The 88,809-nt window shown below is 66.1% G+C and carries 70 protein-coding genes, 3 tRNA genes and 2 rRNA genes; 29 read left to right on the top strand and 46 right to left on the bottom strand.

Annotation, left to right across the window (positions count from 1 at the left end):
* Nucleotides 1–320: 320 nt before the first annotated feature.
* From VAE54_RS10200 to VAE54_RS10185, 4 genes are all read right to left on the bottom strand, one after another.
* A complete protein-coding gene (locus tag VAE54_RS10200; protein WP_322801856.1) occupies nt 321–1,196 on the bottom strand; it encodes a M28 family peptidase in 876 nt (291 codons plus the stop codon).
* Between the two features lie 47 nt (nt 1,197–1,243).
* On the bottom strand, nt 1,244–2,455 hold the full coding sequence (locus tag VAE54_RS10195; protein WP_322801855.1) for a 2,3-bisphosphoglycerate-independent phosphoglycerate mutase: 1,212 nt from the start codon (nt 2,453–2,455) through the stop codon (nt 1,244–1,246).
* A gap of 87 nt (nt 2,456–2,542) precedes the next feature.
* Nucleotides 2,543–2,941, bottom strand: coding sequence for a hypothetical protein (locus tag VAE54_RS10190; RefSeq protein WP_322801854.1), 399 nt, complete (start codon nt 2,939–2,941; stop codon nt 2,543–2,545).
* Between the two features lie 274 nt (nt 2,942–3,215).
* On the bottom strand, nt 3,216–3,407 hold the full coding sequence (locus tag VAE54_RS10185; protein WP_322801853.1) for a hypothetical protein: 192 nt from the start codon (nt 3,405–3,407) through the stop codon (nt 3,216–3,218).
* Nucleotides 3,408–3,672: 265 nt separating this feature from the next.
* Between VAE54_RS10185 and VAE54_RS10180 the strand changes: the two genes are divergently transcribed.
* The 7 genes from VAE54_RS10180 (at nt 3,673) to VAE54_RS10150 (ending at nt 11,971) form a co-directional block, all read left to right on the top strand.
* The gene (locus VAE54_RS10180) at nt 3,673–5,877 is read left to right on the top strand and encodes a hypothetical protein (protein ID WP_322801852.1); all 2,205 of its coding nucleotides are present in this window, start codon (nt 3,673–3,675) and stop codon (nt 5,875–5,877) included.
* An 86-nt stretch (nt 5,878–5,963) separates the two neighbouring features.
* A complete protein-coding gene (locus VAE54_RS10175; protein WP_322801851.1) occupies nt 5,964–6,434 on the top strand; it encodes a zinc ribbon domain-containing protein in 471 nt (156 codons plus the stop codon).
* Between the two features lie 143 nt (nt 6,435–6,577).
* Nucleotides 6,578–7,567: an agmatinase gene (gene speB, locus VAE54_RS10170; protein ID WP_322801850.1), complete on the top strand. Its 990-nt coding sequence runs from the start codon at nt 6,578–6,580 to the stop codon at nt 7,565–7,567.
* Nucleotides 7,568–7,615: 48 nt separating this feature from the next.
* Nucleotides 7,616–8,701, top strand: coding sequence for an ABC transporter ATP-binding protein (locus VAE54_RS10165; RefSeq protein ID WP_322801849.1), 1,086 nt, complete (start codon nt 7,616–7,618; stop codon nt 8,699–8,701).
* A 27-nt stretch (nt 8,702–8,728) separates the two neighbouring features.
* Nucleotides 8,729–9,868 (top strand): ABC transporter permease, encoded by a 1,140-nt coding sequence (locus VAE54_RS10160; protein WP_322801848.1) that lies wholly within the window; start codon nt 8,729–8,731, stop codon nt 9,866–9,868.
* Nucleotides 9,865–11,073: an ABC transporter permease gene (locus VAE54_RS10155; RefSeq protein ID WP_322801847.1), complete on the top strand. Its 1,209-nt coding sequence runs from the start codon at nt 9,865–9,867 to the stop codon at nt 11,071–11,073. The genes VAE54_RS10160 and VAE54_RS10155 overlap by 4 nt, the downstream gene beginning before the upstream one ends.
* Before the next feature lie 220 nt (nt 11,074–11,293).
* Nucleotides 11,294–11,971, top strand: a complete 678-nt coding sequence (locus tag VAE54_RS10150) for an N-acetylmuramoyl-L-alanine amidase (protein ID WP_322801846.1) — start codon at nt 11,294–11,296, stop codon at nt 11,969–11,971.
* 87 nt (nt 11,972–12,058) lie between these two features.
* On the opposite strand, the gene secF is transcribed toward VAE54_RS10150, so the two are convergent.
* Nucleotides 12,059–12,988, bottom strand: a complete 930-nt coding sequence (secF, locus tag VAE54_RS10145) for a protein translocase subunit SecF (RefSeq protein WP_322801845.1) — start codon at nt 12,986–12,988, stop codon at nt 12,059–12,061.
* Nucleotides 12,989–13,045: 57 nt separating this feature from the next.
* A complete protein-coding gene (secD, locus tag VAE54_RS10140) occupies nt 13,046–14,464 on the bottom strand; it encodes a protein translocase subunit SecD (RefSeq protein ID WP_322801844.1) in 1,419 nt (472 codons plus the stop codon).
* 366 nt (nt 14,465–14,830) lie between these two features.
* Here secD and VAE54_RS10135 point away from each other — a divergent pair, with 366 nt between their 5' ends.
* The 4 genes from VAE54_RS10135 (at nt 14,831) to VAE54_RS10120 (ending at nt 19,553) form a co-directional block, all read left to right on the top strand.
* Nucleotides 14,831–16,549 carry an ABC transporter permease gene (locus VAE54_RS10135; RefSeq protein ID WP_322801843.1) on the top strand — a complete coding sequence of 573 codons (1,719 nt, stop codon included), beginning with the start codon at nt 14,831–14,833 and terminating at the stop codon, nt 16,547–16,549.
* 114 nt (nt 16,550–16,663) lie between these two features.
* Nucleotides 16,664–17,332, top strand: coding sequence for a response regulator transcription factor (locus tag VAE54_RS10130; protein WP_322801842.1), 669 nt, complete (start codon nt 16,664–16,666; stop codon nt 17,330–17,332).
* 73 nt (nt 17,333–17,405) lie between these two features.
* Entirely contained in the window at nt 17,406–18,515 is a 1,110-nt protein-coding gene (locus tag VAE54_RS10125; RefSeq protein ID WP_322801841.1) for a HAMP domain-containing sensor histidine kinase, read from the top strand.
* Between the two features lie 105 nt (nt 18,516–18,620).
* A complete protein-coding gene (locus VAE54_RS10120; RefSeq protein WP_322801840.1) occupies nt 18,621–19,553 on the top strand; it encodes a DMT family transporter in 933 nt (310 codons plus the stop codon).
* Between the two features lie 69 nt (nt 19,554–19,622).
* Here VAE54_RS10120 and VAE54_RS10115 read toward each other — a convergent pair whose 3' ends face one another.
* Nucleotides 19,623–21,035, bottom strand: a complete 1,413-nt coding sequence (locus VAE54_RS10115) for a class II fructose-bisphosphate aldolase (RefSeq protein WP_322801839.1) — start codon at nt 21,033–21,035, stop codon at nt 19,623–19,625.
* A gap of 826 nt (nt 21,036–21,861) precedes the next feature.
* Between VAE54_RS10115 and lgt the strand changes: the two genes are divergently transcribed.
* From lgt to VAE54_RS10095, 4 genes are all read left to right on the top strand, one after another.
* Nucleotides 21,862–22,746 (top strand): prolipoprotein diacylglyceryl transferase, encoded by an 885-nt coding sequence (lgt, locus tag VAE54_RS10110; RefSeq protein ID WP_322801838.1) that lies wholly within the window; start codon nt 21,862–21,864, stop codon nt 22,744–22,746.
* 63 nt (nt 22,747–22,809) lie between these two features.
* Nucleotides 22,810–24,750: a chloride channel protein gene (locus tag VAE54_RS10105; protein ID WP_322801837.1), complete on the top strand. Its 1,941-nt coding sequence runs from the start codon at nt 22,810–22,812 to the stop codon at nt 24,748–24,750.
* A gap of 54 nt (nt 24,751–24,804) precedes the next feature.
* Nucleotides 24,805–25,428, top strand: a complete 624-nt coding sequence (locus VAE54_RS10100; protein WP_322801836.1) for a hypothetical protein — start codon at nt 24,805–24,807, stop codon at nt 25,426–25,428.
* Nucleotides 25,425–26,636, top strand: a complete 1,212-nt coding sequence (locus tag VAE54_RS10095; RefSeq protein ID WP_322801835.1) for a glycosyltransferase — start codon at nt 25,425–25,427, stop codon at nt 26,634–26,636. Before VAE54_RS10100 ends, VAE54_RS10095 begins: the two co-directional genes overlap by 4 nt.
* Before the next feature lie 133 nt (nt 26,637–26,769).
* Here VAE54_RS10095 and VAE54_RS10090 read toward each other — a convergent pair whose 3' ends face one another.
* The 19 genes from VAE54_RS10090 to VAE54_RS10000 all read right to left on the bottom strand — a co-directional run bounded on the left by VAE54_RS10090 (nt 26,770) and on the right by VAE54_RS10000 (nt 50,712).
* Nucleotides 26,770–27,627, bottom strand: coding sequence for a DMT family transporter (locus VAE54_RS10090; protein WP_322801834.1), 858 nt, complete (start codon nt 27,625–27,627; stop codon nt 26,770–26,772).
* Nucleotides 27,628–27,904: 277 nt separating this feature from the next.
* Nucleotides 27,905–28,960 (bottom strand): aspartate-semialdehyde dehydrogenase, encoded by a 1,056-nt coding sequence (asd, locus tag VAE54_RS10085; protein WP_322801833.1) that lies wholly within the window; start codon nt 28,958–28,960, stop codon nt 27,905–27,907.
* A gap of 66 nt (nt 28,961–29,026) precedes the next feature.
* Complete coding sequence (gene ilvD, locus VAE54_RS10080; protein ID WP_322801832.1) at nt 29,027–30,712, bottom strand: dihydroxy-acid dehydratase; 1,686 nt, start codon at nt 30,710–30,712, stop codon at nt 29,027–29,029.
* A gap of 141 nt (nt 30,713–30,853) precedes the next feature.
* Nucleotides 30,854–31,936 (bottom strand): 3-isopropylmalate dehydrogenase, encoded by a 1,083-nt coding sequence (gene leuB, locus VAE54_RS10075; RefSeq protein WP_322801831.1) that lies wholly within the window; start codon nt 31,934–31,936, stop codon nt 30,854–30,856.
* A gap of 110 nt (nt 31,937–32,046) precedes the next feature.
* Entirely contained in the window at nt 32,047–33,600 is a 1,554-nt protein-coding gene (cimA, locus tag VAE54_RS10070; protein ID WP_322801830.1) for a citramalate synthase, read from the bottom strand.
* A 236-nt stretch (nt 33,601–33,836) separates the two neighbouring features.
* A complete protein-coding gene (leuD, locus tag VAE54_RS10065) occupies nt 33,837–34,340 on the bottom strand; it encodes a 3-isopropylmalate dehydratase small subunit (RefSeq protein ID WP_322801829.1) in 504 nt (167 codons plus the stop codon).
* A gap of 11 nt (nt 34,341–34,351) precedes the next feature.
* On the bottom strand, nt 34,352–34,513 hold the full coding sequence (locus tag VAE54_RS10060; RefSeq protein ID WP_322801828.1) for a hypothetical protein: 162 nt from the start codon (nt 34,511–34,513) through the stop codon (nt 34,352–34,354).
* Nucleotides 34,514–34,630: 117 nt separating this feature from the next.
* Nucleotides 34,631–35,911 (bottom strand): 3-isopropylmalate dehydratase large subunit, encoded by a 1,281-nt coding sequence (gene leuC / locus VAE54_RS10055; protein WP_322801827.1) that lies wholly within the window; start codon nt 35,909–35,911, stop codon nt 34,631–34,633.
* Between the two features lie 136 nt (nt 35,912–36,047).
* Nucleotides 36,048–37,634 carry a 2-isopropylmalate synthase gene (locus VAE54_RS10050; RefSeq protein ID WP_322801826.1) on the bottom strand — a complete coding sequence of 529 codons (1,587 nt, stop codon included), beginning with the start codon at nt 37,632–37,634 and terminating at the stop codon, nt 36,048–36,050.
* Between the two features lie 56 nt (nt 37,635–37,690).
* Entirely contained in the window at nt 37,691–38,692 is a 1,002-nt protein-coding gene (ilvC, locus tag VAE54_RS10045) for a ketol-acid reductoisomerase (protein ID WP_322801825.1), read from the bottom strand.
* Nucleotides 38,693–38,777: 85 nt separating this feature from the next.
* On the bottom strand, nt 38,778–39,296 hold the full coding sequence (gene ilvN / locus VAE54_RS10040; RefSeq protein WP_322801824.1) for an acetolactate synthase small subunit: 519 nt from the start codon (nt 39,294–39,296) through the stop codon (nt 38,778–38,780).
* 29 nt (nt 39,297–39,325) lie between these two features.
* A complete protein-coding gene (gene ilvB, locus VAE54_RS10035; RefSeq protein WP_322801823.1) occupies nt 39,326–41,083 on the bottom strand; it encodes a biosynthetic-type acetolactate synthase large subunit in 1,758 nt (585 codons plus the stop codon).
* Between the two features lie 104 nt (nt 41,084–41,187).
* The gene (locus VAE54_RS10030) at nt 41,188–41,385 is read right to left on the bottom strand and encodes a hypothetical protein (protein WP_322801822.1); all 198 of its coding nucleotides are present in this window, start codon (nt 41,383–41,385) and stop codon (nt 41,188–41,190) included.
* A 48-nt stretch (nt 41,386–41,433) separates the two neighbouring features.
* Nucleotides 41,434–42,138 carry a sortase gene (locus VAE54_RS10025; RefSeq protein WP_322801821.1) on the bottom strand — a complete coding sequence of 235 codons (705 nt, stop codon included), beginning with the start codon at nt 42,136–42,138 and terminating at the stop codon, nt 41,434–41,436.
* A 32-nt stretch (nt 42,139–42,170) separates the two neighbouring features.
* Complete coding sequence (locus VAE54_RS10020; protein ID WP_322801820.1) at nt 42,171–42,995, bottom strand: hypothetical protein; 825 nt, start codon at nt 42,993–42,995, stop codon at nt 42,171–42,173.
* Nucleotides 42,996–43,370: 375 nt separating this feature from the next.
* On the bottom strand, nt 43,371–44,084 hold the full coding sequence (locus VAE54_RS10015) for an NAD-dependent deacylase (protein ID WP_322801819.1): 714 nt from the start codon (nt 44,082–44,084) through the stop codon (nt 43,371–43,373).
* A gap of 53 nt (nt 44,085–44,137) precedes the next feature.
* On the bottom strand, nt 44,138–44,725 hold the full coding sequence (locus tag VAE54_RS10010; protein WP_322801818.1) for a glycerol-3-phosphate acyltransferase: 588 nt from the start codon (nt 44,723–44,725) through the stop codon (nt 44,138–44,140).
* 203 nt (nt 44,726–44,928) lie between these two features.
* Entirely contained in the window at nt 44,929–48,849 is a 3,921-nt protein-coding gene (locus VAE54_RS10005) for a DNA polymerase III subunit alpha (RefSeq protein ID WP_322801817.1), read from the bottom strand.
* A gap of 279 nt (nt 48,850–49,128) precedes the next feature.
* The gene (locus tag VAE54_RS10000; RefSeq protein ID WP_322801816.1) at nt 49,129–50,712 is read right to left on the bottom strand and encodes an ATP-binding protein; all 1,584 of its coding nucleotides are present in this window, start codon (nt 50,710–50,712) and stop codon (nt 49,129–49,131) included.
* A 255-nt stretch (nt 50,713–50,967) separates the two neighbouring features.
* Here VAE54_RS10000 and rpsT point away from each other — a divergent pair, with 255 nt between their 5' ends.
* Entirely contained in the window at nt 50,968–51,258 is a 291-nt protein-coding gene (gene rpsT, locus VAE54_RS09995) for a 30S ribosomal protein S20 (protein ID WP_322801815.1), read from the top strand.
* Between the two features lie 155 nt (nt 51,259–51,413).
* Here the strand turns inward: rpsT and VAE54_RS09990 are convergent, their stop codons facing one another.
* From VAE54_RS09990 to VAE54_RS09965, 6 genes are all read right to left on the bottom strand, one after another.
* Nucleotides 51,414–51,641, bottom strand: a complete 228-nt coding sequence (locus VAE54_RS09990) for a hypothetical protein (protein ID WP_322801814.1) — start codon at nt 51,639–51,641, stop codon at nt 51,414–51,416.
* 249 nt (nt 51,642–51,890) lie between these two features.
* Nucleotides 51,891–54,044 carry an arginine--tRNA ligase gene (gene argS / locus VAE54_RS09985; RefSeq protein WP_322801813.1) on the bottom strand — a complete coding sequence of 718 codons (2,154 nt, stop codon included), beginning with the start codon at nt 54,042–54,044 and terminating at the stop codon, nt 51,891–51,893.
* 76 nt (nt 54,045–54,120) lie between these two features.
* Nucleotides 54,121–54,198, bottom strand: a tRNA-Arg gene (locus VAE54_RS09980).
* A 104-nt stretch (nt 54,199–54,302) separates the two neighbouring features.
* Nucleotides 54,303–54,965 carry a cytochrome c gene (locus tag VAE54_RS09975; protein ID WP_322801812.1) on the bottom strand — a complete coding sequence of 221 codons (663 nt, stop codon included), beginning with the start codon at nt 54,963–54,965 and terminating at the stop codon, nt 54,303–54,305.
* 238 nt (nt 54,966–55,203) lie between these two features.
* The gene (locus tag VAE54_RS09970) at nt 55,204–57,504 is read right to left on the bottom strand and encodes a glycosyltransferase family 4 protein (protein WP_322801811.1); all 2,301 of its coding nucleotides are present in this window, start codon (nt 57,502–57,504) and stop codon (nt 55,204–55,206) included.
* 229 nt (nt 57,505–57,733) lie between these two features.
* A complete protein-coding gene (locus VAE54_RS09965; RefSeq protein WP_322801810.1) occupies nt 57,734–58,672 on the bottom strand; it encodes a hypothetical protein in 939 nt (312 codons plus the stop codon).
* Between the two features lie 340 nt (nt 58,673–59,012).
* Here VAE54_RS09965 and VAE54_RS09960 point away from each other — a divergent pair, with 340 nt between their 5' ends.
* The 7 genes from VAE54_RS09960 (at nt 59,013) to VAE54_RS09930 (ending at nt 66,447) form a co-directional block, all read left to right on the top strand.
* The gene (locus VAE54_RS09960; protein WP_322801809.1) at nt 59,013–60,047 is read left to right on the top strand and encodes a GDP-mannose 4,6-dehydratase; all 1,035 of its coding nucleotides are present in this window, start codon (nt 59,013–59,015) and stop codon (nt 60,045–60,047) included.
* 40 nt (nt 60,048–60,087) lie between these two features.
* On the top strand, nt 60,088–61,080 hold the full coding sequence (gene gmd / locus VAE54_RS09955; protein WP_322801808.1) for a GDP-mannose 4,6-dehydratase: 993 nt from the start codon (nt 60,088–60,090) through the stop codon (nt 61,078–61,080).
* A 1-nt stretch (nt 61,081) separates the two neighbouring features.
* Nucleotides 61,082–62,506, top strand: a complete 1,425-nt coding sequence (locus tag VAE54_RS09950) for a phosphoglucomutase/phosphomannomutase family protein (RefSeq protein ID WP_322801807.1) — start codon at nt 61,082–61,084, stop codon at nt 62,504–62,506.
* 48 nt (nt 62,507–62,554) lie between these two features.
* A complete protein-coding gene (locus tag VAE54_RS09945) occupies nt 62,555–63,343 on the top strand; it encodes a TatD family hydrolase (protein ID WP_322801806.1) in 789 nt (262 codons plus the stop codon).
* Between the two features lie 180 nt (nt 63,344–63,523).
* The gene (locus VAE54_RS09940) at nt 63,524–64,513 is read left to right on the top strand and encodes a polyprenyl synthetase family protein (protein WP_322801805.1); all 990 of its coding nucleotides are present in this window, start codon (nt 63,524–63,526) and stop codon (nt 64,511–64,513) included.
* A gap of 82 nt (nt 64,514–64,595) precedes the next feature.
* A complete protein-coding gene (locus VAE54_RS09935; protein ID WP_416223795.1) occupies nt 64,596–65,507 on the top strand; it encodes a glycosyltransferase family 2 protein in 912 nt (303 codons plus the stop codon).
* A 154-nt stretch (nt 65,508–65,661) separates the two neighbouring features.
* A complete protein-coding gene (locus tag VAE54_RS09930; RefSeq protein ID WP_322801804.1) occupies nt 65,662–66,447 on the top strand; it encodes a TIGR01458 family HAD-type hydrolase in 786 nt (261 codons plus the stop codon).
* A gap of 45 nt (nt 66,448–66,492) precedes the next feature.
* On the opposite strand, the gene VAE54_RS09925 is transcribed toward VAE54_RS09930, so the two are convergent.
* The 6 genes from VAE54_RS09925 to VAE54_RS09900 form a co-directional block, all read right to left on the bottom strand.
* A complete protein-coding gene (locus VAE54_RS09925) occupies nt 66,493–68,013 on the bottom strand; it encodes a hypothetical protein (RefSeq protein WP_322801803.1) in 1,521 nt (506 codons plus the stop codon).
* 477 nt (nt 68,014–68,490) lie between these two features.
* Entirely contained in the window at nt 68,491–70,281 is a 1,791-nt protein-coding gene (locus VAE54_RS09920; RefSeq protein WP_322801802.1) for an amylo-alpha-1,6-glucosidase, read from the bottom strand.
* 128 nt (nt 70,282–70,409) lie between these two features.
* The gene (locus tag VAE54_RS09915) at nt 70,410–71,468 is read right to left on the bottom strand and encodes a type II secretion system F family protein (protein ID WP_322801801.1); all 1,059 of its coding nucleotides are present in this window, start codon (nt 71,466–71,468) and stop codon (nt 70,410–70,412) included.
* Nucleotides 71,465–72,703 (bottom strand): pilus assembly protein TadG-related protein, encoded by a 1,239-nt coding sequence (locus VAE54_RS09910; protein WP_322801800.1) that lies wholly within the window; start codon nt 72,701–72,703, stop codon nt 71,465–71,467. The genes VAE54_RS09915 and VAE54_RS09910 overlap by 4 nt, the downstream gene beginning before the upstream one ends.
* A gap of 97 nt (nt 72,704–72,800) precedes the next feature.
* The gene (locus VAE54_RS09905; protein WP_322801799.1) at nt 72,801–73,544 is read right to left on the bottom strand and encodes a nicotinate-nicotinamide nucleotide adenylyltransferase; all 744 of its coding nucleotides are present in this window, start codon (nt 73,542–73,544) and stop codon (nt 72,801–72,803) included.
* A gap of 73 nt (nt 73,545–73,617) precedes the next feature.
* Nucleotides 73,618–75,324, bottom strand: a complete 1,707-nt coding sequence (locus VAE54_RS09900; RefSeq protein WP_322801798.1) for an NAD(P)H-hydrate dehydratase — start codon at nt 75,322–75,324, stop codon at nt 73,618–73,620.
* 236 nt (nt 75,325–75,560) lie between these two features.
* Here VAE54_RS09900 and VAE54_RS09895 point away from each other — a divergent pair, with 236 nt between their 5' ends.
* Nucleotides 75,561–75,941 carry an ASCH domain-containing protein gene (locus tag VAE54_RS09895; protein ID WP_322801797.1) on the top strand — a complete coding sequence of 127 codons (381 nt, stop codon included), beginning with the start codon at nt 75,561–75,563 and terminating at the stop codon, nt 75,939–75,941.
* A gap of 45 nt (nt 75,942–75,986) precedes the next feature.
* On the opposite strand, the gene VAE54_RS09890 is transcribed toward VAE54_RS09895, so the two are convergent.
* From VAE54_RS09890 to rsmA, 7 genes are all read right to left on the bottom strand, one after another.
* Nucleotides 75,987–77,906, bottom strand: a complete 1,920-nt coding sequence (locus VAE54_RS09890; RefSeq protein ID WP_322801796.1) for a GNAT family N-acetyltransferase — start codon at nt 77,904–77,906, stop codon at nt 75,987–75,989.
* Nucleotides 77,907–77,998: 92 nt separating this feature from the next.
* Nucleotides 77,999–78,685: a DNA/RNA nuclease SfsA gene (gene sfsA, locus VAE54_RS09885; protein ID WP_322801795.1), complete on the bottom strand. Its 687-nt coding sequence runs from the start codon at nt 78,683–78,685 to the stop codon at nt 77,999–78,001.
* A 25-nt stretch (nt 78,686–78,710) separates the two neighbouring features.
* Complete coding sequence (queA, locus tag VAE54_RS09880; RefSeq protein ID WP_322801794.1) at nt 78,711–79,787, bottom strand: tRNA preQ1(34) S-adenosylmethionine ribosyltransferase-isomerase QueA; 1,077 nt, start codon at nt 79,785–79,787, stop codon at nt 78,711–78,713.
* Nucleotides 79,759–80,370 (bottom strand): DUF3109 family protein, encoded by a 612-nt coding sequence (locus VAE54_RS09875; RefSeq protein ID WP_322801793.1) that lies wholly within the window; start codon nt 80,368–80,370, stop codon nt 79,759–79,761. Before VAE54_RS09875 ends, queA begins: the two co-directional genes overlap by 29 nt.
* A 163-nt stretch (nt 80,371–80,533) precedes the next feature.
* Complete coding sequence (locus tag VAE54_RS09870; protein ID WP_322801792.1) at nt 80,534–81,637, bottom strand: aminopeptidase; 1,104 nt, start codon at nt 81,635–81,637, stop codon at nt 80,534–80,536.
* A gap of 264 nt (nt 81,638–81,901) precedes the next feature.
* Nucleotides 81,902–82,660 carry a class I SAM-dependent methyltransferase gene (locus tag VAE54_RS09865; protein ID WP_322801791.1) on the bottom strand — a complete coding sequence of 253 codons (759 nt, stop codon included), beginning with the start codon at nt 82,658–82,660 and terminating at the stop codon, nt 81,902–81,904.
* A gap of 126 nt (nt 82,661–82,786) precedes the next feature.
* Nucleotides 82,787–83,692, bottom strand: a complete 906-nt coding sequence (gene rsmA, locus VAE54_RS09860; protein WP_322801790.1) for a 16S rRNA (adenine(1518)-N(6)/adenine(1519)-N(6))-dimethyltransferase RsmA — start codon at nt 83,690–83,692, stop codon at nt 82,787–82,789.
* A gap of 349 nt (nt 83,693–84,041) precedes the next feature.
* Here rsmA and VAE54_RS09855 point away from each other — a divergent pair, with 349 nt between their 5' ends.
* The 5 genes from VAE54_RS09855 to rrf all read left to right on the top strand — a co-directional run bounded on the left by VAE54_RS09855 (nt 84,042) and on the right by rrf (nt 88,438).
* Nucleotides 84,042–84,533 (top strand): hypothetical protein, encoded by a 492-nt coding sequence (locus tag VAE54_RS09855; RefSeq protein ID WP_322801789.1) that lies wholly within the window; start codon nt 84,042–84,044, stop codon nt 84,531–84,533.
* 290 nt (nt 84,534–84,823) lie between these two features.
* Nucleotides 84,824–84,897 (top strand) — tRNA-Ile (locus VAE54_RS09850).
* Nucleotides 84,898–84,905: 8 nt separating this feature from the next.
* Nucleotides 84,906–84,981 (top strand) — tRNA-Ala (locus VAE54_RS09845).
* Between the two features lie 243 nt (nt 84,982–85,224).
* Nucleotides 85,225–88,243: ribosomal RNA gene (locus VAE54_RS09840) — 23S ribosomal RNA — on the top strand.
* 78 nt (nt 88,244–88,321) lie between these two features.
* Nucleotides 88,322–88,438 (top strand): 5S ribosomal RNA (gene rrf, locus VAE54_RS09835).
* Between the two features lie 117 nt (nt 88,439–88,555).
* Here rrf and VAE54_RS09830 read toward each other — a convergent pair.
* On the bottom strand, nt 88,556–88,809 hold a 254-nt coding region (locus tag VAE54_RS09830; RefSeq protein ID WP_322801788.1), incomplete at its 5' end, for a hypothetical protein.

Genomic DNA, 88,809 nt, shown 5'->3' with positions numbered 1-88,809 from the left:
CAGCTCCTGAAGGGTGGGGAGCGGATGCAGCTCAGGGAATCGGGTCGACAGCGCCGCCCGGAGGACCGGCGGCGCCCACAGTCCGATCGCCCTCATCCGTTGGTCCTTTCTGATTTGCTGATAGCTCCCATTTTGGGCTTTCAGGTGCCTGCGGTCAAGGGGGATGGGCACAGGAGGGGAGAGATGAGCGGGGGAACGATGCCTGCCGGAGGTCGAGCGCATCGGAATGCTGGCATGATCGAGGGCCGCTGGCCTCCATCCAGGTGGGCGTTCCGATCTTCGGAGGGCCGGCCGCCCGGGGTCTGGCGCCGGTTCCCCGCTCAGGGCTCGATGAAGCGCTCGATCACCCGGCCGACCGCCTCCAGAGTGGCCGGGGAGATGCGGTCCAGGGTGTCGGCGGTGGTGTGCCACGCCGGGTAATCGAAATCGACAATGTCGACGGCGGGGATGCCCCGCTGGAGGAAGGGAAGATGGTCGTCGATCAGCGCCCAGCGGGGCTCGGGGATGAACCATGCCCCGTATCCGAGCTCCGCCGCGATCCGCCAGAGCTGCTCCCGCAGCGCGGGATCCGAGTTCCGCTCGTAATAGAACTGGGGATCGGCGTCCCCCACCATATCCACCAGGATCATCGCCGTGGGCGTTACCGCCATGGTGGCGGCGAAGTGGGTGGAGCCGAGGATCCACGGCGTTCCATCCAGCTCTCCCTGATCCTCTGCGTCGAAGAAGACCAGCCAGACCTCGTGGCGCAGGCGCGGGCGATCCAGGACGCGGGCCAGCTCCAGGAGCACGGCGACACCGCTGGCCCCATCGTTGGCCCCAGGGACCGGATCCTGAGGCCGCTCGGGATCCCGATCCGCCCGGCGCCGGGTGTCGTAATGCGCTCCCACCAGGATCACCGGCCCTCGCCCGGCCCGGGCGATCAGGTTGCGGCCGGAGATCCCGGAGGCGGTGAAGGGCTGGACCTCAAAGGTCCATCCCGCCCGGGTCACGTGGTCCCGGATGTAGCGCTGGACGGCCTCCCATCCCGGGCTGCCGGGGTAGCGCGGGCCCATGGCCAGCTGGGCCTGCACATGGCGGAAGGCTTCCCGGCCATCGAAGCGTCGCTCCGCCATGGGCGGGAGCGACCGGCAGGCGACAAGCAGGATCGGGAGGAGCAGGCGGATCGGACGGGAGGAGAGCGGGGCACCGGTGCGCATTGGGGATCCTCCCCCACGGGTTGGGAACTGCTCGATCCAGGGGAGCTTTACGCGCCCAGGCGGCTCAGGCGCCCCGCGTGGGCCAGGATCAACGGCATCAGATCCGTGGCCATGAAGATCCCCAGCCCGCCGGTCCGGCATGCCCGCTCCCCGAAGCCCGGAGCCCCGTCGGGCCGGGCGGTTCGCGGTGCCCACAGGAGCACCGGCACCGGGTGCCAGGTATGGGTGCGCAGGGCGGCGGGCGTGGAATGATCCCCCGTGATCACCAGGACGTCCGGCGCGCGCTCCAGCAGGATCGGGAGCGCGGCGTCCACGGCCTCGATGACCCGGACCTTGGCGGCGAAGTCGCCGTCTTCCCCCCGGCTGTCGGTGGGCTTGATGTGGATGAAGAAGAAGTCGAAGCGGTCCCAGTGGGCGACGGCCTCCTGGAAGAGGGCCTCCGGGCTGTCCCCGTGGGCCTCCAGGACGTCCATCCCCACGAGACGGGCGACCCCTCGATACATCGGATAGGCGGCGATGGCGGCGGCCCGGAGCTTATATACCTCGGGGAACGCGGGAAGGCGCGGCGGACGGTCGAATCCGCGCAGGGTGACCATATTGGCGGGGTGAGCGTCGGCAAGCAGGGCCTGCGCCTGGGCGATCCACTGGTTGATCAGGGTCGCGGTGCGCTCCGCCTCGGGCTGGAGGGGGCGAACCGGGAGGGGCGGCACGCCGGTTTTCCCCGGATCGGTCTCGGTGAGCGCCGGGGAAAGCCCCTCGCCCCGCAGGACCAGGACGAAGCGATGCTCCTTGACGGGCTCGACGAAGACGTCCACGCCTTCGAGGCGGATGGACCGCAGGCGCTCCACCAGGCGGGCGTTGACCTCCGTGGAGATGCGTCCGGCCCGCCGGTCGACGATCCGGCCCTCGGCGTCGACGGTGACGAAGTTGCCCCGGGCGGCGACGTCGTGGGGCTCCAGGGGGAAGCCGATCCCGAGGGCCTCCAGCACGCCCCGGCCCACGGGGTAGATCAGCGGATCATAGCCGAAGAGGGCGAGGTGGGCGTAGCCGCTGCCGGGGGCCAGCCCGGGTCGCACCGGGATATGCAATCCCAGCGTGCCTTCCGCCGCCAGGCGGTCCATGTTCGGCGTGCGGGCGGCCTCCAGCTCCGTGGGCCCGCCCCGCTCGATGGGCATCCCGCCCAGGCCATCCATCACCAGCAGCACGATCTTCGTCGTGCCTTCCGTGGCGAGCTCCGCGATCAGAGAGAGGTCGGCCATCGAAATCCCTCCATCGTGATGAGTGATGATAAGAATTGGGAATAGGATATGCCCGGATGCGAAGGGAAGCGGGAGGATGGGCCCCGCTCATTCCTCCACCAGGGACTGCAGGCGCTCCCGGAGCTGTCGGGCGATCGGGAGGATTGTCTCCGGCGGGGCGCTGGCGGCCGTTAGCGCCTGGAGCTGCTGGAAATCGGCTGCCCCCTGTTGCACGTCCATCGGGCGGGCGAGGGCCAGATGGCCAGCGGCTTTCTCAAAGGCCGACTGAGCCCGCTGCAATGCCCCCCGGGCCTCGCCGGGAGCGGCTGGGTAGGTTTCCAGGAATCGATCCAGCTGGCGGATCGCTTCCTGGAGCTCCCGGCGGGCCAGGACAGCCGTCTCCGCTTCGGTGCGGGGCCGCAATCCCCAGACCAGCCCGCCCAGCAGCCCGAACCCGGTCGCCAGCCCGGCCAGGACCAGCGGCCATTGGGCACGGAGCCATGACATGACGAAACCTCCGGGACCTATGGATCTTCGCGTCTCCATCTTAACGAGATCTCCGGCTTGCGTCCAGGGGATTCGTGGGAGAGCGAGGGGAGATCCATGGTGCCATGCCCCAGGGGCCTGAAACCAGACGAGGGTCGGGAAGGGCTCTCCCGACCCCCGCCGGATCGTTCGGAGCCGTGCAGTTCTCAGAGGATCTTCGCCGGCTCCCGGAGCTCTCCACGGGGCCCCAGGAGCCCCATTTCGGCCTGCTCGGCGGCCTCCTCGGCCTCCCGCGTCACCCGCAGCCCGTAGATATCGTCCACACTGGCCCCTCCAGGCCTGCCCGGCTGGCCCATGCCCGCACGTGATCTGCGGGGAGCCGGAACTTCACCTCCGTCAGCAGCCGCTGACGCAACGTCTCCAGCCACTGGGGATGCTTGTCCAGGAGGCGGATCAGATCATCCAGGTCCCGAACCGTGAACGCCATGTCGCTTTCCCCGCAGGCTCGCGCTCATTTTATCACGGAAGCATGGCAGCAGCCAGCCCCCTGCCCTGCTATGATGGAGCCCGGAGGGGGCCCATGAGGCTCATTGGCGGATCGGTGGGGGAGGCGCTTTCCCCAATCCGATCGCCGGAGAGGCGGTGGGGCGGGAGGGTTTCCTTCGTATACAGCTCTCGCCTGTGATAAACAATGAAACGCGGGCGCCTCCGATCATGCCATACTTCCCATACTTCGGCGGAGGCCGGAAGCGATGCGGCCTGTTTACGGGTTGCTGATCTCTTTCCTGATCATCGGGGTTCTTTTCCAGATCGTGACACCGCTGTTTGAGACGCCGGATGAGATCTGGCATGTCGGGATGGCGGCGCACCTGGCCCGGGGCGGCGGGTTGCCAGTGCAGCGGCCCGGCGAGGAGACACCGTGGCGGCAGGAGGGCAGCCAGCCGCCGCTCTATTACACGCTGCTGGCCGCTCTGACCCGCCTCCTCCAGCTGCCTCTGGGCGATCTGGAGGCGGTGCGGCTGGAGAACCGGCATGCCGCGCCGGGGAACGCGGAGCTCCCTGACAACAAGAACATGGTCCTGCACGGCTCATGGGAACGATTCCCCTGGCGTGGAGCTGTGGGCACGCTCCATATATGGCGTCTTCTCTCCCTGCTCCTCGGAGCGACCACCGTGGGGGCGGCCTACGCCGCGGTCCGAGTAATGGCTCCAGGCCGGCCGCGGTGGGCGCTGGGGGCCGCCGCACTGACCGCCTGGAACCCGATGTTCCCCTTCATCATGGGCGCTATCAATAACGACACGCTCATCAACGCCCTGTCCGCATTGACCCTCTGGCAGCTGGCCCGCCTCTGGCGCTACGGAATGAGCAGCCCCCGCGCTCTCCTTCTCGGGCTCCTGCTGGGGCTGGCGGCGCTGAGCAAGCTGAGCGGCCTGGCCCTCTGGGCCTTCACCGCAGGGGTCCTCTTCGTTCTCGTCCGGAAAGGCCGGCTCCGCCTTCCCGAGCTGCTCCGATATGGAGGGCTGATCTATGGGATAGCCATCGCCCTCTCCGGGTGGTGGTTCCTGCGCAACTGGGTGCTGTATGGGGATCCCACCGGCCTGAACGTGATGCTGGAGATCTTCGGCCGCCGCACAGTCTCTCCCGTGCAGCTGCTCGCTGAGGCCCGGGGCTTCGTCTGGTCCTTCTGGGCGGTCTGGGGCTGGTTCAACATCCTGGCGGATCCGCCGGTGTATCTCTTCCTCGAAGCCTGGCTGTTGCTATCGGCCATCGGGGCGATGCTGTCGATGGGCGAGGCGTGGAGGAAGCCAGACCCCGAAGCCCGGGCACTCTGGGCCGGTGCCCTCGGCTACACCGGCCTGGTCTTCGCTGGATTGGTGCGGTGGACCTCCATGACCTCCGCCTCTCAGGGGCGGCTGATGTTCCCGGCCATCGGCCCCATCGCCTGGATGCTCTGGGTGGGTTGGGAACATATCGTGGATCGCTGGCTTCCCCGAGGTTGGACCGTCGGGCGTTGGGCTCCTGCCGTGATCTGGATGGCGATCGCGTGGATCGCCCCGGTGCGCTACATCCTGCCCACGTATGCTGGCCCCATGTCGATCGCGGATCTCCCCCCAGAAGCCCGCCAGGTGGAGGTGACGTTTAATCGTCATCTGCGCCTGCTCGGTTATCTCCCCGGGGCTGCGAGGCCCGGTGGCTCCCTCACGCTCACCCTGTTCTGGGAGTGCCTGCAGTCCACCGAGCAGCCCTGGAGCGTCTTCCTCCACCCGGTTCTCACTCCGCGGGTTCGCGACGTTCGGCAGGTCGATCGCCATCCGGGGAGGGGCCTGTTCTCCACCACCGATTGTCGTCCGGGCTTCCGGTTCGCTGATCCTTACTGGGTCCCTATCGGCGCGCAAAACGAGGTCCCCACCATGATCCGCCTGCACGTCGGCCTCTACGATGCGAAGACCGGCTGGGTGGCCCCGGCGTGGGACGGCCAGGGTCGACCGATCCCGTATGTGATCCTGGAAGCCGGGAAGCTGCGCGGGACGATGCATCTTTCTCCAGTGGAGCCCCTGGATGTGCGGGTTGGGCCGGCCCGGGTGATCGGGGTGGATCGCCCGGCGGAGGCCCGGGCGGGGGAGACCATTACGGTGACCCTTTACTGGGAGGTGGAGGCGGCCTCTGGAGAGGACTGGCGGGTTTTCGTGCATCTGGGGGATCCCGATCGTCCGCCCCGGGCTCAGCATGATGGCCCTCCGGCTCTGGGGGAGTTGCCCTCCGGATGGTGGGAGCCCGGCGATCGCTTCGCGGATCCACATCCTCTTCGGATCCCCGTGGATCTGCCCCCCGGCCTCTACAGTCTGCGCGCCGGCCTCTACCGGCCGGATGGGGGGCGCGCCGAGGTCATCGAGTCGAACGGCGAGCGGCCACCCCATCGGGCGGTGGAGCTGGGGGCGATTCGGGTGCTCCCATGATCCGGGCGGCTCGATGTGGAGGTCCGGGAATTCGGATATAATTTCTGGCAACCGGACGGCTCATCCTGAGAGAGGATCTGAACCGCATGGATCTCAGCGATCTGATCCTGTTGCCTGTTGCGTTCCTGGGCGCGACCATCGCAGCCTTCTGGCTGAGCATGGTGATCTGGACCTTCCGGGATATTCGATCGCGGACCCGGGATCTGCCCACCCAGTTCCTGGCGACGTTACTGGTGGCTGTGCTGAACATCCCCGGGTTGCTGATTTATCTGATCCTGCGTCCCCGGGAGACCCTGGCGGAGGCGTATGAACGGGCGCTGGAGGAGGAGCTGATCCTGCAGAGCCTGGAGGAGATCGAGCAGTGCCCGGGTTGCGGCCGGCGGGTGAAAGCGGAGTTCGTCGTCTGCCCGTATTGCCACACCCGTTTGAAGCAACCCTGCCCGCGCTGCCAGAGGCCCTTGCGCCTGGAGTGGAGCCTGTGCCCATATTGTGGTGTCACCCTGGGCGTCCCTGTCCCGTCTTCCACCGTGCCGGCGTCTGCGCGAGAACATCCGTAAGATCCGGACTCGGGATGATGGAATCGGAATCCGGGGGATGGGATGGTCCGGCATTCTCGCAGTCCTGAGGGCCATGGAGAGCGGGCATCCCGCCTCCTGGATCGAAGCCCGGCTGTCCGCATATCCCGGTTACGGAGGGTGGAATGGATCGCTATCGGCCGCCGGATGCCCTGGAGTTCCCCCGCTTCGCGGGCATCCGCACCTTCATGCGATTGCCCCATGTCCAGACCACGGAAGGCGTGGATGTGGCGATCGTCGGGCTCCCCTTCGATACAGGGGCCACGTTCCGGGTAGGGGCCCGCTTCGGCCCCGAAGCGATCCGCAGCGCCTCCGTTCTGCTCCGCCCCTATCATCCCGTTCTCCGCGTCCACCTCTTCGAGCATCTTTCCATCGTGGATTATGGGGATGCGCCGGTTGCCCCAGGTTTCATCGAAGACTCCCTTCGGCGGATTGCGGACTTTCTGTCCCGGCTGACGCTGGCGGGCGTGATCCCCATCGGCCTGGGGGGAGATCACTCGGTGCTCCTGGGGGAATTGCGGGCGGTGGCGGCCGCCTATGGGCCGGTCGCCCTCGTCCAGTTCGATAGCCACCCCGACACATGGGACGCCTATTTCGGGCATCGTTATACCCATGGCACGGTGGTCCGACGAGCGATCGAGGAGGGGTTGATCCTCCCGGAGCGTTCCATCCAGGTTGGACTGCGAGGGCCGGTGTATGGTCCGGAGGATTGGGAGGCCGCGCGGCGCCTGGGGCTGGAGGTCATGTCTGCGGCCGAGGTGCGGGCGATCGGTCTGGAGAGCGCCTCCCGTCGGATCCTCCAGCGCGTCGGCGATCATCCGGCCTTCCTCTCGTTCGACATCGATTTCTTCGACCCGGCCTATGCGCCTGGAACGGGCACGCCGGAGGTGGGGGGGTTTACATCGTGGGAGGGGCTTTTTCTGCTCCGGGGGCTGGTGGGCCTTCCCCTGGTAGGAATGGATGTGGTGGAGGTGCTGCCCGCTTACGATCCCGGCGGGATCACCGCGTTGCTGGCCGCCAACGTGGTTTACGAAGGGCTGGCCCTTCTGGCCGCCCGCCGGCGGGACGGCCTGCCGCACGTGGCGACTTTGGGTGCCCGGCCGGAAGGGCTGTGATCTGCGCCCTTACAGGGCCAGCGTCATTCTGTTCCGGAGGGGCAGGGGATGGTGTTTGCGGTTGAGCTGCGGAAGGTCAGCAAGCATTTCGGCGAGGTCGAGGCCGTTCACCAGGTCAGCCTTCAGATCCAGGATGGGGAGTTTTTCTCCCTGCTGGGCCCCTCGGGCTGCGGGAAGACCACCACGCTTCGGATGATCGCGGGCTTCGAACGCCCCACGGAGGGGGAGATCTACATCAAAGGCGAGCGGATGAACGATGTGCCCCCCTTCCATCGGCCGGTGAACACGGTGTTCCAGCACTACGCCCTTTTCCCCCATATGACGGTCTTCGAAAACGTGGCCTTCGGCCTCGAGATGAAGCGCCTCCCCCGGGATGAGATCCGCCGGCGGGTGGAAGAGGCCCTGCGCCTGGTGCGCCTCACCGGGCTGGAGAACCGCTACCCCCGCCAGCTCTCCGGTGGCCAGCAGCAGCGGGTGGCCCTGGCCCGCGCCCTGGTCAACCGCCCGGCTGTGCTGTTGCTCGACGAGCCCCTGGGCGCTCTGGATCTGAAGCTCCGCAAGGAGATGCAGCTGGAACTAAAAGCGCTTCAGCATCAGGTGGGCATCACCTTCATCTATGTCACGCACGATCAGGAGGAGGCGATGACCATGTCCGATCGCATCGCGGTGATGAACCAGGGGCGCGTCCTCCAGGTCGGAACTCCTGTGGAGATTTACGAGCATCCGGCAACCCGGTTCGTGGCGGACTTCATTGGTGAGACGAACTTCCTGGAGGGGCGGGTGGTGGATCTGGAGCAGGGGATGGCCCGGGTGGAGGTCGAAGGATTCCCGATCTTCGCCGCGCCGTCGGAGGGGATTCATCGAGGTCAGAGGGTCACCGTGGCCATCCGGCCGGAGCGGATCCGTCTGTGCGCGGAGGAGCCCGGGGACACCCCGAATCGCTATCCGGGGATGATCGAGGAGGTCATTTACATTGGAACGGACACGCTCTTTCGGGTTCGGGTGGGCGAGCGGATCGGGCTGCGGGTGCGCATGCAGAATCAGGATGGCAGCGCCGCCATCCATCGCTATCGTCCCGGAACGGCCATCTGGGCGGCGTGGATGCCGGAAAGCGCGCGCGTTCTCATCGAATAGGGGGGATCCGTGTTCGGGATGGGTCTCATGAGCCGGAAGGGACGCTCTCTGGAAGTATTCGGGGCCCTGGTGCTCAGCGGCCTTCTGGCCCTGCTGATGGCCGGCAGAACCGCCGAACCGCCCTGGCGGATCCTCCTGGGCGGGATGGGGCTCCTGGATGCGATCCTCGCCGCCACGTGGATCCTCGGGCTTCCGGTGATCCCCACCCTGGTCCTGGTCCGGGCGGCCCTTGGGTTTGTCCTGGGCCTGGGGCTGATGTTCGCCCTGGGCCTGGCCCCTGGCCTGGGCCTCTGCCTCACGGCGATGGCGCTGGGGATCGCGGCCATCCCCCGGGCCCGGCTTCCCATGCTGCTGATCCTCCCGGGCGCTTTTTATCTGCTGACCTTTTTTGCCTTCGCGGTGGGCATCATCGCGGTGATCAGCTTCCTGAAGCGGGGGCCTTATGGGGGGATCCGGTGGGTGTTCGTTCTGGAGAACTATCAGCGCGCTCTGGATCCCCTGTATATGCAGATCATCCTGATCTCTCTGTGGATCGCGCTGGTGACCACGGTGCTGTGTCTTCTCATCGGATATCCGGTCGCCTATGCGATGGCGCGCGCCCCGGCGCGATGGCGCAACGCGCTCCTGATCCTCACGATGATCCCCTTCTGGACCAATTTCCTGGTTCGCACCCTGGCGCTGATGTTTGTGCTGCGCTCGGACGGCCCGATCAACGGCCTTCTGATGGCCCTCGGTCTGGTTCAGGAGCCCCTCTCGCTGCTCTTCACCCAGAACGCGGTCATCCTGGGCCTGGTGTATGGCGAGCTGCCTTTTATGATCCTTCCGCTTTATGCGACGCTGGAGCGCTTCGATTTCTCTCTGGTGGAAGCGGCCCATGATCTGGGGGCGAACGAATGGCATGCCTTCCGGCGGGTGATCTGGCCCCTCACGCTACCGGGTGTTCTCGCGGGATCGACGCTGGTGTTCATTCCCTCAGTGGGCGCCTTTATCACCCCCGATCTGCTGGGCGGGGCGAAGACGATCATGATCGGCAACGTCATCCAGTATCAATTCCTCACCGTCCGCCACTGGCCCTTCGGCTCCGCCCTCTCGCTGATCCTGATGGCGATGGTGCTGGCCGCCACCATGATCTATCTCCGCGTCGGCGGAGGGGAGCGCGCGCTATGAGCGTCCCGGTCGTCACCCGATCTGAGCGGGCCGCGATCCGCGCCCTGCCCCCTCTGGTGCTGTATGGGGTGGAAGGGCTGGAGTGGACGGTCGGCGGGCTGATCGCCCTGCATCTGGGGGGTGCCCTGGCGACGGCGATCCCATGGTTAACCGGCCTGGGCGTCCTGGGGGACCTGCTGGAGATCGCCCGTCGATGGACAGGCCCGGAGGGGCCGGGCTGGCCCCGGCTGGCCAGCGGCCTTCTGGCATGTTACGGGGCGCTGCTCATCGCCGGCTGGCTCTGGCGTCGTCCGGGGCGGACCGGGAGGATCCTGCGGCATCTCCTGACCTGGGGCTCGCTGACCCTGATTTTCCTCGGGCTGGTTCTTCTAGATATCCATCGGGAGCATGGGTTGCGCCGCTTCCTGCGGGTAGAGCCCTGGCCCGTTCCCGCCTTCCGCTTCGCCGCGGAGTGGCGCGCCGCGATGATCGGCCTGACTTTCCTCTTCCTGTATGTTCCGATCTTCATTTTGATCGCGTTCTCTTTCAACGCCTCGCCCATCGCAACGGTGTGGAAGGGTTTTTCCACGGCGTGGTATCAGCGGGTTTTACAGGACGATCTGGTCCTGGATGCAGTGCAGCGGAGCCTGTCCATCGCCTTCCTGGCTGCAGTGATCTCCACCGTCCTGGGGACCATGCTGGCTCTGGGGCTGGATCGCTACCGGTTCTTCGGGCGGGTGGTCCTCGAGGGCCTGCTTTACCTCCCCATCATCATCCCGGAGATTGTGATGGGGGTGGGGCTGTTGCTGTTCTTTGTCCTGACGCAGACGCCCCTGAGCGTGTGGACGATTCTGATCGCCCACGTGGCTTTCTGTGTGCCTTTCGTTTACGTCATCGTCCGCGCCCGGCTGGCGACCTATGACCGCACCCTGGAGGAGGCCGCTCAGGATCTGGGGGCCAACGAATGGGAAACCTTCCGGCGGATCACGCTTCCGCTGCTGATGCCGGGGATCCTGGGCGGCGCTCTGATGGCCTTCACCCTTTCCATCGACGATTTCGTGATCACATTCTTCGTCACCGGCCCACGATCCACTACGCTTCCTGTGTTGCTGTATTCCAAGGTCCGGCTGGGGATCACGCCGGAGCTCAATGCCATTTCCTCTTTGCTTTTCGGGGCCTCCATGACGCTGGTGCTGCTTTCCCTGATCACCCAGCGTCGTCGCTGACATCGGTCAGGATGCACGCCGCTGGGCTCCGGCTTTGATCCCTGTATATATCCTGAGCCCGGCGATCCCGTCTTGCCCTTGAGTGGATCCGCCATGGATTCGGATGGGTGAAGCGATGGCCACTGGATCGCGTTCCACAAAGGAGCTTCGAAAACGGGCCCGATCACCGATGGCGTATCCTCGCTCAACCGACAGGGTTCGAGGGCCCCAGAGGTTGCCTTTGCGAACTCTCATCCTGTTGCTGTTTCCCGAGCTGCTGATCGCGGCGTTTCTCGGTGGACGGGAAAGCTACCGGAGGATTTCTGCGGCTCTATCGGGCCATCCGGTGTATATCACGGCTCAGCCGTTGTCTCCCTCCCGGTCGCCCCGGGTGGGCCTGGTCGCCGGGCATCTGGGGCACGATAGCGGGGCGGTTTGCGCGGACGGGCTCACGGAGGTGGAGGTGAACACCGCGATCGCCCGGGAGGTGGCCCGTCGTCTGGAGGCGCTGGGATACACGGTGGATATCCTGGAAGAGTTCGACGCGCGACTTCATGGATACCGCGCGGCCGCTCTGCTCTCGATCCATGCCGATTCCTGTGAATACATCAATGAGCTGGCGACCGGCTTCAAAGTCGCGCGGGCCCAGGCCGATATGGTGCCGGAGCAGAGCGATCGCCTGGTGGCCTGTCTGGTCTCCGCTTACGGTCGGAGCACCGGGTTGCGTTTCCATGCGGACAGCATCACCTACGATATGACGGACTACCACGCGTTCCGGGAGATCGCGCCGGAGACCCCCGCGGCGATTATCGAGACCGGTTTCCTTTACCTGGATCGGGAGCTTCTCACCCGGGGGCGGGAGCGCGTGGTGGAAGGGATTGTGGAGGGATTGCGGTGCTTTCTGGAAGGGGGCGAATGAGAAAATCGGCGGCGACCCGAAGCCGCCGCCGATTTTCTCCAGGGGCTCACCCGTTGAGAGATCGTGGAAGGTCAGTGGCTTTGCCCTTCAATGGACGGGCTGCTCCGCCGGACGGCGGAACCAGGTCCGCCACTCCCGTTTCTCCCAGACCACCAGGATGGGCGCCGCGTTGAAGATGGAGGAATAGGTTCCGCTGATCATCCCGATCAGCAGCGTGGCGATGAACTGGCGGATGGTCGTCCCCCCGAAGAGGAGCAGGGCGACCAGGGTGAAGATCAATGTGAGCTGGGTGTTGATCGATCGATCCAGGGTTTGCAGGATGCTGTGGTTGACGATCCGCTCATAGGGTTCGCCGCGGTAGCGGATGAGGTTCTCGCGGATGCGGTCGAACACCACAATGGAGTCGTGGACCGAGAACCCGATCACCGTCAGCACGGCGGTGAGGAAGAGGGCGTCCACCTCCCAGCCGAAGACCTTGCCGAAGATCGAGGCGGTCCCCACCACCACGGCCACATCGTGCAGCAGGGCCAGGACGGCCGCGACGCCGTAGCGGAAGGCGTGGGGGATCTGGCGGAAGGCGAAGGTGAGATAGAGCATGATGGCCAGGGAGGCCATGGCCACCGCCACCAGGGCGCCCCGGGTCACCTCAGCGCCCACCGTGGGCCCCACCGATTCGAAACGCTCCATGACGATCTCCCCATAACGGGAGCGCAGGGCCTCCTCCAGGCGGGTCTTGGTCGGCGCGTCGATTTCCCGGGTGCGGATGATCAGGGTGCCCTGGAGGGATGGCTGGACCCGGATATCAGCAACGTTAAACCCGGTGATCTGCCCGACCACCCCGATGACCTCCTCGCTGGAGGCGGCCACGCCCGGCGGGAGCCGGATCTCCATCAGCGAGCCGCCGGTGTAATCGATGGCCAGCGGTAACCCGTAAAGGGCCAGGGAGATCAGGCCCGGAATGATCACCAGAAGCGAAAGGGCGAAATACCAGTAGCGCTTGCCGATGATGTCGATCATCCCCTGCCTCCCGGAATCTTTTCCCCTCACGGAAAGCACAAAGGTGAAGTGCGCTTTTCAGATCCCGAACCAGCGCCCATGGGCCTGGGCGCTGAGACGATCCAGCAAGACGTGTAGAAAGGCCCGCGTGACCCAGATGCCGGTGAACAGGCTGGCGGCCACCCCGATCGCCAGGGTGAGGGCGAATCCCCGCACCATGCTCGCCCCGAAGTTCAGGCCGAACACATACAGGATGGCGCAGGTGATCAAGGTGGAGATGTTGGAATCCCGGATCGAAGGCCAGGCGCGCTCGAAGCCATAATCGATGGCCATGGCGAGGGCACGGCCAGCGCGGAGCTCCTCCTTCAATCGCTCGAAGATCAGGATGTTGGCATCCACCGCCATCCCGATGGAGAGCACAAACCCGGCGATCCCGGGTAGAGTTAAGGTCACCGGGAGCAGCTTGAAGATCGCAAACACCAGGGCGGTGTAAAGGCTGAGGGCGAGAACGGCCAGGATCCCCGGCACCCGATAGTAAAGGACCATGAAGAGGGCGACGGTGGCGAACCCCACGATCCCGGCGATCAGGCTGCGGTGGATCGATTCCCGGCCCAGGGTCGGCCCGATGTTCCGGGTGTCCACGATCTTTAACGGCACCGGCAGGGCGCCATAGCGCAGGGTCACCGCCAGGGCCTCCGCATCCGCCAGGGTGCTCCCCGAGCCCATGCGGATCACCCCCTGCCCCTGCGTGATCGGCTCCTGGATCACCGGGCAGGAGATCACCTTCTTGTCGAGCACGATGCAAAGATAGCGCCCCACATTCCGGGATGTGTATTCCGCGAAGAGCCGGGTGCCTTCGGCATCCAGGGTGAAAGCCACCTCCGGCTGGCGGAATGGATCCAGCTGGGGTCGGGCGTTGCGCAGATTCCGGCCTGTCATGACCGTCGGATACACCCGCTCGGTCGGGCTGACCGGGGTGGTCCCGGTGAGCGGCGCGGTTTCCGTCAGCGCCGGGGTGGGGGTCAGCGTCGGCGTCCCCGTGAGGGGAACGGTCTCCGTCGTGGAGACGTCCAGGGTGGTGCGGATGACCGTGCCCTCCGGGATCGGGGCAGCCCCGGCGTCCACGAATTCGAGCAGGCCGGTCTGCTTGATCGTGTTCACCGCCTGCTCCAGGTTCGTGACCCCGGGGAGCTCCACCACAATCCGTCGGTTCCCAGCGATCTGCACCACCGGCTCGCTCACCCCCAGGGCATTGACGCGGTTCTCAATAATGCGCCGGGTATCCTCCAGGTTCCCCCGATCCACCGGCTGATTGGGCGGGACATCCGCCTCCAGGAGGATCTGGATCCCTCCCTGAAGATCCAGCCCGAGCACGGTGCGGATCTCCCGGCGGATGCCCAGAAAATCGATGGCGATCTGGGTTTCCGAGAAATCCACCCAGAGGGCGAAAATTGCCAGAAGGCCGATGATGACCAGCCAGAGGTTTCGGTTCCGCATTGGCCGCTCATCCTCAAAAATGGTTCCGGGCAAAGCGGTTTGATTATAGGGAGCGGAAGGGCGGAAGGCAAACTCTCCCCGGCTTGCGATCCCGGCAGGTTCTGCGCTGGAACGGGGGGTGAAGGCGGTCCGCCTCCCCTGAAGGCGCGATCGGTGGAACGCTCATGACCCGGCGATGGAGCCGCCGGGAAAGGCTTCCCTGCGCTAAAATGATATTCGGGCTTTACCGAGCTCGGCGGGCCCCGAAGGTGGGTCTGAATAGGGGTCACAGGCCCATGGGGCTCCAGGGGAGGGGAGATCCCGAGGCGGAAGGGGCCTCGCCTTGACCTTCAGGCTCTCGATCATTCATGGCGGGGAGCATGACCGATGCGGCGCTTCTTCGGGGCCTTCATCCCGATCCGTGTCGCCCTGAGCGGGGCGGACATCGGGATTCTATTGCTGCTGATGGCTGTGCTGGTGCTGGGGATGACCCTGGCCGTTCGAGCCCCGGCTGCCATCTCCGGGCCTGTGATCCGGTTGTCCCCGGAGGCCCTTCCCTACTATGCCGTTCGCTCGCTTTTGCGCATGGCGGCCGCCTACGCGCTGTCCCTCCTGTTTTCGCTCACCGTGGGATATGTGGCGGCCACCCAGCGCTGGGCAGGGGCCGTGATCCTCCCGGTGCTGGATGTCCTGCAATCCGTCCCCATTCTCTCGTTCCTGCCGGTGGTCGCCCTCTCCCTCACCGCGATCCTGCCCGAGGATGTCGCCGTCGAGCTGGCTTCCATCATCCTGATTTTCACCAGCCAGGTCTGGAACCTGACCTTCAGCTTCTATCAGTCCATGATCACCATCCCGACCGATCTCCGGGAGGCCGCCCAGATCTTCCGGCTGAACCCCTGGCTGCGTTTCCGGCACCTGGAGCTTCCCCATGCGGCCATTGCTTTGATCTGGAACAGCATGATGAGCTGGGCCGGGGGCTGGTTCTTCCTGATGGCGGCTGAGACCTTCACCGTGGGCGCCCGGGACTTCCGATTGATCGGTTTGGGGACCTATCTTCAATTCGCCGCGGAGCAGGGGGATCTGCAAGCCCTGGCCTGGGGGCTGGTGACCCTGGTGGGGATCATTGTGGGGATGGATCAGTTGCTCTGGCGCCCCTTGCTGGCGTGGGCGGATAAATTCCGGCTGGAAATGGTGGAGAGCGACGAGGCCGCTTCCTCATGGCTTTACGACCTGTGGCAGCGGGCCACCGTGTCCGAATGGTTCATCGAGCGGATCTGGAACCCTTTGCTGGAACGGGTGGATGCCGTGCTGGGAGGCTGGAGCGCGCGGCTTGTGGCCCGTCCGGCGCTGAACCCGATCCCGGCCTGGGTTTTCCTGCTCCCGCTGGTAGCCATCGCCGGCCTCGGATTCGCCTATGGGGTCCATGCGGCCCTCCGTCTCCTGAGCGCCCTTCCGCTGTCCAGCCTGCCTCTGCTCGGGCTTGCCACCCTTTCCTCTATGGCTCGTGTCCTCCTCGCTCAGCTGATCGCCCTGGCCTGGACCGTTCCTCTGGGGGTGGCCATTGGGATGAATCGGTCGCTGGCGGCACGGGTTCAACCGCTCATCCAGGTGGTCGCCTCCATTCCGGCGACCGCCCTCTTCCCGGTGATCCTGCTCTTCCTGCTCCGCCTCCCGATGGGCCTGGAGCTGGCCGCGGTTGCCCTTATGCTGATGGGGACGCAGTGGTATCTCCTCTTCAATATCATTGCGGGCGCCTCGGCGATCCCGCGGGATCTGATCTTCACCACGGAGATCCTGGGGATTCGGGGTCTGGAACGCTGGCGGGTGCTGATCCTGCCGGCCGTTTTTCCCTATCTCGTCACCGGCTTAATCACGGCCAGCGGAGGGGCCTGGAACGCGACGATCGTGGCGGAGTACGTGGAGTTCGCCGGGCAGGCCCATGCCACGCTGGGGCTGGGGGCGCTGATCGCCCAGGCGACCGGGCGTGGAGACTACCCCATGCTGCTGGCCGCCACGCTGATGATGATCATGACTGTCGTCGCTTTCAACCGTCTGGTCTGGCGGCGTCTGTATGCGCTGGCCGAGGAGCGCTTCCGGTTCGATTGACGCAGGGGGCTTCCGAAGCGAACCATCCGACCGATAAGGTCGCAATATCCGCGGGAAACCCGTCGCTCTCCGAGGCGGGAACGGAAGCGGTGTGAGCCTGAGAGCGAGGCGAGCATGCGTCTGTTACTGGTGGAAGACGATCCGTCGTTGCGGGAGACCCTGGCGGATCAGCTTCGGCGGGAGGGTTTTGAGGTGATCGCCACCGGGGATGGCGGGGAGGCGCTGGAGCTGGCCCGCGCGCTCCAGCCCGATCTGATCATTCTCGACCTCATGCTGCCCACGCTGGATGGCCTTTCGGTCTGCCGGATCCTCCGCCGGGAAAGCGATGTCCCCATCCTGATGCTCACAGCTCGCAGCGGGCCGGTGGATCGGATCATCGGGCTGGAGGTGGGGGCCGACGATTATGTGGTGAAGCCCTTCCACGTCGGGGAGCTGATCGCCCGCGTCCGGGCCCTCCTCCGTCGGGTTCGGGGTCGCCCGGCGACGACGTTGACCGCGGGGGATCTGACTCTGGATCTGCTGGCCCGCAAGGCCTATAAGGGCGGCCAGGAGCTCCGCCTCACCCTCAAGGAGTTCGACCTCCTGGCCGCCCTGATTCAGAACCGCGGCCGCGTCCTCAGCCGCGCCTTCCTGCTTGAACGGGTCTGGGGGGTGGAACACCCGGTGGATACCCGAACGGTGGACACCCATATCCGCTGGCTTCGGGAGAAGATCGAGGAAGATCCCGCACATCCCCGGCGGATCGTCACGGTGCGAGGGATCGGTTATCGCTTTGAAGGTTGATCGGCGGGGGGATGGGCAGGCGGCCAGAACCGCCCGTCTTGTCCTCCTCGATCCTTTTTCGAATGGCTCAGCGATGATGATCGGGATCCCACTTCTCCTGGGGATTCTCCTGCTGGGAGCGCTGGCTGGTTTGCTTGTCCTCCATCGCCGGCAGCGCCAGCTGGAAGAGGCGGTCCGGGAGGCGCAACGGGCGCGACGGGCGCTGGCCGCCGAGTGCGATCGCATCGCGTCCTGGCTGGAAGGGTTGAAGCCGGGCGGGGTGGAGGCGCTCCTTCTGCTCGACCGGGACCAGCGGATCCTGTGGGCGAACCATCCGGCGATGGAGCAGCTGAACGCCCGGCCGGGCCGCGCCCTGCTGGAAGCGATCCCCTCCCCCGAACTGGAGACGCTCCTGAACGCGACGGGGACCGCCGAGATCCGGTGGAGGGATCGCTGGTGGCTGGGCACCAGCTGGGCGTGGTCCGGGGGCTGGGGGCTGGCGCTGATCGATATCACGCGCCAGCGGGAAGCGGAACGGGCACGGCGGGAGCTCACGGCCAATGTCGCCCACGACCTGCGAACGCCCCTCGCCACGATCCGTCTGTTGCTGGACGAGCTGAAGCCGGCGGATCCTCTTCCGGCCTCCTGGGAGCGCCTGACCGGTGAGCTGGACCGGCTGATCCGGCTGGTCAACACGTTGCTGGATCTGGCCCGTCTGGAGGCCGGGGAATGGCCCCTGGCGTATGAAGCCCTGGAGATCCGCCCCTGGGTGCAGAGCTGGATCGAGCGGTTCGCTCCTCTGTGGCAGGCCAAGGGCTTAACGGTTCAACAGGACCTTCCGGAAGGCCTCCGGGTGTGGGCGGATCCGGAATGGGCGGGACGGGCGCTGGGGAATCTCATAGACAATGCCATCCGGTTCACGCCCCCTGGGGGTGAGGTGCGGGTGCGGGCCTGGTCGGAGGGGGAATGGGTGGCGATTGAGGTGTCGGATACCGGGCCCGGGATCCCGCCGGAGGATCTCCCCCGGATCTTCGAGCGCTTCTATCGCCGGGATCGCCATCGGGGAGGGGGCGGCAGCGGCCTTGGGCTGGCCATCGCCCGCCACGCGGTGGAGGCCCATGGGGGCCGCATTCAGGCCTTCAGCGAGCCTGGGCGGGGCGCCTGCTTCGTGTTCACCCTGCCCGCGGTTTCGGAGAGGGTCTGAACCGCTCCGCCGATTCTCTCTGAGCGGCTGGGTTTTTCGCAGCAGGGGCATCAAGGCGGATTGCTCCCCACGCGGGAGCTCCGCTCTTCTCCAGAGGAGGCGGGGATGGAGCCAGCGAAGGCAGGGATCTCCCGGAAGCGGGGGGCGCTGGGCGCTGGGGAATCGATCGGGATCGGCATGCTCCTGGTCAACCTGGCCACCTTCACCTGGGCTACGAATATGACCCTGGGGCGATGGCTGCGCGATAGCATCGGCCCGCTGACGTTATCGGCCCTCCGATTCCTCATCGCCACGTTTTGCTTTGCATGGCTGCTCCGGTCCCGCCCGCTGGAGGACCGACGCCCGGGCGCGGATGCCCCCCTTCTTCTCGCGATGGCCCTGACCGGCGTGGCGCTTTTCGCCCCCACGCTCTACTGGGGCCTGCGTTACACCACCGCGGTGAACGCCACCCTGATCAACGGCCTGGGCCCGCTGATCACCGGCCTTCTCGCTGCCCTCCTCATCCGGGAACCCCTGACGCCCCGCCAGCTGACGGCTGCCCTCCTGGGGCTTCTCGGGGTGATCGTGGTGATCTCCAACGGCGAAGGGACGTTCTGGGAAACCTTCCACGGCAATCTCGGGGATCTGCTGGTGCTGATGGCGCTCACGCTGTGGGGGATCTACTCGGTGCTGGGGCGGAAGGTGATGGCCCGACGCTCGGCGATCTCCACCACGGCCTTATCGATGGCCCTGGCCCTGCCGCTCTTAATCCCCGCCGCGCTGGTGGAGCAGCTCTCCTTCCCGCTCCGCTGGCGCCCGGAGGTCGCGCTGGCCGTGCTCTATATCGGGGTCGCTCCGACGGTGCTGGGCTTTCTCGCCTGGAACGAGGGGGTGCGCCGTCTGGGACCCGGCGGTGCCATGATGTTCTACAACACCCTGCCGATCTATGGGGCGCTGCTGGGGCACTTTCTGCTGGGGGAGCCGCTCGGGCTCTCCCATTTCCTCGGGGGGGCTCTGATCATCGGCGCCGGCCTGTGGGCCGCCCGCGCCGGTCGCTAAACCGGTCGCTAAAGAAGGGGGCGGCGGGGTGGGCAGCAAAGCCATCCGCCCCGCCGCCCCGAAACCCGGCTAATCCGCCAGGCCTTCCACCTCTTCGTGAGAACGGCGAAGCTCCGGGGCTGCGGGCATGGCCCGGGGGAAGGGAACGGCTCGCACCCATTGTGCGACCAGCTCCCGCGTGCCGGCCACGGCCAGCCGCTCAAAAAGCAACGCGAAACGGGCTTCGAGGGCCTCGCGGATCGGACCCCGGACTTCCTCGGGCAGCTCCCAGAACGCCTGCTTGAACGGCCCCCACGCCCGCTTGCGGGCCTTGTAATAGAACTGCTCCTCGGTCTCCCCAGGCTTCCACTCATCCGCATGGTGCGCCCGCAGGTAGGCGTAGATCTCCTCCCGGAAGGCCGCGGGCAGCAGATCGAAGACCAGGTTCTGGAAGCCGGTGGCCAGATGGACTTCGCAGGCCTCGCATTCCACGAACTTGTGGAAAGCCTCCTCCGGCAGGGTGCTGGCCCCATGCTGCACCGCGCCCGCCAGCCCGTATTCCAGACGCGCCGCTCGGGAAAGGGCCCGGAGCGCCTCGAAGTCGATGGCCACCTGGGCCAGCCGCCCGTCCGGCAGCACCACCCCGCCGTGGGTGGTGCCCGTCTGCACGCTGATCTTGCTGATCCCCACCGCATCGCCCAGATGCCGGCGGTAGCCGTCCATGAAGGCCCGCAGCTCTTCCACGGTGCTGTTTTTCCCGCCCACTTCCCCGATCTCCCCACCCACCGAGATCGTCACACCGGGCGGTTCGATGGAGCGGATATAGCGGGTCAGCTCGGCGCAAAGGGTGTAATTCAGCCGCTGCTGTTCATCCAGCGTGGGCTTCGAGAGATCCACCAGGGTGGAGGTGTCGATATCGATATTGAAGAAACCGGCCGCAACCGCCTCGGCGGTGAGATCCCGCACGGCCTGGAGTTCCCGCTCGGGGTCTTTGGCGTAAGCCTTTGCGGAGATCTGGAAGTGATCGCCCTGGAGGAAGAGCGGCCCGCGGAACCCTTCCTTAATGGCTGCGGCGGCGATCACGGCAGCGTATTCCTCCGGCCGTTGATCGGTGTAATGGATCTCACTGCGGGCGATCTCGAAAATGATCGCGCCGGCATCCAGGCGGAGAGCGGCCCGGAAGGCGGCCCGGGCCATCTCATAGGTCATCCCCCGCAGGTTCATGGCGGGCACGGTGAAAGTGGGGGGAATCTCGCCCCGACCCCGCGCGGCGTAAAGCTCATGGATGGATGCCGGCATGATCCCCAGGGCCTCGCCGATGCGGAAGATCCATCGGCGGGCCTCCGCTTTCTCCGCCGGGCTCCCGAAGACGGCCTGGCGGACCAGGAGGTCGATCCCCTCCTGCCGGATCCAGGCGGGATCCCGCACCTCCACTTGGTCGCCCTTCAGGGCCATGGCCTCGCTCCACCCTGGATGCTGGAGAAGACTTCGCATCTCATGCATTCGATCGCCTCCTTCGGATCGGGATCATCGACGCAGGCTCTCTTTCCGCCTCCTTTGGGGAAGATCCGGGCGTATCACCCGGCCTTCCTTTTCCTGTTCCTGGGGCGCTGAAGGGGTTCGGGTTTTTCCTCCTCGGGGGGAGCCCCAGCGCGATGGGCTCGGGCTCGCCTCGGCGCGGATGAGCTTGCCTCCGCTTTTTCCCCTTTCGTCCGCTTTCCACGCCGCCGGCTGAGGGGTTCAATCGATCCCTCCAGGGATGGAGTCTCCCCGGTCGAGGGGGTGACCGGTTCCAGAGCTTCAGGTTCCTCCGCGGTCTCCCCTTGGGGAGCCGGGGCGGGTGAGGGGGCGGCGGAGGGGGCTGGGGCTTCCGGGCCGGCCTCCGCTCCGGCAGGGGCTTCGACCGGAGCCGGTGCGGCCCGGCGGAGCTCGGCCAGCCCGATCTTGACCACGCGGCGGCAGAAGGGGCACTCGCGGGTGCCGTAGCGGGCGTTTGCCGCCAGCGCCTGGGCCAGGATCGCCCCGGCCTCCTCCCGGGAGATGGAGAAGGGCCGGCCACAATAAGGACATCGGGTGCGCAGCATGGATGCCTCCCGATGGATCTGAAAGGGCGATTTCCGATCGGACAACGTCCGTCTCACGCCTATTTTAGCCCGAACCCTTCCGGCCAGCCCCTGGCGATCCCTTTGGCCTCTCTTTCACCCGAAGGCTCCGGTAGCAGCAGGAGATCGGCGCTCGAAAACGAGGATGGCGCTCCCCGGCGATCGGAGAGGCCATGAGGCTATAATGGGGGAGATGCAGTCGATCCGACGCATGCCGGGAGGTCCCTATGTTCTGTCCGCCGGGAACCACGGGAGCGATCCTCTGTGTGGGCAACTTCGCCATTCGGGCCTATGGTCTCCTGTTGATGATCGGGATCCTGCTCGGCGCATGGCTGGCCGCCGCGGAGGCCCGCCGGCGTGGGGAGAATCCCGATCATGTGTGGGATGGCCTGCTGGTCGTCTTCCTCCTGGGGCTGATCGGCGCCCGCCTTTACCATGTGTTCTCCAACCCCGAGGGCGCCGTCGGATGGTCCTATTACCGGGAGAACCCGATCAAGATCCTTTACATCTGGGAGGGGGGGCTGGCCATTTATGGGGCCCTCATCGGAGGGCTGATCGGATTCTTCCTTTACGCCTACCGTCATCGGCTGGCGATCTGGCGCTGGCTGGACATCGTGGCCCCCTCGATCCTGGTGGGCCAGGCCATCGGCCGCTGGGGGAACTTCTTTAATCAGGAGCTCTACGGCCCCCCCACTACGCTGCCCTGGGGGATTCCCATCCCCCTCGAGCGTCGATTGCCTCAGCATCTGACCCTGCCGCCGGAGACGCGCTTCCATCCGGTGTTCCTCTACGAGTCGCTGTGGAACACCATCGGGTTCCTCATCCTGTTCAACGTAAGCCGGCGGCTGGGGCATCGCCTTCGGGATGGAGATCTTTTCGCCCTTTATCTGGTCTGGTATCCGGTGGGCCGTCTCTGGATCGAGACCCTGCGGCCGGACGCCTGGAAACTGGGGAATATCGCCGCGGCTCAGGTCTTCTCCCTGATCGCCCTGGCGGCCGGGCTGGCCATCCTGATCCGGAACCGGCTTGTTCTCCGTTTCCAGAAAGCCGGAGGGGGCCCCGGGGCGGAGGTCGGCTGGTCGGAATCCCAGGCGGAGAGCCCCAAGGCGTGAAATATGAGGGGATGGCTTCGCTGGCCTCGTCTCCGAATCCATCTCTCTGAGAATGCCTTCACCATGATCCTGGCCTCCGTTGTCGGCCTCGGGGCGGGGGTTGGCGTGGTCCTCTTCCGCCGCGCGGTGGAGGGGTTGTCCCAGGGGCTCTACACCCTCACCTTCCTCAACCGCTGGCCATCCGGGGGATGGATCCGGGTTCTTATCCCCATGTTCGGCGGGCTTGCTGTCGTAGCCATCCTCCGCATATCCCGGGAGCGGGAGGAGATGCCCGGAGTCGCCGGCCTGATCCTGGCCATCGCCACCGCGGGCGGGCGTCTTCCTTATTGGAAAATCCCCGGGAAGATCCTGGCGGCCATCCTCTCCATCGGCACAGGAGCCTCCGTTGGGCCGGAGGATCCCAGCGTCCAGATCGGGGCGAACCTGGGGTCGGCTCTGGGTCAGCGATTGCGGGTTTCCGAGGATTCCATGCGCTTGCTGGTGGCCGCTGGCGCAGCGGGAGGGATCGCCGCCGCTTTCAACGCGCCGATCGCGGGGGTTCTCTTCGCCACGGAGATCCTGCTGGGGGAATTCGCTGTCGCCCCGATCACGGCCCTGGTTCTGGCCGCAGTGGCCGCCGCCCTGGTCGCCCAGATGTTCTTGGGACCCCATCCGGCGTTTGAGGTGCCTGCTTACGCGTTCCGTCATCCCCTGGAGCTTCCGCTGTATCTGATCCTCGGTCTGGCGGCCGGATTGATCTCTACGGTTTACATCCGGTTGCTGTATGGAATGCGGGAGGCCGCGGGCCGCCTCTCCCTCCCGGACTGGATCCGAACGCCTGCGGCCGGGTTGATCCTGGGCCTGATCGGGCTGGTTGCGCCCCAGGCGCTGGGGGTTGGCTATTCCACCATCGAAGCCGTGTTGCAGGGGGAGCCCTGGCGCCCGGAGCTGGCCCTGGCGCTGATGTTCCTCAAGATGATCCTGACGCCGTTCTCCCTGGCCGCCGGATTTGTGGGCGGCGTGTTCGCCCCGGCCCTGTTCGTCGGGGCGATGCTGGGCTACGGATATGGGGCGCTCCTTAAGGATCTGATCCCGGCCTGGGTGGCTCCTCCCTCGGCCTACGCAATGGTCGCGATGGCGGCGGTGCTGGCGGGAGCGGTGCGCGCCCCGTTCACCGCCACCTTGCTGCTCTTTGAGATGACCCGGGATTACCGGATCATCCTTCCCCTGATGGCCGCTGTGGGCCTCAGCACGGTCCTGAGCGAGCAGTTGCAGCCGGGCAGCCTGTATACGGAGGCCCTGCGCCGACGGGGCCTTCGCCTCTCCCGGGGACGCGATGTGGATGTCATGGAGGGGATCCGGGTGGAAGAGGTCATGAACCCCAGCGTCGTTCGGATCCCCTCGGAGATGAGGGTGGAGGCAGCACTGGAGGCCCTCACCCACCATCGTCGGCGAACGGCCATCGTGGAAACTGTGGAAGGACGGCTATGGGGGATCGTGACGCTGCGAGACCTGGAAATGGCTCTGATGGATGGGAAGTCAGAGGAGCCAGTGGGGCGGATCGCCAGGCGCCCTGTGATTACCGTGTTCCCCGATGAAAGCATGGCGGAGGCTGTCCGGCGGATGAGCGCATGGGATATCGGGCAGGTCCCTGTGGTGAGCCGGGAGGATCCTCAGCGGGTGATCGGGATCGTGCGGCGGGAGGAAGTGGTGCGGGGGTATGATCTGGCCCTGGCCCGGAAGCGCCTGCTGCAGCATCGCCTGGACCAGATCCGATTGCACGCCTTAAGCGGCGTGGAGATCCTCGAAGTCCCCGTGGGAGCCGACGCGCCCGCTGCCGGACGGCCCCTGGGAGAAATCTCCTGGCCATCCGGATGCCGGATCGCGGTGGTCCGGCGGAAGTCCCTCTCCCTGATCCCGGATGGCCGCTTGATCCTTCAACCCGGAGATCTGGCGGTCCTGATCGGGGAGCCGGAGGCCCTGAAGGAGGCCCGACGGCTGCTATCCGCCAGCTCATCGGGGTGAATCCAGGCCAGCGAATCACGCTTTCCATTCGAGCGGCAGAGCGAAGGAAGATCGATGATCTCCTGGAAAGGGGTGGGGCTGATCCTGAGCGGCGCCCTGGTCGCCGCCCTCGGCGCGGCGCTCTGGGTTTCGCGGGCGGAGGAGGGTGATCCCTTCTGCGCGGGCTGCCATCTGCGCCCGGAGACCACCTACGTTGGCCGGGCGATGGCCGCCCGGGAAGGGCGGCCCGCGGACCTCGCCGCCGCCCACGCGGCCGCCGGGATCTCCTGCGTGGGATGCCATCGGGGCGATCAATCCCTTCCCCATCGCGCCGTTGCCCTCGCCCTGGGTGCATGGAATACCGCCCGCACGCCGCTCGTCCCCCCGGATACGCCCCGCCATCCGGTTCGCCTTTCCTTCCTTCCGGAGGCCGGATGCCGGCTCTGTCACATCCGTGAGCCGGAACGCGGGGGCGTGTCCCCCGGAGAACCGAATCCGGTGACCGTTCCGACCTTCGAGAACCACTTTCACACGGACCTGCTCCGGCCGGACCTTCGGACGTCGGTGGGCTGCGTGGATTGCCACCCTTCGCATATAGAGAGCCTGGAGCCTTTCTTCACGATCCGGGAAGCGGTGATCCCGGCCTGCGAGCGCTGCCATCGGGAGGTCGGCCGGGGACCCCTTCGAATGGGACCATGAAGCCTCAGCGCTGGCTCTTCATCTCGATCCCTTTATGGGGCCACCTGGATTATGGGGGTTACCTGGATCTGGCGGTGGCGCTGGCTCGACGGGGCCATCGGGTGCTCTGGGCCAGCGGATCCCTGGTGCAGGAAGCCGTGGTCCGTCGGGGCCTCCCCTTTGCCCTGTTGCCCTCCGTGGGCTGGCGATGGCTGCCCCCGCTCCCGCCGGATGTCCCTCCCACGGAGCGGGCGCGACGGCGGCGGGAGCGGGCGCTGGAGGCCTGGCTCCAGCCTGAGGCGCATGCGCGGGCGCTGCGCGCCCTGAGCTCCCTGATCGAAACCTGGCGCCCGGATTGGATCGTGGCGGAGCCTTTCGCCGGCGTCGCGGCCTGGGCCGCGGAGCGATACGAGCTTCCTCTGATCGTCGTGGGGTTCCCCGCCGGGCGCTGGCCGGCCCCCGCCACTCCGGAGGCCCAAATCGAGGTGGAAGCGGCCCAAGCCCGGCTGGCGGAGATCGCCGCGCGCCTCGGGTTAACCGCCCGCTTCTGGCGGGTGGATCCTTTTCCCCAGATCACCTCTCCGTATGCGCACATCGTCTTCTTCCCGGTTCGCTGGTTCATCGATCTGGACCGCCTGGATCCCCAGAACCGGTTCTTCGGGGGACGTCGGAAGGCCTCGACGGTGCCATCCCCCCCACGCGCGCGCCCCCGTGTCCTGATCACCCTGGGCAGCACCTTCACCGCGGATCCCGCCTTCTTCATTGGGGCGGCTCGCGCGGTGCAGGCCCTGGGCGGCGAGCCCCTCCTGGTTCTGGGGCGGAGCCCCTTCGCCCCCGGGCTTCGGGAGGCTGTGGCGCGAGCGCTTCCGGATCTCCCGCTCTGGGATTGGGTGGATTACCCCGCCCTGTTCCCGCAGCTGGATCTGGTGATCCACCATGGGGGGATGGGGACTACCCATGCCGCCCTGGTTTACGGCGTCCCCCAGCTCATGGTTCCGCATGCGGGGGAACAGCACCTGCAGGCCCGTCGGGCGGTGGCGGCGGGGGTTGGCCTGGTGCTATGGCCTTCCGAGGCCACGCCCCGTCAATGGCAGGAACACATCGCCGTCCTGCTCCGGGAACCTGCCTTCCGGGAGCGGGCGCGGGACTGGGCACACCGCATGGAGGCCGCCGGCGGCGTAGAGGAAGCCGCGGCCTGGTTGACGGAGTGGGCACATCGCGCCGAGTGAAATCGGCCTCCCCAGGCGCTTTGCGCCGAACGTCGGCCTTCGCCGACGCGGGAAGCCTTTTGGCCGGCGGAGGCCGGCCACGGGCCGAAGGCCTCTGGAGGTCGAATTCCTTCGACAGCACCCCCCGCTCCGCTCATCGCCCGGCCAGGAACACCCCGGCCAGGATGAGCGCCATGCCCCCGAGGAGCCAGCCGGAGAGGGGTTCCCCGAGCCCGATCGCTCCCCAGAGCACCGCAAAGATGGGGTTGAGATACACCACCAGGGAAACCCCTACCACCCCCACCCGCTGGAGCAGCCCGTAATACAGCACATAGGCGATCGCAGTGCCCAGGACCGCCAGGAGGATCAGGGCAGCGAGGGACTCCGGCGCTGGGGAGAGCCTCCATGGCTGATCCAGGACCAGACTGAAAGGCAGCAACAGCGCCCCACCCCAGCCCAGCTGACCGATGGCCGCGTCCACTGGCGAGACCCCCCGCAGGGCTCGCCGCGCGTAAACGGTGGCCGCGGCGTAGGAAAGGGCGGCTGCCACCACGGCTCCTTCGCCGATCAGGTGTGCATGGGATGCCCGCTGGAGATCCGGAAACAGCAGGATCAGGATCCCCAGGAAGCCGAGGACCAGACCGGCCAGCTGGCGCCGGGACGGCCGTTCCTCCCGGAGCCCGATGGCGGTGAATCCGGCCGCCCAGAGCGGCATGGTGGCCACCAGCACCCCGGCCAGCCCGCTGGGGATGGTCTGCTCACTCCAGGCGATCAGCGTATGGGGCAGCGCGGCGTTGAACAGCCCCATCGTCAGGTAAGCGTCCCCCGGCGGATCCGCCCGGGGGCCAGGACGGATCCGCCGGAACAATCCAAGGAGGGCGGCGGCGATCAGCAGCCGCCCCGTCACGAAAGTCAGAGGCGGGATCGTCCGCACTCCCAGGGCGAAAAACAGATACGAGGCGCCCCAGATCGCCCCCAGCGTGAGCAATGCGAACACATCTCCCGCGCGCATCCTTCCTCCCCGGGATCCCCCGCCGGAACTCATGTTCCCTATCATAACTCACAAGGCTCTGCAGACGCTCCTGAGAGGAGCCGTTGTGGGAGGTTCCTGCGGATCTGGCGGAAGACATCCATGGGGAAGACATCGCCGGGGTGGCGCTGTTCCCAGCGCTCCTGACGGGGTGAGGCCTGGAAGCTGCCACCCGTCCCCCGCGGTGAGATCAGGAAGTGGGCTCCCGGGGATCGGGGATCATCAAAGGCGGTCCCCCATCCCCGGGAGGCCCATGCCGCTATACCCTCCCCATCCAGCGCAGAGTAGCTTCGGCGTTGAAGAGGGCGGCGCCGGCGGCGCCTCGGATGGTGTTGTGGGTGAGGGCCACGAATTTCAGGGTGAAGACCGGACACGGCTGCACCCGTCCCACCACCACGCTCATCCCGCCCCCTGTCATGCGATCCAGGCGGGGCTGGGGCCGATCCGGCTCTGTCCGCACCACGATCGGCTGGGCCACCGCGCTCGGGAGATCCGCCACTTCCTCCGGCGGACGGTAGCCGTTCATCGCCCTCACGGCTTCCTCGGGGCGGATCGCTTCCTCCAGCTCCACCGACAGACAGACCAGATGTCCATCCAGGGTGGGAACCCGATTCGTCTGCGCGCTCAGGCGCACCGGCGCTGCTTCCACCCTCCCGTCCTGCAGTTTCCCCAGCAGCTTGCGGGGTTCCGTTTCCAGCTTCTCTTCTTCCCCCGGAATATAGGGGAGGACGTTGTCGGCGATCTCAACGGCGGAGACGCCGGGATAGCCGGCGCCGGAGAGGGCCTGCAGGCTTACGAGATGCACCCGCCGGACGCCATAGGGCATCAGGGCTTTGAGGGGGAGGACCGCCGCGGTGGTGGTGCAGTTGGGGTTCGTGATCAGGGCGCCGGACCAGCCCCGGCTTTCGCGCTGGTGGGAGAGCAACCCCAGGTGATCGAAGTTGACATCCGGCATCACCAGGGGCACATCCGACGTCATCCGGTAGGCGGAAGCGTTGCTGGCCACCAGATAGCCCGCGGCGGCGAACCGGGGCTCCACCTCCCGGGCGATGTCGGAGGGGAGGGCGGAGATCACGATCTCCGCGTCGAACCCCGGCTCCGTCGGCTGCACGACCATGCGGGCGGCCCAGTCTGGCATCGGAGCGCTCAGCAGCCAGCGACACGCCTCGCCATACGGGCGGCCCACCGAGCGATCGGACCCCGTCAGCGCGACCACCCGAAACCATGGATGACGGTCCAGCAGGTGCACCAGCCACTGGCCGACCATCCCCGTCGCGCCCAGCACCGCGACTCGAAAGGAAGGTTTCGCGCTCATCGAGTTCTGCCCCGTGCGGATGCCGTTCTCTGGAGGTCAAAGTGATCGGCGTCTTGCTTCCCGGATTTACCCTTCGCAAATGGCCCCCCGGGCGGCGGAGGAGACCAGGCGGGCGTATTTGGCGAAAAGCCCCCGGGTATACTTTGGCGGCGGCGGGGTCCAGGCCGCCCGGCGCCGGGCCAGTTCCTCTTCGGAAAGCTCCACGTTCACCACCCGGCGATCCACATCGATCTCGATGATGTCGCCATCCTGGAGCAGCGCCAGCGGGCCTCCCACCGCGGCCTCCGGCGAGATATGGCCGATCATCAGCCCGTGGGTGGCTCCGGAGAACCGACCGTCCGTCAGGAGGGCCACCTCATCTTTCAGGCCCTGCCCCACCAGGGCGGCGGTGACCACCAGCATTTCCCGCATCCCCGGCCCGCCCTTCGGGCCTTCGTAACGCACCACGACGACATCGCCCGGCCGGATCCGGCCGGTGTTGACCGCCTGGAAGGCGTCCTCTTCCCGATCGAAGACGCGCGCCGGGCCGCGGTGATAGCGTTTGGTGGTCCCCGTGATCTTCAGGACGCCGCCCTCGGGGGCCAGGTTGCCGCGCAGGATGACGTAGCCGCCGGTGGGGTGCAGGGGGCGGCTGACCGGCCGGACAACATCCTGATCCTCCGGGAAGACCACGCCGGCCAGGCGCTCGGCGATGGTCTCGCCGGTGACGGTGCGGCAGTGCCCGTGCAGCAGCCCGGCATGGAGCAGGGCCTTCATCACCACGGGCACGCCGCCGATGCGATCCACATCGGCCATCACGTAACGGCCCGCGGGTTTCAGGTCCGCCAGATGAGGCGTTCGCTCGCTGACCCGCTCGAAGTCCTCCAGGGTGAGGGGAACCCCGGCCTCGTGGGCGATGGCCAGCAAGTGCAGGATCAGGTTCGTGGACCCGCCCATTGCGGCGGCCACAGCGATGGCGTTCTCGAAGGCTTCGCGGGTCATGATATCCCGGGGCCGGATGCCGGCCTCCAGGATGCGGACGATCGCCCGGCCGGTCTCGTAGGCCAGCTCCTCCCGGGCCCGGCTGGGGGCGACCGGCGCGGCCCCGTTGGGGAGGGTCAACCCCATCGCCTCGAAGGCGGAGGCCATGGTGTTGGCGGTGAACATCCCCCCGCAGGCGCCATAGGTGGGCACCGCGGCTTCCTCCAGCTCCCTCAGCTCCTCGAGGGTCATCCGGCCGCGGCTCACCGCCCCCACCGCCTCGAAGACGTCCTGGATGGTCACCGCCCGCCCCCGCCAGTTCCCCGGGGGAACGCTTCCCCCATACAGGTAGATCGCGGGCAGGTTCAGGCGGGCCATGGCCATCACACAGGCCGGCTGCGTCTTATCACAGCCCCCGATGGTCACCAGGGCATCCAGCTGATAGGCGATGGCGGCGAGCTCGATGGAATCCGCGATTAGCTCCCGGCTGACCAGGGAAGCTTTCATGCCCTCATGGCCCATCCCGATGGCGTCGTTGGCCGGGACGGCGTTGAACTCAATGGGCGTTCCCCCGGCGTCCCGGATCCCCTGTTTGACGAGCTCAGCGAGGCGATGCAGATGATGATTGCAGGGTTGCGCCTCGAACCAGGTATTGGCGACCCCGATGAAAGGCCGGCGGAAGTCCTCGTCCCGGAATCCGACGGCCCGAAGCATGGCCCGATGCGGCGCGCGCTCCAGGCCCTCCGTCACCTGCGCGCTCCGATGCTTGCGACCGTTCGAAGGAATGGGCATGGTGAAACCTCCAGATCCGGATTGGAGCAGAAGCGGTGCTGCGGGTTTCATCCATGGGATTTCAGGGCTGCGCCGGGCACTGAAGGCGCTCCACCCGATCCCCGACCGCCTCAAAGGATCAGGGGACAGACAGCCGGCCGGTCATGCGCCGTCCAGGATATATCGGGCGATGGCCTCGCCCATCTCGCGCGTCCCGACGATGCAGGTCTCGCCGTCCGCGATGTCCCGGGTGCGGTAGCCCGCTTCCAGGGCCGCTTCCACCGCCTCTTCGATCGCCCGGGCCTCCGCCTCCAGGCCGAAGCCGTAGCGCAACATCAAAGCCCCGCTCAGGATCGCCCCGATCGGGTTGGCCAGGTTGCGCCCGGCGATATCCGGGGCGGAACCGTGCACCGGCTCGAAGAGGCCGGGCGGTTCTTCCCCCAGGGAGGCGGAGGGCAGCATCCCCATGGATCCCGCCAGCACCGCCGCCTCATCGGTCAGGATATCTCCGAACATATTTTCCGTCACCACGACATCGAAAACCGCTGGACGCCGGATCAGGTGCATGGCGAAGGCGTCCACCAGGAGGTGCTCCAGGGCGAGATCCGGGAATTCCCGCCGGACCACCGCTTCGGTCACCCGTCGCCAGAGGCGGGAGGCGGCCAGCACATTGGCCTTGTCCACAGAGGTCAGCTTCTTCCGGCGGCCCCGGGCGAGGCGGGCGGCCAGCCGGACCACGCGCTCGATCTCCGGCCGGGTGTAGCGCATCGTATCATACGCCTCCTCACCCTCCGGTCCGGCTTCCTGGCGGGGGCCGAAATACAGGCCCCCGGTCAGCTCCCGGACGAAGAGGATGTCCACCCCTCGCACGATCCCCTCTTTCAATGGGGTCGCATGGGTGAGGGCCGGGAACACCCGAACCGGACGGAGATTGGCGAACAGATCGAAGGCCTTGCGCAGGCCCAGGAGGCCCTGCTCCGGCCGCACCGGAGCCGTGGGATCATCCCACCGGGGCCCGCCAACGGCGCCCAGGAGGATCGCATCCGAGCGGCGACAGCGCTCCAGCGTTTCGGGGGGAAGGGGAGACCCCGTCGCGTCGATGGCGGCCCCGCCGATCAGCGCCTCGTGGAACTCAAAGCGATGCCCAAACCGATGCCCCACGGCCTCCAGGACCCGCAGGGCCTCCGTGGTGACCTCTGGTCCGATCCCATCTCCTGGCAGCACAGCGATCACGAAGCGTCCCATGGGATGCTTCCCAAATAGCGTTTCTCGGGAATATCAGGAGGGGCGAGCGCCTGGTGCGGCCGGCAACCCTTTCGGATTGGCCTGGCGCCGTGCGGAGACGGATACCGCAGCTATCCGATCCCGAACTCCAGGCTGTCCTGCAAGGCCAGGCGGCTGGCCTCCAGGATGTTCGTGGAGGCCCCGACCGTCCGCCACACCCGCTGGCCATCGGTGCTCTCGATCCACACCCGCACCCGGGCCGCTGTCCCGGCGTCCCCGTTCAGGATGTGAACCCGATAGTTGGTGAGGTGGATACGGGAGAGAACCGGATAGCGGGGAAGAAGAGCTTTGCGCAGCGCCGCGTCGAGGGCGTTGACCGGGCCGTTGCCCTCCGCGGCCGTGTGCACCGTCTCCCCATCCACCCGGACTTTCACCGCCGCCTCCGCAACCGGCTCCCGGCCGTCCCGGCGTTCCACCATCACGACGTAATCGAGGACCTCAAAAGGCGGGATGTAATCCGGCTGCGCGCGTCGCAGCATCAGGATCACCGAGGCCTCCGCATCTTCGAAATAGAAGCCCTCGTTCTCCAGGGCCTTGATGCGGCGCACCACCGCCTGCACCGCCGGATCATCGGGATCCAGCCGCAGCCCGAACTCCAGGGCCTTGGCCACGATGTTCCCGCGCCCGGAGAGCTCGGAGACCAGGACCCGTTTGACGTTGCCCACGCGGGCCGGATCGATGTGCTGATAGCTTTCTTCGACCTTGAGGATCGCCGCCACGTGGATGCCGCCCTTGTGGGCGAAGGCGCTGGCCCCCACATACGGTTGATGGGAATCGTGGGGCAGGTTCGCCACCTCAGCCACGAAGCGGGAAACTTCCGTCAGACGGGCCAGCTGCTCGTCGGTCACGCAGTCGATCCCCATCTTGAGCTTGAGGTTGGCGATGATGGAGATCAGGTTGGCGTTGCCGACCCGCTCCCCGTATCCGTTGATGGTCCCCTGCACCTGGCGAGCGCCCCGGCGGATGGCGGCCAGGGAGTTGGCCACGGCCAGCTCGCAGTCATTATGCGTGTGGATGCCCAGGGGGACGGAGACCGCGCGCTTCGCCGCATCGACCCCCTCTTCGATCTCCCAGGGCATGGATCCCCCGTTGGTGTCGCAGAGGACGATCCAGTCCGCCCCGCCCTCCTGGGCCGCCCGAAGGGTCGCCAGGGCGTAATCCGGATTCCGCTTCCACCCATCGAAGAAATGTTCGGCGTCGTAGACCACCTCCCGCCCGTGGGCCTTCAGGAAGGCCACGCTCTCCCGGATCATCGCCAGGTTCTCCTCCAGCGTGGTCTCCAGCACCCGATGGACGTGGAGATCCCACGACTTGCCGACCACGGTCACCACGGGGGTCTCCGCCTCCAGCAAAGCCTGCAGGTTCTCGTCCTCCTCCGCCCGCCGGCCGGGGCGCCGGGTCATCCCAAAGGCGGCGATCCGGGCGTGGCGAAGCGGCAGATGGCGGACCCGGCGGAAGTATTCCGCATCTTTCGGATTGGAGCCGGGCCAGCCCCCTTCAATGTAATGGATGCCCAGCTCGTCCAGCTTCTCCGTGATCCGGAGCTTGTCCTCAACAGTGAACGAAATGCCTTCGCGCTGGCTTCCATCGCGCAGCGTCGTATCGTAAAGCCAGACGGCCTCCATCGCGCACCTCCTCGACCGGTATGGGGTGGAAATGGGGATATGAGATCCGGCCGAACGCGGCGGCGATGGCGCGGGCGGCCCCGCTCAGGACCTCCATCCAGCGGTCCCAGCGCAGGGCAACCCGGGTCCACCTCCTTTCTCGACAGGGCATATGGACCTCCTCTGCATCCTGAAATGGGCACAGCGCGGTTCCTGTTCCGCGAGGCCGCCGAAGGCGGCGAAAGCCTCGGGAGGGCCTACGCTCGCTCCTGCTGCAGGCGAGCGCGGGTGTAAGGGATCAGCCCGCCGGCGCGGATCAGCTCCAGCATGAAGGGCGGGTAGGGCTTGGCGCGAAAGGTCTGGCCGGTCCGATGGTTGCGGATCTCCCCGGTGTCCAGATGGACTTCCAGCTCATCCCCCGGCGAGATGGCCTCCACGGCCTCCGGGCATTCCAGCACCGGGAGGCCGATGTTGATGGCGTTCCGGAAGAAGATGCGGGCGAACGATTTGGCGATCACACAGGAGACCCCGGCCGCCTTCAGGCTGATCGGCGCGTGCTCCCGGGAAGAGCCGCTCCCGAAGTTGCGTCCCGCCACCACGATGTCCCCCGGCTGCACCTTATGGGGAAACTCCGGATCGATCCCCTCCATGCAATGCGCGGCCAGCTCCTTCGGGTCCGTGGTGTTCAGGTAACGCCCCGGGATAATCACATCGGTGTCGATGTTGTCCCCGAAAACCCAGGCGCGCCCGTGGAAGCGCATGGCTTCCCTCCTCAATCCTCTTCGGGTTCGGTGAAGTTATAGCAGCCCATCATGCAATCCACCACCCAGTTCGTCGGATGGGAGCTGCGCGCGGGATCCTCCTCTGGATCCGCCTCCCAGGAGGGGATCGCTTCCTCCAGAAATTCCTCCCAGACCGAGCGCGAGTCCTTCATGGGATCTTCCTCCTTGTGTCTCAGGAATTCCGCAGGGTGGGTATCGGAACGCATTGTGAAGCGGAAAGCCTCTTATGATCCGGATCGCGGAAGTGAACCCCTCGAGCTTCCGGGGCCTTACGCGGCCACGGCCTGAGCCCTCACTTCCTCCGGGCTGGCGATGCGCCCCAGGATGGCGCTGGCCGCGGCCACCGCCGGATTGGCCAGATACACCTCGCTGGTCGGATGGCCCATGCGGCCGATGAAGTTGCGATTGGTGGTGGAGACGCAGCGCTCCCCCGGCCCCAGCACGCCGGAGTATCCGCCCATGCATGGGCCGCACGAGGGCAGGCCCACCACCGCGCCGGCTTCCACAAAGATATCGATCAGGCCCTCCTCCAGCGCCTGCCGGTAAGTCGGCCCGCTGCCCGGGATGATGATGCAGCGAACCTCGGGATGCACCCGCTGGCCCTGGAGGATCCGGGCGGCCAGCCGCAGATCCTCGATGCGCCCGTTCGTGCACGAGCCGATGAACACCTGATCGATCCGGATGTCGGTGAGCTCGCTCACCGGCCGCACGTTCGAGGGCAGGTGGGGCACCGCGACCACCGGCTCCCAGTCGCTGACGTTGAAATCCAGATCGACCTCATACCGGGCGTCCGGGTCATCCCGATAAACCGTGAAGGGGCGCTTCGCCCGGGGGCGGACGTAATCCAGGGTCTTCTCATCCACCTCCATCAACCCGGCCTTCGCCCCCGCCTCAATCGCCATGTTCGTGATGGTGAACCGTCCATCCATGCTGAGGCTCCGGATCACGGGCCCGGTGAAGAACATGGCCATATAGAGCGCCCCATCGACCCCGATGTGGCCGATGGTGTGGAGGATGAGATCCTTCGCCGTGACCCATGGGCGGAGCGTCCCATGGTAGAACAGGCGCATCGTGGGGGGCACCTTAAGCCAGAGCCGGCCGGTGGCCATGGCCACGGCGGCGTCGGTGGAGCCCACGCCCGTCGAGAAGGCGCCCAGGGCCCCATAGGTGCAGGTGTGGGAATCCGCCCCGATGATGATCTCCCCGGGCAGCACCAGGCCCTGCTCCGGCAGCACGATGTGCTCAATGCCGCCATCCCGCCCCCCTTCAAAGTAGAGGATCCCTTTGCGCCGGGCCCAGGTGCGGACGGTCATGCACTGCTCGGCGGCCTTGATGTTGGGGGGCGGGACGAAGTGGTCGGCCACGAAGGCGACCCGCTCCCGGTCGAACACCCCTTCCACGCCCAGTTTCTCGAACTCCCGGATGGCCAGGGCGGCGGTGATGTCGTTGGCCATCACGAAATCGACCCGGGCCTCCACTAAATCCCCTGGCTCCACGTGATCCAGCCCGGCATGAGCGGCGATGATCTTCTCGGCCATGGTCATGCCCATCGGTGAACCTCCGGATCGTGTTTCTTCGCTCGAGCGCGTTGTCGCTTCTTCGCCTGCGGAATCAGGAGGATGCTTTGGGCCAGCTTCCAAACCCCTGAAAGGGAACTCGCTGCGCAACGCTCAGGCGGATAGATGGCTACGGAACCGGGATGGACATCCTTTCCACCGGAGCGGTCTGAGGGGCGTGGCCCAGCCGCAGGAGGGCGTGCAGATAGGCCTTGGCGGCGGCCACCACGATGTCGGTGTCGGCGCCGAAGCCGCCGGCCAGGCGGCCAGTATGCGGATCTTCCACCTGGATGAAGACACGCCCCATCGCGTCGCGCCCTGGGGTCACTGCGTGGACGTTGAACTCCAGCAGGCGGGCCTGCATCCCCAGAGCGGCCTCGATGGCCCGGTAAGCCGCGTCGATCGGCCCGTTCCCTGTCCCCGTGCCTACGCGGACCTCTCCGTCGGGCCCCATCAGGCGGACGGTGGCGGTGGCGATCAGCGGCGTGCCGCAGGTCACCTGCAGCGTATCCAGGCGCCAGTTCTGGCCGCTGCTCTGGGTGAAATCGGCCATCAGGGCTTCCAGGTCGAAGTCCGTCACGTATTTCTTGCGATCGCATAGCGCCTTGAACCGGCGGAACGCTTCCTCGAAGGCGTCCGGCGGGAGGTGATAGCCCATCTGCTCCAGGCGGACCCGGAAGGCGTGTCGTCCGGAGTGCTTCCCCAGGACCAGGCGGGATTCCGGCACCCCTACGGTCTCCGGCCGCATGATTTCATAAGTCAGCGGGTTCTTCAGCATCCCATCCTGGTGGATGCCGGCTTCGTGGGCGAAAGCGTTCGCGCCCACGATGGCCTTGTTGGGCTGGACCGGGATACCGGTGAGGGCGCTCACCAGGCGGCTGGTGCGATAGATCTGGGTGGTGTCGATATGGGTGCGCACCCCGAAGACATCCCGCCGGGTGTGGAGGGCCATGACCACCTCTTCGAGGGCTGTGTTGCCCGCCCGTTCGCCGATGCCGTTGACGGTGACCTCCACCTGGCGGGCGCCGTTCCGGATAGCGGCCAGGGTATTGGCGGTGGCCAGGCCCAGATCATTGTGGCAGTGGGCGGAAAGGATCACCCGTTCCACCCCCGGAACCCGGCGGCGGATCTCGGCGAAGAGGGCCCCGAACTCCTCCGGCGTGGTGTAGCCCACCGTGTCGGGGATGTTCAGGGTGGTCGCTCCCGCCTCCACGGCCGCCGTCAGCGCCTGCATCAGGAAATCGCGATCGGTGCGCCCTGCGTCTTCCGGGGAGAACTCCACATCGTCGCACAGACGGCGAGCATACGCCACCATCTCCCGGATCCGGGCCAGGCACTCCTCCCGGGTCATCCGCAGCTTGTATTGCAGGTGGATATCGGAGGTTGCCAGGAAGACGTGGATCCGCGGGCGGGGGGCCTCTCGCACCGCCTCCCAGCAGGCGTCGATGTCCTCCGGGTTCGCCCGGGCCAGCCCGGCGATCACCGGCGGGCCGTTCGGACGGTCCTTCCCCAGGGGGCCGATCTCCCGGGCGATCCGCCGCACCGCCTCGAAATCGCCCGGCGAGGCGATCGGGAAGCCGGCTTCAATGATATCGACCCCCAGGCGGACCAGCTGGCGGGCGATCTCCAGCTTCTCCTCCACGGTGAGGGTCGCCCCCGGCGATTGCTCGCCGTCCCGCAACGTGGTATCGAAAATCCGAACGACGTCATCCCCCATCCGGACCTCCTTTCCCGTTGTGGATCGCTTCGCTGGCGGGGAGCGGTTGCCCCGCTTCACACCTCTTTCGGATTCAGCCAGGGCATCATCGCCCGCAGCCGGCGGCCCACTTCCTCGATCGGGTGTTTGCGCTCCTCCTCGCGCTTGGCGTTGAACCATGGACGGCCCTTCGCGTTCTCCTCGATCCATTCCTCGGCGAACGCCCCGCTGCGGATCTCTTCCAGGATCTGCTTCATGGTGGCCCGCACGTGATCGTCGATCACCCGGGGCCCGCTGCGGTAATCGCCGTATTCCGCTGTGTCGCTGACCGAATAGCGCATGTAAGAAAGGCCGCCCTGATACATCAGATCCACGATCAGCTTCAGCTCGTTGAGGCACTCAAAATACGCGATCTCCGGCTGGTAGCCGGCCTCCACCAGGATCTCGAAGGCCGCCTTGATCAGATGGGTGACTCCCCCGCACAGCACCACCTGCTCGCCGAAGAGATCGGTCTCGGTTTCCTCCGCGAAGGTGGTCTCGATCACCCCGGCGCGGGTGCATCCGATGCCCTTGGCGTAGGCGAGAGCGGTCGGCAGCGCCTTCCCCGTCGCATCCTGATGGACGGCGACCAGCGCCGGAACCCCTCCTCCTTCCTTGAAAACCTCCCGCATCCGGTGCCCGGGGGATTTCGGGGCCACCATGCTCACGTCCACGTCGGGGGGCGGGACGATCTGGCCGAACCGGATGTTGAAGCCGTGGGCGAACATGAGGGTCTTGCCCGGGGAGAGATTCGGCGCCACGGCCTCCCGGTAGAGGGCGGGCTGGGCCGGATCCGGCACCAGCATCACGATGATGTCGGATCGCCGCACCGCCTCTGGAACCTCGTAGACCGGCAGTCCGTCCGCCTCGGCCTTCGCCCAGGACTTGCTCCCCCGGTAGAGGCCCACACACACATCGCAGCCGCTGTCTTTGAGGTTCAGGGCATGGGCATGGCCCTGGCTGCCGTAACCCAGAACGGCGATCCGACGGCCGTTCAGCAGGCTGAGATCGGCATCCGCGTCATAGTAAATGCGCGCCATCGGGATACCTCCGGTTGCGGGATTTATGCGGTTGACGGGCTTTTGCCCCCTCAGGGTCGGGGAAGGCTGCTGCGAAAACCGGCGGTCATGCGGCGGCCTCTGCCACCCGCTCGGCCGGCGCGGCCTCCCCCTGGCCCCGGACCATCGCCATCGGGCCGGAGCGGGTCACCTCCACAACGCCGAACCGTTGCAAACGGGCGATGCAGGAATCCACCTTCTCCGCCGAGCCCGTGACTTCCACGATCAGGGTCTCCGGGCCGACATCGACGATCCGGGCCCGGTAGAACTCCGCCAGCTGGGCGATCTCCACCCATGCCTCCGCCGGAGCCCGGACCTTCACCAGAGCCATATCCCGGATCACCAGGGGGCGTTCCCCCCAATCCTCCACCGCCTTCACGCAGAGGAGCTTCTCCAGGTTGGCCCGGACCCGCTGCGGATCCACCCGGGCCGGGTCCACCGGGATCAGCAGCCGGAGATCCTGCGGATCCTCCGTCCGGCACATGGAGATCGCGCCCACCGGAAGGTGACGTCGGCGCAGCAGATGGAACACCCGGTTCAGGCTCTCCACGGAGTTTTCAATCGTCACCGCCAGCCAGTGCGGCATCCTCGCCTCCTGGTTGGATGTTTCCCCAATTACGGCACGGCCTTCACGCCGGGGGCGATCATCATATCGAACACCGTCATCCCGGAGGGGATCATCGGGAAGCAGTTCTCCTCCGGATCCACCAGGATGTCGACCACCACCGGCCGATCCGTGATCGCCAGGGCCTGTCGGATGGCCGGCTCGACCTGATCCGGCCGCTCCACCCGGATCCCGGCGGCGCCCACCGCTTCAGCCATGCGGGCGAAGTCCGGGTTGGCCAGATAGACGGCGGAGTAACGCCGGTTGTAGAACAGCTCCTGCCACTGGCGGACCATCCCCAGATACTGGTTGTTGATGATGAACACCTTGATGGGCAGCCGCCATTCCACAGCCGTGATCAGGGCCTGGAAGGTCATCTGGAAGGACCCATCGCCGTTGATGTTGATCACCAGCCGGTCCGGGCAGCCGAACTGGGCGCCGACCGCCGCCGGCAGGCTGAAGCCCATCGTCCCCAGCCCGCCGGAGGTGATGCAGGTCCGCGGCTCCTTCCATATGAAGAACTGGGCGGCCCACATCTGGTGCTGGCCCACATCGAGGGTGACGATCGGCCGGTGGTCTTTCGTCAGCTCGTAGATCATCTGAATGGCGAACTGGGGCTTGATGACCTCATCCCCCTGCCGGTAGCGCAGCGGGTAGCGGGCCTTCCAGTCCTCGATCTGACGCCACCAGGCCTCGGTATCCGGGGGACGAACCAGCGGGAGCAGGGCGCGCAGGATCTGCCTGGCGTCGCCGATGAGGGCCACATCGGCCCGGCGGTTCTTGTTGATCTCCGCCGGATCGATGTCGATGTGGATCACCTTCGCGTGGGGGGCGAAGGCGGAGAGCTTGCCGGTCACCCGATCATCGAAGCGGGCGCCGACGGCGATGATGAGGTCGGAGAAATTGATGGCGAAGTTCGCGTAAACGGTCCCATGCATCCCCAGCATCTTGAGCGCATAGGGGTGATCCTCGGGGAAAGCCCCCAGGCCCATCAGCGTCGTGGTCACCGGGATGCGGGCCTTCTCCGCCAGCGCCCGGATCTCCGGGGCGGCGCCGGAATGGATGACCCCCCCGCCGACATAGAGGATGGGGCGCTGGGATTGCGCGATGAGATCGGCCGCCTGTCGGAGCGTTCTTTCGTCCGGGAAAGGCGGGCGCGGGCGCGGGAGCGAGAAGGCCTCCGGGTCCTCGAGGACGAAATCCGCCTCGGTGAGCAGCACATCCCGGGGGAGATCCACCAGGGTTGGGCCGGGCCGTCCGTCGGTGGCCAGCCGGAAGGCCAGGTGGACGGCCTCGAGGGCCTGGGCCGGCTTGCGCACCAGCCAGTTGTGTTTGGTGACGGACATCGTGAGGCCGATGACATCGGCCTCCTGGAAGGCATCGCCCCCCATAAAGAACGTGGGGACCTGGCCGGTGATCGCCACCACCGGTGTGGAATCCATCATCGCGTCCGTGAGGCCCGTGACCAGGTTCGTCGCGCCGGGGCCGGAGGTGGTGAAGCACACCCCGGGCTTCCCGGTTGCCCGGGCGTATCCCTCCGCCATGTGGACGGCGCACTGTTCGTGGCGGACGAGGACGTGGCGGATCTGGGGGTAATCGCAGAGGGCATCATAAAGGGGCAGGGAGGCGCCGCCGGGGACGCCGAAGATCACCTCCACGCCTTCGCGGACCAGGGCTTCCATCACGGCCCATGCCGTTTTCATCCGACGGCGCTCCCGTCGAAGCAGGCGGGGCGTTGTGGCAGCCTGGGCCATCGTCATCGTTTCCATCGGATCCCTCCTTTCGCCGGGCGGGGATAAAAAGGGAGGGGGCCTCCCGTTTGGGAGGCCCCCTCCGAATGTGTGGATATGAAAGCTGTGGACTGCGATCCGGGCTAACCGGGGGTGGTTCCCTCCCAAACGGGCATCGCCTCTCCGAGGCGAAGGATGCCCCGAAGGATGAGGACGATAAGGACGAGGGAGAGAACCACCAGACCGAAGGCCATGGGCTTCCGTTCCCACCAGTTCAGGGTTTGACGCTGTTTATAGCACAAATCGAGGATTTTGTCAAGAGCCCCTGCCGCATTTTTCACCCCGGCACCTCCCCCTCCCCGTTTCGGGGAGGGGTCCCCCAACGGCCCTCACGGCCTCGGGCGGGCGACCACAATCAGGCGATGGGAGTTGCTCCAGGGAGGCCAGCAGGTGACCAGCGTCAGTCGCTCATCCGGAAACGGCCCGATCCACCGGGCGTTCGCCTGTCGAACCGTTAGAGGCTGGTCCCGCTCCGGAAGCACATGGCGTTCGGTCACCTCATAGCGGAAAACCCGGTCGCGGGTGTGGATCCAGATCGGATCTCCGATCTTCACGTCCGTTAGACGCCGGAACACCGCCCCCGCGATGTTGTTGTGGCCGCTGAGGACCATGTTGCCGGGCATCCCTGCTCTCGCGGATAGGGGATGCCAGCCCGCCGCATACCGATCCGGCGCCAGCCATTCCCGATAGCGACGTCCCCCGATGGAAACGAACCGCGATGCCGCGGGAACGACCGGGGCGTCCAGCGCGATGGATGGGATCACCAGACGCTCCGGGATCCCACCCTCTACAAGGGCCGCGGTCCTCTCCGGCCTCGCCATCCACGGCTCATGCCCGGACGCGCCCCCATCGGAGATGGGGGCTCCCGGGATCGGTTCTTCGAGGCCCGAAGCGATGTCGGCTTCCTCCACGGGAACGATGGGAGGAGACGTTGCTCGAGCTGCCTCCTCCGATCGCCGGGCGAACGGCATCGCGTCGGGGAGCCCGCTCAGGAGAAGCCCGAGGCCCAGGACCCAGCGCTCCAGGTTCGTCATTGGAGGATCCCCGGGGCGATCATCGCAGGCCCTTATCCACGCCGTCGACGGCCGAGAATGCGCCGCATCGCGAGCCCCCCAGCGATCCCCAGGGATAACCCGGAGATCCAGGGCGCGGGGGATGGAGCGCCCTCCGCGCCCGTGCGGCCCAGCAATTCCCCATCCACCGGCTCGGAGCGCGTTGGCGTGGGGTCCATCGCAGGGGTAACGGGTGGGGCCACGGGTGGAACGATGACCGGCGTTTCGGTGGGAAGCGGGCTGGGAGTGGCGGTCGGGGGCGCGGCGACCGGCGTTGGTGTGGGCGTGACCGGGGGCGGCGGCATCGCCGTCGAGGTCGGAGATGGAGTCGGCGAGGGAGTCGCCGTCGCCGGAGGCCGCTCGGCCAGGCAGAAAATATCCCACGAGTGGCCCGGCCCGATCGTCCCCAGCAGGTTCGTCCCCGCCCGCGCGTCGGCCTCCGTCGGATAGACCTCGAAGGCCAGATCCACATGCATTTCAAAGAAGCCCGCCGGCCACGTCTCCCAGGCCGGATAGACGATCTCCAGCCGGTAATCTCCCCCCTGGAGGACATCCCAGCGCTGGACCATCTGACGTCCGCCGCCGTTGGGGATGACGAAGTCCAGCTGGACATATCCCCTCAGCCAGCGGGTTCCCACATTGCGGAGCGCCACCCCATCGGAGTCTGTGCCGGAGGGGCAGATCATATACGTCTGGGGGACGGTCAGCACGATGTCCGCGATATTGGGGTTTCCCCCATGATCGGCCCTTGCCGGCGCCGGGGCGGCCTGTATGGTGTAAAGCAAGCCGAACAGGAGAAGGATCCGACCGATCCTCCATGCTTTACGGAAATGGATCATGGGAAGCGCTCCTTTTTTAGCAGGGACCTCGTATCGCATGAGATGGCCCTTCCTGACGCTGCGTTTCCGGCGCGGTGAGGAAGGGGGCGAACAGCAACTCCCCGGATCCCATCCGCGAATGGGGAGCTGGGAGCCGGTTCTCCGGGGCCCTCCGGGCCGGGCCCTGGAGAACGCCGCGGGGCTGGAGAGCGGGTCCCCCCTGGTTTGGGGGGAATGGACGGGTTGAGGGCGCGCCCATCCCCAAGAGGGGAAAAAGGGCGCCGGCTACGGTCTTCACCAAGGCGCCCGCATTCCCCTGCAATGTATGGGCCTGAAGTTGGAATCCGGTGAAGAGGAGGTTACAGAAGAGAGGCCTGGGGGGAATGGGGAAGCCTGCTACCGGGAGCCATCCCGGAAAGCGTGCCACCAGCGCGGCAGGGTCTCCCCCACCGGGCCGCGCCAGACGTCATCGGCAAGGGGGGTGAGCGGGGTCTCCTCCAGGTTGAACTCGATGATCCGAGCGCCGTGGGATCGGGCCAGGCGCGGGAGGCTTGCGGCGGGCTCCACCGTCCCCGAGGTTCCGATCACCAGGAAGATCTCCGCCTGCCGGGCCGCCTCCAGCGCCTGGCTCCAGGCGGCAGAAGGAAGGGGCTCGCCGAACCAGACGACGTCGGGGCGTAGCAGCGCGCCACAGGCGGGGCAGCGGGGCGGGATCTCCGGCAGGGGAACCCGGCCATCCTCCCAGGTTCGCCCCTCCCGGGTGCAGCGCACGCGCCAGAGATTGCCGTGCAGCTCGATGACCCGACGGCTGCCGGCTCGCTGGTGCAGGCCGTCCACATTCTGGGTGATAAGGAGAAAGCCCGGCAGGGCCGCTTCCATCTCGGCCAGCGTCTGATGGGCGGGATTCGGCTCCGCCCGGGCGATTCGCTCCCGACGCCATGCATACCACGCCCAGACCCGTTTCGGATCCCGGGCGAAGGCCTCCGGCGTCGCCAGCTCCTCGGGGCGATATCGCTCCCAGAGGCCGCCTGGGCCTCGAAACGTTGGGACCCCGCTCTCCGCGGAGATCCCGGCGCCTGTCAGGGCCACCACACGGGGGCCCGCGTTCATCGCGTTCCTCATCCCTGGGCGCTGGGGCGATCCTGGCCGCCCTGGCCTTCCGGTTAATGCGGCAACCGCGCCCCGCGGGTGCGAAGCACGGTCCACAAAAGCCCCACATTCCGGACCAGCACCACCAGCATGACCGCGAGGGCCGCCGTGAGACGCTCCGGGGGAACGTGCCAGAGGAGCATCAGGATCAGCCCGAGGGGAAAGGCGACAATGCCCACGCTGGGGAGCCAGCGGAGACGATAGGCGACGAGCGCCCCCAGGATGTAAGCGGGCACCACCTCGCGGAAGGCCATGGCGAACAACGCGCCGGTCGCCGGCCCTAACCCTCGCCCGCCCCGATCGAGGCGGATGATCTTGTAGAACGGCCAGCAGTGGCCGATCACCGGCGCGACCGCCACGGCGATCAGCTCCGGCGGGCGGAACCCGGCCTGCAGGGCGATAGCGGTGGGGATCGCCCCTTTCCCCATATCGAACAGGATCGTGATCACCCCGGCCAGCGGTCCGGCCAGCCGCCATGCCCCGCCGCCTCCGGGGTTGTCTTCAAAGTCGTGCGGGCTTCGACCCGTCCGCCAGCGCACAAAGATCTCCGCCGGCAGGATCGAGCCCACCAGGTAAGCCGCCAGCGCCAGCCACAGCCCCATCGCCCCTCCTCAATTCATTCCTCTCCCTTTATTTTAGGAGGGAGAGGACCTGCGCCATGGGGCTCGAATCCGGGAAAGGGGAGGGGTCCTCGGATCTAACCCCCCCAACCCCCTTCCCTATGAGGGAAGGGGGAGCCTCAATCCCCTCTCCCCGTTTCGGGGAGGGGCTGGGGGAGGGGTCCCGGGCGCACGGTGGGTGCCCCTCACCTCAGCGGCAGGACGCGCACGGAATCCGGGCCCAGGAGGCTCTCCAGGCGGGCCAGCAGCTCGGGGGAATACGTGGTGCCGTGCTGGGGGAAGCGCAGGCGCACCTGCCGACGGTCTGGATACACCACCACCACGCTGAAGGGATCCGGCCCGGGCTGTTCCGTCAACACCCGATGGAGTTCGCGGAGACGCCGAAGGTCCTCTTCCAGCTGTTCGGTTCGATGGAAATAAATCAGGATGTGCCGGGAGGGGACGGCTCTCGGCTCGGGGGCGGGCCCGGGCGGCTCTTTCCGGGATGCTTCGCCCGGTGCTGCCCCGGGCGTATCCTCCTGACCGGGCGCGGAAGTGGGAGATGAGGGCCTTGCCGCACCGGACGGCGCCGAAGAGGCCTCTTCCCGGTCAGCGGAGCCTCCGGTCATTGCGGACGGGGAAGAGGCCATAATCGGCCCGATGGTGGCATGCGTATCCGCAGGCTCCATCATCGGCTGGATCTCCTGGGGAGCCTTCGATGGGGAAGATGGTTCTCCCCCGGCCGGGCGCGATCCGGTGTTCCCATCGGATGGTCGGGCGTCGAAATCCATCCCGGTATCGGGCATCGTGAAGGCGTAGCGTCGCTGCGCCCCGGCTTCCTCTTCTTCCTCCCCGGTCTCCTCCACCGGTCGCACGATCGTATCCTGATCCCGCAGATCCTCCGCCACTACCCGTGGCTCCCGTCCGCTCACCTCCGCCTTGCCCACGACGATCAGGATCGCCTCTGGGCGCGCGAGGTGCCCCTTCTGCTTCCAGAGCCGGGGGAAGATCACCACCTCCACGGTTCCGTGGATGTCCTCCATGGACACATAGGCCATTATCTCCCCGGTCCGGGTAGTGGTCGTCCGCACCGCCCGGACGATCCCGGCGAGCTTCACGGTCTGGCCGTGGAGCTCTTCGCTCAGGTCCGCGGTGGTGTGCGAGACGAGCTGTTGCAGCGTGGGCCACTGCCGGGTGAGAGGCGTTTCCGAGAGATAGGTTCCGACGAGATCCTTCTCCCATTCCAGGATCTGGCGCTCCTCCACCTCCGGGAGCTGCGGGAGCGACCCGACAAGGGAGGCCGCTTCGATGGATACCCCGCTCAGCGCGAAGAGGCTCAGCATCCCCTGCTGGCGCTCGCGATGATAGCGGGCGCTGGCCTCCATCAGGCGATCCAGGATCTCCAGAAGCTGCGCCCGGTTCCCGAAAGCCGCCAGGGCCCCTGCCTTGATCAGCGACTCCATCGCCCGCCGCCCCACCTCCTTCAGATCCACCCGCCGGGCCAGATCATCCAGATCCCGGAACGGGCCGCCCTCCTGACGCGCGGCCAGGATGCGGGCCACCGCCCCTTCCCCGACGTTCTTCACCGCCGTCAGCCCGAACCGGATGGCCTCCTTCCCATCAGGCGTCGGCTCGATCGTGAACGTCGCCTCGCTCTGATTGATGTCGGGGGGCAGGACCGGGATCCCCAGCCGGCGGCATTCCGCCACATAAAGGCCGATCTTCTCGGTTTTGTCCCGGTCCACGGTCATCAGGGCGCACAGATACTCCACCGGGTATTTCGCCTTCAGGTAAGCGGTCTGGACGGTGATCACGGCGTAAGAGGCGGCGTGGGCGGCGTTGAAGCCATAACGGGCGAAGAATTCGATGTCCCCCCAGATCGCCTCGGCGGTCTCCAGCGGGATGCCGTTTCGGACGCAGCCCTCCAGGAATTTCGCCCGCTGCTTCGGGAAGGCTTCACCCTTCTTCTTGGCCACGACCTTGCGCAGCTCGTCCGCCTCGGAGGGCGTATAGCCCGCCAGGTCGATGGCCACCCGCATGATCTGCTCCTGATAGACCAGGATGCCCATGGTGCGCTGGAGGATAGGCGCCAGACGGGGATGCCGGTATTCGATGGGCTCCTGGCCCCGCATGCGGCGGATGTAATTGGGGATATACTCCAGGGGGCCCGGGCGGTAGAGGGCCAGGGCGTCCATCACGTGGGAAAAGGCGCGGGGCTTGAGATCCCGCATCATCCGGCTGAACCCCCGGCCTTCCACCTGGAACACGCCGACCGTCTCGCCCCGGCCCAGCAGGGCGTAGGCCTCCGGGGCGTCCGTGGGGATGGTCTCCAGATCCAGCCGGATCCCGTGCCGGCGGGCGACCAGATCGCAGGTCTCCCGCATCACGGTGAGGGTGGAAAGGCCGAGGAAATCGATCTTCAGCAGGCCCAGGGCCTCCAGCGCCTCCATGTCGAACTGGGTGACCGGCAGGAGGGCCTCTCCCTCCCCATTCCCCTCGCCGTTCTCCTCCCGGGCGCTGCCCTTCACCCCGGTGGGTCGGTGCAGCGGAACATAATCCACCAGCGGGCGATCGGCGATCACCACGCCGGCGGCGTGGGTTCCGGCGTGGCGCACCGTTCCCTCCAGCTGCATGGCCAGGTCCAGCAACTCCCGGATGTAGTCTTTCTCCTCATACAGGCGGCGCAGCTCTCGCCCTTCCTCGTTGGAAGGATCCAGGAGATCGCGGATCGAGACCTCCTTGCCCGGGATGGCCGGGATCAGCCGGGCCACGCGGTCGACCTCCGGCAGGGGGAGATCCAGCGCCCGTCCCACATCCCGAACGGCCGCCCGGGCCTTCATCGTCCCGAAGGTGATGATCTGGGCCACCCGATCGGCCCCATAGCGGCTCACCGCGTAGCGGATCATCTCATCCCGCCGGTCGTCCGGGAAATCGATGTCGATATCCGGCATTGACACGCGGGCCGGGTTCAGGAAGCGCTCGAAGATCAGATCCAGCTCGATGGGATCCACCCGGGTGATCCCCAGGCAGTAAGCGACCAGGCTCCCGGCACCGGAGCCCCGCACGTTCCACCAGATCCCCCGCTCCCGGGCGTAGCGGATGAGGTCCCATACGATCAGGAAATACGCGTCGAACCCCATCCGATGGATGATCTCCAGCTCATAATCCAGTCGCTCCCGATAGCCCGGCTTGGGTTCGGGGAATCGGGTCCGGAAGCCTTCTTCTGCCAGATGGCGAAGATACGCGGCGGGATCGGGGAACCCGGGTGGAGGGTCGAACCGGGGCAGGCGATGCCGGCCCAGCTCTAGGGTGAGGGAACACATCTCCGCCACCCGAAGCGTGTTGGTCAGAGCCTCGGGGACCTCCGCGAAGAGCTCCCGCATCTCCTCGGGGGAGCGGAGATAATACGTCGCATCGCTCATCCTCATCCGGCCCGGCTCTTTCAGGCGCTTCCCGGTCTGGATGCAGAGCAGGACATCCTGAATCCCGGCGTCTTCCGAACGGACGTAGTGGACGTCGTTGGTGGCCACCAGGGGGAGGTTCAGCCGGCGGGAGAGCGTGACCAGCCCCCGATTGATGTCATCCAGCTCGGGAACCCCGGGGTGGGATTGTAATTCCAGGAAGAAGCGTCCGGGGAAGCGCTCCGCAAACCAGGCAGCGACCGCCTCGGCCTCCTCCATCCGCCCCTGGGCCAGCAGGCGGGGGATCTCCGCCGAGGGGCATCCGGAGAGGACGATCAGGCCGTCCGCATAGCGTTCCAGCAGCGCTTTGTCGATGCGCGGTTTGTAGTAGAAGCCCTCCAGCTGGGCGATCGTGGCCAGCCGGATGAGATGACGCCACCCGGTTTCATCCATGGCCAGGAGGGTCAGGTGGTGAAGGCTCCGATCATCCGGCTCCCGATCCTGGATCGTGCGGCGGGCCAGATAGGCCTCCATCCCCAGGATCGGGCGGATCCCCGCCTCCTGGGCTTTTTGATAGAAGGCCACCGCCCCGTAGAGGACGCCGTGGTCCGTCAGGGCGATCGCAGGCATCCCCATTTCGACCGCCCGGCGGATCAGGTCGTCGAGTCGGCTCAGGCCATCGAGCAACGAATACTCGCTGTGGACGTGGAGGTGGACGAACGACATGAGGCCTTTCGCGCTGATCCGAATAGGGTGAGCCTGGAAAGAGGACGCGTCCGTTTACAGTTCACTTATACCACGATTCCCTCAGGGGAGGGAGCCATGGGAGTTCGCTTTAACTTTTAGGGGGCTATGTCCCCCAGGACGCCGATGGGGATTCGGTTCCGGCTCCTGCAGTTCGGTTCCCGTTGGGAGGGGGGAGGCCTCCTCTTCCATTGGGAAAGGGTGTAGAGGTCCTTCCCTCAAGCGGGGCTGGGCCGGTTAGGGAAAAGAGGAGGGCCCTCTTCAGGCGTGCGCTTCCGATGCGCTTCCGGCAGGCCGCCGCGAGCGCGGGATCGAGAAGCTGAAGGAGGAGCCGCGCCCCGGCTCGCTCTCCACCCAGATCCGTCCCCCGTGGGCCTCGACGATCGCCCGGGCCAGATAGAGCCCCAGGCCGGTCCCAGGGGTTTGACGCGCCCGCGCCGCGCTGGCCCGGTAGAACCGCTCGAAGATCCGCTCCTGCTCCTCCGGTGGGATCCCGATCCCTTCATCGGTGACGGTGACGATGACCTCCCGGGGCGTCGCGCGCCCGGAGATCCGGATGGTTCCGCCCTGAGGGGAATACTTGATGGCGTTGCTCACCAGGTTCGCCAGCACCTGTTCCAGCCGGCGCGGGTCGCCATGAACCAGCGGGAAGTCCGGCGGGAAATCCACCACGATGAAATGGCGATCGGTCTGGGGGCGGAAACGATCGGCCACCTGCTCGGCCAGCTCATCCAGGGCCACTTCGACGAACTGGAGCTCCAGCGCCCCGGCCTGGAGGCGAGAGGCATCCAGCAGGTTGTCGATCAGCTGGGTCAGCCGGTCCGCTTCCTCTTCGATAATGGCGGCGATCTGCCGCACCATGGTCGCATCCCATGTGGTGTCCTCGCGCCGCAAGGTTCCGGCATAGCCCTTGATGATCGAGACGGGCGTCTTGAGCTCGTGGGAAATGATGGAGATGAACGTGGATTTCAATTCCTCCGCCTCCCGGATGCGGGTCATATCCCGGACCACTCCGATGATATTCACCAGACGTCCGGTGCGATCCAGCAGGGGGGAGTAGGTGATCCCCACAGCCACCCGCCCGCCGTCGCGACGGACCAGATCGCCCTCCACATAGATCGGCCGATCGGTCGCCAGGGGCCACCCGCCGGCCTCCGCTTCCGCCAGCGTCATGCCGGAGCGCCGGGGATTGATGATCACCACCTCATCGTGGGGTCGCCCGATGGCCTCGAAAGGAGACCACCCGGTCAGTCGGGCCATCGCCCGGTTGAAGACCTGGATACGGTGGGCCGGGTCGAGGATGATCACGCCATCGGCGGTGGCTTCGATGATCGCCTCCAGCCGTCGCTTCTCCGTGGCCAGCTGCTGATAGAGCTTGGCGTTATGAACCGCGATGGCCGCCTGATCCGCAAAGGCGCGCAGGATCAGCCGATCATCGTAGGTGAAAGCGGTCCCGAAGGTACGGAAAACCACCAGCAGGCCCAGGAGGTCTTCTCCCACCATGAGCGGGAGGGCGACCGCTTGCTGGGCTTCCACCCGAAGCCAGCGGGCGATCTGGGTGAGCACCCGTTCCACTTCCGCCCGCCCCCAGGCCTCCGGGTAGGCAGGGAGCTTCGCCAGCATGGCATCCAGCTCCCCCCATTGGGTGTCGGGCAGGCCATACGCGGCGCGGATGGTGAAGGCATCCTCTTCCCGCAGGGCGATGAACGCCACCTGTCCAGCCAGCATCTCCGCTGCGGCCTCGACCACCAGCCGCAGCACGGTGTCGAGATCCAGCTGCGCGGTGATGGCCCGCGTGATTTCGAGGAGATAATCCCGCTGTCGAACCCGGAAATCCGTCAGCATTCTTCGCGCTCCGTTCGCCTGCCCCTTCCGTCTCGCCGGGGAGGCCTGTCCCGACGGTTGCCCAAGGAGATGGGTCTTTGGATCTCCCCTCGCCTCCTCATTATATTGCGGAAATCCCAGGTCTCCGATCGGGATGGTCATGCGGTGCCCGCCTCGGTTTTCTTTCCGCTGGAGATTTCAGGGAGCTGTTGACGTATGGTTGGGATCCCGGTAGAATAGAGCCCCGGTGTGTATCCCATTGGGGGAGGTGCGTCCTTGCCGAACACGCGATCCGCTTTGAAGGAGCTTCGCAAAGCCGAGCGAAGGCGCCAGCGCAACCGCGCCATCCGAACCCGGGTGCGGACGTTCGTGAAATACGCGCGTCAGGCCATCGCCCGGGCCGATCTGGAGGCGGCGCAGAAGGCGATCCGGGAGGCTTACCGGGAGCTGGACCGGGCGGCTCGCAAGGGGGTGATCCACAAGAACACGGCCGCTCGCCTCAAATCCCGTCTGATGCAGCAGTTCCACCGAACCTTCGGTTCGATTCAGGCGGCGGCCTCGGCCTGATGGAGGAAGCTTTCGCGGAGGGGGCGGATCACCTTCGATGGCCCGCCCTCCCCGGGGAAACCCATCCTTTTGTCTGCAGGATGAGCAAACGCGGTCTTCCCCCTCATCCTGCCGGTGCCGCATGAGCCCCATCGGGTCGTCCGGGAGGCGTTCCGTCAGCTCTCCCCAATGGCGGCCCGCCCCTGATCCGTGATCCCGTAAACCGGGTTCGCCAGGCTCTGGCGCACGAGACCGCGTTTGGAGAGGTCTTCCAGGATCCGGATCACATCCCGGGGGTTCATGGCCAGGTCACGAGCGATGGTGTAAGGGCTGTGGTATCCCCGATGATCCCGCAGGTAGATCAGGATCTTGCGCTCCGCCTCGCTGAACGCTGTCACCGCCATCGCCCACCTCCCGAGGCGCGCTTCATCGAGGGGTGGGGCGGACGTGCCCCCGTCTGAGCGGATCTCCTTCCCCCTCTGTGCTGCAGAACAGCGCAAAGCAGGAGGGAAAAGGAGCAAGCTTCCCTCGCTCTACAGCGCTTCCGGTTCGGAATCCAGCTATAAAGTATTTTAACGCAACATGGGAACGTCCGTGGGGCAGGGCGCTGAAGGGTGTTTTCCCTGGGTCTGAGGATTCGCCTTGGATCCTCGTCAGAGGACCTCGGGGGCCGGGATGCCCAGGAGGTTCAGGGCGTTGGCCATCGTCTGACGGGCTGCGGCGACCAGGGCCAGCCGGCCCTCGCGGATCGGGGAAGGTGCTGTCAGGACCGGGCAATCCCGATAGAACTCATTGAACGCTTTCGCCAGATCGAACACATAGTTCGCGATCAGGAGCGGCTTGTAACGCTCCGCAGCCGCCTGCACCAGATCCGGGAAAGCGGCGATCGCCTCGATCAACGCGACTTCCTGGGGCTCCATGGCTTCGAAGAGGCGATCGCCCTCCAGGTGAACTGGCGTCTCCGCCTTCTCCAGGATGCGGCAGGCCCGCGCATGGGCATACTGCAGATACGGGCCGGTCTGTCCCTCCAGGTTCAGCGCGGCATCCCAATCGAAGACGATCACTTTGTTGTTGTCCACGCTCAGCATGCTGTATTTCATCACGCCTTTCGCCACCGCCTCTGCGATGCGCGCCTTCTGCTCCGGCGGGAGCTCGGGGTTCTTTTCCTCCACGATTCGGCGCGCCCGCTCCCGGGCCTCCGCCGCGAAGTCCTCGTAAAGCACGATCGTCCCCGCCCGCGAGGACATCTTCCCGCCGGGCAGGGTGACCATCTCATAAGCCAGGTGGTAGCATTTGCTGGCCTGGGGGAAGCCCCAGAGCTCCAGGATTTTGAAGATCTGCTTGAAATAAAGCGACTGGCGGACATCGACGACGTAGATCGAGCGATCGATCCGATATTGTTCGAATTTCCGCTTGGCCAGAGCCAGATCTTTGGTGGAATAGAGGGTGGTCCCATCGCTGCGCAGGATCGCCAGGGTCCGGTATTCCTCCTTTCCTTCCTGTCCCAGGAGGCGATCGATCTCCACCACCACCGGGCCATGGGGGCGCAGGTCTGTAGCGATGCCCTTCGCGATCAGCTCTTCGACGATACGCTTGCCCTCTTCTTCCACTTCGCTTTCGAAGAACCAGACGTCGAATGTGATGTCCAGCTCCTCATAGATCCGGCGGAACTCCTCCAGGCTCCACTCGCGGGTTCGTCGCCATAGCTCCAGCAGCTCCGGATCCCGCGCCTCCCAGCGGGCGAAGAGCGCCCGGATTTCCTTTTCATAGTTCCATTCCTCAGGGCGATGGCCGATCGCCCGATAACGGGCCTGTAGCGCAGCCACCGCCTGGCGATCCGCCTCTCCTCCTTTCCCCCGCCGGCCTTGGGCTTTCTCCGCCAGCTCTTCCAACCACTGGCCCATCGCCTCCCAGAGGGACCATAACCAGTCCTTATCCACGATGGCGTCGAGGTCCGGCAGCTCCCCGGTCGCCATCGCTCGAATGAGGGCGGCGGCGTCTTTCTGGCCCACCGGACCGGAAGCGGCGTGGGCCGTCAGGGCTTCCGAGAGGCGGCTCAGGAGGAACTCCCGCACCCAGGGGGTGATCCCCTCTTCCCGGAAGGCGCCCAGCAAAAACCGAACCACCTCCCGGCGGTAGGCATCGGCCTCCTCCAGGCGGGCCTCGGCCTCGGCGTAGATCTGACCCAGCCAGGCGCCCCGCCGCTCCGTGGGTTCTTCCCCCTGATGAAACCGAAGATATCCCCATAAGCACTTGATCACATGGGCCCCAATATCCCCAGGGTAGGTGGCCCGGATCACCTCGAAGCCCGCAAAATCCAGAATGCGAGAGAGGGCATCCCCCAGAACGGCGTTGCGAAGGTGGCCGATGTGGAAGGCTTTGTGGGTGTTGGGCTGGGAGAATTCCACCATCACCCGCTCACCTTTGGGGGCGCCCCGGCCATATGCGGGTCCCTCCCGAAGGACGGTCTCGATGACGAACCGGGCGACCTGAGAAGGATTAAAGTAGAAATTCAGGTAACCTCGCACCGCCTCCACCCGCTGAAAACGGGGATCCCCCTCCAGGACCCGGGCCAGGTGCTCTGCGAGGCGCTGAGCGATCTCCTGGGCCCGGGCCGGGACGTCCAGGTCAGGGCGGGTCTTTTTCTCCTGGGCGGCCAGTTGCATCGCCAGCGGCGTGGCGATACCCCAGGTATAGGCGAAGGGGAGATCCCGCCACTCCAGGACCGGGGGTTGGGGAAGGCCCAGGGCCTGCAGCGCCTGTCGGATCTGCTCAGAAGCCCACTCTCGATAGGCCGCCAGAATCATCGCGGATTCCTGTGAGCGGAGTTCGGGGGAATAAAACCAGCAGAGGCCGCCGATCGGCGGCCTCTGCGATATTCTATGGCGCGCCCGGCAGGATTTGAACCTGCGACCTTTGCCTCCGCAGGGCAACGCTCTATCCAGGCTGAGCTACGGGCGCGCAGATCATTTACATTTTAGCAGGATCCCGTGGCTATGACAAGCGGACGGCCAGAGCTCTTCCACGGCCCGATGGATCCGGCCCCCCTCTCACCGAGCCAGGCGCTACGGCTGATGCGGATTGAAGGTGCGGATGAAGGCGATGATGTCGGCCAGATCCTGATCGGTCAAAGCCGGGTTGCCCCCTTTCGGCGGCATATCCACCCCCGTGGTGTTGGCCGGATCCGTCGCCGGCCGCCCCCTCTTGATGAACTCCAGCAGCTGGGCATCGGTCTGCTGCCGCACGAAGGCGCTCGTGGTCAGATTCTTCCCCAGGCCGGGCAATCCTTTGGCGTCCGGCCCGTGACACGAGGCACATGTGCCCAGGAACAGCTGCTTGCCCTTCTCCGGGTTCCCCTGAAGCGCAGCCGCCGCCGGCGGGGAGGCCGGGGTCGACGATGCCGCGCTTCCCCCGGAGGGTGTTTCCGGCGAAGCGGTCTGAGGTTGGGGCATGGGATAGAAGATGACCGCCAGGACGACCAGCAGGGCCAGGCCGCTGATCACGAACGGCCAGGGGCCGATCCGCTGAGCAGGGACCTCGGGGACAGCGGCCACCTCTGTCGCCGGTGTGGGCGCTTTCGCCGTCGTCGCCGGGGCTTGCCCATAGGCCGCCTGGACCTCCCGGGTCAGCCAGGCCATGAGAATCGCCAGCAGGCTTCCCAGGATCAGCGTGGCCAGAAGAACGCCGACGATCAGAAGGGCGATCTGCACGGGTGGAAGCGTGGGCATGAACGTTCACCTCTTTGGAAGAGAATCCGCGTCGAGCATTCCGCTCTTCACGCTGGAAGCGCCATGCGGCTCCCCTGAGTGGGGACAGCTGGGTTGGGCGCTTCCAGCCCCAGCCATCCCGCCAGCGATTCGTTGAGGTTCGGCATCCAGATGAAACCTGATCGAATTCTATGGGAGGGAAGAAGAAACGTCAACCGGGCTCCTGGCGTTTTTTGGGGACCAAGATCCAGATTCCGCCTCACGAAAGAGCCCGAGAGGATCGCCAGCGGTGCGGCTCGGACAGGATCCGCTCATGGGCAGAGGGAAGCAGCCGATGGGCCAGCTGGAGCGTGAACAACCAGGCCAGGGTGGATTCGGCCCCCTGGTGGGCGCTGGGGCCGAGCGGCTCCAGGCCATCCCGGCATCCGCCGGTCTTTGGATCCGCCAGGGCGCATCCCCGATCGTTCCACCCGAGGAACCAGCCGACGCACCGCTCCAGGACTTCCAGCCAGCGGGCATCCCGAGTGGCTTCCCAGGCCCGCGCGGCCGCCTCCGCCATGGCGGCTCCCTCCAGTGGCTGCTGGGCGAACCGGGCCCTGGGTCCGCCCCGGGGGAACCATCCCCGGTTTCCGATCCAGGAGAAATGCCCACTCTGCGGGTCGGTCTGGATCTCCACCAGCCATTGCAGGGCATCCAGGCCCCATGCGACCCATCGGGGCTCATCCAGGCGATGCCCGGCGGCGATGAGCGCCGCGGGCAGAATTCCGTTATCGTAGGTGACCACCTCATCGCACCACCGCCAATCGGGCTGGGCGTGAGCCTGGAACCGATCCGCCAGACGCTGGGCCAGTGCTTTTACTTCCTCCCGCAATCGGAGATCGCCCGGAAACCGCTCGAAACCGGCCAGCCCCCCCAGAATGGCATACGCCCAGGGCCGCGGATGCTGAAACGCCTGGCTGGCCGGCCAGGCCTCCCGGAACAACGCGGCGGCGACGGCCTGGATCTCCTCCGGCCCGAACGCCATGGCCTCGCCCAGCGCCCAAAGGGCGCGGCCATGGGCATCCTCCGATCCGGCTTCCTCGAGCCATCGCCGGTCATAGCCCATGAAGTTGCGGAACCGCCCCCGTTCAGGATTCCAGGCATGGATCAGAAACGCCATATACGCCTTCATCAATGGAAGGAGGGAGGGATCCCGGCTTCGGGCCCATTCCCGCGCCATCACCAGCAGCCCGCGGGCGTTGTCATCGGTGCAGTATCCAAACTGTCGGTGCGGGATCGTCCCCCAGGCATGCTGGAGAAGTCCGGTCTCATCGGTGAGCTGGCGCAGGTGTTCCAGGCGCACCGCAGGCAACTTCGATGGACGGAAGGGAAGCCAGGCCGGGCGATGAACGGGCCGAGGGCATTCCAGGATCTTCCGGAACAGATCCAGGTAGCGGCGGCCGATGACCGGCCATGCCATCTCCCGTCCCCGCTCATAGGCGGCCCGACGCAACCGCTCCCGCTCCTCCGGATGGGAGAGCAGGTGGTCCAGCGCGCGGGCCATGGCCTCCGGATCCTGGAAAGGAACCAGGAGGCCCCGTCCATCCCCCAGGATCTCCTCTGCATACCACGAGGGTGTGGAGATGATGGCCTTCCCGCAGGCGAGGGCGTAGGTGAGGGTGCCGGAGACGATCTGCTCCCGCGCCAGATAGGGCGCGACATAGATGTCTGCCGCCATCAGGAAGGTCAGCAGTTCCTCTCGGTCCAGATAGCGATCCACGAAATGGATGTGATCCTGCAGTCCGGCCCGCGCGATGGCCTCCTCCAGGGATCGGCGGTAGGACTCGCCGAACCGACGGCGGACCTCCGGATGGGTGGCCCCCACGATCAGATACAGGAGATCGGGATGCCGGGGGACAAGCGTCTTCATCGCCTCGATCACGGTCTCGATCCCTTTATTCGGACTGAGGAGCCCGAAGGTCATCAGCACCCGCCGTCCCTCCAGCCCCAGGCGCGCCTTGTAAGGGGCGGGGTCCTCGAACGGCATGGCAGGGGCCCCATGGTCGATGCGGGTGATTCGCTCCGCAGGCACCCCATAACGTTCTATCAGGAATTGACGCGCTCGCTCCGACATGACCACTACACGATCCGCCCGTCGGGCGAGAGCGATTAAGATCCGCCGCTGGTTCTCAGACGGCTCGTAGAGGACAGTATGCATGGTGACCACGAGGGGTTTGCGCAACGCGTTCACCAGATCCAGCACATATTCACCATCCGCCCCCCCAAAGATCCCATACTCATGCTGCAGGCAGACCAGATCCACGGGGGCCTGGTTCAGGTAATCCGCCGCGGCCCGGTAGTCTTCCGGGATCCCATCCCGGATCTCGAAGGTTACCTCAGGGCCGTAGGCGTAGCGCTGAGGCGGATTGGTGAGGGCCACAATATGGACGATCCCGGAGCCGTCCAGCGGCTCCCCCTGAGCTTCTGCGATCGCCTTTGCCAGATCGTGCGTGAATGTGGCGATCCCACACCGTCGGGGCACATAAGTCCCCACCAGGGCGATCCGGATGCGATCTTTCATGATCTCTCACCTCCGTTCTCCGTGATGTGAGAGATCGATCGCCTCGGGATCGGACCTGAAGAGGGGCGAAATGACACGGTTGGGCTGGAGTTCAGGAAGGCAGGGCGACCCCCTTCCAAAGGCCCCGGAGAAGGCCCATCGCGTAACGGCGGAGCTCTGCCTTTGCCGGTTGCTTCCACGCTGGCCGATCGGGTGAGGGGGCGGGGCGGCGAAGGGGCCTATCCCACCTCTATACAGGGGCATAGCGTAAATAATCCAGCAGCGCGCGCAGATCAGCCGTCGCCATGGCGACGCAGGTGTCCGCCGCCCCGTAATACATCAACAGCTCCCCGGAGTGGGGATCCACCACCGCGCCGCATGGAAAGGTCACGTTGGGCACATCGCCGATCCGTTCGTAAGGAGCGCGGGGGCCGAACACCCACTCGGCGCTGCGCCGGATCACCTTCCGGGGATCCTCCAGATCCAGCAGGGCCATGCCGACGCGGTAAATCCGCCCCGATGCGGTCTGGCGCACGCCATGATAAAGGATCAACCAGCCCTCGGGCGTCTCTATGGGCTGAGGCCCCAGGCCCACCCGATCGGAATCCCACCAGCCCCCAGGGCGGGCTTCGATGATCACCGTGTGGTCGCCCCAGTGGCGTAGATCTGGAGAAAAGGAAATCCAGATGTTGGGGCGAGCTCCCGGCGCCGTGGGCATCGGGCGATGGATCATCGCCCATCGGCCCTTGAACCGGCGGGGAAACAGGCTGGCGTCCTTATCCTCCGGAGGGAGGATCGGACCGAGCCGATGGAAGACTTTGAAGTCCGCGGTCGTCGCCAGGGCAACCAGCGGCCCGCCCCGGGAGTAAGCGACATACGTCACCGCATACAGGCCTTCTTCTTCCAGAAATACAATCCGCGGGTCTTCGATCCCCCAGAATTCCTCAGGATGATGCAGGGGGTCCGGTAGCAGGGTGGGTTCGGAGTCCACCCGCCAGCCGCTTCGCCCATCGAGGCTACGGGCGACCGTAAGATGGGAAAGGCCCTGGAAATCCTCCACGCGGACCAGGAGGAGGACCTCGCCGTTGAAACGGGTGGCCCCTGGATTGAACACGGCGTTCGCCGGATACGGCCAGTCGGCCGCCGTCAGGATAGGATTTCCCGGATACCGATGGAAGAGCTCGGGCATGGGAGCTCGACTCCTGGTCAAAATGGAACGGTCATCGAAGAGAAGTATGCCGTTGCTTCCCCCGCAAGATCCGGAATCGAGCGGGTTGCCTTCGGCATGCCCCAGCGTCTTCCGACGATAGCCCTCCCCTTCCCCGATGGCCTCGCGGGACAGGAAGGGGAAAGAGCCTCCATGCAGCAGGATCTTTCCTTGCTCATAAAATATCCACCATATATCAGAAAAAGATTAGAGGATTTGATCCCCGCCTCAAGGCCTGGCGAACGGACCGATCGTCGCTTCCTAATGGAAGTCCGATCCGATGCGAGGCGCTCATTCAGCCCCAGATCAGGATGGAGGGTCCGTGCCGGGACATTACGGTATAATTCGGAGCGGCATGCCGGATTCGATCCCGGAAAAGGAGCCATTGCCTTTGCGGGTGCTCATCACCGGTGTCAGCGGCTTCGTCGGCCGTCATCTCGCCTCCATCTTGGCTCAGGAAACCGACTGGGAGCTGTGGGGATGGGCCCGGCGGTCGTGGACCGGAATTCCGAACCGTCTTCAGCTTGCCCGGGTAGACCTCCGGGATCCGGAGGCGGTCCGTCAGGGGCTTGCCCTTGTGCGACCGGAAGGCATCATCCATCTGGCGGCCCAGTCCGATGTGGCGGAATCCTGGAAGGATCCCTGGGGGACCTTCGAGACCAACGTGCGGGGCACCCTGAATCTGCTGGAGAGCATTCGGGCGCTGGGATTGCAGCCCCGCGTTCTGATTGTGACCTCGAACGAGGTCTACGGCTTAATCCGCCCGGAGGAGGTGCCGGTTCGAGAAGATCATCCCTTCCGCCCGGCCAACCCGTATGGGATCAGCAAGGCGGCCCAGGACTGGCTGGCCGCCCTCTACGCCACGGCTTACGCCATGCCGATCATCCGGGCCCGTCCCTTCAATCACATCGGTCCCGGTCAAGATCCCCGTTTTGTGGTCCCGTCTTTCGCCCGTCAGATCGCCTGGATCGAGGCGGGATTACAGGATCCGGTGTTGTGGGTGGGGAATCTGGAAGCCCGGCGGGATTTCACCGATGTCCGGGATGTGGCGCGCGCGTATCGCCTGCTGCTGGAGCGGGGAGAGCCCGGCGAGGTCTATAACATCGGGTCCGGTCGACCCCGTTCGATCCGGGAGGTGCTGGAGCTCCTTCTCTCCATGACCCAGGTGAACGTCCGGGTGGAGGTGGATCCCCAGCGCATCCGCCCCGTGGAGATCCCGATCAGCGCGGCCGACACCGCCCGGATCCGAGAGCGCCTGGGATGGGAGCCCCGCATCCCCCTGGAGCAATCCCTGCGGGATGTGCTGGAGGAATGGCGGGCCCGGGCCCGCGCGGAGCAACGGCGACCGGGGAGGTAGAGCACCCCAGCGCTCAAAAACTTAGAGGAGGTGCGAGGGAATGGAAATCGAGAAGAAGCGGGCTCTGATCACCGGCATCACCGGCCAGGATGGCTCTTACCTGGCGGAGTTCCTCCTGGAGAAAGGCTATGAAGTGATCGGGATGGTCCGACGCACCAGCACCATCAACTTCGAACGGATCCGCCATATCCAGGATCGCATCCTCCTGGTGCAGGGGGATCTGCTGGATCAGTCCTCCCTCATCGATATCCTGCGGGAATACCGCCCCCACGAAGTCTACAATCTGGCCGCCCAATCCTTTGTGCCCACTTCCTTCAAACAGCCGGTCCTCACCGGGGAGTTCACGGCCCTCGGCGTCACCCGCCTGCTGGAGGCCATCCGCCTGGTGGACCCTACCATCCGCTTCTACCAGGCCTCGAGCAGCGAGATGTTCGGGAAAGTCAGGGAGGTCCCCCAGAATGAGAACACCCCCTTCCATCCCCGCAGCCCGTATGGCGTGGCCAAGGTGTATGCCCACTGGATCACCGTGAATTACCGGGAGAGCTACGGGATGTTCGCGGTCTCGGGGATCTGCTTCAACCACGAGAGCCCGCGCCGGGGGCTGGAGTTCGTCACCCGCAAGATCACTTACACAGCGGCGAAGATCAAACTGGGCCTGGCCCACGAGCTCCGCCTGGGCAACCTGGAGGCTCGCCGGGACTGGGGTTACGCGCCGGATTACGTGCGGGCGATGTGGCTGATGCTGCAGCAGGACGAGCCGGAGGACTACGTGATCGCCACGGGGGAAACCCACTCGGTGCGGGAGTTCGTGGAGCTGGCGTTCGACTATCTGGGGCTGGACTGGAAGAAATATGTGGTGGTGGATCCCGCCCTCTACCGCCCCGCCGATGTAGATCTCCTGGTCGGCGATGCCACTAAGGCGCGGACCAAGCTGGGGTGGGCGCCTTCGGTGACCTTTGAGCAGCTGGTGAAAATCATGGTGGACGCTGATCTGGAGCTGGTGAAGCAGGAATATGGGATCCGGGAGGGCTGAGATGACGGTCATCCGCTTCGGCACCGACGGATGGCGCGGCCGCATCGCCGACGATTACACGTTCGCGAACGTCCGGCGATGCGCGCAGGGCTTCGCCCGGTGGTTGCTGGATACCAGCCAGGCGAAAGAGGGGGTGGTGATCGGCTACGATCACCGGTTCGCCTCTGAGCACTTCGCGGCGGCCTGCGCCGAGGTCCTGGCCGGCAACGGCATCCGGGTCTATCTGTGCGATCGGGCCGTGCCGACGCCGGTGATCAGCTACGGCGTGGTCGCTCGCGGCGCGGCCGGAGCCATCAACATCACCGCCAGCCACAATCCCCCCACGGACAACGGCTTCAAGGTCCGCAACCGTTTCGGGGGCGCCGTGGATCCTCAAGGCCTCATGGAGATCGAAGCCCGCATCCCCCCGGATGAGAGCGGAGTGAAACGGATGCCGCTGGCGGAGGCGCAGGCGAAAGGACTGGTGGAGATCTTCGATCCGACCCCTGCTTACATCGAGCATCTCCAGACCCGGGTGGATCTGGAAGCCCTCCGGCAGGCGGATCTCACCGTCGTGGTGGATCCGATGTGGGGGAGCGGGGCAGGCTGGTTGCGGCGGCTGCTTTCCCCCGGGCGCATCCGCATTGTGGAGATCCACGGCGAGCGCAACCCTATCTTCCCCCGCATGAAGCGCCCGGAGCCCATTCCCCCCAACCTGGAGGACCTGCAGGAGCAGGTGCGGGCCCTGAAGGCCGACGCCGGGATCGCGACGGATGGCGATGCCGATCGGGTGGGTCTGGTGGATGAGCGAGGGGAATTTGTGGATCAGCTGCGCGTCTACGGCCTGCTGGCCCTTTACCTCCTGGAGGTCCGGGGACAGCGGGGACCGATCGTCAAAACGCTCTCCACCACCTCCATGCTCGAGAAACTGGGGGAGCGATATGGGGTTCCGGTTTATGAGACGGGCGTCGGCTTCAAGTATGTGGCCCCGAAGATGCTGGAGACCGATGCCCTCATCGGGGGTGAGGAGAGCGGGGGATTCGCCTTCCGGGGGCATCTGCCGGAGCGGGACGGCATCCTGGCTGGCCTGTATCTGCTGGACTTCATGGTTCAGACAGGGAAGCGGCCCTCTGCGCTCATCGAGTGGCTCTTCCGTCTGGTCGGCCCCCATTATTATTCGCGCATCGATGTGGAATTCCCGCCGGAGCGCCGGGGGGAAACCCGGGCCCGGCTGGATCAGGCGCAACCGGAGCGGCTGGCCGGGCTCCGGGTCGTCCGGATCGACCGCAGTGATGGCTACAAGTTCTACCTGGAGGATGGCGGCTGGCTGCTGATCCGGTTCTCGGGCACGGAGCCCCTGTTGCGGATCTATGCGGAGACCACCACGCCGGAGCGGGTGCCGCAGCTGCTCGCCGCGGGCCGCGCCCTGGCCGGTCTTGAGGGGTAGAAATTCATAGGCTCCCCGGGCCTGACAAGATCAGGAATCATGGCCCCGATGACGCTGATCGATACCCATTGTCACCTGGACGATCCTGCCTTCGATGAGGACCGGGAGGAGGCGCTGGCCCGGGCGCGGGAGGCCGGGGTGGAGGTCCTGGTGATCCCCTCGGTGACCCTGGAGCGGATCCCGGCCGCTTTGCAGCTGGCGGAGCGTTATCCCGGGATCTATGTGGCGGTGGGGATCCACCCCCATGCGGCCTTGACCTTCTCGCCAGCGGCCCTCACGCAGCTGCAGGAATGGGCCCGGCATCCCCGGGTTGTGGCGATCGGAGAGATCGGCCTGGATTTCTATCGGGACCTTTCCCCCCGGGAGGCGCAGCGCGAAGCGTTCCGGGCGCAGCTGGAGCTGGCCGGCGAGCTGGGACTGCCCGTGATCATCCATCAGCGGGAGGCCCGGGACGCTGTGATGGAGGAGCTGGAGCGCTGGGTGGCTGCCCGTCCAGGCGCTTGGGGGATCCTGCACGCGTTCTCCGGGGACGCGGCCATGGCCCGGGCGGCCGCCGCCTGGGGCTTTGCCCTGGGCATCGGAGGACCCATCACCTATCCTCGCGCGGAGGCGCTTCGGGAGGCCGTGCAGGCGGTCGGGGCCTCCGCGCTGGTCCTGGAGACCGATGCGCCCTATCTGCCCCCTCAGCCCTATCGAGGGCGTCGGAATGAGCCGGCCTATCTCCGGCTGATCGCCGAGGCCCTGGCTCGCGTCCTGAACCTTCCCCTGGAACACATCGCTGAGCAAACCCATCGGAACGCCCGGCGGATCTTCCGGTTTGGGGAGGGCGAAGGGTGAACGGGGCGCTGAGGGATCTCCCGCACCCCATGACGGAGAAGAGCAGGCGCTCTGGGCGATGGGATTTTGTGGAAATATTCACTTTCCTGTGACAGAACCGGGAGGCTGCTTTAAAATGAATGTAAGGTGGGCACAGGGCCCCCCTTTCCGACTCGTATCCTGAACCTAGGTAAACCGGGAATGCCTCTCACGGTGCAATATGGACCCTCATTGCGAAGGATCCAGGAATGGCTCCGCGAGGATCTGGAGCGGGTGGAAGCCCGGATGCGGGAGATCCCGCTGACCTTCGAGCCCCTCAGGACCGCAGTGGATCATCTGCTCACGGCGGGAGGGAAACGGATCCGCCCCCTGCTGGTCCTCCTGACCGGCCGGCTTTACCGGCCTGCGGATGACGCAATGGTCAGCCTCGCCGCTGCCGTTGAGATGCTGCACACCGCCACCCTCATCCACGATGATCTGATCGACGGCTCTCTTCTTCGACGAGGGATCCCAACCCTCAACGCCATCTGGACCCCGGCGGCGACTGTGCTCACGGGGGATTATCTCTTCGCCTATGCGGCTTCTCTGGCCGCGCGCACGGAGAACGTCCGGGTCATGGCGATCTTCGCCCGCACGCTGATGACGATCTGCGAGGGCGAATTGCATCAGCAGTTCGGCGAGCGCGAGGCGATGCGGAACCGGCAGGATTACCTGCGACGGATCTACGCCAAGACCGCGGCCATGTTCGAGCTGGCCACCGAGGCCGCGGCGGTGCTGGCGCAGGCGCCGGAGCCGGAAGTCGAGGCCCTGCGGCAATACGGGGTGGATCTGGGCATGGCCTTTCAGATCATGGACGATGTCCTGGACTTCACAGGGGAGGTGCAGGCCATGGGCAAGCCGATCGGCAACGATCTGCGTCAGGGGCTGGCGACCCTCCCCGTGTTGCTTTACCTGGAAGAGCACCCGGAGGATCCGCTGATCCTTCAAATCCTGGAGGGAAACTCCGGGGATGATCGGATGATCGAAGAGGCCGTGCGGCGGATCCGGGATTCAGAGGCCATCGCGCGTTCGGTGGCGGAGGCTGAAGCGTTTGTGCGTCGAAGCCGGGCCCATCTTCAAGGCCTGCCGGACGGCCCCGCGTGGCATGCGCTGTGGTCCCTCGGAGATCATATCCTGCGCCGGGATCGCTGAGTCATTCCCCCGTGGGGACGGCATGTGCTCCGCGCGTTGCGCTTCCCTCGATCAGCCAAGCGTTCCTCAAATGGACGTCTCCGTGATCATTGTGAGCTGGAACGTCTGGGAGTGGCTGGCTCCCTGTCTGGACTCGGTACGGGGGGCGCTGGGCGCGCTGAAGGGGGAGATCATCCTGGTGGACAATGCCTCCACGGATGGGACGCCGGAGCGGGTGCGGGAGGCTTTTCCGGAAGTCCATCTCCTGGTCAATTCGGTCAATCGGGGCTTCCCGGCGGCGAACAACCAGGGGATGGCGGTTGCCCGGGGCCGTTATTTTTTCCTGCTGAACCCGGACACCCGGGTTCTGGATCGGGCCATCGAATCCCTGGTGGCCTTCGCCGAAGAGCACCCGGAGGCCGGCGTGATCGGCCCGCAGCTGCTGAATCCTGATGGGACCGTTCAATCCTCCCGCCGCCGGTTCCCCACGTTCTGGACGGCCCTCTTCGAGAGCACCTGGTGGCAGCCTTACGCGCCCCGCAGGATCCTCCGACGGTATTACGTGCTGGATCGGTCGGATGAGGAGATCCAGGAGGTCGACTGGGTGACGGGGGCGGCCATGCTGGTTCGTCGGGAGGCGGTGGAGCGGGTCGGGCCGATGGATGAGGGATTCTTTATGTATGCGGAAGAGCTGGACTGGTGCCGGCGGATGCGGGCGGCGGGCTGGCGGGTGTTTTATTATCCCCGGGCGAAGGTGATCCACTATGGGGGGCGGAGCAGCGATCAGGTGCCCGCGGTGCAGCATCTGGCCTTCCAGCGAAGCAAAGTCCGCTACTTTCGGAAGCATCACGGCCGGATCGCCGCGGCCGCCCTCCGATGGTTTCTGATTGGACAATACCTGTGGCAGATACTGGTGGAAGGATCGAAGGCGGCCCTGGGGCACAAACGGGCGATGCGCTGGAAGCGGGTTCGGATCTATGCGCAGGTTGTGCAGGGCCTGCTGGTGGATCAATGAAAAAGCAGGACGACCGGCTTAGGCCGATATGCCCCTTCTATGTAATCAGCAGGTGGGCCACAGCCCGGTTCCCCCTGGGGACGAAACCCGATGGGGAGCTCCCCAGAGGGGGGAGGGATGGCCTTCATGGTCTCGAGAAAGGGGTGAACAGACCATGTCCTCTTCTCATCCGGAGATCCGGGCAGTCCTTCTTGATCTGGATGGCACCCTCTACACGGCAGAGGGTCCGATCCCGGGCGCGGTGGAAGCCGTCCGGGCCCTCCGGACCCGGGGGATGACGGTCCGCTTTGTCACCAATACCACAACCCGCAGCCGCCGCGCCCTGGCCGAGCGGTTGACCCTCATGGGCTTCCCGGCTCTCCCGGAGGAGATCTACAGCCCCCCATGGGCCGCCGGTCGCTTCTTGAAGGCCCAGGGCGCCCGGGCCTTCCTGCTGGTGCCTGAGGGCGCCCGGGAGGACTTCGCAGGCGTCCAGGAGGATGAGCAGCGGCCCGATTATGTGGTGGTGGGCGACCTGGGGGACGCGTGGACCTTTGATCAGCTGAACCGGGCGTTCCGGTTGATCCTGGAGGAGGGCGCGGCCCTCATCGGGCTGGGGCGAACCCGCTATTATCGGGCGGCGGATGGGCTCCGGCTGGATGTGGGGCCCTTCATCGCCGCCCTCGAGGAGGCGACCGGACAGAAGGCCCTGATCCTCGGGAAGCCGGATCCCGCCTTCTTCCGGTTGATCCTCGAGGATCTCCATGTGCCGCCGGAGCAGGCCGCGATGGTGGGGGACGATATCGAGGTCGATGTCGGCGGGGCGCAATCGGTGGGGATGCGGGGCGTCCTGGTGCGGACCGGCAAATTCCGACCGGCCGATCTGGAGGGGTCGATCCGGCCGGATGCCATCCTGAGCTCCGTGGCGGAGCTCCCCGCGTGGCTGACGGGAACAAGGTGATGGGGGCCGCCGAGGCGGCCCCCATCCCGTTTCCCTCGGTTTCGGTTACTTCCCTTTGCCCTTCCCCTGGCCGGGTGGAGTCTCCGGCCGTTTCTCCTGTCCGGGCGGGGTTGTGGGGCGTTGCTCCTGGCCGGGCTTGTTCTCCGGGCGGTTCTCCAACCCGGGGGGCATCGCCGGCCGCTTCTCCAGGCCAGGCGGCGTCTCCGGCTTCCCACCGCCCTTCTTCGGCGGCATCGCCGGCCCGGCCTCCACGTTCTCACAGTGCGGGACGCCCATCTTCCCCTCGTTGAAAGCCGCCAGGATCTCCGACCAGCCGATGAGGGTCTGGCCCTCCGGCGACGATGCCGGGACGCCCGGGCCGTGGCTGCTGAACCAGGCAGTCGCATCATGGATCACGGCCGCCACCTCTGCCGGCGGCGTCGCGCCGTTGGCCATATTCAACACCGCCGCGATGTATTGATGGGCCAGGATGTAGTAAGCATCGCCCCGCGGGGCCGTCCAGAGGACCTGCATCCAGGTCTTCCCACTGGAGAAGAAGGGATCATTCGGGGAGTGGCCCGCCGGCCAGGCATCCGGGTGGGTCTTCCAGAAGCCCTGGGTGAGCACGCAGCCGACCGGGCACGGCGGCGCCGTCAGATGAACCACCGCCCCCGCGGTTCGGGTCTCATGGGTGTCGGACTCGGTGAGGGTGGCGATGTTGTGGAGCTCCGCCGTCGCGTTACAGACGCTCTCATTGGTGATGGTCTTGTGGAAGGAGATCGAGCCGGAATCGGAGAACGCCCACGGTCCGGTCTCGCTGGGCATACAGGCGAAGCCGGCAGGACAGTGCTCCGTATCCGTCACCGTTGCGGACTTGTCCACCTCCACCAGGGTGGGATGTTCCGGCAACGAGAAAGCGACCTGGGGCTCCGGCCCGAAGGGTTGGCCGAGATGCCCAGAGTGATTGGTGATGGTGACAACGGCATGGTTGCGATACTGGGTGACGCCAGCGAGCGGTTCGAAGGGGATTTCATACGGATAACAATGGGACTCGCCGGGGCCCAGGGAAGGCTTCGCGCTCACATCCACGGTCACCGTGATGAACGGGGTCCAGTCGGTGATCTCGGGCGGCTTCTTGAACTCCACCACATCGATGATCGTCAGCCCCGCTGTGGCGACGCCCCCGGTGTTAGTGACGCAGATGGTGCCCCGCACGCCGGCGATCTCCGCCTTGGCCGCCACGTGGCGGGTGGCGGTGATCGTGTAGTGCACCTCGCCTGATCCGCCCTTCGCCAGGGTGAGGGCATCCGGCGTCACGGTCTTTTCCACAGACCAGTCGTAGGTGATCACATGGGTCCAGAAGCCCTCCGCGGTTTTATTCGCCTCGATGCTGGTGCCGGATTGGCCCTGCGAGGGATCCGCACGCGGAGGGGCGATCTCGCGGCCTCCTGGGAACCCCGAGACCACAGCGGCAAGGCCGGAGGAGCCGCTGCCACCAGCGGCCATGGCCGTGCCCAGAATCAACACCCCCAGCGTCAGCAGCGCCAGACCGACGGCCATCCCGGCGCGCATCCACGCGGTCCTCATGGTCTACCTCCTTTTTAAGGTTGGGTAGGGTTGGGGATTGTTCGGCCCGAACAACCGGCTGTGCCCGCATGGTCCGGGCGATCGCTCGGGGATCCGAGGGCTTCGGCCGGAGGGGCACCCCCTGAATGCACAACGCCACACCCTTCCCTCTTAGAAGACGAGCAGAGCCTGTCCCTTGCTATATGAACCCCGTCGATCGCCGAGTTATCTATTCAAGATACCGGCCGGATCGCATCAAAAGTTGCGATATAAATAGTGAGAAATTTTATAACTATCCGATAAGTTAAAGATTTTATACCATGTGGATGCCTTGATCTCGAGGCTCCGACCTGGGCTTAGAGGAAGGGGTTCTTCTCGGGCGACGGCGCGGCGCGGAGAGGGCGAGAAAAAAGGGAAAGGGGCGGGCTGCCGGGCTTGCGTCGAGGGGAGAAGCGAGGGGGGGCTGGGGCCACCTTTGGTGGCCCCAGCCCCCTGGATCTATTGTTCTTCGCGGCTGGCCTCGATAGCCAGCTCGATGAACACAGCGGAGGTCCACCCGAAGATCGGAGCCGCCCGGGGCGGACGGGCTCCGGTTTCGGGATGATAATACTCGTAAAGATCCGGATGGCCCAGGGCCAGCTCCAGCGTTCGACGCCGCAGCTCCCGGGCCAGGTCGGCGTATCCGCATCGGAACAGCCCCTCGATGAACAGGCGGTTGATGTTCAGCCAGGTGGGGCCGCGCCACATCTGCTCTGGGTCGTAATGGGGATCGTCCATGGCCACCGTGGGGATGGGATAGCGCGGCCAGAAGGCGTGGGGATCCGTCAGATGTGCGATCAGGCGCTCCACCATCGCGGGGGGGAGCCGGCCGGTGAGCAGCGGGTAAAGGCTCAGCGGGGTCTTGATGCGGACCGGTGTTTCTCCCCGCAGGGGCCAGAACAGCCCGGCTTCTTCATCCCACATGGCCTCGATCATCCGGCGGGTCAGCGCCTCTGCCTCCGCCCGCCACCGCGCTGCATCCTCCCGCTCCCCGATCACCTCCGCGATGCGGGCCAGATGCTCCATCTGGATCACCAGATAGGTGTTCAGATCCGGCGACTCCACCGGAACCCCCTCGTCCCACACCGGGGAGTCATCCCATCCTGAGGAATACGGATGGTTATACTGACACAGGCCGTCCCGATCATCATCATTCCGCTCAAACCACCAGTTGTTCCATCGCACCAGCGGTTCGTAGATCTCATCCAGGAAATCCCGATCTCCACCCATCTCGTAGATTTTCCAGGCGGCCCAGGCCGTAATGGGAGGCTTGGTGACATCCGCGTCCACCGGGACGGGAAGATGAGTCACCCGCCCTTCGTCGTGGACGGCATCAGGCACCATCCCATCTTCTCGCTGGTGATCCAGAACGAGGCGGATCTGGTCTTCCGCCAGCTTCAGGTCCACGTAGCGATAAGCCAGGGCGTGGAAGCACGCATCCCACTGCCACACGCCCACATAGTGGATCTTGCTGGGGGTCATCCCCTCACGCGTCATGTAGTAGCGCGGGGAGATCAATCCGGCCCGCATCACCCACCAGGCATAGTAATACTGGGGCGCCAGATCTTCCCGGACGGGCGGGGCGGCGGCGAACCAGTCATGCCAGCGGGCCTCCGCCTCCAGAAAGACAGGGAGGGCCGGGTGGATGGACCGGTTGAACCCGAGGCGCGGGGTGATGTTGAGCAGGACCGCGGCATCGGGGGTCGGTTCGATGAGGAAGGTCACCCGGAACAGCCCGGGGCCGGCCGATTCGATCTGGTTGAGCCGCAGGCGGGCGTTGGTGGTGTAAGCCAGGTTGCGCACCCCCCGCAGGACCCCTCCCCGGCGGTCGGCCCGCGCGGTCTCCGCCTGGGCGATGAACTGGATCCCGATGGCCTCGGCAGGCAGGGCGATGTAAAGGGCCTCCGGATCATTGAAGGTCATCCCGATGGTGCCGCGGGGGGTGTGGAAGAACACGGCGTGGGGATAGGAGACGAAGGAGGCGGGGAGCGGCTCGCCGTCCGGGCCGAGGAACACCATGCGCTCCACGATCGGCCGGCGGTGGCGATAGTCCCCGAACTTCTCCTGTTGTTTCTCCCAGCGCTCCGCCAGCCTGATGAACAACCCCGGCACCCCGGGGCGCAGGTCCTCCGCGAACACCATCATGCGCGAGGACCGCTCGCTGAACGGCACGTGGTAGAGGTCCAGCCGGCCCTTCAGCAGGCGGCAGAACGGACTCCTCGGTTCCTCCCATCCGATGGGAAAGGCCATGGAGGGTCTCGCTCCGGGTCTGGATTCCTCAGGCCCTGTCTGTCCTCCCCCGGATTATAGAAGGCTGGAGATGGCGGTCAACTTTTCCCCGCCGGGGAAGAGTGGAATGCGGTGCCTAGGCGCCGCACTCACAGGCTCACCCGCATCATCCGTCGGATCACCAGGAGGCCCAGGAGCACCAGGAGGAGGATCAGGCCGAGCATGGCATAACCCGGGAGGCCGCTGGTGAAGAAGCGCATCATATAGCGTCGGTTGAGCGGGAAGAGGACCAGCCACAGGAACAGGGGAAGCACCGCCAGGATCTGGGCGCTGAGCCGATAGGAGGCGGTCATCACCCGGATCTCGTTCTGCAGGTGGACCCGCTCCCGGATCCGGGAGGCCACCCTTTCCAGGAACTCCGAAAGGTTCCCCCCTACCTGCTGGTGGATCTGGATCGCCGTGATGGCCAGCGAGAGGTCCTCGCTGGGCACCCGCTCCCGCATATGCTCCAGGGCCTCGGTGATTGAGAAACCCAGCCGGACCTCGATCAGGACCCGCCGGAACTCGTCGGCGATAGGGGAGGGGAGCTTCACGGCGATCTCCTCGATCGCTCGAACCATGCTTCCGCCTGCCCGCAGGACGCCGGCGATGAGAAAGAGGGCATCGGCCAGCTGAAGCTCCAGGCGGCGACGGCGGACATCGCGGCGGTGATGGAGGAACAGAAAAGGGAGCGCGCCCCCTGCCAGCGCCCCCAGCAGGGCAAAGCCATGGAGACGGTAGACCTGAAGCCCGATCCATGCGCCCAGCGCCGCCAGCCCCACCGTCAACCCCATCCACTCCAGGGGATGCCAGGGGAGATCGGCCTCGGCCAGCCGGCGGCGAAGCCCGCGCGTGATCCCGCGCTCCAGGTCCCGGAGCCGGCGTTCGAGGCCCTGGAGCACCGTCCGTCGTTCCCGGAGCCACGTTCGGACAGCCTGCAGGCGTTCCTCCAGCGGGCCCGGCCCGGTCTCCAGCCCCCATGCCTGCGAGGCGAAGGCGAGGAACGCTTCCTCCGGGTTCCCCTCAAGAGCCGGTGGAATGCGGTGCCTAGGCGCCGCACTCCCGAAGGGCGTCTCCTCCGGCTCTTCCTCCAGATCGAGCAGGATCCAGGCCAGCAGGAGGCCGATGAGGCTGAACCCGATCCCCACGATCAGCATGGTGCTCATCATCGCAGGAGCTCCACCTGTGCGGTGCCCGCCGGGCATACGGTGGGATCAAAAGTGAGTTGAAGAGATCCCCCCCTCCCATCCAGCGCCTTCCCGTAAACCGCGCCGCGATCGGACCATGCCTGGCCAATTGCGGAAAGCTTCACCGGCCCCCCGCGGGCCAGGATCAGGCCGACCCACTGGAAATCGGAGGTGGTGATGGTGATCGCCTGGCCGGCGACCAGCAAGGGGGCACCCCGCTGAGGGTCGTTCAGGGCGGGTTGGAGGACATATGGATTATCGGAATCATCCAGGATCAGCGATCGGGTGGCCGCCAGGGTAACCGTCGCCCGGATTTGGCCTCCTCCCCGACTGCGAAGAAGCTGCGCGTCCCCCTCCAGGTAATACAGGCCATCCTGCAGACGGACCCGCTGGGCGGTGATGCACTGACCGGGGACTGGGGGCACGGCTCCCCCTCGATGCGCATCGAGCTGGATCGGCCGGGTCGGATCCTGGGGCCGGATACAGTAGCGATCTCCTCCATAGGCGTTCCACAGGGAGCCGCCGGGGGCGAAGTCTTCCGGGGCATAGAGCGGAGGCAGGGGCTGGAAGGGAACCTGGATCCGCCCGTTCCCACATTGAACCGCGGGCCCGATGTTCGCCGTCGTTCCATACTCGCACGCCCCGCCGATGGTGCCTGCCCCCTGGAGGGTGAGGCTTGTCCCGGCGTGGACGCTGCCGTTGATGTTCAGAGGGGCGAACTGGGCGCGCAGATCGTTCTCCGCGAAGAGGGCATGGGCGCAGGCGGGGGCGGATCGATAGAGAGCCGTCGCCATCGCCCGGACCTCCATCGGATCGAAGCCGAAGACGCCGGCGAAGAAGGCGTCGAACCGGTTGATCACGGTGACCTGAACGCCCCGGGCGGCGGGCGGGATGCTCCCGGAGCCCACAGGTCCCAGGACCTGGCCGTTCTCGTCCACGTAGAACGCCTCGAAGGCATTGGGAGCGCCGTCCACGTTGAAAACACCATGGGCGTCGATCGCCTCCCGCATGGCGATCAGGAGATCCGTCTCGCTCCCGCCCTGACGCCGGATCTCCCACAGCCGTCGCGTGCCGGCGAGGGCGGCGGCGTCGGCGGCGTTCTGGGCCCGCCGCCGCTGCGCGTAGGCGTTGCCCCCATCGATGGCCAGCGCCAGCAGCGCCAGGAGCGCCGCGAACGCCAGCGCGATCAGCACCAGGGCCTGCCCCCTGTATTTCATCTCGCCCCTTACGGTTCAAGGGTCAGAATGTTCTGTCCTGTTGATCCTACACCGCCCGGCGGCTTGCCCTGATAGGACAAAAGTCCAGGGATTCGGATTATTCTATGAAGCGTTCCGGCCCCGGTTGCTCGCCTGGCCTGGTCAGCCAGGGGAGGATCTCGGGGGGGACCAGGGTGTCCACCGGCTCTCCCCGCGCCAGCCGCTGGCGGACCTCGGAGGAGGAAAGGGTCGCGAAAGCCGGGTCGAGGGTCAGGAAAGCGATCCGGGCTCGATAGGCTGCCCGCGATGGCGCCTGCAGGAAGGCTTCCAGGGAGGGACGATCCCAGGGCGGGCGGGGGGCGACCAGCAGGTGAGCGGTCTGGAAGAACGGCTCCAGGGCGGATTCCATCGGGATGTCCGGGTAATAGCGAGGATCGAACAGGCGGACCATCGTGTCGCCGCCCATGACGAAGAAGAGCTCTGGCCCTTCTCCCACGTTCTCCCGCAGGGCCTGGGCTTTCTCGAAGAACCGGGCGCGGTTGCAGAGGGCCACGCTCCACCCTGGGCGCGCCCGGGCGATCGCCTGTAACATCGCCAGGCGCTCCGGTAACGGGAACCCGGAGAGGGGCTTCTCCACATGGGTGATGGCGAGCAGGAGCACGTTTTCTTCCAGCTGGAAGGCTTCCCGGGCGGCCTCCAGCAGGGCGAGATGGGCTCGGGTGGGCGGATTGAAAGAGGCGGATAAGATCCCGATGCGTCGCGCCCCGGGACCCGCGCGATGGACCCAGCGCCATTGGGGCGGAGCCTGGGGGTCCAGGCCCTCCAGCTCCGGCGTTCGAGGGTGAGCCCTATCCCTTTGCACGGGGAAGCGCCTCTCCACTGGCTCGGAGAACCGGTTCGGGCGACCGCGGTGGCAGCCCGAGGGCTCTCTTCTCTCAAAAGGAACGCGATTCCGCTCCGCTCAGCGCGCGAAGGGCGCTGGGGAGCCGGGGGACCAGATCCCCCGCGGTCACGCCGGCCGCCCCGATCTCCTGGCGCGCCCGTTCCCCCGCGAGGCCGTGGAGATAGGCGCCCAGCGCGGCGGCCTCAAACGGCGCCATCCCCTGGGCCCGCAATCCCGCGATCGCCCCTGCGAGCACATCCCCCGTTCCCGCGGTGGCCATAGCGGGATTCGCAAAGGGCATCACCAGCGCCCGTCCATCGGGGGCGGCCACCACCGTGAATGCCCCTTTGAGCACCACCACGTGGCCCCAGGCCTGTGCGAACTGTCGCGCGATCCCCAGGCGGTCTTGCTCGATGGCCGCTTTCTCCAGCCCGGTCAGCCGGGCCATCTCGCCGGGATGGGGGGTGAGGATCGCCGGGCCGGGCAGGCGGGCCGCCCAGTCTTTCGCCTGAGCGAGGGCGTTCAATCCATCCGCGTCCACGATCAGCGGGGGCCAGGCAAAGGAAGGTGCCGCCGGCTTTGTCGTTTCCTCTTCTTCAATATGAAAACCGATGCGCCCCCGCCGGATGGCCCGCTCCAGTCCGAACATCCCATGCACGAAGGCGATGGCCTCTTTCTCCTGGGTCAGCCCTGGGCCCAGGACCATCGCGGCGTAGCCTTCGACAGCCCGGGCCAGGACCTCCACGGCGTCGGGGATCAGGACGCCGAGCTCATCCGGCAGCAGGATGTAGGTGATCTCGGTGGTTTTCGCCGCCAGGACGGGATAAATCGCGCGGGGGATGGCCAGGGTCACCCAGCCTGCGCCGACCCGCGCCGCCGCCTGAGCGGCCAGCCAGGGCGCGCCGGGGTAGGGGGTGGAGCCGGCGACCACCGCCACTTTCCCGAACGTGTTTTTATGGGCGTCCGAGGGACGGGGTGGACACCACGCCCGGGCCGTGGCCGCGTCCATCACTTCGAAAGCGCCTTCCGGCACCCACTTGGCCTCGATCCCGATATCGGCCACCACCAGCTCGCCGACGGCATGGGCGGCCGGGAACCGGAAATGTCCGACCTTCGGATGAGCGAAGGTCACCGTGAGATCCGCGTGGAACGCATGGGGATCCAGCTCCCCGGTGTCGTAGTTCATCCCGGTCGGTCCGTCCACCGCCACCAGCCAGGGCTCCGGCGGCGTCCGCGGAGGCCATGCGTCCGGGATCAGGGGGGAACCCGGGGCGAAGAACGAAGCCGGCCACGGCCGTCGATCGCTCACTTCCGCCCGCACGATCTGCAGCATGCGGAGGAGATCCCCTTCCAGAGGCCGCGTGGTCCCTGTCCCCAGCAGGGCATCAATGATCACCGCAGCGCTTCGGACCCAGAGGCGCAGCACTCGCCACGTGCGGTCGTCCGCTGCCTGGGCGATAAAGCAGCCGGCCGCCTTCGCCGCCTGGAAGACCGGATCGGTTTCCTCACGGGGCTTCAGCAGATAGCAGGCCACCTCCGCCCCGGCCTCCTTCAGGAAGCGGGCGGCGGTCAGGCCATCGCCGCCGTTGTTTCCAGGGCCCACCAGCACCAGGATGCGTCGGCCCTGAACGGACATCCGTCGCATGATCTCAGAGGCCACGGCGCGGCCGGCCCGCTCCATCATCCGCGCATAGGTGTGGCCGGCCGCATCCGCGGCCGCTTCGGCCTGGCGCATCTGAGCCACCGTCAGCACGTTCATCGCTCCAGCTCCTGAACGGTCGGATGCTTTCCCCTTTTCCCGGTGATCTCCGGGAGGAATCCGCCTGAGGATGTTCGGGCGGGGCGCCCTCGGCGATCCCCTTGCCCCGGGAGGGGCTTCCCCTCCTCCTTCGATCCAGAGGGCGATGCCTGGCCTCCCCGATCCGAGCCATTTCTATTCCTGACTATCGTAAAATATACCCGAAAGCCGCGGGAAGGGATGCCAGGAGGATCGAGATGCGCCCGGAGCTGGGCTTGATCGTGCAGGAGCCCTACGCGACCTACATCGTCTCCGGCGAGAAGACCTGGGAGATCCGCCGGTATCCCACCCATATCCGGGGGCGCATTGGGATCGTCAGCCATCGGGGATGGATCGGGACCGCCGTGCTCACCGAGGTCCGGGGCCCTGTTCCGGTGGAGGCGCTCCGGCGGAAGTTCGCCCAGCACCGGGCGGATCCGGAGTTTCTGGAGACCTACGCGCGGGGCCGGCCCCTCTACATCTGGGTGCTCACGGACCCGCAGCGCTTCCCGGAGCCGATCCCGATTCACCGCCCGCGCGGGCCGGTGGTCTGGATCCGGCTGGAGGAGGCGCTGGCGGAAAGAACGCGGAAGCGGTAGGGGGAGCCCGGAGGCCGTTTCCCTGGACCATGGTCGGATCGCCGCTCATTTCCCCCGGGCGGACACCCGGAACAGACCGTAACCGGTGATCAGGGTGAGATCGGGTTCCAGGCCCTGGATGACCTCCGGGCGATGGGTGGCGGCGATGAGGGTGATGCCGTGCTGGCGGCAGAGGGCGGCCACCTTGCGGGCCACCCGCAACGCCATCTGGGGATCCAGGTGGGCGGCGAACTCATCGATCAGCAGGAGATTCGGCCGCCGGGCTAAGAGATAGGCGATGCGAGCGCGCTCCTTCTGCCCCGTGGATAGCTCGGAGAAGCGCGCGCGATAAAGCACCGCATCGGCGATCCCGGCGACGTTCAGGACCTCGATCGCCAGCACCTCATCCTCGGTGAGGCGGTAAAGCGCCTCCAGGATCGTCTCCTCGTTGAACTCGGGCTCGACCTCGCCCGGCAGATAGGCCGCGGCCTGCACGTTCTCCGGCATCTCGATGCGGCCGAACTGCACCCGATACAGCGGATCCCGCCGCCCGGTCGCGGCGCCGTAAAGCAGGCGCAACAGCGTGGTTTTCCCCGCCCCGGAAGCGCCGATCAGCGCCACGATCTGCCGTGGGTGGATGGTCAGCGAGACGTCCTTCAAGACGATCTTCTGGATGGTCCGCTCGTGGACTCCGAAGGCCTCGAGGATCTCCTGGAGCGGCGGGGCCATCCCGCTCAGGCTCAGCGTGTTTTCGTAACGGTAGGTGACATGGTGCAGGCGGATCGGCCCCGCCAGCGGCTCGACGGATCGGAAAGCCGGGCGATACAGCTTCCCCTGATGGACGCGCGCGACCGGATCGGTTTCATAAAATCGTTCCAGGTAAGGGATCGCTTCCTCCGCCAGCGGATACACCAGCACCGGACGGCCGGAGGCGGTGTCCCCGAGGTAACGGAATCCGGCCCGTTCCATGAACGGGTTGTAGCGCGCCATCTGGGCGATGGTCTCCAGAACGACCTTGGGCCGGCGCATCTCCGGGATGCGTCGCTCCCGGATCCAGGCGATGGCTGCTCGCAGGGCCAGTTGCCCCAGGCCCTCTGCCCGGTAATCCGGATGGACCACCACGCGGGCCAGGCGGGCCCCCCGGGTGTTACAGGTTCGCAGGGCGATCTCCTGGGATTCCCACCACAGGTCAAAAGGGGAAAGATCCGGCCGCTCCCGTTTCAGCGCTTCCTCCAGCCGCTCCGGCCAGAACGAGGGTTCGAACCAATCGGCCGGGAAAACCGCCTGCCGCAGGTTGGGTTGAATCGTGCCATCCGGGAGGCGGCGGTGCATCATCGGGATCGGCGGGTCGATCCGCACATACCCGATGTAGAGCGGCTCGTAGGGGGCGCGATCCTCCAGGAGCAACACCAGGAAACGGGAGGCGCGGGTGGCGTCTTTCAGGTCGCCGAAACGCATGGGGCGGCGGCAGCGCGGGCAGAGCGGCCGGGCGTTGGCTTCCGTCCATGTCCGATCCTCCGGGCACCACCAGCGGGCCAGGATCTCCGCCTCTGAAGCGTAGTGATGCTGCTCCAGATCGACGATCGCCTCGAAATCCGATTCCAGACCGGCCTCCCGGGCGAGCACGGTGTAGCGATAAAGGGGTGTCGGAGCGAGCGGGGAGGAGCGCTCCAGGGTGAACCGTTCCTGGTAGAAGGGCCAGACCAGGACAGCCTCTCCATCCACGATGCGCCATAGCGTGTAGGCATCAAAGGTGAGCGCCCGCGGATCCACCTGCTCCTCCAGGGCCACCCGGACCTCCTCGCCGGGCTGAAACCACTGGGCCACGGTCCCCGTCATCGGCAGGCGAAGCCGCCCGGCCTCCCCCTCTACTTCCAGCATCCCGAACCAGCGATACCGGAAGCGATCCATCCAGACATGGAGGACCCGATAAGGCCTCGCTTCTTTCCACCGCTCGGAAGGTGCGGATGCGCACGGCTCAGTCACGGGGGTCTTCCTCCAGGATGGAAGAACGGGCCCGGGCATCCCCTCTCACGCCACCGGGCGGCATGGGAAGCGTGGGAATCGTTGCCCGGCGGCTACAGAAGCACCGGGATGGGATCGGCCAGGCGGATCTCCTCCAGGGAGACGGCGCAACGATAAGCCAGGACCTGAACACCGTGGGCCGTAGCGGCTCGCAGGATCCGCCCGAAATCCGGATCCGCGGGATCGTGCGGCCGAAACGCCCGCACGTCCGGCCGCTGCACGATGAAGAGCACAAAGGTCGGAACGCCGTTCGCCCGCGCGCCCATCAGCGCGGCCACATGTCGGCGCCCTCGCGCCGTTGGCGCGTCCGGGAACAGGCCGACGCCGTCTTCCACCAGGGTCACGCTTTTCACTTCCAGATAGGCGATGCCGCCGGGGCCTGAGAGACGGAAATCCACCCGGACCTCCCCCAGGGGGACCTCCGCCTCCAGGGCGGTGTAGGATCCGAAAGGCGGAAGCTCTCCCCGCTCCCAGGCCTCCCGGAACAGGAGATTGGGCACCCGGGCATCGGCGGACACCAGCGTCCCATCCGGCAGGCCCACCACCTGGAGGTCATAACCGGTTCGTCGCTGGCCTTCCCGTCGAGCCACCCATATGGGGTAGCCGGGGACCAGGAGTTCATGGAGGCGCCCGGAATTCGGGAGATGGGCCTGCACCCGTCGCCGCCCCAGGCGCACTTCCACGGCAAATCGGTTCAAACGACGCAGAAAAACCCCGGGAATCAGCGGCGGCCAGCGCATCGTGTCGGGTTTTGCCAGGCGGAGATCAGAGGATCAGCATGGCGTCCCCCAATGAATAGAAGCGATAGCCTTCCGCGATCGCCACCCGATAGGCCTCCCGCATCCGTTCATAGCCCATGAAGGCGGCTATTAGCAGCAGCAGCGTGGAACGCGGCAGATGGAAGTTGGTGATCAGGGCATCCACCGCCCGGAATTCAAAGCCGGGGTAGATGAAAAGATCCGTTTCCCCTTCGAAAGGCCCCACCATCTGCCACGGGCAAACGGCCTCCGGGGAACATCCCAGCCCGTAGCGGGCGGCGGTCTCCAGAACGCGCACCACGGTGGTGCCCACCGCAATGATCCGGCCCCCTTCCAGCCGTGTCCGGTTGATGAGCGCAGCGGTGTCCGCCGACAGGGAGCACCATTCCCGGTGCAGCTTGTGTTCCCGCACATCGGAAGCCTCAATCGGGCGGAAGGTGTCCAGGCTGATGTGGAGCGTGACGAAGGCGAAGCGGACACCGTGATCTCGCAGGCGGGCGAGGAGCTCCGGGGTGAAATGCAGCCCCGCCGTGGGCGCGGCGACCGAGCCGGGGACCCGAGCGTAGACGGTCTGATAGCGCTCCGGATCATGGAGCGGCCGCCGGATATAGGGTGGGAGAGGGATCACCCCCAGCCGCTCCAGCCATCCCTCTGGGGGAGCGGAAAAGCGGAGCAGGCGGAGCGGCCCCTCGCCCTCGGCCTCCACTTCCGCATAAAGATCCACAGGCTGAGGGCCGGAGAGCAGCTGGAGGCGCGTTCCGGGGCGGATATGACGCCCCCGCACCATTGCCCACCATCGCTCCGGATCCACCCGTCGTACCAGCAGCAGTTCCACCCGTCCTCCGGTCGGCTTCACCGCGAACAGACGCGCCGGGATCACCCGCGTGTCGTTGAACACCAGCAGATCCCCGGGGCGCAGGTAGTCGACGATCTCCCGGAAGATCCGGTGCTCGATTTGCCCCGTCGCCCGGTGCACCACCATCAACCGCGCGGCGTCCCGCGGCTCCACCGGGGACTGGGCGATCCGATCCGGAGGCAGTTCGTAATCATAGGCTTCAAGGCTCAGGAGATCCTTCCGCTCCATAGCGGATCCGGTATAGCTCCAGGAGGGTTTGGAAGCCCTCTTCCCCCAGCGCCCATTTCACTTCCTGGTCAAAGACCATAAACAGAGGCCGCGCCTCATCCGCAGGCTGCTGGCAGGAGGCCTCCGCGTAGAGCTCGTTCTCATCATCCAGGATCAGCTGGCCTTCCCATAACGTAAGCGGATAGAGGGCGCAGTGAAGGGGCTTCAAGGCCCAGGGATGCAGACCGGCCTCCATGGCGGCCGCCTGCAGGCCGCAGCGTCCATCGTCCAGCAGGAAAATACAGGACTGGCCGGCCGGATGAATCGGGTTCTCGATGACCGTGGTGCCCACCCAGTAACCCGCCGGCGGCGTGTCATCCCACTCCGGCTCGCCATCGAACCACCGGGTCTCGTCATGCCGATCCGGCGGCAACACCTTTTTGACCAGCTCCGCATGGCGGAGGATCTCGTCGCGTTGCTCCACCCGCACCCACACGCCGTAAGCGCAGCAGCGGCCCCGGCAGTAAGCAGGGCCACATCGCTGGACCGGCCGTGGTTCCAGCAAACGGGGATCCACCCGAATCCCACGGATCTCGATCTCCATGGATCCCCTCCGATCAACGAAGCTCTGCCGAACAGGGGATTCGGGGAAGGCGAAGGCTTCCCTTAACGGATTCCTGGCGTTGCGTCCCTGCCCTCGAGTTCGGGCAGTCCGGATAGCCCTCTACGCCAGAGCCTGAGCTGGAGATTCGCAGGGCCTCCCCGGGCTATCGGATCAAGAACTGTCCATCCCGGTAGAGCACTTCCCCGTCGACCACGATCTCCCCCTCCTTCAGATCGCAGATCATATCCCAGTGGATCGCGGACTGATTTGCCCCGCCGGTCTCGGGATAGGCAGCTCCCAGGGCCAGGTGGAAAGTCCCTCCCAGCTTCTCATCGAAGAGGATGTTGCGGGTGAACCGGCGGATGGCGAAGTTCGTGCCGATGCCCAGCTCGCCCAGCCGCCGGGCGCCCTCATCGGTCTCCAGCATCCGATGCAGAAACGCCTCGTTCTTCTTCGCCGTGGCTTTCACCACCTTCCCGCCCTCAAAGACCAGCTCCACTCCATCGACCTCCCGGCCGCTGTAAAGGGCGGGGTAGGTGAAGCGCACCCAGCCCTCGGTGACGCTCTCCTCCGGTCCGGTGAAGATCTCCCCATCTGGGAAGTTGTGGCGACCGTCGGCGCTGATGAAAACCCGACCCTCGATCCCAAGCACCAGATCCGCATGCGGGCCGCGGATGTGGATCCGCCGGCGCCCTTTCAACCATTCCACCAGCCGTTCCTGAAAAGCCGCCTGCTCCCGCCAGCGGGCCACCGGGTCTTCGTCGTTCAACCATCCCGCCTCATACACGAATTCCTCGAACTCCTGGAGGCTCATCTCGGCCTCCTGGGCATACGCCTCGGTGGGATACAGGGTGACAACCCAGCGCAATTCCCCCCGAGCGGCCCGTTCCATATACGTGCGCGTGAGGTCCCGCCGTGCCGCGGAGAATTTGGCCTGCTTGGCGGGATCCACATTGCTCAGAGAGCGGGTGTTGGTTTCGCTCAGCACGCTGATCAGCGCGTCGAAGGTCTCAATGACCAGGCGATCGATCGGTGAAACGAACGTTAATTGGGGCTCCTCCGCCACCCGGTAGAAGATCTCCGTTGCCCCGGGCAGGGAGACCAGCAGATGGGGATGCCCGCCCTTCTCGAGCACCCGGCGGTAGATGGTGAGCAGGAGGGGAGCGGCGGCCGGGGTGCCCCGGATGGCCACCTTATCCCCGGTCTTCACCTCCGTCGCATAGTCCACCAGCACCTGCGCCCACTTCTCCAGACGGGGATCGCTCATGGCGCACCTCAAGGATAGAGATTTCGCCAGCGGAGCCGGGCCCACCGGGCCTGTGGCGCCTGGCCCCATCCCGGAGGCCCAGCTTCCCGAAGGGTTTATCAGAGGAATTATAGCGCGGGTGAGGGGATGGAATGGGAGGATCGCGCTTCGCTCCAGACCGGTGGGAAACCGGATGGACGAGATGCCTTCCGCGCCTGTCTGTCTTTACTGGACCCTATAGCCACTTCGGGCCTGGGGGGAGCGGATCCGGTATCCGGGTGGGGCTCATGGAATCCGGCGGGCGACGATCAGCATCTGAGGGCTATCCTCCTGATAGGGGGCCAGCTCGTAGGTGCCGAACATCTCCTCCAGGGCGAAGCCGCAGCTTTCCAGCAACAGTCGGAGCTCCCCCGGCCACAGGAAGCGCATCCGGCTCGGGAACGCCCAACGGCGCCATGTTCCATCCGCGCGGCGTTCCTCCATTAGGATGAGGAGTTCCAGGCGCTGGGCGGCGGCATCCACCCGCCGCGCCTCCAGCCAGAGCAGAAGGGTTCCGGTCTCCGGATCCTCGTGCCAGCTGCGCGCGTAAAGCTGACCGTTTTCCTCCAGCAGGGCGGCATCGGGATTCAGGCAATCCAGCAAGAGGAGCCCTCCGGGCTCCAGCGCCCCATGCAGACGCTGAAGAACCGCCCGCTGGGCCTCCAGGGAGTCGAAGTGCAGAAACGTGTTCAGGGGGATGAAGGCCATCGGGTGAGGCCCCGGGGGGATCTCCTGCGTCGCATCCCCCTGGATCCAGGTGATGCGATCGGCCACCCCCGCGCGTTCCGCACGAGCCCGGGCCCGGGCCAGCATCGCGGCCGAGGCGTCCAGGCCAACCACCCGGAACCCGGCCGCCGCCAGGGGGATGGTTAACCGGCCGGTGCCGCATCCCACCTCCAGCAGCGGCGATCCTGCGCGCTCCGCATAACCCTGATAAAAGGGGAGATCCTCCAGGAAATCCCCGAAGAAGCGATCGTAGAATTCCGCAAACGCCTCGTAGTTCATGGTCCGCCCCCACAGGCATCCCTCACCGGAGACATCTTGGAGACATCTTTTCCATACGCTCTACGCTTTTTTTGCCTTTGCTCCCCGACATGCCGTTATACATTGCCTGTATCCGCCTGGTGGTTTTCAGGGATTGAGAGCGGCGGGGTGATCCTCCCCGTCGGTCGGTGGCGGAGCCCTGAGCGTGCGAAGCGCTGCGCTGAGCCTCGCCCATTCCTCCAGCGATAGGGTCTCCGCCCGTCGAGCGGGATCGATCCCCGCTTCCGCCAGTGCCCTCCGGACGAGATCGCCCGGGATCCCCAGGTTGTGGCTCAGGGCGTTGTGCAGCTGCTTGCGCCGCTGGCTGAACCCTGCCCGCACCACCTCGAAGAACCAGTCAGGGTCCCCCAGGTCCACAGCAGGTTGCTCGTAGGGCTCGATGACCACCACCGCGGAATCGACCTCCGGCCGGGGCCAGAAGGCGCCCGCTTTAATCCGATCCACCACCTGAGGACGACCGTAGACCTGCACGCTCACCGCCAGCAGGCTCATCTCCCCCGGCCTGGCCGTGATCCGCCGGGCCACCTCCAGCTGAACCGTGAGGACGATCCGGCGGGGCTTGAGCGGAGCCTCCATCAGATGGCGGAGGATGGGTGAAGTGATGGAGTAGGGGATGTTGCCGATCGCGCGATACGGATGGCCATGAACCAGGGCGGCGGGATCGAGCCTCAGGATATCCCCGCGAACGATCGTGACATGGGGGAAGGGGGCCAGAACCTCGCGGAGCAACGGCATGAACTGTTCGTCGATCTCCACAGCCACCACATGGTCGGCCCGCAGAGCCAGGTGGCGGGTGAGGGTGCCCGGGCCTGCCCCGATCTCCAGCGCCCATTCCCCGGGCTCCAGCCCGGCCGCCTCCGCGATCCGGGCCAGGATCCGCTCATCGATCAGGAAATGCTGCCCGAGTCCCTTGCGAGGCCGGATGCCGCGGGCTTTCAGGTAATGTGGCCATGGAATCGAAGACAGCGTCGAACTGTGGGAACGATCGCTCAACGGCAACCCGTCCTTTCCAGGTGGATGACGGAGACAGCGCAGCGGCCTCCCCATGGGGCTTTGGAAGATGGCCCACCCCCCACCTCCCTTCCGTGGCCGGGGGTCGAGGCCGCTCGGTTTCTCGATCCAGGCCAGCCGCGCGCCCTATCTGAATCTATGCCTGGAATCGCCCGGATCACAAGTCCACGCTGGGGATTCCACCGAGCTGGAGAGCGGGGAGTCTGGCCTCACCGCAGATCTTCCCCGCTTCAGGACGACGGGTGCTCTCCAGCAAAGGCGGGTGTTCCCATCGTGTTCACAGTCACAACATAACTTCTAAATGGTTCCATTCCCGAATCCGGGGATGGCGATGACGACGTCGGGCGCATCTTCCCCTTCGTGGAAGCCGTGGGCCCTGATCGGGGGACTTCTGGTGCTTCCCCTATGCTTGTGTAGGTTCTGCCTCGTCAGCGGCCTGGGAGCCACGGCGCTGGGCATGATCGGCTTGGGCGGTCTGGTGATGGCCGAGGCCCGGCCGGCTCAGGAGGCGGCGGAGGGGTTCCTCTCCGCCCTCCGGGATGGACAATGGGAGGCCGCCTATGCCCGGTGCACGACGTCGTTCCAGAGGGAGCTGGGCAGGCCTGAGGAGCTGGCCCAGCAGGATGGAGGCGAGCGCCGGCCGGCCTCGTGGTCGTTCTCCCGCTGGAGCGTGAAGACCGAGAACGGGATCAAACGCGCAGAGCTGGGAGGCACCCTGACGGTGGCGAGCGGCGAGAGGCTGGGGTTTTCCCTCGAGCTTCGCGCGCGATCCACCGGATCGGACGAAGTCTGGGAGGTCCATGCTTTCACGTTCCATGATTGAGCCCCTGCCTCATTCAAAACGGCAGGCCCACACATTCTGGGGCTTTGAAGATCCCGGAGGGGGGTTCGTCCTCATGAATCCAATGAGGGCCGGCCATGCCGGGCGGCAGGCCGCACCCCGCGGGGCGGTGCAGGGGGCTTTTGCCCCCTGCCGGGGGGCTGCGGGGGGTGTCCCCCCACCTTCTCCCTCCTCCTGTCTGTTCAAAAAGCCCTAAAGCCCTGCGCACCCCGGTGGGCATCTTGACAGAGACAGCCTTCGGCGTATAAAATCATATGCGCCGCAGGAGATGTGGGCCTGTAGCTCAGGCGGTCAGAGCACTCCCCTGATAAGGGAGGGGTCCCTGGTTCGAGTCCAGGCAGGCCCACCTGGGGTGGGGATGTAGCTCAGATGGGAGAGCGCCTCCTTTGCACGGAGGAGGTCACGGGTTCGAGTCCCGTCATCTCCACCATTCCTTGACATAGGAAAAGGGCTCCGTTATAATAAAAACCCGCGGGATGGAGGCTGACGCCCGAAGCCGGGCGGGGAGTCCGGAGGCGGGAGCCAGCGGCCATCCGCTGGCGGGCCGGAGAGGAGGAATGGCTCGTCAAGGGGACCGGGTGGGATTCCGCCCGGGATGCACCTTAACAACCGAACAGAGCGTGAGATGACGAAGGCAACGCGGGCAGCTCGGGAAACGGGTTCTCCGCGTCACGTGTAAGCGAGTAAGGGCATGCGGTGGATGCCTTGGCGCCAGGGGCCGATGAAGGGCGCGGCACACTGCGAAAAGCCTCGGGGAGCCGTGTGCGGGCGTTATGACCCGGGGGTGCCCGAATGGGGAAACCCGCCTGGGGTGAACCCCAGGCATCCGCGGCTGAATCCATAGGCCGCGGAGGGGCACGGGGGGAACTGAAACATCTTAGTACCCCCAGGAAAAGAAATCAACCGAGATTCCCCAAGTAGTGGCGAGCGAACGGGGAAGAGCCTAAACCCACAGGGTGTCCAAGCCCGAGGGCGTTGCCCTGTGGGGGTCGTGGGACCCATCCGGGGGCGGCCTCGGACGCCTCAGGGAGTTACCAAGCCTTGGCCTAGCCGAAGCGGTCTGGAAAGGCCCGCCATAGAGGGTGATAGCCCCGTAGGCGAAAGGTCGAAGGCCTCCCGGGGATGGGATCCCGAGTACCACGGCCCACGGGGAAGGTCGTGGGAAGCAGGGGGGACCACCCTCCAAGGCTAAATACCCCTGGCGACCGATAGCGCACCAGTACCGTGAGGGAAAGGTGAAAAGAACCCCGGTGAGGGGAGTGAAATAGAACCTGAAACCGCATGCCTACAAGCGGTCCGAGGGCTATGGCCCCTTCGGGGGCAATGCCTGAGGGCGTGCCTTTTGGAGAATGAGCCGGCGAGTTACTCTCGGTGGCGAAGGCTAAGGGGGTCACACCCGGAGCCGGAGCGAAAGCGAGTCCGAACAGGGCGTTCCGTCGCCGGGAGTAGACGCGAAACCGGGTGAGCTACCCATGGCCAGGGTGAAGCGGGGCTAATCCCCCGTGGAGGCCCGAACCCATCACCAGTGCAAAGGTGTGGGATGAGCTGTGGGTAGGGGTGATATGCCAATCGAACCCGGAGATAGCTCGTTCTCCCCGAAATAGCTTTAGGGCTAGCCTCACGCGGTCCGTGGCGGAGGTAGAGCACTGGTAGGGCTAGGGGCGTTATGCTACCGAACCCTGTCAAACTCCGAATGCCGCCACGTGCAGCGTGGGAGTCGGACCGTGGGGGATAACCTCCATGGTCGAGAGGGGAACAACCCAGACCGCCTGCTAAGGCCCCCAAGTCCGGGCTCAGTGGGAAAGGATGTGGGGCTGCTATGACAGCCAGGAGGTTGGCTTAGAAGCAGCCATCCTTTAAAGAGTGCGTAACAGCTCACTGGTCGAGCGGCCCTGCGCCGAAAATGTAACGGGGCTTAAGCCCGGCGCCGAAGCAGCGGGTTCCCGTGTCGATGAGGCGCGGGAGCGGTAGGGGAGCGTTCCGCACGCGTGGAAGCGCGACCGTGAGGACGCGTGGAGCGTGCGGAAGTGAGAATGCCGGCACGAGTAGCGGAAGACGCGTGAGAACCGCGTCCGCCGAAGGCCTAAGGTTTCCGACGCAAGGTCGATCCGCGTCGGGTTAGGCGGGACCTAAGGCGAGGCCGAAAGGCGTAGCCGATGGACAGCCGGTTAATATTCCGGCCCCACCCGGGTGGAGCGAAGGGGGGACGCAGGAGGGTAGGCCAGCCGGCCGCTGGCTGTGCCGGTGCCAAGTCCTTAGGGCGATGAGGGCGGTAGGCAAATCCGCCGCCGGAGCCTGAGGGATGATGGCGAGCCGGGGAAACCCGGCGGAAGTGGTCGAGCCCACACTGCCGAGAAAAGCCTCTAAGCGTTGAAGCCCGGGTGCCCGTACCGCAAACCGACACCGGTAGGCTGGCGTAAGCGCGCCAAGGCGGACGGGAGAACCCTCCTCAGGGAACTCGGCAAACTGGCCCCGTAACTTCGGGAGAAGGGGTGCCTCGCGTAGGGTGAGGCCTTCGGGCCGAGCCCGAGGAGGCCGCAGTGAACAGGCCCTGGCGACTGGTTACCTAAACCACAGGTCTCTGCTAACCCGTAAGGGGATGTATAGGGGCCGACGCCTGCCCAGTGCCGGAAGGTTAAGGGGAGGGGTGACCCGGCTTCGGCCGGTGTAGCCCTGAACTGAAGCCCCGGTGAACGGCGGCCGTAACTATAACGGTCCTAAGGTAGCGAGATTCCTTGTCGGGTAAGTTCCGACCTGCACGAATGGCGTAACGATCCTGCGACTGTCGTAACAACCCGCCCGGCGAACTTGTGGTCCCGGTGAAGACGCCGGGTGCCCGCCACTAGACGGAAAGACCCCGTGCACCTTTACTGCACCCTATCAATGAATTATGGGGCGGTCTGCGCAGCATAGGTGGGAGGCTTTGAAGCCGGGCTCTCGGGCTCGGTGGAGCCGCCGTTGAGATACCACCCTGATCGTTCTGTGATTCTAACCTAGCCCCGTGATCCGGGGCAGGGACATTGGTAGGCGGGTAGTTTGACTGGGGCGGTCGCCTCCTAAACGGTAACGGAGGCGCCCAAAGCTTGGTTCAGGAGGTTTGGAAATCCTTCGTCGAGTGCAATGGCATAAACCAGGCTGACTGCGAGACCTACAAGTCAAGCAGGTGCGAAAGCAGGGCATAGTGATCCGGTGGTTCTGTATGGAAGGGCCATCGCTCAACGGATAAAAGGTACGCCGGGGATAACAGGCTGATCGGAGCCAAGAGTCCACATCGACGCTCCGGTTTGGCACCTCGATGTCGGCTCATCGCATCCTGGGGGTGGAGAAGCTCCCAAGGGTTAGGCTGTTCGCCTATTAAAGCGGTACGTGAGCTGGGTTCAGAACGTCGCGAGACAGTTCGGTCCCTATCTGTGGTGGGCGTAGGAGATTTGAGGGGGCCTGTCCTTAGTACGAGAGGACCGGGATGGACGAACCTCTTGTGTTCCAGTTGTCACGCCAGTGGCACAGCTGGGTAGCGAAGTTCGGTTAGGATAAGCGCTGAATGCATATAAGTGCGAAGCCTGCCTCAAGATGAGATCTCCCAACCGTAAGGTAACAAGGGCCCTGGAAGACGACCAGGTTGATAGGCCAGATGTGTAAGTGCAGCAATGTACTCAGCTTACTGGTACTAATAGCCCGTTCGGCTTGACCATAAGATTTTCTCCGTACATCAAGCCAACTCTTGATCTTGTCATTTACCCGTCAATATCCAGAATTCAACTCAACGAATTTTGGGTGACCACAGCGAGGGGGTCCCACCCGTTCCCATCCCGAACACGGCAGTTAAGCCCCTCAGCCCCGATGGTACTGCATGCGCGAGTGTGTGGGAGAGTAGGACGTTGCCCGATTAACAAAAAAGCCCCGGTAGTTGCCCGGGGCTTTTGCTGTTTTGAATCAATTCTCACCCAGCTTGGCCGGCGCGACAATGTCGCTGGTGCGTGCCGTCGCAAATTCGCAAACAGCCGTCAGAAATGGATTCTTGCCGCGTATTGCAGTTCCCGGCCGCGGTTGGCCTGGGACGTAATTCGGCCGAACAGCGAACTGGTCACCGAGGTGGACGGATTGCTCCACATGATGCTGTTCGTCAGATTATAAGCTTCCATCCGGAATTCCAGCTTGAACCGTTCGGTGAGCCGGAAGCTTTTCGACAGCGTCGTATCGAAGTTCCAGCGTCCCGGACCGCGCAATCCGTCATATTGCTTGGGGTTGGTCCGGCGAG

Origin of the sequence: Thermoflexus sp. (assembly GCF_034432235.1) — a bacterium.
GTDB lineage: Bacteria > Chloroflexota > Anaerolineae > Thermoflexales > Thermoflexaceae > Thermoflexus.
This window is presented reverse-complemented; position numbering and strand designations above follow the sequence as displayed.

What these genes read in the sequence shown, in the direction of transcription:
- VAE54_RS09940 (WP_322801805.1), top strand. Translation starts at nt 63,524, where the DNA reads ATGCCTCTCACGGTGCAATATGGACCCTCATTGCGAAGGATCCAGGAA.
- VAE54_RS10025 (WP_322801821.1), bottom strand. Translation starts at nt 42,138, where the DNA reads ATGACGAACCTGGAGCGCTGGGTCCTGGGCCTCGGGCTTCTCCTGAGC.
- VAE54_RS10200 (WP_322801856.1), bottom strand. Translation starts at nt 1,196, where the DNA reads ATGCGCACCGGTGCCCCGCTCTCCTCCCGTCCGATCCGCCTGCTCCTC.
- ilvB (WP_322801823.1), bottom strand. Translation starts at nt 41,083, where the DNA reads ATGGAAACGATGACGATGGCCCAGGCTGCCACAACGCCCCGCCTGCTT.
- VAE54_RS10130 (WP_322801842.1), top strand. Translation starts at nt 16,664, where the DNA reads ATGCGTCTGTTACTGGTGGAAGACGATCCGTCGTTGCGGGAGACCCTG.
- VAE54_RS09910 (WP_322801800.1), bottom strand. Translation starts at nt 72,703, where the DNA reads ATGAAATACAGGGGGCAGGCCCTGGTGCTGATCGCGCTGGCGTTCGCG.
- VAE54_RS09970 (WP_322801811.1), bottom strand. Translation starts at nt 57,504, where the DNA reads ATGAAAGATCGCATCCGGATCGCCCTGGTGGGGACTTATGTGCCCCGA.
- VAE54_RS09865 (WP_322801791.1), bottom strand. Translation starts at nt 82,660, where the DNA reads ATGAACTACGAGGCGTTTGCGGAATTCTACGATCGCTTCTTCGGGGAT.
- VAE54_RS09990 (WP_322801814.1), bottom strand. Translation starts at nt 51,641, where the DNA reads ATGGCGGTGACAGCGTTCAGCGAGGCGGAGCGCAAGATCCTGATCTAC.
- VAE54_RS10175 (WP_322801851.1), top strand. Translation starts at nt 5,964, where the DNA reads ATGGATCTCAGCGATCTGATCCTGTTGCCTGTTGCGTTCCTGGGCGCG.
- VAE54_RS10135 (WP_322801843.1), top strand. Translation starts at nt 14,831, where the DNA reads ATGCGGCGCTTCTTCGGGGCCTTCATCCCGATCCGTGTCGCCCTGAGC.
- VAE54_RS10050 (WP_322801826.1), bottom strand. Translation starts at nt 37,634, where the DNA reads ATGGGGGATGACGTCGTTCGGATTTTCGATACCACGTTGCGGGACGGC.
- ilvN (WP_322801824.1), bottom strand. Translation starts at nt 39,296, where the DNA reads ATGCCGCACTGGCTGGCGGTGACGATTGAAAACTCCGTGGAGAGCCTG.
- VAE54_RS09875 (WP_322801793.1), bottom strand. Translation starts at nt 80,370, where the DNA reads ATGGAGATCGAGATCCGTGGGATTCGGGTGGATCCCCGTTTGCTGGAA.
- leuD (WP_322801829.1), bottom strand. Translation starts at nt 34,340, where the DNA reads ATGCGCTTCCACGGGCGCGCCTGGGTTTTCGGGGACAACATCGACACC.
- argS (WP_322801813.1), bottom strand. Translation starts at nt 54,044, where the DNA reads ATGATTCTGGCGGCCTATCGAGAGTGGGCTTCTGAGCAGATCCGACAG.
- secF (WP_322801845.1), bottom strand. Translation starts at nt 12,988, where the DNA reads ATGATCGACATCATCGGCAAGCGCTACTGGTATTTCGCCCTTTCGCTT.
- VAE54_RS10090 (WP_322801834.1), bottom strand. Translation starts at nt 27,627, where the DNA reads ATGCGCGCGGGAGATGTGTTCGCATTGCTCACGCTGGGGGCGATCTGG.
- VAE54_RS10180 (WP_322801852.1), top strand. Translation starts at nt 3,673, where the DNA reads ATGCGGCCTGTTTACGGGTTGCTGATCTCTTTCCTGATCATCGGGGTT.
- VAE54_RS10060 (WP_322801828.1), bottom strand. Translation starts at nt 34,513, where the DNA reads ATGAAGGACTCGCGCTCGGTCTGGGAGGAATTTCTGGAGGAAGCGATC.
- VAE54_RS09920 (WP_322801802.1), bottom strand. Translation starts at nt 70,281, where the DNA reads ATGGCCTTTCCCATCGGATGGGAGGAACCGAGGAGTCCGTTCTGCCGC.
- VAE54_RS09900 (WP_322801798.1), bottom strand. Translation starts at nt 75,324, where the DNA reads ATGAACGTGCTGACGGTGGCTCAGATGCGCCAGGCCGAAGCGGCCGCG.
- gmd (WP_322801808.1), top strand. Translation starts at nt 60,088, where the DNA reads ATGGAAATCGAGAAGAAGCGGGCTCTGATCACCGGCATCACCGGCCAG.
- leuC (WP_322801827.1), bottom strand. Translation starts at nt 35,911, where the DNA reads ATGGGCATGACCATGGCCGAGAAGATCATCGCCGCTCATGCCGGGCTG.
- VAE54_RS09925 (WP_322801803.1), bottom strand. Translation starts at nt 68,013, where the DNA reads ATGAGGACCGCGTGGATGCGCGCCGGGATGGCCGTCGGTCTGGCGCTG.
- VAE54_RS09915 (WP_322801801.1), bottom strand. Translation starts at nt 71,468, where the DNA reads ATGATGAGCACCATGCTGATCGTGGGGATCGGGTTCAGCCTCATCGGC.
- VAE54_RS09975 (WP_322801812.1), bottom strand. Translation starts at nt 54,965, where the DNA reads ATGCCCACGCTTCCACCCGTGCAGATCGCCCTTCTGATCGTCGGCGTT.
- ilvC (WP_322801825.1), bottom strand. Translation starts at nt 38,692, where the DNA reads ATGGCGCGCATTTACTATGACGCGGATGCCGATCTCAGCCTGCTGAAC.
- VAE54_RS10125 (WP_322801841.1), top strand. Translation starts at nt 17,406, where the DNA reads ATGATGATCGGGATCCCACTTCTCCTGGGGATTCTCCTGCTGGGAGCG.
- VAE54_RS10100 (WP_322801836.1), top strand. Translation starts at nt 24,805, where the DNA reads ATGATCTCCTGGAAAGGGGTGGGGCTGATCCTGAGCGGCGCCCTGGTC.
- VAE54_RS09945 (WP_322801806.1), top strand. Translation starts at nt 62,555, where the DNA reads ATGACGCTGATCGATACCCATTGTCACCTGGACGATCCTGCCTTCGAT.
- VAE54_RS09870 (WP_322801792.1), bottom strand. Translation starts at nt 81,637, where the DNA reads ATGAGCGATCCCCGTCTGGAGAAGTGGGCGCAGGTGCTGGTGGACTAT.
- VAE54_RS10105 (WP_322801837.1), top strand. Translation starts at nt 22,810, where the DNA reads ATGATCCTGGCCTCCGTTGTCGGCCTCGGGGCGGGGGTTGGCGTGGTC.
- secD (WP_322801844.1), bottom strand. Translation starts at nt 14,464, where the DNA reads ATGCGGAACCGAAACCTCTGGCTGGTCATCATCGGCCTTCTGGCAATT.
- cimA (WP_322801830.1), bottom strand. Translation starts at nt 33,600, where the DNA reads ATGGAGGCCGTCTGGCTTTACGATACGACGCTGCGCGATGGAAGCCAG.
- VAE54_RS10165 (WP_322801849.1), top strand. Translation starts at nt 7,616, where the DNA reads ATGGTGTTTGCGGTTGAGCTGCGGAAGGTCAGCAAGCATTTCGGCGAG.
- VAE54_RS09950 (WP_322801807.1), top strand. Translation starts at nt 61,082, where the DNA reads ATGACGGTCATCCGCTTCGGCACCGACGGATGGCGCGGCCGCATCGCC.
- VAE54_RS10155 (WP_322801847.1), top strand. Translation starts at nt 9,865, where the DNA reads ATGAGCGTCCCGGTCGTCACCCGATCTGAGCGGGCCGCGATCCGCGCC.
- sfsA (WP_322801795.1), bottom strand. Translation starts at nt 78,685, where the DNA reads ATGCGCTGGCCGCCGCTGATTCCCGGGGTTTTTCTGCGTCGTTTGAAC.
- VAE54_RS09895 (WP_322801797.1), top strand. Translation starts at nt 75,561, where the DNA reads ATGCGCCCGGAGCTGGGCTTGATCGTGCAGGAGCCCTACGCGACCTAC.
- VAE54_RS10005 (WP_322801817.1), bottom strand. Translation starts at nt 48,849, where the DNA reads ATGTCGTTCGTCCACCTCCACGTCCACAGCGAGTATTCGTTGCTCGAT.
- VAE54_RS10120 (WP_322801840.1), top strand. Translation starts at nt 18,621, where the DNA reads ATGGAGCCAGCGAAGGCAGGGATCTCCCGGAAGCGGGGGGCGCTGGGC.
- lgt (WP_322801838.1), top strand. Translation starts at nt 21,862, where the DNA reads ATGTTCTGTCCGCCGGGAACCACGGGAGCGATCCTCTGTGTGGGCAAC.
- VAE54_RS09965 (WP_322801810.1), bottom strand. Translation starts at nt 58,672, where the DNA reads ATGCCCGAGCTCTTCCATCGGTATCCGGGAAATCCTATCCTGACGGCG.
- queA (WP_322801794.1), bottom strand. Translation starts at nt 79,787, where the DNA reads ATGGAGCGGAAGGATCTCCTGAGCCTTGAAGCCTATGATTACGAACTG.
- ilvD (WP_322801832.1), bottom strand. Translation starts at nt 30,712, where the DNA reads ATGCCCATTCCTTCGAACGGTCGCAAGCATCGGAGCGCGCAGGTGACG.
- asd (WP_322801833.1), bottom strand. Translation starts at nt 28,960, where the DNA reads ATGAGCGCGAAACCTTCCTTTCGAGTCGCGGTGCTGGGCGCGACGGGG.
- VAE54_RS09855 (WP_322801789.1), top strand. Translation starts at nt 84,042, where the DNA reads ATGACGACGTCGGGCGCATCTTCCCCTTCGTGGAAGCCGTGGGCCCTG.
- VAE54_RS10115 (WP_322801839.1), bottom strand. Translation starts at nt 21,035, where the DNA reads ATGCATGAGATGCGAAGTCTTCTCCAGCATCCAGGGTGGAGCGAGGCC.
- VAE54_RS10190 (WP_322801854.1), bottom strand. Translation starts at nt 2,941, where the DNA reads ATGTCATGGCTCCGTGCCCAATGGCCGCTGGTCCTGGCCGGGCTGGCG.
- VAE54_RS10000 (WP_322801816.1), bottom strand. Translation starts at nt 50,712, where the DNA reads ATGCTGACGGATTTCCGGGTTCGACAGCGGGATTATCTCCTCGAAATC.
- speB (WP_322801850.1), top strand. Translation starts at nt 6,578, where the DNA reads ATGGATCGCTATCGGCCGCCGGATGCCCTGGAGTTCCCCCGCTTCGCG.
- VAE54_RS10185 (WP_322801853.1), bottom strand. Translation starts at nt 3,407, where the DNA reads ATGGCGTTCACGGTTCGGGACCTGGATGATCTGATCCGCCTCCTGGAC.
- VAE54_RS10020 (WP_322801820.1), bottom strand. Translation starts at nt 42,995, where the DNA reads ATGATCCATTTCCGTAAAGCATGGAGGATCGGTCGGATCCTTCTCCTG.
- leuB (WP_322801831.1), bottom strand. Translation starts at nt 31,936, where the DNA reads ATGGGACGCTTCGTGATCGCTGTGCTGCCAGGAGATGGGATCGGACCA.
- VAE54_RS10195 (WP_322801855.1), bottom strand. Translation starts at nt 2,455, where the DNA reads ATGGCCGACCTCTCTCTGATCGCGGAGCTCGCCACGGAAGGCACGACG.
- VAE54_RS10160 (WP_322801848.1), top strand. Translation starts at nt 8,729, where the DNA reads ATGAGCCGGAAGGGACGCTCTCTGGAAGTATTCGGGGCCCTGGTGCTC.
- VAE54_RS09930 (WP_322801804.1), top strand. Translation starts at nt 65,662, where the DNA reads ATGTCCTCTTCTCATCCGGAGATCCGGGCAGTCCTTCTTGATCTGGAT.
- VAE54_RS10015 (WP_322801819.1), bottom strand. Translation starts at nt 44,084, where the DNA reads ATGAACGCGGGCCCCCGTGTGGTGGCCCTGACAGGCGCCGGGATCTCC.
- VAE54_RS10095 (WP_322801835.1), top strand. Translation starts at nt 25,425, where the DNA reads ATGAAGCCTCAGCGCTGGCTCTTCATCTCGATCCCTTTATGGGGCCAC.
- VAE54_RS10010 (WP_322801818.1), bottom strand. Translation starts at nt 44,725, where the DNA reads ATGGGGCTGTGGCTGGCGCTGGCGGCTTACCTGGTGGGCTCGATCCTG.